The sequence below is a fragment of the uncultured Aquimonas sp. genome (genome assembly GCF_937888285.1).
GTDB lineage: Bacteria > Pseudomonadota > Gammaproteobacteria > Xanthomonadales > Xanthomonadaceae > Aquimonas.
Genome location: NZ_CALART010000008.1, coordinates 1 through 114923, shown reverse-complemented (window position 1 = coordinate 114923; position 114923 = coordinate 1). Strand labels below are relative to the sequence as shown.

The following is a 114923-nucleotide window of genomic DNA, read 5'->3' as shown; positions in this document are numbered from 1 at the left end:
AACTACCTGAGGCTGGCAGCTGAAACGGTCTCGCGGGTGATTCGCAGGCTGGAGATCGAGGGCCTGGTCGAGGTCGATCGGCGCGAGTTCGTCATTACCGATCTCGTCCGTCTCGAACAGCTGGCGCAACCGGTCCTGCGCCAGTAGACGCAGCGTTTTCGACAGGCTGCGTGAAGTCGTTTCGTCTCCAGTCTTGGCCTTTGCAGTGGTTTTGTCGCGCGACGCCTTCTGCCTGGATGCGTTCCGGCACCGTCGCTATCCCCGAGTTGAGACCGTCTGCCTGTCAGGGCCCGGCGCGCTTCACGCGCGTGAGTGAGAAAGGGCTTGGTCGGTCAGTCTGCCCCGCGCTTGACCCGGGTCAATTCAGGGCGACTGTCGTCTCCGTAAGGTGATTGGGTCGCCGCGGTTCGGGCGGCGCTCCAAAGCCGAACCTCCTGCCGCCGGCGTGCCGGCAATGGAGGCCGGCCGTGGTCTATGCGACCACCGGGGTCGGCTGGAAACGGTTGGCCTTTCCCGATCTGGAAAGGAGTGGCACATGGCGTCCCTGATCGACCGCTACGGTCGGCGTTTCCCCTATCTGCGGCTCTCGGTCATCGAGGCCTGCAACTTCCGCTGCAGCTACTGCCTGCCCAAGGGTTACCAGGCGCGCCCGGACCTGCCTCGCCATCTCGGCGTGGACGAGATCCATCGCCTGCTCACCGGCTTCGCCCGTCTGGGTATGCGCAAGGTGCGGTTGACCGGCGGTGAGCCCAGCCTGCGCCGCGACCTCACGGACATCATCGGTGTCGCAGCGGCCGTCCCCGGTGTCGAGAAGATCGCGCTGACCACCAATGGAGTGCTGCTGCCACAGCGGATCGATGACTGGCGCGCTGCGGGCCTCAGTCACCTCAACGTGAGCGTGGATGCGCTGGACCGCGCGCGGTTCGCCGAGATCACTGGACATGACCGCCTGCCGCACATCCTCGACGGGATCGATCGGGCATTGGCCCTGGGGCTCTCCGCAGTCAAGCTCAATGCGGTGCTGCTGCGCGGCCTGAACGACGATCAGCTGCCCGCCTTCCTCGACTACCTGCGCGACCGACCGATCAGCCTGCGCTTCATCGAGCTGATGCAGACCGGCGACAACCTCGAGTACTTCCGTCGCCATCACTACCGTGCCGAGGCGCTGGAGGACGCGCTGCAGACCGAAGGCTGGAGTCTGCTGCCGCGCGCCGCCGACGCCGGCCCGGCGCGCGAATACGCGCATCCCGACTACCGCGGCCGGATCGGCATCATCGCGCCCTACTCGCGGGACTTCTGCGCCGGCTGCAACCGGCTGCGGGTGACCTCGTCGGGCGATCTCCGGCTGTGCCTGTTCGGCAACGTCGGTATCCCACTGCGGCCGCTGCTGCAGGACGATGACCAGGCCGACGAGCTGCAGGCTGCGCTCATCAGCCAGCTGGGGCTCAAGGCCTTGGGCCATGGCCTGCACGAAGGTCAGACCGGCCTGACCCCGCATCTCGCATCCATCGGAGGCTGAATCATGTCGCATGCACCCGAGACTGGTCCCGGTGGGGCCGGCTTTCATATGGCCGATGTCCGCCGCAAGCGCCCGACCCGTCGGCGCGCGGTTGCGGTCGGTGAGCTCCATCCAGGCGATGCTTTCGAGGCCATCGTCGAGCGTCGTCTGCCCAAGGGCGATGCCCTGCTGATGGCCGAGGTCGCCGGCCTGCAGGGTGCCAAGATGGCCGCCCAGCTGATGCCGCTCTGCCATCCACTGCTGCTGGAGTACGTCGACGTGCGCTGCATCGCGGTGCCCGTGCGCCGCGCCATCCGCGTGTACTGCGAGGTCGCCTGCGAAGCCCGCACCGGCGTCGAGATGGAGGCGCTGGCCGGCGTCAATGCGGCGCTGTTGACCCTGTACGACCTGACCAAGCCGGTGCAGCCGGCGCTGTCGCTGCAGTCCATCCAGCTGCTCTTCAAGGAGGGCGGCAAGAAGGGGCTGTGGATCTGTCCTGAAGGTTTGAGCGAAGAGGAGCGCGCGCACTACCGGCCGCAGTCGCCGGCGCGGATGGACGGGGCACGCTGTGCAGTGGTGACGCTCAGCGATCGGGCTGCTGCTGGCGTGTACGAGGACAGATCCGGCCCCCTGCTGACGCAGGCCCTGCTGGCGCTGGGCGCCGCGCCCGAGGTGGTCGAGATCTTGCCTGATGGCATCGAAGCCCTGTCGACGCGCCTGCGCGCGCTGGCCGACGCCGGACTTGAGCTGGTGCTGTGCACCGGCGGTACTGGCTTCGGTCCGCGCGACCTGAGCCCTGAAGCCTTGCGTGCTGTCGCCGATCGCAGCGTGCCGGGCATCGGCGAGCTGTTCCGCAGCGAAAGCCGCCACCACACAGAACTGGCCTGGCTGTCGCGGGCCGAGGCGGGGCTGATTGGCGGCTGTCTGGTGATCCTGCTGCCGGGCAGCCCCAAGGCTGTGAGCCAGGGCATGGCCATTCTCGGGCCGCTGCTGGCGCATGCACGAGCGATGCTGCGCGGTGAGCCGCACCCGGTGAGTGGGGCAGGGCATAGTCATGCTTGAGGTCGAGGCTGCGCGCGCGCTGATCCTGCAGGGTTTGCAGCGCAATCCCGCCGAGTCCGTCGCTGTCGACGTCGCATCGGACCAGGTGCTGGCGGCCGACGTGATCTGCGCCGAGGACCTGCCACCCTTCGACAACACCGCGATGGACGGCTATGCGCTGCCGCTTGGGCTTCGGACCGCGCAGGCTGGTGAAGTGTTCGAGGTGCGCGGCGAACAGGCCGCCGGTGATGCAGCACGCGCCAGCGATGCTGCCTGCGAAATCATGACCGGCGCGCGCATCCCCGATGGCCTCGACGCCGTGGTTCCGGTGGAGCAGATCCGTGTGCTGGATCAGGACGCCGCGGGGCGCGCGCTGCGCATCGGGATCACCGCCGAGGTCCCGCCGGGGCAGCATATCCGCTGCGCCGGTGAGGACATCCGCTGCGGCGAGCGTGCGCTGCCTGCCGGCACCCGCATCGGCCCCCAGCAGCGCTTGCTGCTCGCTGGCATCGGCTGTGCGCGCGTCGACATCGTGCGTCGGCCGCGGCTGGCCCTGTTCTGCACCGGCCGCGAGCTGGTCGAGGCCGGCGCGCCCTTGGGCTCAGGCGAGATCCGCAACAGCAATGGGCCGTATCTCTCGGCAGCGATCGCTGCGGCCGGTGCCGAGCTGTTGCGCTACGCCGTGCTGCCTGATGAAGCGGCACCGCTGCGACAGTCGATCGGCGAAGCCGTCGATGCGGGAGCGCAGGTGATCCTGAGCACGGGCGCGGTGTCGATGGGGCGCTATGACTTCGTGCCCGAGGTGCTTCGCGAACTCGGTGCGCAACTCGTCTTCCACAAGCTGCGCATGCGCCCGGGCAAACCTCTGCTGTTCGCGCGCCTGCCGGGTGGCCAGCTCTACTTCGGCCTGCCTGGCAATCCAGCCTCCAGCGCCGTGGGCTTCCGTTTCTTCGTCTGCGCGGCCTTGCGAGCCCTGCTGGGTCTCAAGCCCGAGCGGCCCTGGCGGCTGCCGCTGCTTGCTGACGCACGCAAGAAGTCTGGCTTCACCCTGTACCAGAAGGCCTGCGTACGGATCGCGGAGGACGGGCGCATTGGCGTGGAGCTCCTGCGCGGACAGGAGTCCTTCAAGGTGCGCCCGCTAGCCGAGGCCAATGCCTGGGCTGCACTACCGGCCGAGGCTGAAGTCCTGCCCGCCGGCACACCCATCGATGTGCATGGCCTGGAGCATTGGGGCCTGCAGCTTGCCACGGAGACCCTTGCATGAAGATCGAGATCCGCCTGTTCGGCTGCTTCAGTGAGTTCGAGCCCGACAGCCTGCTGCGCTTGGACCTGCCCGAGGCCGGCTTGAAGGTGGCGGACGCGCGCGCCGCCGTGCAGACCTACGGCGAACAACACTGGCCGCGCTTCAAGCCGGACCTGCTGCGCGTCTCGGCCTTCGCCAGCGAAGACAGCCTGCTGCGCGACGGCGCTTCGATTCCTGCAGACGGCCGCCTGTGCCTGCTGCCGCCGGTCAGCGGAGGCTGAGCCATGACGACCGAATCACCCTTCCAGCTGGAGCTACACGCCGTCGATCAGCGCGCGCTGGACCCCGCCGCCGCGCTCGAGTTTGTCTCCGATCCCGGCTTTGGCGGCATCACGATGTTCGTCGGTCGGGTGCGCAACGCCAATCACGGCCGCGACGTTACCGGGGTCAGCTACAGCCTGTTCGCGCCGCTGGTGCTGAAGGTGTTCGAGCGGGCCTGCCGGGCGGCCGCCGAGGAGTTCGGCCCTCGCCTGCGACTGCATGTCTCGCACGCGCATGGGCGACTTGGCATCGGCGATCTGGCGGTGGTGGTGGCCGCTGGCACGCCGCACCGTGACGAGGCTTTCCGTGCCTGTCGCAAGGTCATCGAGATCGTCAAGCACGAGTCGCCGATCTGGAAGAAGGAGCACTACAGCGATGGCGACAGTGAATGGAGCGAGGGCTGTTCGCTCTGCGTTCGCGAGGCCGAGCCGATGGCCGCCGCGCTGAAGCCGCATGTGCACGGGCCGGACTGTGGCCACGAGCACTGATGCCACCGTGCCGAGGATCGGCCTGCTGCTGGCGGGCGGCGCATCCACCCGCATGGGCCGGGACAAAGCGGGGCTCGACTGGCAGGGACAGCCGCTGATCGCGCACATGCACGCCCTGCTGTCGGCGCTGCCGCTGTCGCAGGTCGTGGTCAGCGGCGCCCGACCCGAGTACGCGGGCGTGATCGATCAGGCACCCGGCCGCGGGCCGCTGGGCGGTATCGCCAGCGCCGCCCAAGTGCTGCCCGATTGCGTACTCCTCGTGGTGCCGGTGGACATGCCCCGCCTTGCTCTGCCGCTGCTGCAGCGATTGCTGGATGCACCACCCCGCGCCTGTACGCGCTTCGCCGAGTCCCCGCTGCCGATGCGTTTGCAGCTCGATGGGGATCTGCGCCTGTGGCTGGCGGCCTGGCTGCGCGATCCGGATGCCCCGCGCGCGCTGCACCGGCTGCAGGCCGCACTCAACGTGCAGTCGCTGGCGCTTGGCCCGGGGGAGCGCGCGCAGCTTGCCAATGCCAACACGCCCGCGGACTGGCAGAGGCTCGCAAGCGGCTGACCAACAGAGCCCCGACGACCCGCTGAGTACTCCACTCCACCACGCTTCGACAGCGATCTCCAATGAAACTTCAGCTCGAATCCCAGCATCTGCGTTTCCGCATCTCCGAAGCCGAACTTGCGTACCTGCTCGACGGTCTGGCGCTCTGCGATGAGACGCGTCTGGACGAGATCCATCGCCAGCAGCGGCGCCTGCGTCTGTACGAGGGCCAGACGGCCGAGCTCGACTGGCGTGGTGCCGAGCTGGAGCTGCGGCTGCCGCGCGCGCCGGTGCTGGACTACGTGCAGCGCCTGCCGTGCCGCGAGGGCCTGACCTTCCAGATCGGCCAGGGCGAGGCGGCGCTGACCGTCGAGTTCGAGGTCGACGTCCGCGACAGCGTGCGTGCGCGGCTGCCGCGCAAGGCGCGTCCAGCATGAGAGCCTGGCTGGCGCTGGTCCTTGGCCTGCTGCTCATCGGGTCGGCCCGGGCGGGCGAAGTGCGTGTGGCGGCGGCTTCGGACCTGCGTCCGGCGATGGAGGCGATGGCGGCGGAATACCGCGAGCGCCACCCGGACGTACTGCTGCGAATCAGCTATGGGTCTTCCGGCAAGTTCGCGACCCAGATCCGGCACGGTGCGCCCTTCGATGTCTATTTGTCCGCGGATGAGCGCTACCCGCAGCAGCTTGCCGCTGACGGTCTGGGCGGCGAGCCGCAGCGCTACGGACGCGGTCGTCTCGTGATCTGGATCCGCGGCGAGGGCGCCGCGCCGCGCCCACAGGACCTGCTCGCTCCGGGCATCCGGCGCATCGCTATCGCCAACCCCGAGCATGCGCCGTATGGGCAGCGCGCCATCGAAGCCCTTAGCGCGAGCGGCGTGATTGAAGCGCTGCGACCAAAGCTGGTGCTGGCGGAGAACGCCGGACAGAGCGCCCACTTCATTGCCAGCGGCGCGGTGGAGGCCGGCGTCATTGCCAAGAGTCTGGTGCTCGACGGCCGGCTGCCGGGCGGGCGCCATGCGCTGATCGACGAGGCCCTGCACAGCCCGCTCTGGCAGGCGGTCATGCTGACCCGTCGCGGCGCATCCAACCCTGACGCCGAGCGTCTGCTCGACTTCGTGCTGGGCGAACGTGGCCGCGCGCATCTGGCCGCCTCCGGCTTCGCCCTGCCGTGAGTCTCTGGCAGGCCCTCGCGCTGGACTGGCCGGTGATCCGGCTCACGCTCTCGCTGTGCCTGTGGACGACCGTGATCCTGTTGTTGCTGGGTCTGCCGCTGGCGGCTTGGCTGGCCTGGTCGGAGTCGAAAGTGAAGCCGCTGGTGGAAGCGCTGATCGCGCTGCCGCTGGTGCTGCCGCCGACCGTCCTCGGCTTCTATCTGCTCATCCTGCTGGGCCCGCAGGGCGCGGTCGGCGCCAGCCTGGAGCGCTTCGGCCTGCCGCATCTCGCTTTCAGCTTTCCAGGTCTGGTGATCGGTTCTGTGCTGTATTCGCTGCCTTTCGCGGTGCAGCCCCTGCATGAGGGCCTGCGCGCGATCGGAAGGGCGCCTCTGGACATGGCAGCCACGCTGGGCGCCGGACCCGTTGATCGCTTCTTCAGCGTGCTGCTGCCCCTGCTGCGCGGCAGCCTGCTGACTGCGGCGACCCTCGTGTTCGCCCACACCCTGGGCGAATTCGGGGTGATCCTGATGCTCGGCGGCAACATTCCCGGCCAGACCCAGGTGCTGTCGATCGCCATTTATGACGCCGCCGAGGCTCTCGATTACGCGCGCGCACATCGCCTTTCGCTGCTGATGCTCGGCAGCGCCTTCGTTCTGCTGGCCCTGCTGTTCGCTCTGCGCAGGCGCGGTGCCGCAGGGGCGGGCTGATGCTCTCGGGAGAGATCGATGCGCACTTTGGTCAGTTCCGTCTGCACAGCCGGATTGAACTCGTTGGCGGTGGCGTGCACGCGGTATTCGGGCCTTCCGGCTGCGGCAAGAGCCTGCTGTTGCGCTGGTTGGCCGGACTGATCCAGCCGCGCGCCGCGCGTCTCCGCCTGGGCGACGAAGTCTGGCAGGACGGTCGCCGCGGCCTGCCGCCGCACCGTCGCAGCCTGGGCTACGTGGCCCAGCAGCCCGCACTGTTTCCACACCTTTCGGTGCGCGAGAACCTGGAGTACGGCTACCGCCGCAGCCGCGCGCCACGCATCGATCCTGATGCGGCGATTGCTGCACTCGGACTTGCTGCTCTGTTCGGACAAACCGTACACAGCCTCTCTGGCGGCCAGCGCCAGCGCCTCGCGATCGGCCGCGCCCTGCTGTGCAGCCCGCGTCTGCTGCTGCTCGACGAGCCGCTGTCGGCGCTGGATCGCCCCGCCAAGCTCGGCATCCTGCGCGACCTGCGGCGCCTGCAGATCGATCTGGACGTACCCATGCTCTACGTCAGCCACGCTGCCGAGGAGGTGGAGCGGCTCGCCGACCAGGTGCTGTTGATGCGGGCCGGCGTGCTGCGGCCTGCCCAGCCCCTGCAGGCGATGGCAATGGACGCGGGGCTTGATCCGGAGGCGGGTCCAATCAACCTCATCGAGGTCGAGCCGATCAGCTACGACACCGCGGATGCCTTGGTAGAGCTGGCCTGCGCCGATCTGCGGCTGTGGTTGCCCGCCGCTGCTGCGCTGCCGCGGCGGGCACGTTTGCGGATCGCCGCGCGTGACGTCGGACTCAGCCGCGACGCGCCCCACGAGCTCAGCTTCCAGAACAGATTGCCTGTTCGCGTCGAGCGCATTGTCGACAGCGGACCTGGCCGCAGCCTTGTCCACTGCCGCAGTGCGGCGGGTCTGCCGCTGTGCGCGGAGCTGACCCGGCGCGCCTGCCGTCAGCTCGATCTCGGGGAAGGCCAAGGCGTGCATCTGCTGCTCAAGTCGGCCGCGCTGCTGGACTGATGTCCGGCGAAGCCACCCCCTTCGATCTTCACGCAGGTGTGCAACCCGTCTTGACCCACATCAATGGCGACGGGAATCGGGCGCACCACACTGCGCGCCATCACCCACTTTCGACGTTCCGGCTCTCCGATGCCCTCCGCCAAGGCGCCCGTCGCCAAACCCACAGCCGCCGCATCCCCGAAGCCCAAGGGCGCTATCGATGTCTGGACCGTCGAAGACCCGACCTTCTGGGCCGACACCGGCAGCCGCATCGCCAACCGCAATCTGTGGATCTCGATCCCCGCCCTGCTGCTCGCTTTTGCTGTATGGATGGTGTTCTCGGCGGTCGCGGTCAATCTGAACCGTGTCGGCTTCAGCTTCAGCACGGATCAGCTGTTCTGGCTGGCGGCGTTGCCGGCCCTGTCCGGCGCCACCCTGCGCATCTTCTACAGCTTTATGGTGCCGATCTTCGGTGGCCGGCGCTGGACGGCGATCTCCACCGCCAGCCTGCTGGTGCCGGCATTGTGGCTGGGCTTCGCCGTGCAGGATCCGGGCACGCCGTACTGGCACTTCGTGGCCATCGCCGTCCTGTGCGGTTTCGGTGGCGGCAACTTCGCGTCCTCGATGTCGAACATCTCGTTCTTCTTTCCGAAGGCGCGCCAGGGTTATGCCTTGGGCATGAACGCCGGGCTCGGCAATCTGGGCGTCTCGGCCGTGCAGTTCGTGGTGCCGGTGGTGCTTGGGTTTGCGGTTTTTGGAGGCCTAGCTGGCGGCCCGCAGATGACCGCCGAGGGCAAGGCGCTGTATCTGCAGAACGCGGGCTTCGTCTGGGTGCCCTTCATCCTCGCCGCCGCGCTGGCAGCCTGGTTCGGGATGAACGACCTGCAGGCTTCTCGCTCCAGCTTCGCCGAGCAGTCGGCGATCTTCACCCGGAAGCACAACTGGCTGATGTGCTGGCTGTACATCGGCACCTTCGGCAGCTTCATCGGTTTCTCGGCTGGCTTCCCGATGCTGAGCAAGACCCTGTTCCCCGAAGTCGACGCGCTCAAGTACGCCTTCCTCGGTCCGCTGGTGGGCGCGCTGATGCGCTCCGCGGGCGGCGTGCTGGCTGACAAGCTCGGAGGAGCGCTGCTCACCTTTCTCGTTTTCGTGGGCATGGTCGCGGGCGTGGTGGGCGTCATCGCCTTCCTCCCCGGAGCCAACGGCGGCGGCAGCTTCACCGGCTTCCTCGCCATGTTCATGCTGCTGTTTGTGCTCTCTGGCATCGGCAATGCCAGCACCTTCCGGATGATCCCGGTGATCTTCCGCACCCAGCACGAGCGCGCTCTCGGCGCCAATGCAGACGCCCGAGCGCGCGCCGCCGCCACCCGCCGCGCCGGCATCGAGTCTGCGGCGGTGATTGGCTTTTCCAGCGCCATCGGCGCCTACGGCGGTTTCTTCATCCCCAAGAGCTTCGGTTCCTCGCTGGCCCTGACCGGCAGCGCCGAGGCCGCGCTTTACGGCTTCGTCGCCTTCTACCTGAGCTGCATCGCCATCACCTGGTGGTGGTACTTCAGGCGCGGCGCCGAATGCCCCTGCTGATTCCCCTCACCACGCCAGACACGAACGCATCGATGCATACGCGAGGCTTCCACCGGAGTTCCCAGCCATGAGCTACTTCCTCGACCGTCTCAACTTCTTCAAGCCTGCGCCGGAACCGTTCGCGGACGGCCACGGTGCGACCCGTCGCGAGGACCGCAGCTGGGAAGACAGCTATCGGCGTCGCTGGCAGTACGACAAGATCGTGCGCTCCACCCACGGCGTGAACTGCACCGGCTCCTGCAGCTGGAAGGTCTACGTCAAGAACGGTCTGGTCACTTGGGAGACCCAGCAGACCGACTACCCGCGCACTCGACCGGATCTGCCCAACCACGAGCCGCGTGGCTGCCCGCGTGGCGCCAGCTATTCCTGGTACCTGTACAGCGCTAACCGGGTGAAGTACCCGCTGATCCGCGCGGCACTGCTCAAGCTGTGGCGGGAAGCGCGCAAGTCGAAATCGCCGGTCGAGGCCTGGGCCAGCATCGTCAGTGATCCGGTCAAGGCCAAGACTTACAAGCAGAAGCGCGGCATGGGCGGCTTCGTGCGCTCGACCTGGGACGAGGTCAACGAGATCATTGCCGCCTCCAATCTGTACACGGTCAAGGAGTTCGGCCCGGACCGCGTCGTCGGCTTCTCGCCGATTCCGGCCATGTCGATGGTCAGCTATGCGGCCGGTGCGCGCTACCTGTCGCTGCTGGGCGGCGGCTGCCTGAGCTTCTACGACTGGTATTGCGACCTGCCGCCGTCAAGCCCGCAGATCTGGGGCGAGCAGACCGACGTGCCTGAGTCGGCCGACTGGTACAACAGCCGCTACATCATCGCCTGGGGCTCCAACGTTCCGCAGACCCGCACGCCGGATGCGCACTTCTTCACCGAGGCGCGCTACAACGGCACCAAGACGGTGGCGATCACGCCGGACTATTCCGAAGTCGCCAAGCTCACCGACCACTGGCTGCATCCCAAGCAGGGCACCGACGCGGCGCTGGCCTTCGCCTTCGGTCATGTGATCCTGCGCGAATTCCACGTCGACCAGCCCTCGCAGTACTTCACCGACTACTGCCGGCAGTACAGCGACATGCCGATGCTGGTCCGGCTGGAGCGCCGCGCCGATGGACGTCTGGTGCCGGAGCGCTACCTGCGTGCGGCCGATCTCGGTGGTTTGGGCGAGACCAACAATCCCGAGTGGAAGACGCTGGCGATCGACGACAACAGCGGTGACATCACCGTGCCCAACGGCTCGGTGGGCTTCCGCTGGGGCGAGAAGGGCAAGTGGAACATCGAAGAGAAGGACAGCGCCGGTCGCGAAACCCGCCTGCGCCTTTCCCTGAAGGACCACGCCGACGGTGTCGAGTCGGTCAGCTTCCCCTACTTCGGCGGCATCGAGAACGAGTACTGGACCGAGTCCAAGTTCAGCGATGTTCTGGAGCGCAACGTCCCGGTCAAGCGCCTGAACCTGGCCGATGGCAAGGAGTGGCTGGTGGCGTCGGTCTATGACTTGCTGCTGGCGCAGTACGGCGTGGACCGCGGGCTGGGTGGCGGCAACGTCGCCAGGAGCTACGACGACAACGTGCCGGGTACGCCGGCCTGGCAGGAAAAGATCACAGGCGTGCCGCGTGCCGAGGTGATCCAGATCGCGCGTGAGTTCGCGCGCACCGCCGACAAGACGCATGGCCGCAGCATGGTCATCGTCGGCGCGGCGATGAACCACTGGTTCCACAACGACATGAACTATCGCGGGCTGATCAACATGCTCGTGATGTGTGGCTGCGTGGGCCAAACCGGTGGTGGCTGGGCGCACTACGTGGGGCAGGAGAAGCTGCGTCCGCAGTCGGGCTGGGCGCCGATCGCTTTCGGAACCGACTGGAGCAAGCCGCCGCGGCAGATGAACGGCACCAGCTTCTTCTACTTCAACTCCAGCCAGTACCGCTACGAGAAGCTCGGCGTTGAGGAAATCCTCTCGCCGCTGGCTGACAAGTCGAAGTACAGCGGCTCGCTGGCCGACTACAACCTGCGCGCCGTGCGCATGGGCTGGCTGCCGTCGCTGCCCCAGCTGAACACCAATCCGATGAAGCTGGTGCGCGAGGCGGAAGCCGCGGGCGTGGCTCCCGTTGACTACGCGGTCGGGAAGCTCAAGGACGGAAGCCTCGACTTCGCCTTCGCCGATCCGGATGCGCCGGAGAACTACCCGCGCAACCTGTTCATCTGGCGCAGCAATCTGTTGGGCAGCTCGGGCAAGGGCCACGAGTACATGCTGAAGCACCTGCTGGGCACACGCCATGGCCTGCAGGGCAAGGACCTCGGCGAGCGCGGCGCGGCCAAGCCGGAAGAGATCAAATGGCGGGACGAAGCACCGGAAGGCAAGCTCGATCTGCTGGTGACGCTGGACTTCCGCATGTGCACCACGGCGCTGTACAGCGACATCGTGTTGCCGACCGCGACCTGGTACGAGAAGGACGACCTCAACACATCAGACATGCATCCCTTCATCCACCCGCTGTCAAAGGCGGTGGACCCGGCTTGGGAGGCGCGCTCGGACTGGGAGATCTTCAAGGGCATCGCCCACACGGTCAGCCAGCTGGCGCCGGGCGTGCTCGGCGTCGAGAGGGACCTGGTGCTGGTGCCGACCCTGCACGACACCCCCAATGAAATCGCCATGCCCTACGGCGTGACCGACTGGAAGAAGGGGCAGTGCGATCTGATCCCGGGCAAGACCGCCCCCAGCATGGTGGTTGTCGAGCGCGACTACCCGAACCTGTACAAGAAATTCAGCTCGCTGGGTCCGCTGCTCGACAAGCAGGGCAATGGCGGCAAGGGCATGAGCTGGGATACCAAGCACGAGGTCGAATTCCTCGCCAAGCTCAACAGCGCGGTCAAGGCTGAAGGCGTCAGCCAGGGGCGGCCGCAGCTGGAAACCGCGATCGACGCTGCCGAAGCCATCATGCACCTGGCGCCCGAGACCAATGGCCATGTCGCGGTGAAGGCTTGGGAATCGCTCGGCACCTTCACTGGCCGTGAGCACACCCATCTCGCCGTCGGCAAGGAGCACGAGGCGATCCGCTTCCGCGACATCCAGGCGCAGCCGCGCAAGATCATCAGCTCGCCGATCTGGTCGGGTCTGGAGGACGAGAACGTCAGCTACAACGCCGGCTACACCAACGTCCATGAACTGATTCCATGGCGCACCCTGACCGGTCGCCAGCAGTTCTACCAGGACCACGAGTGGATGCGCGATTTCGGCGAGGGTTTCATGCAGTACCGCCCGCCGGTCGACACCAAGACGATCAAGCCGATCATCGGCAAGAAGCCGAACGGCAACCGCGAGATCGTGCTGAACTGGATCACCCCGCACCAGAAGTGGGGCATCCACAGCACCTACAGCGACAACCTGATCATGCAGACCCTGTCGCGCGGCGGCCCGATCGTATGGCTGTCCGAGGATGACGCGAAGTCCGCGGGCATCGAGGACAACGACTGGATCGAACTGTTCAACGTCAACGGCGCCATCGCCGCGCGCGCGGTGGTGAGCCAGCGCATGATGAACGGCATCGCGATGATGTATCACGCGCAGGAACGCATCCTCAACACGCCAGGCTCCGAGATCACTGGTACCCGCGGCGGTATCCATAACTCGGTGACTCGCGTGGTGGTCAAGCCGACCCACATGATCGGCGGCTACGCGCAGCTCGCTTACGGGTTCAACTACTACGGCACGGTTGGGACCAACCGCGACGAGCTGGTGGTTGTCAGAAAAATGAACAAGGTGGACTGGCTCGATGGTGAGCCGGTCCCGGCCACCGAGGAGGCAGCCCGATGAAAGTCCGTGCCCAGATCGCGATGGTCCTGAACCTCGACAAGTGCATCGGTTGCCACACCTGCTCGATCACCTGCAAGAACGTCTGGACTTCCCGCGAAGGCGTCGAGTACGCCTGGTTCAACAACGTCGAAACCAAGCCCGGCGTGGGCTATCCCAAGGAATGGGAAAACCAGCAGAAGTGGAATGGCGGCTGGGTCAAGAACGGCGGCGGCAAGCTGCAGTTGAAGGCGGGCGGGCGCTTCCGTCTGCTGGCCAAGATCTTCGCCAACCCCGACCTGCCGCAGATCGACGACTACTACGAGCCCTTCGACTTCGACTACCAGCACCTGCATCAGGCGCCCGAAGGCCAGCACCAGCCGACCGCGCGTCCGCGATCGCTGATCTCCGGCGAGCGCATGCAGAAGATCCACTGGGGTCCGAACTGGGAGGAAATCCTCGGTACCGAGTTCGCCAAGCGCAGCAAGGACAAGAACTTCGACGGCGTGCAGCGCGAGATCTACGGCGCCTTCGAAAAGACCTTCATGATGTACCTGCCGCGTCTGTGCGAGCACTGCCTCAATCCGGCCTGCGTGGCCGCGTGTCCGAGCGGTGCGATCTATAAGCGCGAGGAGGATGGCATCGTCCTCATCGACCAGGACAAGTGCCGCGGCTGGCGCATGTGCGTCTCGGCCTGTCCCTACAAGAAGATCTATTACAACTGGAAGTCGGGCAAGTCGGAGAAATGCATTTTCTGCTACCCGCGCATCGAGATGGGCGAGCCCACCGTGTGCTCGGAGACGTGCGTGGGCCGCATCCGCTACCTGGGTGTGATGCTGTACGACGCCGATCGCATTCAGGCGGCGGCCTCGGTTGCCAACGAGAAGGACCTCTACCCGGCGCATCTGGAGATCTTCCTCGACCCCTTCGATCCCAAGGTCATCGCTGCGGCTCGTGCCGAAGGAATTCCTGACAGTTGGCTGGAGGCCGCCAAGGCCTCGCCGGTCTACAAGATGGCGATCGACTGGAAGCTGGCCCTGCCCCTGCATCCGGAATACCGCACCCTGCCGATGGTGTGGTACGTGCCGCCGCTGTCGCCGATCCAGTCGGCGGCCGACGCCGGCCGGGTCGGCAAGAATGGCGAGATTCCGGATGTGGGTTCGCTGCGCATCCCAGTGCGTTACCTCGCCAATATGCTGACTGCAGGCGACGAGCGACCGGTCGTGGTGGCGCTTGAGCGCATGCTGGCCATGCGCGCCTGGCGGCGTGCCATGAACGTCGACGGCGTCGAGGATCTCGACGTGCTGAAACAGGTCGGACTGACCAAGCAGCAGGCGGAGGAGATGTACCGCTACCTCGCGATCGCCAACTACGAGGATCGCTTCGTCATCCCGACCGCGCATCGCGAGTATGCGAACGACGCCTTCGGCGAACGCGGCGGCTGCGGCTTCACCTTCGGCGACGGCTGCTCGCCGGGCTCCGACGGTGCCGCCCTGTTCGGCGGCAAGGCCACAACCACTTATCACGTGCCGCCGGCGCGTCAAACGCCGGAACGGGAGCGCGCATGAAAGCCCTGAAGTTGATCGGGGTGCTGCTCGACTACCCCCGGGACGAGCTTTGGGCGCATCGCGAGGAACTGCTGTCGGCCTGCGCCGACAGCGGCCTGCCGGCGGCGCGCGCCCAGCAGCTGAAGCAATTTGCCGACGAGCTGTTCGGACTGGAGCCGATGGCGGCACAGGAACGTTGGCTGGGTCTGTTCGATCGCGGGCGGGCGATGAGCCTGCTGCTGTTCGAGCACATCTACGGCGAATCGCGCGACCGCGGCCAGGCCATGGTCGACATGATCGAGACCTATCGCCGCAATGGATTCGAGCTGGATTCGCGCGAGCTTCCTGACTACCTGCCGCTGGTGCTTGAGTACCTCGCGCATCGGCCCGAGGCCGAAGTGGTCGACTGGCTGGGCCATGTGGCCCACATCATCGGCCTGCTGGCCGGTCGCGCAGCCGAGCGCAACAGTCCCTATGCGGCACTTCTTGAAACCCTGGTCGAAGTGGGCCAGGGCAAGGTCGACCTGGCCCTCATGCGCCGCAAGGCCAGCGAGGAGCCGCGTGACGACACGCCCGAGGCCATGGACAAGGTCTGGGAAGAAGAGGCCGTGCGCTTTGGCGTTGAAGCCCCTCAGGACGACTGTTCGCCGCCGCGCCGACTGCCCGCCGGCGCCCGCCCGACCGCATCGCAGGTGAGCCCATGAACGCACTCAACTACTTCCTCTTCCAGATCTTCCCCTACATCGCGATGGCGGTCTTCGCCATCGGCTGCTGGGCCCGCTTCGACCACGGTGCCTATACCTGGCGCACCGGTTCCAGCCAGCTGCTTTCGAGCAAGTGGATGCGGCTGGGCAGCAACTGGTTCCACATCGGCATCCTCGCCATCCTGGGCGGTCACTTTGTCGGCCTGCTGACGCCGCATGCGGTGTACGAGCCCTTCATCAGCAGCGCCCAGAAGCAGCTGGTGGCGATGGTCGTGGGTGGCATCTTCGGCCTGATGTGCTTCATCGGGATGAGCATTCTGCTGGTCCGCCGCATCAGCAATGCCCGAGTGCGTGCGGCCGGCAGCGGTCGCGACCTGCTGGTGCTGGTGTTGCTCTACGCCCAGCTGATTCTCGGCATGTGTTCGATCATAGTTTCGGCCGACCATATGGACGGTTCGCAGATGGTCAAGCTGGGCGAGTGGGCGCAGCACATTGTCACCTTCCGCGGCGGTGCTGCGGACTACGTGGCCGACGCGCACTGGATCTACAAGGCGCACATCAGCCTCGGTCTGTTCCTGATCCTGATCACGCCGTTCACCCGCCTGGTGCATGTGTGGAGTATTCCGCTCGGCTACCTCACCCGGCCCTACCAGATCGTGCGTCGTCGCCAGGCGCCGCTGGACTACAACGGGCGCTGATGCCATGCGACTGAACATTCCTGTCCTGCTGGACGACAGCCCGCGCAAGACGGCCGGGGAGGCGGGCACCGCCACCCCGGGTCTGGCGGCTGCGCAGAACCATGAGCACGATCATGCGGACGACCCCAGCCAGCCCCTGCCAGGGCCGGCGCCGGTGTTCATCCATGTTGGCGCCACGCCCATCAGCGAGGCCGAGATCGCGCGCGAGATGCAGCACCATCGCGCCCCGCGCCCCGAGCAGTCCCGCGCGGATGCGGCGCGTGCGCTGGTTGTACGCGAGCTGCTGCGGCTCGAGATCGAGCGTTTGGGCCTGGCGCAGGACGCCCAGCCCGAAGGTGCCGAGACCCACGAGGAAGCCGCGATCCGCGTGCTGATCGAGCGTGAGATCGATACTCCCGAACCCAGCGAGGACGATTGCCGCCGCTACTACGAAGCCAATCGCGAGCGCATGCACGCACCGGACCGGGCGCGGGTGCGGCACATCCTGTTGGCCGCTGCTCCAGCGGACGGCTATGCGCGCAACAAAGCCCGCGAGCTCGGTGAACAGTTGATCGAGATGCTGAAGCTGGAGGCCGACCGCTTCTCCGAGCTGGCCGAAAAGCACTCTGCATGCCCTTCGCGAGAGCAAGGCGGCGATCTGGGCTGGATCGCTTCCGGCGAGACCGTGCCCGAATTCGAGCGCCAGGTGTTCCGGTTGAAGCCGGGCCTCGCCGGCCTGACCGTGGAGAGCCGCTATGGCCACCATGTCGTGCTGCTCGATGAACTGAAGCCCGGCGAGGCTCTCAGCTTCGAGGACTGTCGCGCTCGCATCGCCGCCTATCTGGAGACCCAGGTGCGGCAGAACGCCCTGCACCAGTATCTGAACATCTTGGCCGAGCGCTACGAAGTGCGCGGGCTCGAAACCCTCGAAGCGGCCTGAGCGAAGCGCCGAGGCGATCGCGCCAACGCGCAGGTTTTCGAATTCCACCTGCCCCGAAATCCGACATGAATACGCAGACGGTTCCCCGTGGCGCACAGCAGACCGCTCTTTGGGCGGGTACTTCAGCCTTCACCATCAGCTTCGCGGTGTGGACGATCTTTTCCATCATCGGCGTCCAGATCAAGGCGGAACTCGGACTCAATGACACCGAGTTCGGCCTGCTGGTGGCCACGCCGATCCTGACGGGTTCGCTCTCGCGCATCTTCCTCGGCGTGTGGACCGAGCAGTTTGGCGGTCGCATCGTGTTCACCGGGGTCATGCTGGCCGGCGCCATTTCCACCTGGCTGCTGACCTACGCGCATACCTACACCATGTATCTGGTGGCGGCACTCGGAATCGGTATCGCCGGCGGCAGCTTCACGGTGGTCATTACCTACGTGTCGAAGTGGTTTCCCAAGGAACGCCAGGGCACCGCACTGGGCATCGTGGGTGCCGGCAACATCGGTTCGGCTGTCACCAAGCTGCTGGCGCCGCTGGTGATGGTGGCGATGGGCTGGCAGGGCGTGGCTCAGATCTGGGCGGTGGCGCTCGCAGTCGCCGCGGTGCTGTTCTACCTGACCACCAAGGACGAGCCCGACCTGGTCGAACGACGCGCGCGCGGCGTCCAGCCGGTGCCCTTCATGGTGCAGATGCGACCGCTGAAGAATCTGCAGGTCTGGCGCTTCTCGCTGTACTACTTCTTCGTGTTCGGCGCCTTCGTCGCGCTTGCCCTGTGGCTGCCGCGCTATCTGGTCGGTGCCTACGGTCTCGACCTTGCGACGGCGGGCATGATTGCTGCAGCGTATTCGATTCCCGCGAGCCTGTTCCGCATCGTTGGCGGCTGGGCGTCGGACAAGTACGGCGCGCGCAAAGTGATGTACTGGACCTTTATTGGCTCGGTGATCTGTACCTTCCTGCTGTCGTATCCGACCACCTCCTATGTGGTTCAGGGCATCAAGGGCCCAATTGAGTTCACGCTCGCCATGGGCGTACTGCCCTTCACCGTGCTGGTGTTCGTGCTGGGTTTTTTCATGTCGCTGGGTAAGGCGGCGGTGTACAAACACATCCCTGTCTATTACCCCGACAACGTTGGCTCGGTGGCCGGCGTGGTTGGCATGATCGGGGGCCTTGGCGGCTTCATCCTGCCGATCACCTTCGGCGCGTTGAACGATCTGCTGGGCGTGTGGACCAGCTGCTTCATGCTGCTCTTCGTGCTGGTCGCAGCGGCCCTGGTTTGGATGCACTTTGCAATCCGCCGCATGGAACTGGCCCGCAACCCGCAACTCAGCCGCGAGACCGATCTGCCGGAGATCATGCAGACAAGGCAAGGCTGAGCGGAACGGTGTCGCTACTCGCTTGCTCATGTTCGGGGTGGCCGCGAACCAAGCGCTGAGGCGCTTGGTTCGCTGGTCAATGCTCCGCGGCGGAGGTGACGCCTTCGGGCGAGGCCTAGGGTATGTTCGGGTGTCTTCCACTAGAGCGTTGTGTAGGCGTATCGCGACGCTCGCCGCGTCGCCGCACACAGTGCCTGCGCTCAGAGCGCCGATATGTTCGAGGCGCGTCTTCGTTGGGCTCAGCCGCTGCAGCCGCCGCAGCAGACCGAGGGTAGATGGATCAGCGCCTCGGGCCCGATAGAGATGCCGCCCGCACGCAAGGCGTGCAGGAGCTCCTGCGTGGGCATCACCGTGGAAATGCGCAGCGCGCCGCTCGCAGGTTCGAGGTCCAGCATCGACGACGGGTCGATATCCTTCAGGTGTGCCTCAAGATCTCGGCTATCGACGCGCACACCCGGTCTTTCGATTCTCACTTCTATAACTGCCGCTCCTCCCATGCCGGAGCGCGAATGGCCTCAGGCCTGGACTATGAAGTCGATCACAATGGCGCCGGTTTCGCGCTGCACGTAACTGACGTTGAGCCGCTCGCCGTAGCGCTCCTGAAGCTGACGCAGCAGGGGCAGGGGATCATGGTCATTGACGAAGCGCATGGTTTCGCCTGGATGCAGGGCATCCAGGGCACCGAAGATCGCAGCGTGGCGAAAGCGCTTGGCGATGCCGCGCGCGTCGAAGGGATAAGGACTGTCCTGCACGGCCACGCACTGGATCTGCATCGGAGCTCTCCTCTTTCGGAAAGAACCGAGTCTGAGGGCGCGCATAGTTCAACGCGCTGATGCAGATCAGCCATTGCGTATTCCAGGCGGGGCAACCACCTGACGTCAGCCGCCGAGCAGCGGCAGTGCGTGTCCGCCAAGATGCGACAGCAGAAGGAAGGCGGACACTAGGATCGCATTCAGCGCCCAGGCGACGGTCAGGAAGCGCGCGATGACACCGCGCTGCTCGTCGCGAACGTTGTGGGCGTTGGTCCAGACCAGCCGGGTGATCAGCAGTGAGTACCCGACGAAGCCAACCAGCAGCAGAGCATACAGTGGGCTGTCGACGCGGTTGAAGAGCCACAGAAGCGCTACGAACAGCAGGTGGCTGCAGGCGACGCCGTAGATCCAGAAGATCCGCCACAGCGGTTGATTGCCGCGGGTCTCGGGGGACAGCCAGGAAGGCAGGCTGGAGTGCGGGGTATTCGCAGTGTCGCTGTGCATGGCAGGTCTCCGACGGGCATCGAAAAGACATGCCAGCCACCATGCGCTTCGGGCCAGTCATGCGCAAGCTGCAGCGCGGCGTAGGCAGCGTGGCGCAAGCAGCCGTGGCGTCCGGTGTACGGGGGCCAGTGACCTCGGCAAGAGGCCGCCCACCACCGCGGGCTTGAACTAGCCGGCCCGCTGCAACTGCACCAGTTGACCCTGCCTGTCGACGCAGAGGAATCGGCCGATGCGGCCACCCTTGATCTGTTCGACCATCATGCGCAGCGGCTGCACGGCTTCATCGCTGTTGGGCGCGTGCCCACCGCGTCCGCCCATGGCGGCTACAAAGATCACGTCCCAGTGGACACCAATCGATCGGGCCTCGTCGATGAGCGCGGCGAAGGTGCCGATTTCCTCGGGCAGTTTGTCCACGCACACGGAAGGGGCCAGAGCCCCGCCTTCGCCGCGCTTGAAGGCCTCGCGCTCGTCGACCGTAGCGTCCGGTGGGAGCTCGGCCTGCGCGAACACCAGCAGGAGGCGCTGCGGCTCGGCTTGGCGCCGCGACTCGGCGAGCAGGTCGTCGAAGTTTTCCAGGGACATCCGGTTTCCTTGATTTCTTGATGGAGCGGGTTGTGGTGCCTATGGTGCTGATCGTACGTCGCCAGCCATTGACCCCGGTCAAGCCTTGGCTGCGCCGGCGGTCGAATGCGCCCCTGCGGGCTTTCAGATGGCTGAGCCGCGCGCTATGGAAGAGAAGACTGATCTGGATCAGCGCAGCTGGATCCGCCGTGTCCCACGCTCGTAGCGCCGCGCGACGAATCCAGTCGATACGCCCCGACACCGCGCGATTGTCCACATCAGAACGAGAACAAGCATGAGCCAGACCACACCCAACGCCGCGCTGATTGAACAGGCGCGCCGCGCCCTTAGCGCTCACGATGAGACCGCTCAGGTGGAATTTGATGCCGCCGGCGGAGCGCTGCGCGTCCACTCTCAGCTCGATCAAGCCACGGTTCTGAAGGTGCTGCACGCTGCGGCATTGCCGGTGGCGGCCGCTGCCGAGCCGGCAGAGCGTAGCGACTGCTGCGGTGGGTGCTGCGGCGGCTGAGTCCTGTCGAAGCAGCGGATGCGAGCTGGGAGTCGAGTGCGGCAGAAGGCAACCACGCTGAGAAAACGCCTGCACAGCTCGCTGTATTCCGCCGATTCCCAGTCTGCCGGACCACTGCAGGCTGGCGAATCGACGAGTCCCTGCTCGCGCGCAGTGCTTTCGCCTTGATCCCGTCTATCGCGCCGGTTCGGGGTCGACCTGCTTAAGCCAGCGCTCGGCGAACGCATCCGCGCTGAGCGCGGCAGAGTAGTAATAGCCCTGTGCGGCATCGCAGCCCAGGTCGGCGAGGGCGCGCGTGGTCGCTTCCGACTCCGTGCCTTCCGCAACGGTGCCAAGGCCCAGCGCGCGCGCCATCGCCAGCACGGTCTCGACGATGGCGCGGTCATTGGGGTTTTCGAGCATGTCGCGCACGAAGCTGCGGTCAATCTTGAGTCGCGACACCGGCAAGCGCTTGAGGTAGGTCAGCGAGGAGTAGCCGGTGCCGAAGTCGTCGATGGCGAGGCTGTAGCCTGCACCCACCAATCGACCGAACAGAGCGATGGCGGCCTCTGGATCCGCAATCAGGCTGGACTCCGTCAGCTCAAGCTCGATGTGGTCCGCCTCCACGGCATGGCGACCGCGCAGCGCTTCGAGGCGCGTTTCGAAGTCCGGATCGAGAAGCTGCAGGGCCGAGAGATTGAGGGACAGTCGCTCCGGCAGGCCGAGACGCTGGCTCCGCCACTGGGCCCACTGGCTGAACGCTGCATCCAGCACCCAGACACCGAGCTCCGACATCAGGCCGGCACGTTCGGCCACGTCAACGAACTCGGTGGGTGAGACCCAACCCAAATCCGGCTCCTGCCAGCGCAGTAGAGCCTCCGCGCCCAGCAGAGCGGCATCCGCCAGTCTGATCTGCGGCTGGTAATGCAGGCGCAGGCGACGCTCAGCCAAGGCAAGCTTGAGCCGATCCGCCAGCAGCAGCCGTCGGTTCAGGCTGGTGCCGACTTCACGACTGTAGAGACGCACCGCGCCGCGCACGGCCTTTGCTTCATACATGGCGATATCGGCATGCTTCATCAGCTCGGCGCCGTCGAGGGCATCGCTCGGGTACAGGCTGATCCCACAGCTGGCGCCGAGGCTGAAGCTGCGGCCGCTGACTCCCAGTGGCTCGCTGATCGCCTCCACCAATGCCCTGCCGCGCGCCATCGCCGTCTCTGATCCTGCACGTGGCACGAGCAGCATGAACTCGTCGCCCCCCATCCTTGCCAGCAATTCACCCGGCTGCAGCGCCCGGCCCAGGCGCGCACCCAGGGCCTGGAGGACCTGATCGCCAACGCCGTGACCACAGCCGTCATTGATCTCCTTGAAGCGGTCAAGGTCCAGATACAGCAGAGCCAGCGCTCCGGCCTCCGCGTCCGCACGATGCACGGCTTCATGCAGACGCTCCTGCAGCAGGCTGCGGTTGGGCAGCCCGGTCAGCGCATCGTAGTAGGCGAGATGCTCGATGCGTTCGCGCTGCTGACGTTCGGCGGTCACATCGCTGAGCATCCAGAGTTGCAGCTCGGCCCCGTCGGCGGTGCGCGGAAGAGGGGTTCGCAGTGTTCGCCAGATTGCCTCGCGACCGTCCGCGCGCTTGCCACGGCAGTCGACCGCCCCGCTTACTGTGGAGGCGCCCCCCGTGGCATCCACGAGATCCGCGAGCTGCATCTGCGTCAGTGCTTGCGTCGAGGCGCCAACCAATCGGGCCAGGGCGGGGTTGGCCAGCAGCAGGCGACCTTCGGCATCGCAGACCAGGACGCCTTCCGCGCCATGCCGGAAGACCGCCATCGAGAGGCCCTGCTCCTCGCGCAGCGCGGACTGCTCTAGCACCAGTTTCAGGAGATCCACCCAGCGCGCACGGAAAGCGCAAGCGTCGAGCGCGGTATCGATCGCGCCTTCAACGATTTCGCTCAACAAGAGCCCGGGTGCTTGGCCCGTGCCAGTATCGATAGGCTCGATGCGCAGGCGCCCTGCCGCGCGCAACCGTTCAAAATACTGGCGACAGCGACGCTGGGGGCAGTCGGGCGCGCACTCGCCGTGCTCGATCATCGAGCAGCCTGCAGCGGGCTGGGCCAGCATGACCTGCAGGTGGCCGGCCGTGTCCTGACTCAGGCCAATGGCGTGGATGAGACGTAGGCCAGACCCCCACCGTGAGCGCTGCAGTAGTGCCGCGCCCAGCCCGGGCTGTTGGGCCGTAGCGAATTCGAACAGCGGCGCCACGCACTCCTGCAATGGCTCTCCGCGAGCCAGGCGGTCGAGGCTTCGGGTGCTGGCTTCGACAAACCGCTCTTCGTCGCGCTTGGCCGTGATGTCGCGCCAGGTCACGAACAGCAGCTGGCGCTTGCCCAGTGTGATCGCGGTCAGCAGGACTTCCACGGGGAAGATCGGGCGATGCTCGCTGCAGTGCAGCCACTCGAAGCGGTGGGTGCCGCGTTCAAGGGCCTGCTGGATCATGCGGGCGGCCTTGTCGAACGAGGGCTCACCGTCCTCCTGCGTGGGCGGTGAAAGCTGGGCTGGCGAGAGGCGCTGCACGTCTTTTGCGGAGGCATAGCCGAGCATGCGGGCCGCAGCGTCGTTCATCTCCACGAATTGATGGTGCTCCGCATCCAGCAGCAGGAGGGCATCGGCTGACTGTTCGAACAGACGCCGAAAGCGTGATTCGCTCTCGGCCAGAGAGGCCTCAGCCTGTTTCTGCGCGGTGATTTCGGTGCGGATCGAGACGAAGCGTTCGAGCCGCCCATCCGCATCCGGCACGGGCACGATGCTGGTTTGCACCCAGTACAGCCGGCCGTCGCGGGCGCGGTTGCAGAACTCGCCGTGCCAGACCTTGCCCCGCAGGATCGTCCGCCACATGTCCCGCATGTAGCGGCGCGAGTGGCGGCCGGAGTTGAGTATGCGGTGGTCCTGGCCCAGCAGTTGTTCCCGGGTGTAGCCGGAGATCGCGCAAAACCGATCGTTGACTTCGAGGATGCGCCCTTTGCGATCCGTGACTGCGACGATCGCATGCTCGTCGAGTGCACGCACCACCGTGCTGGGGGCAAGCCTTGTGACCGGGCTTTCGGCCTCGATCTCGGACGGCTTCGCGCTCTCGTAGTTCATGGCGGGGTCCGCGGATCCTGTTCTACGCCGATCTGAACTGCGCTGCACATCGCGTGCCAACCGGACGCGCCAACCGGGGTGTGCGGCCCATCCTGAGGCTGAGGCCTCATGCGCGATCTGATGCGGGTCAAGCGCATGCATGGGCTTCGACCAAGGTGGACAGTCTGGAGATTCGCAAGTCTCAGGCTCAGACGTCCCACAGCGCCGGGAAGCGTCTTTCCTGGTTGGACGCCAGCGCTTGCTCCGCAGCGGCAATTGAGGGAGCCGGCACGGCTGCCAAGGACTTGCATTCCATCTTGACGTGCCAGCGATACAGAGTGAGTATTCACTTACTTCTGGAGATGCACATGAGCCGCGCCCTCCCCCTCTCTGCCGACGAACGCCGCGCTGCCAGTGTTCAAGCGCTGATCCAACTTGCGCGGAACGCCGATCCGCGTCAGATCACCACTGCGGCCGTTGCCATACAGATGGGCGTGAGCCATGCCGCGCTGTTCCGTCACTATCCGGACAAGGCTGCGCTCTGGGCCGATGCAGTCGACTGGATCGAACAGGAACTGACGCGGCGAGTCGAAGCGGCAGCCGCCAGCGCCTCGACGCCACGCGCGGCACTCGCTGCAATGTTCGAGGCCCATGCCCGATTCCTTGCAGACTTTCCGGGTGCGCCCCGGCTGATGCTGTCGGAGCTGCAGGCCGCCGGCGAATCGCCTGCCAAGCTGCGGACGCGTGGCCTCGTGGCGCGCTACTCGGAACGCCTGGCCGGCTACGTCGTCAAGGCACAGGCACTAGGGGAACTGCGCGCGACGCTGGTGCCCGCGATGGTCGTCAACCTCCTGCTCGGCGCGTTGCAGGGCCTCGTGGTGCAGGCCTTGATATCCAACGCACCCGAGCAGATTTCCGCGCAGGCTGCGGGCGTGTTCGACACCCTGTGGTGTGGGCTGGGAACGCAGACATGAAAGTACTGACTCCCGCGCGCCTGAGGATTGCGCTGCCGTTGCTCGCCTTGGCCACTGGACTTGTCTGGGTCGCCCTGCGGGCGGGGCCGATGGCGCCGGTCAGCGTGCAGACTGCCACTGCACAGGCGCGGCTACTGGCACCTGCCTTGAGTGGCTCCGGTGAGCTTGATGTGCGGCAGCGGGAGCGCATCGGCAGTCGCGTACCAGGCCGGGTGCTGGGCGTTCATGTCGACGTCGGCGATGTGGTGGTCGAAGGTCAGTTGCTGCTTGAGCTGGACCCCGTCGACCTCGACGCCAAGGTGCAGGCACAGCAGGGTGCGGTGCAGCGGGCGCAGGAGCAGATCGCACTTGCGCAGGCTCAGCAGCGGCAGGCCGAAGCGCGACAGGCATTCGCGCAGGCGAAGCGGACGCGCCATCGCCTTCTGTCAGAGCGGGCGCTTGTGAGCACCGAAGCGCTGGAAGAGGTCGAGCAGGCCGCGCAGGTGGCTGCCGCAGACCTCGATGTGGCCAGGGCCCAGCTGGGCCAGGCCGAAGCCGAACTGCAGCGCGTGCGGGCCGAGCTCGCGGCGCTGGAAGCACAGCGCGAAGATTTGCGGATCCGGGCCGCCCGCGCCGGACAGGTACTGGCGCGACGGGTGGACCCCGGGAGCACCGTCCAATCAGGACAGACCCTGCTGGAGCTCGCCGACCCCGCGGATCGCATTGTGCTGGCGCGCTTCGATCAGCGTGCGGCGGCCGCGTTGGCCGTAGGCGATACTGTGGAGGTACGGGCGCGTTCGCTGGGTTCGATCCTGCAGGGGCGCGTCGAGCGCATCGAGCTGGTCGCCGATGCGATCACCGAAGAACGGCAGGCGCGCATCAGCCTACCGCCAGACGTTGATCTTCCTCTCGGAGAGCGCGTCGAACTGCAGGTGGCGACCCAAGCCACGCCCGTTGAGGTTGCGGTTCCCGCGAGCGGGCTGGTCGTCGACGCGGGGCGAACCGGAGTCTGGGTTGTGGAGGACGGCCGCGCACGGTTTGCGGTTGTGGAGAGCGGTCTCCGCAGCGCCGATGGCTGGATCGAAATCCGCTCGGGCCTCGAGCCCGGCGCGTCGGTGGTGAGCTATCGCCCGCGCCCTCTGAGCGAGGGGCAGACGCTGAACGTGCGCGAAGAGCCGCTGCCGTGATCAGCCTCGCCGGCCGCGATATCGCCCACGCCTGGGGGCGCTTCCTGTTCACCGGACTGGGTCTCGGCCTGCTACTGGGGGTCACGCTGACGATGGCGGGCGTGTATCGCGGGATGGTGGATGATGCTCAGGCCCTGCTGGATGGCAGCGGTGCCGATCTCTGGGTGGTCCAGAAGGACACGTTGGGTCCCTGGGCCGAGCCTTCTGCCCTTCCGGACGATCTGCGTGCCAGCCTGTCGTCGCTGCCGGGCGTGGAGGCTGCGGCCAACGCCATCTACCTCACGCTGCAGGTGCGCCATGGGCAGCGCGATCTGCGGGTGATGCTGGTGGGCATCGAGCTGCAGCAGGCGCTGCTGCCCGGCCAACCGCCACAGCTCATCGCCGGGCGCCTGCCCACCGCCCGGCGCTTCGAGGCGGTCGTCGACATCGCCAGCGGTCTCAACCTTGGCGACACCGTCTGGCTGCGCCGGCAGCCGCTGACGATCGTCGGGCTGACTCGACGCATGGTGTCCTCGGGGGGCGATCCGATGCTGTTCGTGAACCTTCCGGATGCACAGGAAGCGCAGTATCGGCGAGACCCCGAAGCCGTGCGCGCCCAACGCGCAAGAACTGACCTTCTGCCCGCGCTGGCCGGCGTCAATGAGGACGTCCGCTCGGCCATCGACGCCTTGCAGCAGAGCACGGGCTCGGTCAACACGGTGCTGGTCCGACTTTCTCCGGGCGCGGACGCCCAAGCCGTGACACGCGCCATTCGCGAGGGGCTGGCACTTGGCGTGCACGACCGCGCGGCGATGCAGGACATCCTGATCGCGAAACTGATCGCGACCTCGGCGCGGCAGATCGCGATGTTCCTCGTGATCCTCGCGATCGTCAGTGCGGCCATCGTGGCCTTCATCATCTACACCCTGACTCTCGGCAAGCTGCGCGAGATCGCGGTGCTCAAGCTGATCGGCACGCGTAACCGCACGATCGCCCTGATGATCCTGCAGCAAGCGCTGGCGCTCGGACTGATCGGCTTCGCTTCTGGCCGCATCAGCGCACACTTGTGGGCCCCGTACTTCCCGAAATTCGTTCTGCTGATTCCGGAAGACTCGCTGCGCGCACTGGCGCTGACGCTGGTGGTGTGTGCCCTGGCATCGGCACTCGCCATCCGCGCGGCACTGACGGTCGACCCGGCCGAAGCGATCGGAGGATGAGCATGAACGCAGAGCAGGCACCCGGCATCGAGCTGCGTGGATTGCGCAAACGTTACGGCAGTGGCGACACGGCAGTGGATGCCCTGCGCGGTTGCGACATGGTCGTCGCTCCCGGCGAACTGGTCGGACTGGTGGGGCCCTCCGGCTCGGGCAAGTCCACCCTGCTCAAGTGCCTGGGGGCCGTCATCGAGCCCAGCGGCGGCGAGATGTTGTTGGGCGGGCAGGTGCTCTACCGGGATGGCTGGAAGGTAGCCGACCTGACAGCGCTGCGACGGGATCGGATTGGCTTCATCTTCCAGCAGCCCTACCTGCTGCCCTTTCTCGACGTGACCGACAATGTGGCGCTCTTGCCGATGCTGGCGGGCGTGCGCAATGCCGAAGCCCGGCGTCGCGCGCAGGCGCTGCTCGCCGCCTTGGAGATCGAGCATCGCGCGCGCGCGATGCCGAGCCAGCTGTCGGGCGGCGAGCAGCAGCGGGTGGCCATCGCTCGTGCGCTGGTGAACCATCCCCCCGTGATTCTTGCCGATGAACCGACGGCGCCGCTTGATGGCGCCCGGGCGCTCGCGGTGGTGTCCCTGCTCTCGGCCATGGCGCGTCGATACGGCACGGCGGTTATCGTGGTTACGCACGACGAAAAGATCATCCCCAGCTTTCCGCGCCTGTACCAGATCCGCGATGGGCGAACCCATCTGGTCGAACAGGCCCCTTCAACCTTGACCAACAAATTGGAGGTCGCCTGAATGAAAGCTCTGTCGCTTCGCATCTCGTCCGTCCATCTGGTTGCCATGCTGCTGGCGCTCCAAACTTCGCTTGCGCTTCATGCGGGGCCTGGTCCGGGCGATCCCGGCAGGCCGCAGCCCGCAAGTCTCCAAGAAGAATCAAGCTCTTCCGAATCCGAATCCGAATCCGAATCCGAATCCCAATCCGGACCTGATTTGCAGGGGCATGCGCATGAAGATCCCCACAACCATGCCTCACTGGCCGCGCCCATCACTGCACCCGAGGGTGGCTGGGCCTCCGATGCTCCCTTGCGCCAGGGCATGCGGGCGATCTTCGATGCCGTCGTAGCGGCCGTTCGTGATGGTGGGGAGGCCAAGGTCTTGGCGACCGAGCTGCGAGCCCAGGTCCGCTACCTGTTTGCGAACTGCAAGCTTGAGCCGCAAGCGGATGCTGCCTTGCACGGGATTCTGGCCGAGCTGCTGCAGTCGGCACAGCGGCTGGAGGCCGGCGCCAGCCCGGCCGAGGAGCACGACGCCCTGCACGCCAGCCTGCAGCGCTACGGCCAGCTGTTCCAGCACCCGGACTGGCCGCTGCGGTGACCGTTGCGACGCCTGCCTTACGCCCGCAGAGGCAGGCGCGACGACTCAGGACTCGGCGCGCGCCGTGCGCGACAGGCTCTTCCAAAGCTCGGCCATGCGCGCAGCCACGTCCGCATCGGGAACGATCGGGGCGCTCCAGGCACGGTCCGTCTCACCGCGGAGCTTGCGGGTGGCATCCAGACCCATCTTCGAGCCGAGATTCGGTACCGGGCTGCTGAAGTCGAGGTAGTCGATTGGCGTGTTCTCGACGATCAGACTGTCGCGGGCCGGATCGACGCGGGTGCTGATCGCCCAGATCACCTCGGACCAGCTGCGCACATCGATGTCGTCATCAGTGACGATGACGAACTTGGTGTAGGTGAACTGCCGGAGATACGACCAGATCCCCATCATCACCCGGCGGGCATGCCCCGGATACTGCTTGCGGATACTGACCACCGCGATCCGATAGGAGCAGGCTTCCGGCGGCAGGTGGAAGTCGACGATCTCGGGAAACACCTTCTGCAGGATTGGCACGAAGACCTCGTTCAGCGCCATCGCCAGCACCGAGGGCTCGTCGTAGGGCGCGCGGCCCATGTAGCTCGCGTGGTAGATCGCGTCGCGGCGCAGGCGAACGCGCTCGACGGTCAGCACCGGAAACAGCCCCTGCGCGTTGTAGTAGCCGGTGTGGTCGCCGAAGGGACCCTCGATCGCCTCGTCATCCGGTTGAATATGACCTTCCAGAACGATCTCCGCGCCGGCCGGCACGTCGAGCCCGGTGTGCCGGCTGCGCCAGACCCGCGAGCGCTCACCGCGCAGCAGGCCGGCGAACTCGAACTCCGACAGCGTGTCCGGCACCGGCGCCACCGCCGCCAGCAGGGTGGCCGGGTCCGCGCCGATTGCCACCACCACCGGAAACGGCCGCCGCGGATGCAGTCGGCGATGCTCGGCGAAATCGAGGGCGCCACCGCGATGCGGCAGCCAGCGCATGATCACGCGGTTCGGCGCGATCAGCTGCTGGCGGTAGATCGCGATGTTCTGGCGCGGCTGGCTTGGGCCGCGGGTGATCACCAGGCCGAAGGTGATCAGGCGCCCGGCATCGCCCGGCCAGCAGCGCTGGATCGGCAGGCGCCCGAGATCGATCTCCTCGCCCTCCTGCGTGATCTCCTCGAAAGCGGCACTGCTGACCGAGCGCGGCGCGACGTGCGCCAACTGCGCCAGCTCGGGCCAGGTCTGCAGCGCCTGTTTCAGCGAGCCCGGCCAGCGCGGCTCCTTGAGGCTCGCCAGCAGCGCGCCCAGCTCGCGCAGGCTGGCCAGCGGCCGACCCGCCATCGCCAGCTCGATGCGGCTGCGGTGACCGAACAGGTTGCCGAGCACCGGGTGAGGCCCGCCGTCCACGCACTGCATCAGCAGCGCAGGTCCCTGTCGACGCAGCGCCTCCAGCGATAGCGCCGTGGTGTCCAGCTCCGACGACAAGGGCGCGGCCACGCGCTGCAGCTGCCCACGGCGCTCCAGAAGGCTGAGGAAGCTGCGGAGATCCTGGTCGCGCATGGCCACTCCTGAGTTGGGAAGGCCGCAGGGTGGAGTCCCCAAGCTGGCAGTGCCATGACCGACGTCAGACGAATCTGTCGATGCCTTCGTTTCAGCCGCTTCACGGCACATGGGCCCCGGTGCGCGAGATGGGCTCGGTGAAGCGGGCTTGCTCGACGCTGCCCTTCCTCCATCTTCCGGTCCACGCTTCTGGGCCAGCGCTTCTATCGCTCCGGTTACCGGGCGTGTCGGCAAGCACGACCAAAAATCTGGGCCACCCAGAACCAGTCGAACTCGCTGAGACTCAAGCCCATGTCGGGTACCGAACACCCTGTGGCCAGGCATGCATGAGCACTTACACGTGCTTCAGTTCTTCATGGGCGCGATTTCACTTGGGCTTGTAGTCATGCCGCGCTGTCCCTTCCATTGGCTCAGCAACTCGAAGTGGTTCCTGGTGAATCAGTCCGCAATTGTTCTCAGATGCCTTCCACATCGATTCCATGTTCGGCCAGCCACGCCTTGCGCTTTTCGTAGTCCGGCATGGCGCGCTCAATCCGCAGCCAAAACGCTGGCGTGTGGTGCGGCTCATGCAGATGGGCGATTTCGTGCACCACCACGTACTCCGCGATGCGCGCGGGCAGCAGGATCGCCTTCCAATGGAAGTACAGCCAGTCGCCCTTGCCACAGGATCCCCAGCGGTACCCGAGGTCCTGCACCCTGACGCCCGCTGGTGCCACCTCCATGCGCGATTGATAGTCGGCCACACGGCTCGACAGCCAAGCCCTGGCGCGCTCGCTGTACCAGCGCACGAAGTGTTCGCGCGCGGCAGGAAGGGCATCCCGGCGCAGGCAGAAGCGTCCCGCTGCCAGCTTCAGCGGCACATCCTGGGTATCGACCAGCTTCAACCGAAAGCTGCGCCCTAGGTAAAGAAAGCCTTCGCCGCCGACGTACTGCTTTCGCGGCACCAGCCGCTGCAGCCGATCTTTCTCGGCAAGCTTGGTGTAGATCCAGAAGCGCTTATCCATCACGAAAGCGCGCAGCACTGCCTCGCCGACATCGGGCGGTGCCGACAGCAGCAGGGCGCCGTCTCGATCGACCGTGATCTGCAGCGTTCTGCGACGCACACTGTGGCGTACGACGAACTGCAGATCGTCCACCTGAAGCACGGGCGGAATCATCGACACGCTCATCGACTCACACCCGCACCAGCGTGGCGTGGCTCGCTCGCGCCTGTTCCAACAGCCTATCGGCCAGCACGCCAGCCGTGTCGGTGTCGACCAGTGGTGGCCGCAGCCGCATCAGGTGATCGAACAGCAGACCGTTGAGATTCTCCTGATCAGCCCGTCGATGTGGCTTCCAGAGGTCGGCGTTGCCCTTCAGCTCATCGACCAGGATGTCCACGAGCTCGACGGTCACATCCTTGAGCCGCACAAGCTCCGCAGGGTTCGGCGAGTGGCCCGTGCTTACGACATCCAGCAGCGTGCGCAGGAAGGGCGCGCAGTGGGGCGGCAAGTCGGAGGGAGTGTCGGCGTTGCTCGCCGTGCCCGTACGCAAATCATCGATGATCTTCTGCAGCTGCGCGGTGACTTCGTTCCACTGCTCGCCCAGCGTCCTCAGGATCTCGTTCAAGCGTTCGGAGAGCTTGCGATAGAGCACCGGGTCTTCATCCACGTGCTTGCGGATGTGAGAGCGGATCGCATGCTCCATCTCGGAGGCCTTGGCCCGGTCATTGGCAGCACGCCCCAGCTGCCTGTCGAATTCGGCGTCGGTCAGCTGGATCGGCGGAATCTTTGGGTCGATGCCCAGCGAGATCACGTGGTCGTCGATCAGCTTGCGGACCTTGGCGCCGACATCCTTGCCAAGCACTGGCGTGTCCTTGTAGCGGTTGCGTGCCCGCGCGTAGATGTAGGCAAGCCGTTTGGCGTCACCCGAGTAGGGCAGCCCTTCCGGGCGCGGCAGCACCGTATCCAAGGAGGCGAGAAACCCCTTCAACTTGACCGCGAACTCAGCCCGCAGCTTTTCGCTGGCCAAGGCCTCGACGCAGGCTTCGGTGTCGTCCAGCGAATCGATGCCGCGCTGGCGGAACAGATCCACCACGCGCAGGTGGCGATCGCGCAGCACGGGCACTTCATCCTTCAGGCTGGCGAGTGCGCCTTCCACATCCTCGTCGGCGTAGGCCGCCAGCGCCTGTTTCAGGTGCTGGGCCACGCCGTAGTAGTCCACCACGATGCCGCAGCGCTTGCCGAAGCCCGTGCGGTTGACGCGGGCGATGGCCTGCAGCAGCTCGGCTTCGCGGATCGGCCGGTCCAGGTACATGACGCCCTCGATGGGCGCATCGAAGCCCGTCAGCAGCATCGACTTGACCACCAGGAAGGCCAGTGGGTCGGTCTTGGCGACGTCGGCATGGAACAAGGGCTTCTTGAAGCGCTTGATCAGTGCTTCCTGTAGCGCGCCATCGGTCCACGTCTTCCACGCGGGGTCATCGTTGTTGCTGCCCGAGATGATCGGCGCGAACTCGATCTGTGCGAGCGTTTCGCGGTAGCGCCAAGCCTGCACCACGGCCTGCACCTTCGGCGGTCGTTGACACAGGGCCTCGTCGTCCAGGGTCTTGTCCTGGGGGCTCAATGCTTGGGCGTCAGCCAGCAGCTCATCGCGTGCCTTCTTCAGCGCCTCGAAATAGCGGATAGCCGCAAGCCGGCTGTAGGCCACCACCTGCGCCTTGTAGCCATTGGGCAGCAGGTGAGTGACGTAGTGGCGCAGCATGTCCCGTGCCTTTTCGGCGATCAGCGCGGGGGCATCGAAGATGTGGCCCTTGGTGGCGTACTTCTGCTTGATCGCCTCCAGCTCTTCGGGCGTGTGCTGGCGGAACAGATCCTCGAACAGCTCGTCCAGGCTGGCGCCGTCCTTGATCGCGCCGTTGGCGGTGCGCCCTTCATAGAGCACCGGCACCGTCGCGCCATCGGCCTCGGCTTCCTTGATCGTGTAGCGATCGATGAACTCGCCGAAGATCTCGTGGGTGCGCTTCTTCTCACCCATGATGATCGGCGTGCCGGTGAAGCCGATGCGCGCGCAGTTGGGCAGCCCAGCGAGCAGACTGGCGTGCAGGTCACCGGCCTGGGTGCGATGGGCCTCATCGACCAGCACGAGAATGCCGTCGTCCTCGTTCAAGACCTCGAAAGCGCTGCTCGTGGCGAGGCGGCTGGCGCTGGCACCGTCGCCGGCCCTGTAGCCGGATTTCGGTTCTTGCACCTTGGGCAGATCCTTGGCCGAGAGCGGCGCATCATTTGCGGTGTCGCCATCGCGGTACTTCTGGATGGTGGCGAAGATCAGGCCCGGCCCCTTGCGACGCGCCAGCGCTTTCACCCCGGCCGTGCTGTCCGCCACCTCGACCACCTCTCCGGTGAGCGTGGCGGTCACCGACAGCTGGCTCTGCAGGTCCTTGCGGTCGGTGACGACAATGACCTTGAAACGCCGCAGCTGCGCGTCCGCCCGCATCTTGCGCACCAGGAACACCATCGTCAGGCTCTTGCCCGAGCCCTGGGTGTGCCAGACGATGCCGCCACGCTGGTCGTGTTCACCGTGTTGCAGCCGCGTCTTGCCGGTCTTGAGCCGGGCAATGGCACGATTGACCGCCCGGTACTGCTGGTAGCGGCACACCGACTTCAGGGTCTGGCCACCCACCTGCATGAACAGCAGGAAATGCCGCACCACGTCCAGCAGGTGCGCGGGAGCCAGCACGCCCGCGATCAGCCGCTCCTGCTCCGTCAGGCTAGGCTTGCCCAGCGCCTCGGCGGTTTCGAGCTCGCTGCCGGAGCCGTCCGGGCCCACCACCGTTTTCCACTCCGCGTAGTGCTCGAAGTCCGCGCCGATGCAGCCCAGACGGGCGAAGTCGCCGCAGCTGGCCACCAGCAGCTGGTTTGTGGCGAACAGCGCTTCGTTGCCCTCGTTGTCGTCGATCTCGAAGGCCGCCTTGCGCTGATTGCTGTAGCGCCGCAGCTGGTCGACGGCCTCGGCCAGCGGCTCGGGGATGGAGGGGCTCTTGCACTCCACCACCACCAGCGGGATGCCGTTCACCAGCAGCACGAGGTCGGGCACGATGAAGGCCTTGCCACTGTTGAAACCGGGCGGGCAGTCGACGCGGTACTGGTTTACGACGGTGAAGCGGTTGTTGGTCGGTGTGTCCCAATCGATATAGCGCAGCGTCTGGCCGCGCCCGCCGTCCCAGCCGGGCAGGCCCTCGACAGTCAGGCCTTTGATCAGCAGCTCGGTGGCCTTCTGGTTGGCCTCCATCAGCTTGGGCGTACCGAGCCGGGTGATGGCAGCGACTGCTTCCGACAGACGCGCGTCGTCCAGCCAGGGCCGGCCGTCCGGGCCGAGGTTCAGTGTGCGCAGCTGCTCGCGCAGCTCGCCTTCCTGGATCACGTCCGCAAAACTGCAGCGGCCGGTGGCGGCGGGCTCGTCCAGGCTGCCTGACACTTCGGACCAACCCAGCGCCTGCAGCTGAGCCATGAAGGGCTTTTCGACGTCCTGAAGCTCCCAGCCCATGGTCAGCGTGCTCCCTTCGGCTGCGATGCTTCGCCCGAGGGGGCCTCGTCCAGGCTGCCTGACACTGAGGTCCAACCCAGCGCCTGCAGCTGCGCCATGAAAGGCTTTTCGACGTCCTGAAGCTCCCAGCCCATGGTCAGCGTGCTCCCTTCGGCTGCGATGCTTCGCCCGAGGGGGCGACGCATATCGAGCTCATATCCGGCTCATAAAAGCTCATATCGGCTCATATCCGTCTGCTCCGGTGTGGTTTTGGCCGGCGAACCGCGCACGCTGCGCACGGGCAAGCTCTTGGCCGTGGGCGCGGCCCCGGGGGCGAAGAGCTGAACCTGCACCTCAGGAAGCGCCGCAAATGCGTGCTCGATCAAGGGGCGCACCCCCTCCCAGTCGAGGCCACCCAGCCCGCAGCCCAGCGCTGGCACGGCGATCGAGCGGATGTCCAGGCGACGCACATCGTCTACCAGCGCTTCCAAGCCGTCGCGGATATCCGCCAGCTGCGAACGCATCCGCCAGTGCCGCTTGGTCGGGAAGTTGATGATGTAGTGCGGCAGCGCCAGGCGGCCGTTGTCGTGGATCAACATGCGGCCGGGCTGCACCTCGCCGGCCTTGCAGGCGGATTCGTACTGACGAAAGTTGGCCGGGAATGCCTGCTTGAACTGCAGCGCGATGCCCTTGCCCATGTAGCCCACGCAGTTGACCGCGTTGACCAGGGCTTCGGCCTGGGCCTGCAGCAGATTGGCTTCCGTGATCTGGATCATCGCGACCCTCATCCCGCTCAGAAGTCCCAGTCACGCCGTGCCTTCAGCGTCGGCTGAAGACGAGGCTCAAGTCCGCTCAATCTCATCATGGCTCCGTGCCTGCTCGAACAGACGTTGGAGCAAGTCCAGCTTGGCGCGGACCTCCGACTCCGCAGCGGCGGAAAGCTGTGCATGCGGGATCAGGCGGTGCAGTTCGCCCTTTCTCAGCAGCATGGCACCGCCCAGCCGCTGCGCCAGGCGGCGAAAGAATGATTCAGCCAAGGTGCTGAGCTTGCGCCGCTCGGTTCGCGCCTCCCAGATCAGGCGGGCCGCATCGGTGGGGGAGGTGGCCCAGGTGTCGTAGTCCGCCTGGCTGCCACCAAACACCTCGTCACGCAGCGTTTCAGCCAGTGCCTGATCCACCTCGTCGCGGGCGTGTTGAGTGAACAGGTCGTCGGCCGGGTACTGCCGGTAGGCGTAATCGCGCAACAGCTCGGGCGTAATGAAGTAGTTCTCCGCCTCGTAGCGGCGCCAGTAGCGAATCCGTAGCGCGCCTTCGTCGCTGTCCTGACGGCTGAGGCCATCGTTATCCAGGATGGCCAAGCCCTTCAGCTCGGGCAGCAGAGTGCGCAGCCCCTTGAAGTGCTCACGGGGGGTCAGGCCAAAGCCGCCCTCCACGCGCTCGAGTTCGGCGTCCAGATCCTGCAGCGGGTAGTTGTTCTGCACATAGAAGCTGTTGATGCGCTCGTCCCAGAGCGTGGCCACCGGGTGCTGCAGACGCTCAGCCAGTCCGCGCAGCATGTCTACGTCGGTGCCGCCCTCCACATAGAACACGTAGCCGCGCTCGCGCGCCTTGACGTAATGGTCTGCACCGAAGTGCTTCAGGCTGTTGCGGATGTCCTGCTTCTTGGCGAGATCGTCGGCGCGGCCTTCCAGCAGCAGAGTCAGGTTGGTATCCAGCGCTTCGTCGAGGATCACTTCGGAGTGCGTGACCATCACCACCTGCGAGCCGTTTTCGCTGGCGATGTCGCGCAGCAGTACGTACACCTGCTTCTGCCGAAGGATCTCCAGGTGCGCATCCGGCTCGTCCACCAGCAGCACGCTGCCCTTGTGCGAGTACAGATAGGCGAAGACCAGCAGCATCTGCAGCATGCCGCGCCCTGCAGACGAGATATCAAGCGCCTCCTTGACCCCTGGCTGGCGGTAGCTCAGTGCGATGGTGCCGCGGGCAGTCTCCTCGGGCTCGCCTAAGGTCACATTGAACAGACGCCGGATCAGCTGGCTCACGCGCGCCCAGTCATCCACGGATGACTTTGCCACCGCGAGGCACAGATTGCGCAGCACGTCGGCCGTGCGGCCCTGCCCCAGCAGAACGTCCACCCGGCCCGGCTGGAGAATGGGCTCCTCCATGTCCAATCCGGACATGGGGTAGAGCAGTTCCACCCGCAGGCTGGCGGCGTGGCGAATCAGCTCAAGATCACCGATGACCGACTCGTCCGGCGTGCAGTACACCAGCTCATCGCCCTGGCTGCGAAAGCGCATCGGCAAGGTGTGCACCTGCCCCCGATATGTCACCCCTACGCTCAGCACCATGGGTATGTCGGTGTTGGCTTTGCGCACCTGGGTGTTGTGCCAGAAAAAGCGCGTGCGCGTGACCGGCACCGCCACGATGTTCAGTCGGTTCAGAGAAGTGGCCGTGCGCTCCTTGGCAGAGGAGGCCTTGCGCACGTCGTACCAGGTGCGCACCGCCTGCGACCACAGCGCGAGCGCCTGGATGGCGCTCGTCTTGCCGCAGTTGTTGGGGCCGATCAGCACCGCAGGATGGTCCAGCTCGATCCGTTGCCTGTCGCCGAAGCGCTTGAAGTTCTCGATCTCGATGTAATGCAGCAGGCGCATGCTCAGGCGCTCCCTTCGGATTCGATGGCCAGCAGGGGCGTGACGCGGACGCGGCCTGTGAGGAGGTCGTCCATCAGGCCGGTCTTCTCCAGCTCAAGCTTTGAGAGATAAGCAGCTTCCAACTCGATTCGTGACCCAACCTCACGGAGGCGCTCTTCCATCAGGTCTTGTTCGTTACGCGGCGGGACTGGTAGTCGAACAGCTCTCAAGGTCTCGGATCGAATAGCCGCCATCGTGCCCCCTTGCTGATCGCTATCGAAGTGTCTTAAGACCCACGGTGAGTAGTTGATCTGCAGCATCGCGAGGAAGGGGGAGTAGGCTTCCCGGTTCAGAGACAACGTCCACGTGTGCTTAGACGATAGAGCTAGTCCGACATCATTCGGTACTAGGCAGCACCTCCCGACAGTACCCATGATGGTAATCATCAGATCACCTGGGCGAACCGCATAGCGTGCGAGTTGAGAAAACTTGCGGTGGGTCACGAAGCGTGTGTAGTTCGCCACGAAGTGCTCTGCGTGCACATTGTCGATTCCCAGCAGTGGGACTCCAGCGTCAACCAACTCCTGCTTCAACAGCGCACTTCCGAAGGGGCCTGAACGCATCGCTGGGTCGAAGTTACCAAGCAAATCTGCAAGCTGCTTGCTGTCCCATTCGTTGGGAATCCACCCCAGCGGCGACGGCTTGTAGAGATGCGGCGCCTCGGGTTGGAGTGGGCGCAATTCGCCGTTGGCGTCGATGCCGCGGGTCAGCAGGTCGTGCAGCAGACCTTGCTTGACGCCTTCGAGCTTGGCGATGAGTGCCTCGGTTTCGTGGATGGCGGTGTCGAGGGTATCGAGGACGTGGGCGATACTGGCTTGTTCAGCTGGAGGCGGTAGCCGCAACGACATCGCTGCCATCTTGGCCTTGTTGAGGGTCACTCCCTTTACTGCGGTGTCTGTCACGACGCTGCCCGCTGCCCGCGGTAGTGCGTGGTAGAGCCAACTAGCATCTAGCCGCCCATCCTTCGGTTGAAAGATAGCGATTGCTTCGTTGCAATACATCTCCGTCGCCGTGATCGCAGTACGGCCAACGGTCAGCTTGAAGCTCATCACCGTAGTCCGATCGGGAATGAGCTTGACGTTGCTGGATCTCACTCCAAGGGAGGTGATGTGCTCCTTGGTATTGGAAACGTACTTCCCCTTCAGGTCGGCAATTGAGATCCAAGGGTAGCCACTGGGCTTCTCAGCCCAGAACGCGGGAATTGCCCGCGATGGCGTGCCGCCAATCTCGATTGTGGCGAGCTCCGAGATGCTTAGTTCGGGCCATTCAGACATACCGCAATCCCCTCAAGAACCCCTGCAGCGCCTGCGCCGCCGCTTCGCGCTTGCCCTCGATCTCGGTCAGCGTCACTCGGTACTTGTCCCACCAGTTTTCGAACGCGGCAACGATCGCCTTGCGCTGCGCGGCGACATAGCGCTCGACGATCGCGCGCATGTCGTGGTGCAGGATGGTCAGCAGCAGTTCGGCGGCCTGTTCGGCTGAGAGCTCATCCACCGCAGCGTTCAGGTGCGCGGTGAAGCTCTCCTGCTTTGCCTTGAGCTGCTTCTTCAGGGCGCTGAGCTCCTTCTTCCAGGCCTTGAGCTGGGCTTCGTCAACCGCGTTCTCGTCCTCGGCGTCCTCTTCCAAGGCTTCGGCGGCTTCGCCTTCCTCGCCGTCCGAATCCTTGGGGCTGGCGGCCTTGATCCGGCCGTCCAGCTCGGCCTTCTTGGCTTCCAGCGCGTTGATGGCCTCGACAAAGTCGCTCATCAGGAATCGGACCAGCCGATGTTCCAGCGGGCTGTCCTTGCTGGCCTTGTCGTCGAGCGCGGTGACGATGCTGGTGCGCCAGGCGTCCATGACGCCCTGGGCGCCGCGCGCCATCAGGGTGAGCACGTCGTACTTGGTCTGGTACCAGAAGCCGGCGACGATGCCGCGCACCTGGAAAGGGTCCAGCAGGCCGACGCCTTCCAGGGCTCCGCTGAAGCTGGTCAACAGGTCGGCGCGCAGGGCGACAAGGCGGGCAGGGCTGTCCGCCTCACCGGCCAGCGCGACGATGCGCGAGCTGTGCGCCACCCACCACTGCTCAAAGGCGGCGCGGAGGGCTGCCTCTTTGGCAAGGAGGCCGGGGTTGCTTTCGATGGCCGGCTTGAGGTGCTGGCGCTGCGTCAGCTCGGGCCTGAAGTCGAAGTAGTTGGCGTCGCGCGGGTCTGGATTCCCGCCTTCGCCGGAACCACGGGCTTGGAACAGATCAAGCGGGTCCAGGCCGTGGGCCCGGAACAGCGCGGCCTTGGCTGCCACTTCGGCTTGGGGCACGCCGCCGACCAGATGGGCGCGTACGTCGTGCGGCTCCGGCGGCGGGGCGTTGTCGGCGTAGCGGCGGATGTTGAGGTTGTAGTCGTTGGCCTTCAGCGTGGCCGTATCAACGATGGCCGAGAAGCCTTCGATGGCGCGGAACTCGTCGAAGGCGGTGATGATCTTTTCGATGTGTTCGGGCAGCAGGTGGTTCTGGGCGCGGCCCTCGAAGAACTCGCGGTCGGCATTGATGAAGAGCACCTTGCCCTGGCGCTCCGGCGGTTTGCCGCTGACCCGCTGCGCGCCGTTCTGCACCTGCTGGCGGAGCACCAGGATGCAGGCCGGAATGCCGGTGCCGTAGAACAGGTTGGGGGCGACCCCGATCACCGCTTCAAGCAGGTCGCTCTCGATCATGCCGGCGCGGATGACGCGCTCTTCGCCGCCGCGGAACAGCACGCCGTGGGGCATGACGGTGGCGATCAGGCCGCCGTCGTGCGTCACCGCGATCATGTGCTGCAGGAACATCAGGTCGGCCTTCTTGGCGCCCAGTGGCACCTGGCCGAAGCGGAAGCGCTCGGGGAATCTGGGCGCCCAGGCCGGCGTGCCGTCTGCGTTCTTCTCCGCGTTGCCCCAGTTGATCGAGAACGGCGGATTGGTGATCACGCGGTCGAAGCGCCGCAGCTCGCCGCCCTCGACATGCTGCGGCTCGGCCAGGGTGTCCTCGTTCTGCAGGTTGGCGGTGCTGATGCCATGCAGCAGCATGTTCATCTTGGCGATGGACCACACCGTTCCGTTGAACTCCTGCCCGAACAGGTTGGCCTTGCGGCCGTCTTCGCCGTGCTCGTCGATGTACTCCTTGGCCGCGATCAGCATGCCGCCGGAGCCGCAGCAGGGGTCGTAGATGGCGTGTCGCTGCTCGGGTTTGATCAGTCGCACCATCATCCGCACCACTGAGCGCGGCGTGTAGAATTCGCCGCCCTTCTTGCCGGCGGAGTCCGCAAATTCGCCGATCAGGTACTCGTAGGCGGCGCCCAGCAGGTCGGGGAACTCGAAGTCCTCGTTGCGCAGGCGGTAGAGGCCGAAGTGGGTGATCAGCTGACGCAGCTTGATGTCGGGGATCTTGCTCTGGCCGACCTTGCGGGTGAAGTCGATGTGCTCCAGCACGCCATCCAGACTGACGTTGTCGCTCTCGATGCCGGACAGCGCCTTGTTGAGGTGATCGCCGACGTTCTGGTGAGCTTCGTTGACCAGGGTCAGGTAGCGCGACTGGCTGGGCACCCAGAAGCTGCCTTCCTTCTTGTACCAACGCGGGTTCTCGGCAGTGATCTCGGCCTGCAGCTTGCTGTGGCCGGCCTCGATCTGCAGCTTGATGACTTCCTCCTGGCGCTGGTCGAAGACGTCGGAGCAGCGCTTCAGGAACAGCATTCCAAAGATGTATTCCTTGAACTCGGAGGCGTCCATCTTGCCGCGCAGGATGTCGGCGGCCTTGAACAGATGACGCTCAAGCTGGGGAAGGGTCAGGGGCATCAAGCACATCCTTGGGCAGCCCATGCGGGCGGGAACGGTAATGGGCAACGCTGGTTGCGCCAGGTCTCACCGTGCGAGATCGACTGCGTTCCACAACAGCTACACACGGTGGCGCAGCCAGCAAGCGCCGCCTGCGATTGTCCTGCACAACGAGTGCCTTGGGTCATGCTTAGGCCAAGGGCTACCGCGCCAATTTTCCGGCCGCGTGGAGCGCGCGCCGGGAGGAGGGATCGATGGGGCTGGCCGCAGACCAAGGGCTCGCCGCGCTGTAGGAGAGATCACGCGCTTGAGGGTGAGCTCAGCGTCCGCGAAATGCGACACGTCGGATGCCAGCGAAAGGCAGGCAGATCTGCCTTTACTCAAAGCGGGGGAGGGTGGTTGCAGGTGTTCGGCACACCCAGGGCACAGATCTGTCACAGGGAAAATGGCGCGCCTGGAGGGATTCGAACCCCCGACCAATGGCTTCGGAAGCCACTACTCTATCCGGCTGAGCTACAGGCGCGTTTTGTAAAGCTTTTTCCTTCCCGGCCTCACCCTTTAGAGTAAAGCCGCTGTGCCTCTCCACCTCGCGCTTCGGCTGCCTGAGTAGTGTCTTCGGAAGCCACTACTCTATCCGGCTGAGCTACAGGCGCGTTGTGTGTTGCTGGTGTCCGCGGCGTGGCGAGCCTGCCGTCGCGGGGGGCGCAGGATACCACGCGGTTTGCGCGCGCTGCGCTGGTGGTTCGAGGTCTTCGCGGCCGGCTTCCGGTAGCGGGCGGCCTCAGACGCGAATGTCGAGACCCCGGCCGAGCGGCTCACCGGCCAGACTCAGACGCAGGCTGCGGCCGGCCTTGAGGTAGCTGAGCACGCTGCCGTCCTCGGCCTCGGGCGCATGGCCGCCGCCGGGTCGAGCGGTGTCGGTGGTGCGCACGGGTTCGGCCGCGGCCTCGGCGCGGTTGCCGGCATAGCTGCGCAGGATGGCCTGCTGCTGGCTGGCGCGGCTGCCGTAGTCGGGGCGGGTGGAGAGCGCGATGCTCGACACGTGGGGCGTCACTTCCGGAAAAGTCGCGCGAGCATGCCGGATCGCGCTCGCGAAGTCAGTCGGGGCTCACCGCACAGCCGCTGCCGTGGCGCGGAGCACGGGCTGGCCGGGGGCGTTCGTGGCTTTCGGGCCGCGGCATTCGGGGCCACTCAACCCGCCCGCGTTGCCCTATCTCGCCATCGCGGCGCTTGCGTGCTGCAGCTCGCGCCGGCCCGGCGCCGGCGCTTCGCCCTACTGCCCGCTTTCACGCACCGTGATCGCTTCGATGCCGTTGCCGGCCAGCGCCTGCTTGGCGGCCTCGACCTCGCGCGGGCTGCTGTAGGGCCCGAGGCGCACGCGGTGCCAGACGCCGCCGTTGATGGTGTCGGTCTGCACGCGGGCGAACTGGCCGATCAGGGCCAGGCGTGCCTTCAGGGCCTCGGCGTCGCCGGCATCACGGAAAGCACCGGCCTGCAGCTGGTAGCGCTCGCTGGGTGCGCTGCTGCTCGCAGCGGCCTGCTGTTGGGTCTGCTGCTGCGCGGCCCGTGCCGCGGCTTCGGCCTCGGCGCGCGCGCGCTCGGCCAGCTCGCGGTCGGAGACTGCGGTCTCCTGCTCGCGCAGGATGGTGTAGAAGTCGTAGCGCGGCCGCTTCGGCGTCTCGGCCGGCGCTGCCGGGACCACCGGTTCACCGCTCGCGGCCGGCGGCTGCGCCTGCGGGTTCGGCACCGGGCCGGCGGGCTTGCCGCTGAAGCCCTCGCGGTACAGCACGAACACCGAGATCGCCAGCCCGAGCACCACACCGGCCAGCAGCCAGGCCCAGCCCGGCACGCGGCTGTCGCCGCCGCGCCGCGCCTGCGATTTCGGCTTGCCGCGCCGGGCCGCCATTACATGCGCTCCGGGGCGGACACGCCGAGCAGGCGCAGGCCGTTGGCCAGCACCTGGCGCACGGCGATGCACAGGCCGAGTCGCGCCTGCCGCAGTTCTTCCTCGGGCACGAGGATGGCGACGGCGTTGTAGTAGCTGTGGAAGCTGGCGGCCAGCTCGCGCAGGTAGTTGGCGATCACCTGCGGCGCGCGGCCGAGTGCGGCGGCTTCGACCACCTCGGGGTAGCGCATCAGCTCGCCCAGCAGCTCGTCCTCGCGCGGGTCGGTCAGCTTGGCGCGGGCGGCATCGCAGGCGGTGCGGTTGAAGCTCCAGTGCTTCTCGGCGGCCTGGCGCAGCAGGGCATGCACGCGGGCGTGGGCGTACTGGATGTAGTAGACCGGATTCTCGTTGGACTGGCTCTTGGCGAGATCCAGATCGAAGTCGAGGTGCTGGTCGTTGCCGCGCATCACGTAGAAGAAGCGGGCGGCATCCGAGCCGACATCCTCGCGCAGTTCGGACAGGGTCACGAACTGGCCGGAGCGCGTGCTCATCTGCACCTTCTCGCCGCCGCGGAACAGCACGGCGAACTGCACCAGCTGGATCTCGATCTTCGCGGGATCGAGGCCCAGGCCCTGGGCCGCGGCCTTGAGGCGCGCGATGTAGCCGTGGTGGTCGGCGCCGAAGATGTACAGGGCGCGCTCGAAGCCGCGCTCGAACTTGCTGAGCAGGTAGCCCAAGTCGGAGGCGAAGTAGGTGGTGACGCCGTTCTCGCGGCGCACCACGCGGTCCTTGTCGTCACCGAAGTCGGTGGCGCGGAACCACAGGGCACCGTCCTGCTCGTACAGATGGCCGGCCTTCTGCAGGGTGTCGATGGCGCGCTGCACGTAGCCGTCGGTCATCAGCGAGCGCTCGCTGAACCAGTTGTCGTGGACCACGCCGAACTCGACGAGGTCCTCGCGGATCAGCTTCAGGCACCAGTTCAGGCCCTTGTCGAACAGCTTGCGGTAGCAGGCGGCGCTGCCGAGCAGCTGCTTGCAGCGCTCGATCAGGGCGTCGATATGGGTCTCCTTGTCGCCGCCCTGGCTTTCGTCCGCCGGCAGCGAGGCTTCGACCTCGGAGGCGCGGTGGCGGAAGTCGTCGCCGATCTCGCTGCGCAGTTCGCGCGCGATGTCGACCACGTAGTCGCCCTTGTAGCCGTTGTCCGGGAAGCGCGGCTGCTCGCCGCACAGCTCCAGGTAGCGCAGCCAGACGCTGACCGCGAGGATGTCCATCTGCCGGCCGGCGTCGTTGACGTAGTACTCGCGCTGCACGGTATGGCCATAGGCCTCCAGCAGGCTGGCCACCGAGGCGCCGTAGGCCGCACCGCGGCCGTGGCCGACGTGCAGCGGGCCGTTCGGGTTGGCCGAGACGAACTCGACGGTGATCGACTCGCGAGAGTCCTCGGGCTGGCAGCCGTAGCGCTCGCCCTGCTCCAGCACGCGCCGCAGGGTGCCGATGCGGCAGGCCTGGTTCAGGCGGAAGTTGATGAAGCCGGGGCCGGCCACCTCGACCGCCTGGATGTGCTGCGACTTCGGCACCGTCTTCGCGATCGCCTCGGCCAGCTCGCGCGGCTTGCGGCCGGCCGCCTTGGCCAGCAGCATCGCGACGTTGCTGGCGTAGTCGCCGTGCTCACGGTTCTTGCTGCGCTCGATGACGAAGTCGGGCTCGTTCTCGAAGGACAGCGTGCCGGCCCGCTTCATATCGAGCAGGGCCTGCAGGACGAGTTCGCGCAGATGGTCTTTCACGTGGGGCACGCAGGGCGGGGAGCGGACCGCGCACTATAGCAGGCCGGGCTTTGCGCACGCGCCCCTCGCCGATCATCGCCTTCACGCCAAGTGCCTGTCGCGGCGCAGGTTTTCGTCTGCGCCCGGCGGGCCTAGGCGCTGTGCACGGCCTCGCTGCCGGCTTCCATGAAGGCCTGCAGCGCTTCGGCGCCGGTGGCCGCGCGCTGGAACGCGCAGCCCGGGGCGGCGAGGCGCTCGATCAACATGCGCATGCGCCGGATGTTGTCGAGCTTGCGCGCACCGAGCCAGGCCTCGCCCTCGGCGGAAGCAAAGCGGTGCAGGTCCTCGAGGTAGCGGGTCTGCGCGTTCAGCAGGAAGTCGCGGCATGGCGCCGCCGAGTTGGCCGCGCCCAAGCGACGGCCCGCGCGCATCTCGCGCTCCTCGGCCAGCTCGCGCGCGCTGCGCAGCAGCGAGGGGAAGGCTTCGCCGACGTTGGCCGTGTCCAGGTCGGCGGCGATGCAGGCCAGCCGCAGCGCCCGCTGCGTGCCGGTGCGAGCGGCGAGACCGGGCGCACGCGACGCCAGCCAGGTGCCGAGTCGCGGCGCCAGCGCGCCGCCGCCCGACGCCAGCTCGGCGCTGTTCTCGGCATCCTCGATGTCCTGCGCGGTGGCTGCGCTGGGCGCCGGTCGTGCATCGAAGGTGCTGCCCGCGATCATCAGCTCCAGCGCCAGATGCAGCTGGGGCTCGCGCTCGGCGCGGAATCCGCAGGCTTCGAGGATGCGGACGGCCTCGGCGATGCTCGCGGCCTCGTTCGCGCCGATCGGCGCTTCCGCGTGACCATGCTCGCGCTGACGCAGGTCGTGGAGGGCGGCGAACAGCTCAAGGCACAGCCAATCCTCGTGGGAGAGACCGACGCCGGCGGCATGCATCGACAGCGCGTCGATGCGCGCCAGCAGCAGGTCCAGCGCATGGCCCTCGTTGTGGTAAGCGTGGAAGTCGTCGCCGTAGCGGCCGTGGCGCAGGCCGAGGCGGGCCACGCCCATCGCGATGGCGGCTTCGATCCCGGCGATGCGGCCGTCGCCCGCCGGGCCGAAGCGTCGCGCCCAATCGGCGTGCCGTTGGCGCAGCCGCGGCAGCAGTTCGGGCAGTTCGCGTTCGATCAGGGCGAGCGCCGCGGCCGCGTCCGGCAGCTGCCGCTCGGTCTCGTCGACGGGGTAGGCCTCGCCCAGGTCCAGGATCATTGGCGCCGCGGCTGCAAAGTTCGGCCGGAGTATAGGCGCGAAAACGGCCGGAGCGCGTTGGCGCTCCAGCCGTCGGGTTTGCTGCGCGTGGTTTGCGTCAGCCGCGTCGCGGTTCGTAGACCGCGGCGTGGATGCAGGCCAGCAGGTTGGCGATCCAGCCGCCGAGGGTGAAGGTCACCACCCACAGGATGCCGGCCAGCACGAACCAGAACAGGGCCCACAGCACCCGGCCCTGCACCAGCTGGCCCAGGCCGGGGATGAACAGGCTGCACAGCGCGGCGATGACATTGCCGCCGGATCCGCGTCCACTCATCGATCGCTCTCCTTGGTTTCGATGGGTCCGGCCTGAAGCCGGGCCCGCCCTGACGCGGCCGGTCCTGACTGCGTGACCGGCCGCATTCAGCGCGGGGCAGGGTTTCAGTTGCCGACCGGCTTGTTCTTCAGGTGCTGGTCGAGGAAGGCCAGCATCGCGCCGTAGCCGCGGATCTGGTTGGCCTTCTTCGAGAAGCCGTGGCCCTCGTCCTCGAACAGCACGTACTCGACCGGCACGCCGTTCTTGCGCACGGCCTCGACGATGTCGTCGCTCTCGGCCTGGATCACCCGCGGGTCGTTCGCACCCTGCAGCACGATCAGCGGCTTCTGGATCTTGTCGGCGTGGAACAGCGGCGAGGTCTCGGTCAGGAAGTCGCGCTGCGTGGTCGGGTTGCCGATTTCCTGGTACAGCGCCTCGCGTGCGCTCTCCCAGTAGGGCGGGATGCTCTCCAGCGTGCGCAGCCAGTTCGACACGCCGAAGATGTTGACGCCGACATCGAACTCTTCGGGGTGGAAGGCGAGTGCCGCCAGCGTCATGTAGCCGCCATAGCTGCCGCCGGCGATGCCGATGCGGTCCGGGTCGACGTAGGGCAGGCTCTGCAGGTACTTCTTGGCCTCGATGCAGTCCCACAGCGGCTCGCGGCCGTGCTTGCCGTCGTCGGCGGTGTAGAAGGTCTTGCCGTAGCCCGAGCTGCCGCGGTTGTTGATGCCCAGCACCACATAGCCGTGGTTGGCGAGGTACTGCAGCACCGCGCTGTAGGCGCGGGTGGTCTGGCCGCCGGGGCCGCCGTGCACCCAGACGATCGCCGGCGCGCGGTTCTCGGCCGTGGCCTGGTGCGGCTTCCACAGGATGTTCGGGATCTCCATCCCGTCGAAGCTCTTGAAGCGCACCACCTCGGTCTGCACCAGGTCCTCGGGCTGGATCTTCGGGTTCAGCGAGGTGGTCAGCCGCACCGGCTCGCTGGCCGCGAAGTCGAGCACGTAGAGGTCGCTGGGCTGGCGGTCGCCGTTGACGTAGAAGGCCATGCGGTCTTCGCTGCGGGCGATCGAGATGCCGCGGATCTCGCCCGAAGGCAGCTCGGGCAGGGCCTTGGCGGCACCGGTGGCGGCGTCGTACAGCTCGACCTGGGTGCTGCCGTCGACGTTGACCGCCGTCACGCGGTACTTGCCGTCATGGCTGAAGTAGCTGGCGACGATGTCCCAGTCGGCGGCCTGCACTTCCTCGTGCGTGCCGTCGGCCAGGCTCATGCGGCGCAGGCGCATGAACTCGCTGCCCTCGTTGGTCGTGTAGTACAGCCAGGCCGAGTCGCGGCTGAAATCCTGGTCCGACACCTGCGCGCGCTGCTGCGGGTTGGACACCTCGCGCATCTCGCCGGTGGCGAGGTTGCGCACCCACAGCTGGTTCTCGCTGGTGGTGATCGCCTTCGACAGGCCCAGCCAGTTCTGGTCCGGCGAGATGACGCCGGGCTCATAGCCTTCGTCGTTCTGGAACAGCAGCTCGGCGGTGTAGTCCTTGGCCGAGTAGCGATACCAGTCGAGGAAACGCGGATCGCGACCGTTGTGGACCACGAAGAAACTCTCGCCGTCGTGGCTGAACCCGGCGAACATCGCACGCAGGTTCTCGCCCGGGGTGAGGTCGCGCTCGCTGCCGTCGGCCTCGATCACGTAGAGATGGTTGAGTTCGTTGCCGCCCTGGTCGCGGGTGATCAGGCGGCGGTCATCCTTGGGGAAGAAGGCGACGCCATAGCTGTTGTCGGTGGTGCTGGTGGTGACGGCCTTCCACTCGCCGCCGCCCACCGGCATCTCGTAGACGTTCCAGACGCCGCTGCGGTTGGACGAGAACAGGATGCGCGACTCGTCGGACGAGAACGAGGCGCCGGCCACCGACACGGTGTCGACGAAGTCCTCGATGCTGTACTGCTGGCTGGGCCGGGCAACCGCGGGCGCTGCGGCAGCAGGCGCCGGGCTTTCGGCCGGCGCGCTGGCGCTGGGCGGCGCCTCATTGCCGCCGCAGGCAGCGAGCGCGAGCGCGGCCGCCAGTGCCAGCGCACGGCGACCCAGCGTGGAATACGACGGCGGTTTCAGCATGGACCCTTGCATGGCGCGACTCCCTTCGGCGTTGGGGCCCGCACTGTAGCAAGGCAGGACAGCGCTTCCAGTGCCGGAAGCGGTGCGGCTGCTAACGTAGTGCACCCGCCTGCTGCGACCGGCCATGACTCCGCGCCCCCCCAAACCTGCCCCGCGCCCGCTGCCGCCGCGTCCGGGCGAGCGCCCGCGACCCAAGCCGCCGGGCCCGCCGCGCCGAACGCCTGCGCCTGCTGCGCCCATCGAGCGCTACAGCAGGGCCTGGTGGCGCGAGCGCCTGCCGCACTGGTGGAAGCTGGTGCGCGCCGATCGTCCGATCGGCTGGCTGCTGCTGCTGTGGCCGACGCTCTGGGGCCTGTGGCTGGCGGCCGAAGGCTTTCCGCCGGTGGGGACCCTGGCCATCTTTGTCGCCGGCGTCTGGCTGACGCGCTCGGCTGGCTGCGTGATCAACGACTACCACGACCGCTGGCTGGACGGCGCAGTGGCGCGCACCCGCCAGCGGCCGATCGTCGCCGGCGCGGTGCCGCCGCGCGAGGCGCTGGCGGTGTTCGCGGTGCTGATGGCCGTGGCCTTCGTGCTGGTGCTGTTCACCAATGCGCTGACCATTGGCCTCGCCTGCATCGCAGCCCTGCTGGCCGCGACCTATCCCTTGCTCAAGCGCTACACCTTTTTCCCGCAGGTCTATCTGGGCATCGCCTTCGGCTGGTCGATCCCGATGGGCTTCGCCGCGGTCACCGGCGAGGTGCCGGCGCTGGCGTGGCTGCTGTTCCTCGCCAACGTGCTCTGGAGCACGGCTTACGACACCTGGTATGCCATGGTCGATCGCGAGGACGACCGCCGGGTCGGGGCGAAGTCCACGGCCATCCTGCTCGGCGACGCCGACCTGATCGGCATCGGCGTGCTGCAGGCGAGCTTCCTGCTCACCCTGCTGCTGGTCGGCCAGCGCGCCGAGCTGGGCCTGTACTGGAACCTCGGTCTGGCTGTCGCCGCAGCGCTGATCGCCTGGCAGTTCTGGCAGGCCCGCAGCCGCGCCCGCGAAGCCTGCTTCAAGGCCTTCCTGCACAACAACTGGGTCGGCCTGGTGGTGTTCGCCGGCGCGGTCATCGACCTGGGTCTGAAGTCCACATAGGGTGGGCCCTGGCCCACCATGGCCTTGATGCTTGCCCCGGTCCCAGGCGCCGGGTCGCTGCCTCCCGAAACGAAAGGCCCAGGCCTGAGGCCAGGTTCGAGCTCATGGTGGGCCAGGGCCCACCCTATGCGCTCACGCGCGGCTGGCCGTTGGTGCGCGGCACGGCGGAGGGCTTGGCCACGCGCGTTTCGATACTCGCGAACGGCTTCGCCGTGCGTTTCGATCCTTTGCATGGGGCTTGGCCACACGCGATTCCATACCTCGCGCGGACTTTAGCCCCAAGCGCTGCGTCGAGTCGCGCCGAAGGCGGCGGACTGCGGCTCTGCATAGGGTGGGCTCTGGCCCACCGTGGGCTCGAACCCGCCTCGCGCACGGCACGCGCTGAAGTCGCAACCCTCGCGATTGCACGGGGGCGTCGAGCGCCGTCGCCAAGGCCTCAGCGCCTGCCGGCCAAGGGCGCCCTCGCCACCGCCAGCACGCGCACTTCGATCGCCCCCGCACGGCGACACGCGCGTGTGGCTTCGAGCATCGAGCTGCCGGTGGTGATCACGTCGTCGACCAGCAGCACGCGCTGTCCGCGCATCGCCGCATCCGCGACGAAGGCGCCGCGCAGGTTGCGCCGACGCGCGCGGGCGTCGAGGCCGGTCTGCGGCGCGGTGGCGCGCACGCGCCGCAGCCAGTCCTGGCGCAGCGGCAGATCGAAGGCGCGCGCCAAGGGCCGCGCCAGCTCCAGCGCCTGGTTGTAGCCGCGTTCGGCCAGCCGCGACCGATGCAGGGGCAGGGGCAGCACCGCGTCGATGCCGTCGATCAGGGCCGGCAGCCGCGAGTCTTCCAGCACCAGATCGGCCAGCACCCGGCCCGCCGCCAGGTCACGCGCGAACTTGAAGCGCGGCAGCCAGCGATCGACCGGATCGGCGTAGACGAAGGGCGCCAGCGCTGTGCTTGCCGGCGGCGGGCGCTTGATGCAGCGCCCGCAGGCCGGCGCCGGCTGCGGGATCGGCAGGGCGCAGCGCGGGCAGGCGCAGGCGTTGTGCGGCAGCGAATCGCGGCAATCGGCACAGAGGTCGCGGCCGGCTGCGCCGGGCGCGCCGCAGTGCAGGCAGCGCGGCGGCAGCAGCAGGCGGGTCACCGCCTCCAGCCGGCGACGCCAGCTCCATACGCGGGCGTTCACTGCAGAACCCCCGGAAGCGCCGAGTTGACAGGCACAGCAGGGGTTTCCAGACTTCCGCCTCTTTGTCCGCGCTGTCCGCGGGGAGATTCATCCATGGCTTCCGCCCTCCGTCACGACTGGACCCGCGAGGAAGTGGTCGCGCTGTTCGCGCTGCCCTTCCATGAGCTTCTGTTCCGCGCCGCAAGCGTCCATCGCGCGCATTTCAACCCGGACGAGGTGCAGATCTCCACCCTCTTGAGCGTCAAGACCGGCGGCTGTCCCGAGGACTGCAGCTACTGCCCGCAGGCCGCGCGCTACGCCACCGGCCTCAATGCGCACAAGCTGATGGATCTGGATGCCGTGCTGGAGAAGGCGAAAGCCGCGAAGGCCGCCGGCGCCACCCGCTTCTGCATGGGTGCGGCCTGGCGCTCGCCGAAGGACCGCGACGTCGAGAAGGTCGCGGCGATGATCGAGGGCGTCAATGCGCTGGGCCTTGAGACCTGCGCCACGCTGGGCATGCTGACGCCCGAGCAGGCCGAGCGCCTGAAGACCGCGGGGCTCGCCTACTACAACCACAACCTCGACACCGCGCCCGAGTTCTACGACAGCGTGATCCGCACCCGCGAATACCAGGATCGCCTGGACACGCTGGAGCAGGTGCGCAGGGTGGGCATGAAGACCTGCTGCGGCGGCATCGTCGGCATGGGCGAGACCCGCGAGCACCGCGCCGGTCTGCTGCAGACCCTGGCCAACATGGGCGAGCACCCGGACTCGGTGCCGATCAACCGGCTGGTGCAGGTGCCCGGCACGCCGCTGCACGGCACCGAGGAGATCGACCCGCTGGAGTTCGTGCGCACGATTGCGGTGGCCCGCATCCTGATGCCGGCTTCGATGGTGCGCCTTTCGGCGGGTCGCGAGGACATGAGCGACGAGCTGCAGGCGCTGTGCTTCATGGCCGGCGCCAACTCGATCTTCTACGGCGAGAAGCTGCTCACCACCGGCAACCCGGACACCCAGAAGGACCAGGCCCTGTTCGCGCGTCTGGGGCTGAAGCCGATGCCCGCGCCCGCCCAGGGCGAGCACGTGCACGTCGATCTGAACGCCGTCGATTCGGCGGCCTGATCGCCATGGCCCGGCCCTCGCTACTCACTGCGCTGGCCGAGGCCCGCGGCGTGCGCGCCGCGCAGAAGCGCTCGCGGACGCGACGCACGGTCGAGCGCGCGGACGGCACGCGGGTGTGGATCGACGGCCGCGAGCTGATCAACTTCTGCAGCAATGATTATCTCGGCCTGGCGCGCAGCCTCGACGCCACCGCCGCGCTGCAGGAATCGGCCGCGTGGCATGGCGTCGGCAGCACGGCCTCGCACCTGGTCTGCGGCCACCACGCCGAACATGCCGCGCTGGAGGCCGAGCTGGCTGGCTTCGTCGGCTATCCGAAGGCCCTGCTGTTCGGCTCGGGCTATCTCGCCAATCTCGCCGTGCTGCAGACCCTGCTGGGTCGCGATGACCTCTGCGTGCAGGACCGGCTCAACCACGCCTGCCTGCTGGACGGTGCCAAGCTGGCCGGCTGCGAGCTCAAGCGCTATCCGCACGCCGATGCCGAGGCCGCCCTGCGCCAGCTGCGCACGCGGCCTGAGGCCGCCGCCCTGCTGGCGACCGACGGCGTTTTCAGCATGGACGGCGACCTCGCCCCGCTGAAGGACCTGGCGCTCATCGCCCGCGCCGAGAACGCCCTGCTGTTCGTCGACGATGCCCACGGCCTCGGCGTGGTCGGCCCCGGCGGGCGTGGCTCGGTGGCCGCTGCCGGGCTCGGCGTCAAGCAGGTGCCGCTGCTGATGCTAACCCTCGGCAAAGCGCTCGGCGGCTACGGTGCCGCGGTCTGTGGACCGGCCGAAGTGATCGATGCGCTCGCGGAAAGCGCGCGGCCCTACCTCTACACCACGGCCCTGCCGCCGGCGGTTGCCGCGGCCACCCGCGCCAACCTGCGCGCCCTACAGAGCGAACCCTGGCGGCGCTTCCATCTGGCCGGCCTGATCGCCCGCTTCGCGCGCGGCGCGCGCCGCCTGCGCCTGCCGATGATCGAATCCAGCACGCCCATCCAGCCGCTCCTGCTCGGCGACGAAGCGCGGGCGCTGTTTGCCGCGCGTGAGCTGGAGTCGCGCGGCCTGCTGGTCAGCGCGATCCGCCCGCCGACCGTGCCCGAGGGCAGCGCGCGCCTGCGCATCACCTTGTCCGCCGCGCACAGCGAGGCGGATGTGGATCGGCTGCTGGCGGCGCTGGCCGAGCTGGGGCTTGAGAGGCGGGGATTGGGCAGTAGGGATTCGGGATCGGCTGGTGCGCGCGGCGAGCGTGTGCCCGAGGCAGCGCCGGAAGCCTGAGGTTCGCCCACGTGGCACAGCGGGCTATCTGAATGCTGCAGGTCCGCGCCCTGAACGGCCCCTCATCCGGCGCTGCGCGCCACCTTCTCCCGCGGGGAGAAGGGCAGCGGGCGTCGAGCCTTGCGCGAGGGCGCGGGCCATAGACGCTCTATCCCGAATCCCGAATCCCGAATCCCGAATCCCGAATCCCGAATCCCGAATCCCGAATCCCTTCCCTCAATGCACCTCGACCACATCGGCCACGGCCCACCGCTTGTCCTCATCCACGGCTGGGCCATGCACAGCGGCGTATTCGCGCCGCTGATCGAACGTCTGTCCGAGCACCATGAACTGCACCTCGTAGACCTGCCCGGTCATGGCTACAGCAACGAACGCGACGACATCGATCTCGCCAATGCCGCCGCGCGCATCGCCCAGCTCGTGCCACCTGCGCCCTGGCTGGGCTGGTCGCTGGGCGGACAGATCGCGCTGCAGGCGGCGATCGAGCAGCCGGGCCGCGTGCAGGGCCTGATTGCGATCGCCAGCTCGCCGCGCTTCGTGCGTGGTTCGGATTGGCCACAGGCGGTGTCACCCGAGATCTTCGAGCAGTTCGCCGACGAATTGGTGCGCGACTACACCGGCACGCTGGAACGCTTCCTGAGCCTCGAATCGATCGGCAGCGAGCACGGCCGCGAGGTGCTGAAGACCCTGCGCGCCTGCGTGTTCGCCCGCGGGGAGCCCGCGCAATCGGCCCTGCTGCAGGGTCTCGCCATGCTCGGCCACGTCGACCTGCGCGACGAGCTGCGCACGCTGGACGTGCCCAGCCTGTGGATCGCCGGCCGTCGCGATCGCCTGGTGCCGCCTGCGGCGATGCGTGCCGCCGCCGATCTGCAGCACGGCGCGCGCTACCTGTGCATCGAAGGGGCGGGGCATGCGCCTTTCATCAGCCACACCGAGGAGTGTCTGCGGGCGATCCTCGATTTCGTGGAAGGGGTGGGCTGAAGAGCAGGGATTCGGGATTCGGGATTCGGGATTCGCAGAAGCCGCGGACTGTTCCGCGCTGATGGGCCCCGGCTCCTTGCGGATTCTCTTGTGAGCCTGCTTGCAGGCGACGGCACGCTGCGCGCTGCTCGACCCCTGCGAGTCGCGAGCAAGCTCGCTCTTATAAACAGCCGGCGATCCGCGTATCGCGACGCGCGCTACTCCTCCGCCCCCGCCGGCCCGCGCTCGGCATAGGTGGGCGGCCTGCGCCACTGCGTCGCCTGTTCGAATGCATACGCATAGCCGATCAGCTTGGCCTCACTGAACTTCGCGCCGAACAGGGTCAGGCCGACCGGCAGGCCGTGCACCTGGCCCATCGGCACGCTGATGCTGGGATAGCCCGAGATCGCCGCCATGCCCGAGCTGCCGCCGCTGGGGCTGTCGCCGTTGACCCAGTCCACCCGCCAGGCCGGCCCGGTGCTGGGGCCGATCAGGGCGTCGAGCCGGTGCTCGGCCATGGCGGCATCGATGCCTTCAGGCCCTGCCAGTCGACGCGCGTCGTCGCGGGCGCGCAGGTAGGCCGGTGCCTGCATGCCGTCGCTTGCCGCCGCCTGCTCCATCCACTGCTGGCCGAACCAGCGCAGGACGCTGCCGCTGTGCAGGCGGTTGTAAGCGATGACCTCGTCGATGGTCTTCACCGGCACGCCGCTGCGGGTGGCGAGGTAGGCGTTGAGGTCATCACGGAACTCGTGCACCAGCACAGTCAGCTCGTTGCGCGAGGCCTCGGCGCGGGTCGGCAGGCCGACGTTGTCGACGATCTCGGCTCCGGCCTCGCGCAGCGCCTCGATGGCGGCCTCGAAGCGCGCGTCGACGCCGCGATGAAACCCGGCCAGCTCGCGCACCACGCCGATGCGCGCGCCTTTCAGCGCATTGGCGTCCAGCGCGGCGAGGAAATCCACTTCGGGCGCGCCGCTGTCGACGGTTGAGGGGTCGCGTGGATCGCTGCCGACCATGGCCTGCAGCAGCAGGGCGGCATCGCGCACGCTGCGCGCCATTGGCCCTGCGGTGTCCTGGCTGCTGCTGATCGGCACGATGCCGGCGCGGCTGACCAGACCGATGCTGGGCTTGATGCCGACCAGACCGTTGACCGAACTCGGGCAGAGGATGCTGCCGTCGGTCTCGGTGCCGATCGTCGCCGCAGCCAGACTGGCGGCCGCTGCAGCGCCGCTGCCCGAGGACGAGCCGCAGGGCGAGCGCTCCAGCGCATAGGGGTTCCTGGTCTGCCCGCCGCGGCTGCTCCAGCCGCTGCTGCTGCGGCGGCCGCGGAAATTGGCCCACTCGCTCAGATTGGTCTTGCCGAGGATCACCGCGCCGGCCTCGCGCAGACGCGCAGCGACGGTGGCGTCCTGCGCCGCGGGCTCACCCACCAGGGCGAGCGAGCCGGCCGAGGTCTGCATCGCATCCCCCGTGTCGATGTTGTCCTTCAGCAGGATGGGCACGCCGTGCAGCGGGCCGCGCACCTTGCCGGCAGCGCGTTCGGCGTCGAGGCCTTCCGCGATCTTCAGCGCCTCTGGGTTCAGCTCGATCACCGAGTTGATCCGCGGCCCCGCGCGGTCGATGCGCTCGATGCGCTCAAGATAGGCGCGCACCAGGTCCTGCGAACTGACCGTGCCGGCCTCCTGCGCGGCGGCAAGCTGTTCGATGCTGGCCTCCTCGATCTCGAAGGCGCGCAGGCCGGGCGAGGCGAGGCCCAGCAGCAGGGGAAGCAATGCAATCAGCGGGCGCATGCGGTGACTCCTGGGTCGAGAACTCGCGCATGCTGCGCGCGGCAGCGCAGCGCTGACAGTGACGAACGCTGGGTCGGCGATGAAGACATTGCGCAGGCGGGGAGGGCGGCATGCTGTGGGTGACGTATGGCGCAGATCGTGTGGTTCTCTGAAGCGTGAACATCGGCGGCGCTCGATCAGGCAATTGCAGCTCCCTGCGCAAGTCCCTCGCAGCGAGTCTGCTTGAATCGCCCTGCCCGGACCCTCACCCCAACCCCTCTCCCACGAGGAGAGGGGCGCAAGCTCCTTGCGCGTGTCGCCTCCAGCACGCTTCGACAGCCTACGCCGCTGGACGAATCTCCAATCCCGAATCCCCAATCCCGGCTTTCCAATGAAAACCCTTGCCCGCGTCCTCCTCCTCATCGCACTCGCCGCCCTGTTTCTCTGGGCCTGGCGCAGCGGGCTGATCGCCGAGCTCGACTTCGCGACGCTCAAGGCCCGGCAGGCGGGGCTGTTGGCCTGGGTCGAAGCCAACTGGCCGCTGGCCTTCGCAACGTTCTTCGGCGTCTACGTGCTGGTGACGGCGGCCTCAATCCCCGGCGCCGCGGTGCTGACGCTCGCCGCCGGCGCGCTGTTCGGGCTGGGCTGGGGCGTGCTGCTCGTGTCGTTTGCCAGTACGTTTGGCGCTTCGCTTGCCTTCCTGTCGGCGCGCTTCCTGTTCCGTGAGGCGATCGAAAAGCGCTTCGGCGAGCGCCTGCGCGGCATCGACGAGGGTGTGCGCCGCGAGGGCGCGTTCTACCTGTTCACCCTGCGCGTGGTGCCGCTGTTTCCCTTCTTCGTGGTAAATCTCGTCAGCGGGCTGACCTCGCTCAAGCTCTGGACCTACTACTGGGTCAGCCAGCTCGGCATGCTGCCCGCCACCGTGGTCTATGTGTACGCCGGGACCCAGCTGGCCAGCATCGAATCGCCGTCTGACATCGCCTCGCCCGGCCTGCTGCTGGCGTTCGTCGCGATCGGCCTGCTGCCGCTGCTGCTAAAGGGCGTGCTGGGCTGGCTGAAGGCGCGCCGCGTCTACGCCGGCTTCCAGCGGCCGAAGCGTTTCGATTACAACCTGATCGCGATCGGCGCGGGCTCGGCGGGGCTGGTGACGACGTACATCGGCGCGGCGGTGAAGGCCAAGGTCGCGCTGATCGAAAAGCACCGCATGGGCGGCGACTGTCTCAACACAGGCTGCGTGCCCAGCAAGGCCCTGATCCGTAGCGCGCGTCTGCTGGCCGAGGCGCGCGACAGCGAGCAGCTCGGCATCCGCCGCCTGCAGGCCGAGTTCGATTTCGCCGAGGTGATGGAGCGCGTGCAGCGGGTGATCACCCAGATCGAGCCGCACGATTCGGTGGAGCGCTACACCAGCCTCGGCGTCGAGGTGATCGAAGGCGAGGCCAAGCTCGTCAGCCCCTGGGAGGTCGAAGTCGGCGGCCGGCGATTGAGCGCGCGCTCGATCGTGATCGCCACCGGCGCGCGGCCGACCGTGCCGCCGATTCCGGGCCTGAACGATCTCGACTATCTGACCAGCGACACGCTCTGGGGCCTGCGCGAACTGCCGAAACGGCTGCTGGTGCTGGGTGGTGGGCCGATCGGCTGCGAGCTGGCGCAGAGCTTCGCCCGCTTCGGTGCGCAGGTGCGCATCGTCGAGATGGCCGAGCGCCTGCTGCCGCGCGAGGACGCCGAGGCCGGCGCCGAGCTGGCCGCGCGGCTTGAGCGCGAGGGCGTCGAACTCGCGCTGGCCACGCGCGCGCTGCGCTTCGAGCGCCTGCCCGATGGCCGCGACCGGCTGCATGCACAGGGCCCGCAGGGCGAGCTGAGCTTCGACTTCGACCGCCTGCTGCTGGCGCTGGGGCGCACGCCGAACACCCAGGGCTTCGGCCTGCAGGAGCTGGGCGTCGAACTAGGCCCGCGCGGTCATGTCGCGGTGGATGCGCTGATGCGCACCAACTTCCCGAACATCCTCGTGGCCGGTGATGTCGCCGGGCCCTACCAGTTCACCCACGTGGCCGCGCATCAGGCCTGGTATGCGGCGGTGAATGGTTTGCTGGCGCCGCTGTGGTCGTACAAAGTCGACTACCGGGTGATTCCCTGGGTCACCTTCACCGACCCGGAAGTCGCGCGCGTGGGCCTGAGCGAAGACGAAGCCCGCGAGCGCGGCATCGAAGTCGAAGTCACCCGCTACGGCATCGATGATCTTGACCGCGCGATCGCCGACGGCAACGCCCACGGCTTCGTCAAGGTGCTGACCGCACCCGGCAAGGACCGCATCCTCGGCGCGCTGATCGTCGGCGCGCACGCCGGCGAGCTGCTGCCCGAGTTCGTGCTGGCGATGAAACACGGTATCGGCCTGAACAAACTGCTCGGCACCATCCACGTCTACCCGACCATGAGCGAGGCCAACAAGTACGCCGCCGGCGTGTGGAAGCGTGCCAATGCCCCGCAGACCGCGCTGCGCTGGGCCGAGCGCTTTTTCGCCTGGCGGCGGTAGACCGGATCTCGCCGCCGGAGCCTGGGCGCCGGTACGTCGGCGCCGGCAGCCGCCCTTGCGATCGCGTGCCCGCACTGATCGAATCTGCGGCGGGCACATCGCCCGCGGCAGCAGGAGCCCGGCGTGGACGTCGACATCACTGAGCTGTTGCGCCAGCACCGGGCCGGTGATCGCACTGCCTTCGACCGCCTGCTGCCGCATGTCTACCCGCAGCTGCAGAAGATCGCCCGCCAGCAGCTGCGGCGCTTTGCCGATACCGCCCTGCTGCAGGCCACCGAACTGGTGCAGGAGACCTACCTGCAGCTGGTCGAGGAGTGCGGCGTGGACTGGCAGGACCGCGGACATTTCTTCGCCATCTGCGCGCGCGCCATGCGCCGCATCCTGGTGGATCTCGCGCGTCGGCGCAGCGCGCAGAAGCGCGGCGGCAACGGTGTCCACGTCGAGCTGGAGGAGAACAGTGCGTCCATCGAAGCCTTGAGCGAGCAGGTGCTGGCCCTCGACCAGGCCCTGCAGCGGCTGCACGTGGCCAATCCGCGCCTGGTCGCGCTGATCGAATGCCGCTGCTTTGCCGGCTTGGGAGAGGCCGAGGCCGCCGAGGCGCTGGGACTTTCGCTGCGCACCGTGCAGCGCGACTGGCTGCGCGCGCGGGTCTGGCTGCAGGCGGCCCTGACGTGATTCAGGCGCCGGGCCCGGCGACCTCTGATGGCAGCGTCTCCGGGACGGCGGCGCGGTCGGGCGCTGGGCTGGAAGCCTCGGGCGAGAGCTTCGGCGCTTCGGCTTCCGCCGGTGCGGACCTTGCCGCTCTCGATGCCGAGGCTCTGCGGCAGCTCGACGCCGCGCTGGAGCGGCTGCTTGAGCTCGACGCCGCCGCACGCGCCGACGCCTTGGCCGCACAGCCGGCGGCGCTGCAGCCTGCGCTGCGCCAGCTGCTGGCGGCCACCGAGCAGCTGCAGCCGGAGCGCACGGCGGCGCCGCTGCAGCTGCTGCAGGCGCTGGCGCAGGCACCCGAAGCGCCGGATCTGCAGACGCAGGCGACAGCTGACACGGCCGTCCACCAGGTGGGCGAATGGCGGCTGCTGGCCGAGCTGGGCCGCGGCGGCATGGGCAGCGTGCATCTGGGCGAGCGGCGCAGCCATGGGTTCGTGCAGCAGGCGGCGGTCAAGCGCCTGCATGCGGGCATCGACTCGCGCGAGTTCCTGCGGCGCTTCGAGCGCGAGCGACGCATTCTTGCCGAGCTGTCGCACCCGGGCATCGCCCGGCTGATCGACGGCGGCGAAGACGCCGATGGCCGACCCTATCTGGTGATGGAGCGGGTCGAAGGCGAACCCATCGACCGCTACTGCGACAGCGCCCGGCTCGACATCGGTGCCCGCGTCGCGCTCTGCCTGCAGGTGCTGGATGCGCTCGCGCATGCGCACCGCAGCGGCGTGCTGCATCGGGACATCAAGCCCTCGAACCTGCTGGTCGATGCGTCCGGGCGGCCGCATCTGCTGGACTTCGGCATCGCCAAACCGCTGCAGGGCGCGGCCGACGAGCAGGCCACCGCCACCGCGCTGCGTCTGCTGACGCCGCAGTACGCCAGCCCCGAACAGCTGCTGGGCCAGCCGATGGGCGTGGCCGCCGACCTGTACCAGATGGGCCTGCTGCTCTACCTGCTGCTGAGCGGCTGCCAGGCGCAGCAGCCCACCGACCCCAGCCCGGCGGCGCTGCAGCGCGCGGTGTGCGAGCAGCTGCCGCTGCCGCCGAGCCAGCACTTCGCCGAGGGCGACGACCTGCAGCGCCGCGCCGAGGCCCGCAGCGCCTCGCCTAAGGCGCTGCGGCGAAGGCTGCGCGGTGACCTCGACCGCATCGTGCTGATGTGCCTGCGCAAGGAGCCGCCGGCGCGCTATGCCGATGCCGACAGCCTGGCCGAGGATCTGCGGCGCTGGCAGCGCGGGCTGCCGGTGCGCGCGCGCAGCCCGAGCCTCGCCTACCGCCTGCGGCGGCTGGTGGCGCGGCATCCGCTGGAGTCCGCCGTGCTCGGGCTGCTGGCCGCGGTGCTGCTGCTGTTCGCCCTGCAGCAGCGCGAGCAGGCGCTGGCGCTGGCGGCCGAGCGCGACCACGCGGCGGCGCAGGCGCTGCGCGCCGAGCGGGTCAAGGCGATGCTGCTGCAGCTGCTCGCCCAGGCCGACCCCGAGCGCAGCGGAGTCGCCGACCTCAGCGTGCGCGAAGTGCTTGCACGCGGGCTGGAGCCGCTCGAAGCCGAGCTGGCGGCGGACCCGCCGCTGGGCTTCGACCTGCGCCTGACCGTCGCCGACGCGCAGCTCAGCCTGGGGTTGCCGGACGAGGCCTGGGCCGAGATCGAACGCGCGGGCGCGGATCTGGCAGAGGGCGCGCGCAGCCTTGAGCAGCGCCAACGCTGGTGGCTCCTTGCCGGGCGCGCGCGCTATGAGCTGGGCGACTATGCCCAGGCGCGCACTCTGCTGGAGCAGGCCGTCGCCGGGTCTGAAGCTCATGACTCGGACGCATCGCGCACGCTGCAGTGGGAGGCACGCAAAGCCCTCGGCTGGGTCGAGCTCGCAGATGGGCGGATCGAGCGGGCCGATGCCCTGTTCAGCGCACTGTTGGCAGAGATCGAAGCGCAGACCGTGCCCACGAGCCGGCCACAGCCGGGCCTTCCGCCCGCCACCCCGTCAAGCTCACAGCCGGACAGCGAGCTGGCCCTGGCCGGGATCCTCAACAGTCTGGGCTCGGCGCGTCGCGCTGCCGGCCAGCTCGACTCGGCCACCGGGCTGCTGCAGCGCTCCAACGCGCTGTATGCGCGCCTGCTGCCGGCCGGCCATCCGGAGCGTATCCACGTCATCAACAATCTTGCCGTGCTGTATCGCAGCCGCGGCGATGAGGCTGCGGCTGAAGCCCTGTACCGGCAGGTGCTGGACGACAGCCGTGAGACGCGCGGAACCCTGCACCCTGGAACAGCGACGATCATGAACAATCTGGCGCGGCTGCTGAAGTCGCAGGGCCGCCTGGAGGAAGCGCTGGCGCTGTTGCACGAAGCCCTGAAGATCCGCAGCGAGCGCCTGGGCGAGCGTCATCCCCTGGTGGCGATGACCCACAGCGACATCGGCTGGGTGCAGCACGACCGCAGCGAGCTCGCAGCCGCAGAACAGCACTACCGGCTTGCACTCGATCTGTATCCCGCCGGCCACGCCTGGCGCGCCGCCACCGTGTTCAACCTCGGACGTGTGTTCGAGGCGCGTGGGCAGTTGGAGCACGCCGAGCAGCACTACCGCGAAGCCCTGCAGGACCAGCAGCGCCAGTACGGCGCCGAGCACGAACGGGTCGGCATCGATCATCTGCATCTCGGCATCGTGCTGCGCAAGCAGGGCAGGCTGCAGGACGCGGCGCTGGAGCTTGATCACGCCGCCCGCGTGTTCGCCGCTGCCCTGCCTGCGACCCACGACCGCTTCGCGCAGCTGTGGATCGCCCAGGCGGATCTTGCCGAGGCTGCCGGTCGCAGCGCCGAGGCGCGTGCCCTGCTTGAGCGCGCACTGGCCCACCGCCAGCACCGCTTGGGGCCGGACGATGGCCGCACGCAGGCGGTGCGCGCGCGACTGCGACCCTGATCCACGTTCAGCGGCAGGCCGGATCGAGCCGGATCTGCACGCGTCGGCGGTTGTTGCCCTCGTTCGATTCCTTGACGGCGTCGTCGACGTCGAGCACGGCTTCGATCCAGCTGGCTCCGCCCGTCAGCGGCACCGTCAGCTCGAAGGTCCGGGCTTCGCCCGGCTCCAGCGACGGCTGCTGCAGCTCGCCAACCGCCCTGCCGGGGCTGTCATCGCGCTGCAGAAGCGGGCGCTGGCGCAGCAGATGCCGCGCTGGGTTGCTGGCGCGCTGGCCGCCGTTCATCACGCCGATCTGCAGCCTGAGCTGACAGCGGCCGGCGGTATCGGCGACCACGGGAACCTGCAGGCGGTCGCCCCATTGGCCTGACTGCGTACCGAGCCTCAACTGCGGCAGCAGCATGAGGTCGGGCCGCGGCAGCTGTATCGGCGCATGCAGATGCAGCTCGCCCTGTCCGGGCCCATCGGGGTCCGTGCAGTTGGAGTAGTGCACGGTGCCGCCCGGAGGTCGCGGGCAGTTGCCGGCCACGACGGCCTCGGTCACCGCCGCTCCGGGCGTGCTGGCGGTCGACGGATGGGAACCCACCGGCGCTGCGCCAGACGTGGGCTGAGCGGAGACGTCCCCGCCCGCCGCGATCAAGGCGCAGCCGAACGGCAGGAACAGGAGGCGGGCGGTCATGCGCATGGCGGTGTCCTTGCGGTGGGTGGGAGGGGCCGTGCCGGCTGGGCGAGGCCCGTGGAAGTAGTCGGATTCTTCCACCCAAATCCGCCAGCCGCGAGATTCGCGCCGAGGGTGGCGGGTTTTATCTGCGCTCTGCGACTAGGCCAAGGCGAGCCGGGAAACCGCCCGCGCCGCATTCCCCTGACCGAACCCGAGGAGCCCACCATGAACACCCATTCCAGCTTTGGCCAGAACACCGAAATCAACGCCGAACTGCAGGTCGAACTGCAGGCGCCCGTGGTCGAAGCGTTCGGCCCTGAACAGCTCGACGCCCGTGAGCGCGCGCAATCCGACCGGATCGCCCGCGAGGCCGCCGCGCTCTGCCTCAAGGCCCTGCTGCACCATGTCGATCCGCAGCGACATCCGGTCAGCGCCGATCCGACCAGTCTGGAAGCGCGCGCCGCGGCCTGTGCTGCGACCTTGCCTGCACTCGCAGTCGCGCGTCTGGCACCGGGCCTGAAGGCGCTGTCGCGCCGGCCCACCCAGCTGCGCCGCCTGCTGGGCGAGCAGGGCCCGAGCCTGGCCGATTTGCGCCCTGCCGGCCTCGATGCGAGGCTGGAGCTGCGCCCCAGCCTGCCGGCGCTGCGCCCGCTACCCGCACCGTCGCGACTGCCCCGCGCCACGCCGCGTTCGGCCACCCAGTTCACCCGCTGCCATCTGCTGCTGCGTGCGATTCACTGCGTGCGCGAAACCCAGCCGGCGGGCTGGGACGAGATCATCTTCGGTGGTCTGCGCATCGGCGCCAGCGGCAACGTGGCGGTAATGCGCGGCTTCGACGCCGGCGACTTCCGCACTGGCCACTACGCCAGCTATGGCGAACTGTTTCTGGGCCAGTACAGTCTGCGCACCACGCCGGGCTATCCGAAATCGCTGTACGCGATCTTCCAGCTCGTCGAATCCGACAGCAACGATGCCGCCGTGGCCAGAGCCCTGACGGATGCGCTCAGCAGCCTGGTGGGTCTGGTGGTGAGCTTCTTCGCAACGGCAGCCGCCGGAGCCGCCGCAGCGGCTGCGGTCACGCTGATCGGCAACCTCATCGGCGCGTTCATCGACGAAGATGCGCTGCGTCCCTATGGCATCCGCCTGACGCTGAACAGTCAGAACCAGTTCGGTGGTGCGGTCGGACCGAAGCAGCACACCGGCAACATCACCGGCCACGGCGGCATCTACCGCATCGGCTACCGCTGGGTGCTGGGGGCCTGAGCGAAAGGCGCTGCGGCCGCCACCGGCTCAACCGCTCAGCGGCCGCAGCGTTCGCGTGGCAGCGTCGACGACAAATGCCTGTCGGATTCGCCGCGCAGCGAGGCGGGCGGGATCGGCATAACCCTGCTCGCGGCAGGCCTCCGGCGGCAGACAGAGCTGCTGCACATCGAGCGCATCCATTCGCGCCTCGATGAGGGTGACGCCGTGCACCCGCGTCCGCGCGTGGCGCACGCGCGGGTCGCCGTGGACGATCAGCCGGTCGAGCGCATCGACCATGCGCCGTCCGACCTCGGCCGTGTTCGGGTCGCGCTCGACCTCGCTGGCGAGGATGTCGGCCAGCGTGGTCGAGGACACCGCCGGCGTGGTGATCTCGACACAGCAATCGCTGTGCTGGGTCGCGAACGCCGCGTGGATGTCACCGGACAGCAGGACGGCGCCGCCGGCGGCCTCGAAGGCGTCGAGCAGGTCGCGGCGGGCCCGCGGAAATCCATCCCAGTGGTCGACATTGAGCAGGAAGCGGCGCGCCAGCAGCGGCGGCGCGCCGAGTTCCGGCAGCGAAAGATCCAGTTCGATAGGCGTGAACGAGATCGAGCTGGCGACCGTCTTCCACACGGCATCGCTGGTCTGCAGGCGCTGCAGCAGCCAGTCGCGCTGAATCGGCGACAGCGGTGAATCCTCGGCGCCGCGCAGCGCGGCCAGCGCTTGCCAAGGCGCCTGCAGCACGAAGTAGCGCGAGCCCACGCTGCTGAACAATCCGGTCTTGCCGAGGCTGGCCCAGCACAGGCCGCGGCCTGCCGCTGCCTCGGTCGTCGGGATTTCAGCGCGCATCGCCTCCGGCGCACTCGCGTTCCAGCGCTGCAGCAGGGCGGCCAGCACCGGCAGAGCGATGCGGCCGCGCGCGCAGCGCTGCGCATAGGCCATCGCCGCCTCGTTCGACAGGCCTTCGCGAAGCGCGGCGGCGCTGAGCAGGCCGACCAGGGTGGGCTTCAGCGCGGCGTGTCCTGCACTGTCCAGGTCGATGAAGGGCAGCAGGTAGTCGTCCAGCGTCGCTGGGTCGATGCCGACCGCAGGCAGGGCCTTGTCCAGCTCGGCCTCGGTGTACAGCAGCTCACCGGGGAAAGCGTCTTCCGGCACCAGGTGATCCGGCCGCTCGCTGCGGGTGTCGATCAGGCTCAAGTCGAGCACGCGGCCGAAGCGCAGCCCGCGCCAGATCCGGGTGGCGGGAAACAGGGCCTCGCGCGCGGGCGTTGCGCCCTGAGCGTCGAGCATGCCCTCGGGGTCGGCCGGCAGGTATTCGAACCAGGCTTGCTCGGCGTTGCGGCGGCGCTCGCGGTCGCGCTCGTCGAAACGTCCGTCGTGGTGGGTGGCGACGTCCTGCCAGCTGTCGTCGGCGAACTCGTGGTCGTCCCAGATCGCGATCAGCGCGGCACGCTCCAGCAGCTGCTGCAGCATGGGATCGGTCCGCACCGTGCGATGCAGCTGGCGGTAGTTGTCGAGCGAGTTGGCGGCGTAGTACCGCCGCTCGGTGCTGCCGAGCTTGAGCGCGCCGTCGAGGTCATCGAACACGATGCGGCGTTCGCTGTTCTCGCTCTGGAACTGCGGGTCGCCGGCGGTCTCGTAGATGAAGTCGCCGACGTGCAGCACGAAGTCGAGCTCTTCCTCCAGCAGCGGCAGCAGGCTGTTGTACCAGCGGCCGCCGTAGTCCTGGCAGCTCAGCAGGGCGAAGCGCAGCGGCGCTTCGCTGTCGGCGGCCGGCGCGGTGCGGGTGCGGCCGCTCGGCGAGCTGCGCCAGCCCTCGGGCGTGTCGACCACGAAGCGGTAGTGGTAGCGCGTGCCGGGCTGGAGGTCGGTGAGCCGCAGGCGCACGCAGCCATCGTGTTCGGCGAGCGCGCGCAGCGGCAGCGTGCGCGCCTGCGTGAAGTCGTCCGTTTCCGAGAGCTGCAGCCACAGAGGCGCTTCGCTCTGGCCGGGCGCAAGCTGCAGGCGCGTCCACAGCAGCACGGCCTGCGGACGTGGATCGCCCGAGGCCACCGACTGCGGAAAGCGATCGCGATCCACGCTGAGCTCGCCCGGCGGCGGGGTGGGCCGGGTGCTGCAGCCGGGCAGGGCCAGAGCCAGGCTCGACAGGCTGGCGCTGATCAGGAAGTCGCGGCGATTCATGCGCTGCATGTGGCGTTATCGGTGTGGCGAAGGCCGCGCAGTAGACGCGAGTTCGATGACCCTACGGTGACGCACGGCGGTCATGCAGATGCAACTTCGGCTGCGCAGGCTTGCGGGCTTTCCCACCCCGGATGCTCTCCGCATGTCGCACGCCCGCTCTCCGCTCGCGCTGTCCATCGCCCTCGCCCTGCTAGTGCTGCCCACACAGGCCCTGCGTGCCGACGCCAGCGCTGCCGCCACCGAGCTCGATCGCATCGTAGTCACCGCGCAGAAGCGCGAGCAGCAGGTGCAGGAAGTGCCGATCGCGATCACCGCGCTGTCCGGCGACTTTCTCGACCAGCTCAACATCAGCAGCTTCGCCGACATCAACGGCTATGTGCCCGGTCTGCAGACCCAGGTGCAGAGCCCGAACAACCCCGGCTTCGTGATCCGCGGCATCACCTCCGACAGCGGCGATTCGCAGGTCGAGCCGCGGGTGTCGGTGTTCCAGGACGGCGTGTCGATCAGCCGCTCGCGCGGTGCCGTGGTCGAGTTCTTCGATCTGGAGCGCATCGAGGTGCTGCGCGGCCCGCAGGGCACGCTGTTCGGCCGCGGCGCGCAGATCGGCGCGGTGCATCTGATCCAGAACAAGGCCCGCAAGGAGAGCTCGGCGCATGTGCGCTTCGGCCTCGGCAATCTGGATGCGATGTCGCTCGAAGGCCACGCCAACACGCCGATCAGCGACACGCTGTCCGCGCGGCTCGCGGTCTTCCACGAGCAGCGCGACGGCTTCATCGAAAACCTCTCCGGCGGCGATCTGAACGGCCGCGACACCAGCGCGCTGCGCCTCAGCTTCGGCCTCGACCTCGGCGAGCGCTCGCGCATGGACCTGATCTTCAATCACCAGACCGACAGCCCGCCCGGCACCGCCTTCCGCAGCAATGTGATCCCGACCCGCGAGGGCAGCACCGAGCTGTTCCGCAGCGCCGCCGATCTCAACCGTGGCAAGGAGCTCGGTCTGGACCGTCACGTCAACGGCGTCACCCTGCTGGGTGACTTCGCGCTCAGCGACAGCCTCAGTCTGAGCAGCATCAGCGGCTGGCGCGACTTCGACTCGCGCGAGGAGTTCGATGCCGACGGCTCGCAGGTCAACGTGCTGGAGTTCGCTGAAGAGGCTGAAGGCCGCCAGTTCAGCCAGGAGCTGCGCCTGAACTACGACGACGGCGGCCGCTTCCGCGGCTTCGGTGGCCTGTCCTGGTTTGACGAGCGCGGCAGCCAGCGGGTGCCTTTCGCCACCGACGAGCGCAGTTTCTATGCCCTGCTGTCGCCGGTGCTGAGCGGCGCCACGGGCGGCCAGCTGCCGGTGGTGCCGCTGCTGAATCCGGACGGCACGCCGAACACCCGCAGCGTGCCGCCCGGCCTGCCGGGTCTGGCGCCGGGCCTGCCGGCCTTCATCCCGCTGCGCGCCCTGCATCGCGAGGAATACGCCAACTTCGGCGCGGTCGAGGCCCTGGAGTTCTTCGCCGACGGCACCTGGCAGTTCAGCGAGTCGCTCGAACTCACTCTGGGCCTGCGCGGCACCCGCGAGAAGGTCGAGAACGGCTACGAGGCGCCGTACTTCGGCCAGCCCAGCGCGCTCGGCCAGCTGCTGCCGAGCCCGGCCGCGCCGGCCTTTCCGAACGTGCTGTTCCGCCCCACCGATGGGGTGATCCGCGGCAGCGAGGACTACGACTCGATGGTCGGGCGCGCGGTGCTGGCCTGGCGGGTCAGCGATACCCTGAACACCTATGCGAGCGTGTCGCGCGGGCGGCGCCCGGACGTGCTGCAGGTCGACGGCGGCGGCGTCGAGGAGATCCCCGCCGAGATCGTGCTGAGCTACGAGCTCGGCGCCAAGGGCGAGCTGGCGGACGGTCGATTCCTGTATGACCTCGCGGTCTTCCACTACGACTACAGCGACTTCCAGGCGCAGGTGCAGAACCCGAACGCACCGCCCTTCTTCATCACCACCAATGCCGGCAATGCGTCCGCGCAGGGCGTGGAGCTGAGCTTCAGCCAGCGCATCAGCGACAGCTTCGGCGGCTTCCTCAACATCGGCTGGATCGACGCCAGCTTCGACAACACCGATGACGCCGGCCGTCCGCAGGCCCTGGCCGGCAACCGCTTCCGTCTGACGCCGGAGTACACCGCGGCGCTGGGTCTCGACTGGCGCGTGGACCTCGCCGACGGCGCTTCGGTCTATGTGCGGCCGAGCTACAGCTGGCGCTCGCAGGTGTTCTTCGAGGACGCCAACCAGCCGGGCATCGAGCAGGGCGCGTACGGGCTGTTCAACCTCAGCGCCGGCTGGCGCTTCAATCCGCACCTGGAGCTACAGGTCTACGGCCAGAACCTGGCCGACGAGGAGTACCTGATCGACGCCGGCAACACCGGCGCCCTGTTCGGCATTCCGAGCTTCGTCCCGGGCACGCCGCGCACCTACGGGCTGCGCGTTCGTCTCGACTGGTGAGGTGCTTTGTGCGAAGGCTGAACAGGGGCGGCTTCTGCGCACATCTCGTGCTGATCCTGTGGCTGGCGCTGGGCTTCGGCCCGGCGCTGGCGCAGCCGCTGCGCATCCATGGCTCCAACACGGTCGGCGAGCGGCTCATGCCTGCCCTGGTCGAAGCCTGGCTGGGCGAGCAGGGCCACAGCGGTCTGCGGCGTGAGCCGCAGGCGCTGGACGAGCTGGTGATCCACGCCGGCGACGGCATCCGCGTGCAGCTGCATTCGCACGGCAGCTCGACCGGCTTCATGGACCTCGAAGGTCGCCGCGCCGATCTGGCGATGTCCTCGCGGCCGATCACCGAGGCCGAGCGCGCGCGCCTGGGCGCGGTGCGCGAAGTGGTGATCGCGCTCGATGGCCTGGCCGTCATCGTGCATCCGTCCAATCCGCTGCGGCAGATCGAGCTGCGCGATCTGCGCCGGGTGTTCGCCGGCGAGCTCAGCGACTGGTCGCAGCTCGGCCGCAGCGGCGGACGCATCGCCCTGCATGCGCGCGATGACCGCTCCGGCACCTACGACACTTTCCGCAGCCTCGTGCTGGGCAGTGCAGCGCTGTCGCCGCGGGCACTGCGCTATGAAAGCACCGAGGCGCTGGCGGCGGCGGTGGCGGGCGATCCGAATGCGATCGGCTTCGTCGGCCTCGCCGGCGTGCAGGGCGTCCGGGCGCTGGCGGTGGCCGACGGCGCGCAGGCGCGCGAGCCCTCCGCGCGCGAAGTGGCGGTGGAGGACTACGCGCTGGCGCGGCGGCTGTTCCTGTATGCGCCGGCGACGGCCGATGCCCGCCTGCAGTCGCTGCTGGACTTCGTGCTGTCGGACGCGGGCCAGCGCATCGTCGAGCGCACCGGCTTCGTCTCGCAGCGGGTGCAGGCTTTCGCGCCGGAGCTGTCCTCCGACGCACCGCTCGCCTATCGGCAGCTGGTGGAGGGCGCGCGCCGGCTCTCGCTGAACCTGCGCTTCGACGAGGGCAGCATCGGCCCGGACAGCAAGGCCCTCGCCGATCTTGAACGGCTGGCCGAGTACATGCGGCAGCCCTCGCAGCAGGGCCGCCAACTGCTCCTGATCGGCTTCGCCGACGCCGGCGAAGTGACGCCGCTGCAGGCCGAGGCGCTCAGCAACGATCGCGCCGACCAGGTCGCCGATCGCATGGAGGCCCTGGGCCTGCGCCCGCGCACGGTGCGTGGGCTGGGCGGCCAGCTGCTGCTCTCGGCCGACGACAGCCCCCGCGGTCGCGCGCGCAACCGGCGGGTCGAGGTGTGGGTGCGCTAGCGATCCAGCCTCAAGCGCGTGGTCGCCGAAGAGGACAAACCGTCGCAGGTGCATGGGCGCGGCGGGTGTGGTCTGCGGCCGGGGCTAGACTGGCCTAGCGCCACGCGCGCTGTCGTGATCTTGATGCAGGAGCCCCGCATGTCGCCCAAAGCTGTCGTCGAGGAATGGGTTCGCCGCTTCAACGCCGCCGATCTCGACGGTCTCGCCAGCCTGTACGCGGAGGACGCGATCAACCATCAGGTCGTGATGGAGCCGCTGCGCGGTCGCGAAGCCATCCGACGCATGTTCGAGGTCGAGTTCGGACGAGCTCAGATGCTCTGTCTGGTCGAAAACCTGTTCGCCGACGGCGAGTGGGCCATCCTCGAATGGCGTGACCCGAAGGGCCTGCGCGGCTGCGGCTTCTTCCAGGTGCGCGAGGGCGTGATCGTGTTCCAGCGCGGCTACTTCGACCAGCTGTCCTTCTTCCGGCAGCAGGGCATCGCGGTGTCCGACAGCTATCTGGGCACCTGATCGAGGCAGCGGTGGTTCCGCCGCTTGCGCCGGCTGCGATCAGCGACGCACAGTCCTCGAGTCGATTCCCACAGCGCAGGTTGCCCCTGTGACCCAGCTCGCGCGCCCTCCCGAACGGTCCACCCTCCTGCCCTGGGTGCAGCGGCTCTGGCTGCACGCCAGCAGCCTCGCGCCGCTGTCGGCCCGCGAGCTCTGCCTGCCTGCCGCAGGCACGCGACTGGTGCTGCGGCTTGAGGGGCCGGCGATGCGCAGCTTCCGCGGCTTGGAGGATCGCCACGGTGAGCCGCATGCGCGCCTGCAGTACTGCGGGCTGCGGACGCGCAGCCTGCTGCGCAGCGCGGCCGACAGCGGCCTGAGCCTGGGCGTGGAGCTGAAGCCCGGCGCGAGTCTGGTCCTGTTCGGGCAGCCGGCGGATCGCCTCGCCGGTCGCCATATCGATCTCGCTGAGCTGCTTCCCGCTCGCCTGCGTCACGACTTTGCCGCCCTGCGGCACCTGCCCGCCGACGGCGGGCTGCTGGACCGGGTCGAGGAGCTGCTGCTTGCCTGCCTGCGAGGACGCGAGGCCGCTGTGCCGCCTGGGCGCTGGGACGAAGCGCTCGCAGCACTGACCGACGGCGCGTCCGTGCTGGACCTCGCGGCGGCCTCCGGCCTCAGCCATCGCGCCTGGCTGCAGCGTTTCCGCGCGGCGGTCGGCTGCACGCCGCGCGCGTGGCGCGAGCTCGCCCGCTTCTCACGTGCCTTGCCCGCCCTGCGCGAGCGGCCGCACAGGCCGCTGTCCGAGCTCGCGCTCGCTCTGGGCTTCCACGACCAGGCCCATCTGTCGCGGCAGTTCGCGGCACACGCGGGCATGGGCCCAGCGCGCTACCGCCGCTGGGCCGGCTCGTGGCTCCAGCATTTGCCGCTCGACTGAGAGCCTCTCAGCCCCGCGTCGCGGGGCGGGTGTTCTCGAAGAAACATGGGGGCGACGAGCCAGGGGTTGCTGGACGCTGTTTCGGCCGGAATTTCATGCCGTGCTGCCGCGAAGGCGGTCCATACAATCAACCACTTACGATTCTGTTTCTTGAGAGCTTCCCAGCGCGGCGCAGCGGCGCAGGTGTTCTCGAAGAAACCTTGATTCGCCATCCCCGCGCAGAGCCTGTCCTCGCGAAGGCGGGGACGGGGATCCAGTGATCGTGCGACTGGGTCAGGCTAGGACTGGGCCCCCGCCTTCGCGGGGGCGACGACTCATTGGGTCGCGAGCGTTCCGTTTCTTGAGAGCTTCTCAGCCCCGCGTCGCGGGGCGGGTGTTCTCGAAGAAACATGGGGGCGTCATCCCCGCGCATGCGGGGATCCAGTGATCTGGCCGCTGCTGCAGGTCCGGTCTGGGCCCCCGCCTCCGCGGGGGCGACGAGCCAGGGGTCGCTAGACGCTGTTTGGGCCGGATTTTCACGCCGTGCTGCCGCGAAGGCGATCCAATACGATCAACCACTTACGATTCTGTTTCTTGAGAGCGTGTGAAAACACCATCCGCCTACTGCGGCCGCCTCTGGACGCCGGTGGCGGCAGCGGGCTACGCGACCCCCGGGGTCAACAGTTCGCCAAACTCCCTGGAGTTCACGCACCGCGCTTTGCCACGAGCGCCCAGCGACGCCCTCGCTACCGCATCTGGATTGTTCACACGCTCCGAGTCTGGCGCAGACGCCACCCGGGTCAAGTCGATACAAGACAGGTCCTGGTCGGTCAACGCAGACTGGGGCTCCTCCGCGAGCGAGAGCCAGCAGATGCATCGTGAACTGTTTCCCTACCTGTGCGTTGCCGACACCGCGGCCGCCCTGGCCTTCTACGCCGAAGCCTTCGGTGCGGTCGAGAAGTTCCGCCTGGTCGAGCCCTCGGGTCGAATCGGCCACGCCGAGACCTGCATCGGCGCGTTCACGCTGATGCTCTGCGACCCGTTTCCCGAGGTCGACATCCGGCCGCCGGCGCAGCCCGGCCAGGCCGGCGTCACCCTGCACCTGCACGTCGACGATGCCGACGCCGTTGTGGCGCGTGCGGTGGCCGCAGGCGCCACGCTGCAGCGTGCGGTCAGCGATGCGTTCTACGGTGAACGCGGTGGCGCGGTGGTCGATCCCTTCGGCCATCGCTGGCTGATCGGCCACAGCATCGAGGACGTGAGCCCGGAGGAGATGCAGCGGCGCTACACGGCGCTGTTCGACCAGTAGATCCCACCGGCGGTGGTCGGGAGCGTCACCATGGCTGCAGCGATGGCGCTGCGCGCCGCTGCGGCGATGGGTGTTTTCGCTGCAGCGCTCTTGAGTGGTTCGCAGTAGGTTCGCGCCTACGCTGGCCTCAGCCTTGGCTTCTGCCCGTCCACGATCCGCAGCACGGCCTTGCAGCGTTGGCAGGCCTTGCTCAGGGCTTCGATCCGCTTCAGCTCCAGAATCAGGCTGCGCGCGGCCCTAGACTCAATCGCGATGGCCTTGTCGCGACCCGCGCCAATCAACACCCAGCCGCCCTCGCGCACGATGCAGGCCTTGGACGACCACCAGATCGGCCTGTCCTCGTCGAGCATCGCCTGGGAGAACTCCTCCCAGTTGTACTCGCTGGCCGCCTTGATCATCTCCAGCGCCCGCGCGTGCTGCTCGCCCTGCAGCTCAAGCCCATGCAGCGAGAAGCCGTGCTGGATTCGCACGGAGTGGAAGCGCAGGTCGGTGCTGCGCGGAATGTCTGCGGGCGGCGTCTCGCGCTCGAAGCGCAGCAGCGCGACCGCAGAGCCGCTGCGCCAGGCCGCGCGCGCCAGTCGGACGCCGCGGAACCTCACCCGATCCTGCAGCGCGATCACCTGCAGGAACGGCCGCAGCACTTCGCAGAACTCGGCGAAGTCGACATCAGCCTCGGGCACGGCGCGCTCGAAATAGCTCATGCCCGACCACAGCAGCAGCCGATCACCGTCGCGTACCGCCTGCCCCTCCTCGCGCAGGTTCATGCCGTCGCCGTCCATCAGCGCCAGCGCCCGCTGCGCGAAGGGCAGGCCGGGGTCGCAGAACCAGCTGCCGCGCAGGAAGTCCTGCACGGCGGCCAAGGCCTCAGCAGAGCCTTCGGCCCGCAGGCCGAGGCGCACATGCTGGTAGCTCGGGCAGTCGCAGGTATCGATCCAGTCGACCTTCAAGGTGTCGAGGCGAGAATCCTTGGTCTGAGCATCGGGCACAGCCAGCATCGGAAACGGCTCAGGCGGTCCAGGGTGGCATTGTCACGCAGCGCTTCCAGTTGACGCCCTGCCGCTCCATTTCACGGCAGCGCGTCGATGCTTTCCAGCACCTGCGCGTACTCGGCCGCCTTGTCCGGCGCGCGCAGCATGCAGGCGATGCAGGCGGTGCGCGCGGCGTTCTTCAGCATCGCGCTCTGCGATTCCAGGGTGATCCGGTTGAGCGCGCCCAGCGCGGCCGCTGCCGCGGAGGTGCTCACGCGCAGCGCATGGGCGAAGGCGTCGGCATTGTCCAACGTGGCCGCATTGCTGAAGGCGACCGCCTGGACGATCTGCTGGTTCAGCGCATTGGTATTCGACAGCAGCGCGGCCTGTGCCTGCCCGTGCCCGTGCGCAATGGCCTCGCTCACGCTGGCGTCCGAGACCGTGGGGTTCAGCGCGGATGCCACGGTATCCACGCTGTAGAGCTGCATCACGCCCTGGTTCGTAGCCGCCTGGCTCAGTGCGTTCCACTGCTGCTGGGCGCTGACCGCATTCTGGAACGCGAGACCGGTGGAGTGGGCGAGGTCGCTGTAGATCGAACTCATGGCCGCGGCGGGGGCGTTGCCGAGGGTCTTGACGTTGGCCTGGGTGACGGCATCGGTGATCTGTGCGTTGACGGTGTCCATGCGTGCTCCGGTGAGGTGGGGGCGGGTGATGCGTCATTGCGCTTCTGCGACTGCGACCTTCGCCTGTCCGGACCGATGGAGACCTTCGGATGCCGTGCTGCAGCTCTGTAGATCCGTATCGTCGCGAATCGCACGGTCGAGCTTTCGCCGTTCGAATCTCAGCATGCCCACGGATGGCCGGGAGTGCCGTGGCGCCACCGGAATGGGGTCGAAATGGGGACGTTGTTGGTGCGGGCTGCTGACGGGTCGAGGACCAGCCCCTGCTGATCAAGGCGCCGAGTGGCCTGAGTCGGTGTTTGATCTCGGCAACCTCAGCCCCCGCCACTTCGCCCAGGCCAGGAAACCGAAATACAGCGCGCCAAACGCGATGCCGGTCTGCGGCGATTCGATCCACTGGCCGCTGCCGGGCAGCCCCAGGGTGGCCACGACATCCGGCTGCAGGCCGAGGCGCGGCAGGGGCAGCAGGCTGGTGGCGACCACGCCGCCGAGGTAGGCCATCATGCTCAGCGCCCAGTCGTCCTTGCGCTGCTGGCGTGCGGCTTCGCCGCCATCGGCGCCGCGCAGGGTGCGCAGCTTGCCGAGCAGCAGCCAGCCCATCGCGGCCAGCGGCCACCACTGACCGAAGGCCAGGGCGAAGGCGCCGACCATGCCGAGGTAGAGCGCGCCGAACAGCAGCAGGGCGGGCATGGGGCTACGGCCGTCGCTGCGCCGGGCCTCCAGCGTGCCGCCGAGCATGGCGGTGGCGTGGATCAGCAGGAACTCGACAATCATCAGCAGCAGGGCGCCGCGCACCGCATCGGGGCCGAGTGCGGTGGGGGCGATCCACAGCAGCAGGAAGCTGGCGCAGGTCACCGCATCGGGTGCCGCGGCGATGGCGCGCGCGACGGTGGAGAGCGGCCCACCGCCCGGCGTGTCAGTCCTCGCGCTGTTCGACATAGATCGGCATCTCCGGGCTGCGGCGGAATTCGAAGATCAGCGAGGTCTCGATGTGGGCGACCTCGGGGCGGCGGGTGAAGGCATCCAGTGCGAAATCGCGCAGGTGGTCGGAGTCGCGCACCGCGACGTGCACCTGGAAGTCGTTGGCGCCGGCCACGTGATAGAAGGCCAGCACCTCGGGCAGCTGCAGCAGGTGTTCGCGGAAGCCATCGAGCAGCTCGCGGGAATGCCGAGCCAGCCGCACCGCCACCATCGCCTGCAGGCCGATACCGACGGCGCGCGGCTCGAGCTCGGCATGGTAGCCCTCGATCACGCCCGACTCCCGCAACCTGCGGATACGTTCCAGTGCGGTCGAGGGCGCCACGCCGACCTTCTCGGCGAGGGTCTTGTTGGGCAGCCGCGCGTTGTTGCGCAGCAGGCGCAGGAGTTCGACGTCGATTCGGTCCATGGGACGGCTTGGGGCGCTTTGGCGAAATTCTGTTCGGATGATGCGCTGCGGTTTGGCTGATGCGCCAGAGTTCGGGCTTCACCTCCGAATCGAGCCGCCGCCATGAAGCTTGCCACCGACCTCGTCCACGCCGGCCGCGATGACCTCGGCGCGCTGGGCGTGCATGCCCTGCCGATCGATCTCTCGACCACCTACCCGGTCACCGATCTCGCCACCGGCACGGCCAGCTTCGATGCCCTGGTCGGCGGTGCCGCCAGCGCGGCGAATCCGATCTATGCGCGCCTGTTCAACCCGACCGTGGCGCGTTTCGAGCAGGCGATGGCGAAGCTCGAGCACACGGAAGCGGCGGTGGGTTTCGCCTCCGGCATGGCCGCCGTCAGCGCCTGCCTGCTCGCGTTCGCGCAGGGCCGCGAGGTGCTGGCGGTGCGGCCGATCTACGGCACCAGCGATCATCTGCTGAGCTCGGGCCTGCTCGGCGCGCGGGTGCGCTTCGTCGAAGCTGATGCGATCGCTGCAGCGATCACGGCCGACACCGGCCTTGTCTTCATCGAGACGCCGGCCAATCCGAACCTGGATCTGGTCGACATCGCTGCGGTGGTGCGCGCGGCGGGCGAGGTGCCGGTGCTGGTCGATTCCACCTTCGCCACGCCGGTGCTGCAGACCCCGGCCGACTCTGGCGCCGCTCTCGTACTGCACAGCGCGACCAAGTTCCTCGGCGGCCATGGCGATGTGATCGCCGGCGTGGTGGCCTGCAGCGAGGCGCATGCACAGAAGCTGCGCCAGGTGCGCGCGGCCACCGGCGCCCTGCTGCATCCGCTGGCGGCCTACCTGCTGCATCGCGGCCTGCCGACGCTTAAGCTGCGCGTCGAAGCCGCGCAGGCCAGCGCGCGTGTGCTGGCCGAACGGCTGGCTGCACATCCCGAAGTGCTGCGGGTGAACTATCCGGGCCTGGGCACGGTGAAGAACGCGCACCTGCTCGGCGGGCAGCTGCGCGGACCCGGCAGCCTGATGAGCTTCGAACTGCGCAGCGGTCACGCCGCCGCCAGCGCCTGTCTGCAGGCGCTGGAGCTGCACACGGTCGCAGTCAGCCTGGGCTCGGTCGACAGCCTGATCCAGCATCCGGCCGGGCTGACCCACCGCGTGGTCGCGCCCGAGGTGCTGGCTGCGCACGGCATCGGCCCCGGCACGCTGCGGCTGTCGGTCGGGCTCGAAGACGTCGAGGACCTGTGGGCTGACCTGCAGCGCGGGCTGCAGGCAGCGGCGGACACGACGGACTTGGATCGCGCTGCCTGAGTTCTTTGCTCAGCCGTTCTGGCCGTGCGGTGCAGGCATGGCGGGCCCGCTTGGTCGAGTCACGCTTCCGCCATTCTCAGGAAGCTTTCGTCCGCGCAGGCTTTCCCCGCCGGCGCGGACGCATGGGGGCTGCCTTGAGTGCCGCGCTCAGCGCGCCTCGAAGCCGTCCTCGAACAGTTCCGTTCCCGGTGGCGCCGGCGCGCTCGACAGCCCCGCCCAGAAGCCGCCGGTCACGCTGAAGGCGCCGCCGCGGGAGGGCTGCAGCGGCTCGGCATCGAACTGGCCGATGCTGCCCTGCACGCGGAATTCGCCGCCTTCGCTGCCGCCGCCGCCCGCGGCGATCAGGCCGCGGTCGAGGCGCAGGTTTTCATTGGCGTGGATGGTTGTTGCGCCAAGTACGAGAAGGAGGCCGCAGAGGCCGCGCAGGTACTGGCGCTTCGAGATCGACATGGGAGTTCTCCTCACTGCAGGCCGAGGGTTGCGGCGCCTTCGGGGGCGTCGATCACCATCGGACGGTCGAGTACGCCGGTCCAGTTCTGGCTGCCGGGCTTCAGGCGGATGCGGCTGCCTGCGGTGGTCTGGTTCAGCATTCGCTGGAAGCCGCGGAAGGGCGCGTTGTAGCCACCGACGCCGGCGATGAGCTCGGCGCCCGGCTGGGTCCAGAAGCCGTCGGAGGTCGTCGCGGGCCAGGGAAAATTGGTGTTGGGCGCCTGCAGTCGCAGGGTGGGCAGGAGTGCGTTGACCATGTCGCTGGGCCAGTGCCCGTGGTGGAAGTTCCACGACTGCGCGGGACGGAAGTTGAACGCCACGTAGACCACCAGCCGCCCCGCCCCGGGCACTTCTTCCTGCATGAGAATGGTTTCATGGCCGGGCAAGGAGCCCCCGAAGCCGGCCTGGTTGACCGCGGCGCCGATCGGCGTGCCGAGGCCCAGCTGGTATTCGTTGCCGAAGGCCAGCAGCACGGCAGGGCTGGCGACGAAGCCGCCGAAGGCGATCGAGTCCTCGTAGTTGTGGCCGCCATAGGCGCGCTCGACCTCGGCCGGCCCCTGGTTGTCGAAGACGTTGTCCACCATCTGCGGGCCAGTTGCATTGGCGGGGCTGGCGTTGAGCGTCTTGTAGTAGGGCTCGCGCGGGCTCTGCTGCGAACGGAAGCTGCGGGCTCCGTACAGTTCGGTGACCGGCACGCCTTTCTGCGGGGTCAGGATGTGGGTGCGCACGTACTGCTCCACGCTCAGGCCGGAGACGGTCTCGACGATCTCGCCCAGCACCAGGTAGCCGATGTTGGAGTAGCGCTCGCAGGTGCCCGGTGCGCAGTGCAGCGCCTTGCCCTGCACCCAGCGCACCATGTTCACGCGCCCCGGTGGACTGGGCACCCCCATTTCCTCCGCAATCAGGCGGTCCTGGAAGGCGTGGTCGCCCGGCTCGTTCGCGGTTCGGAGTCCGCTGGTGTGCTGCAGCAGGTGTCGAACCCGGATCTCTTCAAAGCGTGCGGTGGGCGTGCCGAAGGCCGCGTAGCGGGGCGAGGGCAGGATGCCGCCGACGGTGATCAGGTTCTGACCGACCTGGACCTGCTGTCCACGGTCGAAGGCGAAGTCCTCGAGCGAGAGCAGCCCGCGGCCGATCAGGTGCTGGATGGCGGCGGCCGTGATCGGCTTCGAGATGCTGGCCTGCCGGAACGGCGCATTCTCGGGCAGCGCCTGGCGGCTGAAGTTGTGCCCGTAGCCCTTCATGAAGACCACTCGACCGTTCAGGGCGACGGCGACCTGGCCCGCAGGGATCGAACGGGTCGCCATGAACTCCTGAACTTCCTCATCGATCCAGCTGAGCTCCGGGACCGGTCGCCCGCTGACGGGGATGTCGGCTGCGCGTTCCCAATAGGGGTGGTCGTGCCACTGCTGGGCGCTCGCCGGCACTGCCGAGCACAGCAGGAGCAGACAGGCGAGCCAGCGGGCGCGGGCGCACCTGCAAGCCACGGATGTACTGACGCGATTCATGGCGGGCCTCCTCACTGCAGGCTGACCAGCACCAGCACCAGGCCATCCTCGCCCCGTGCCAGCCCGGTCATCGCCTTGCCGAGGATCGCGCCCTGCGCGCGCCCGCTGTCGCCTACGCGGCGCGCATGGCCGGGGCGATCGGCGGTGGTCAGCAGGTCGCCGGGCTCGATCGCCGCTTCGCGGGTGTCGGCCATCACGTAGACGCGGCCGGTCAGCGCGACCGGCAGCTTGCCGTCGGCGATCGAGCCGTCCTGGCCCATCACCATGCCGCTGTTGACGCCGCCGGCGCCGCTGATGATGCCGGCCACCGTGCGGTCGTAGGCGCGCTCGCTGAGGCGCAGGCGGCCGGGATTCTCCGGGTCGATGCTCACCACCATGCCGGGCTGCGGGGCGATCGAGCCGAGCGCAGCCACGTCGAAGCGCTCGGCGAGGTCGGAGCCACCGGTGATGCGCAGCACGCCGGTGCGTACGGTGCCGTTGACGTCGAGCGCGTCCTGCGGGTTGCTGGTGCCAATGCCGACCCGTCCGGCGCTGGTGACGCGCATGCGCTCGCTGCCGGCGACGCGGAAGCGCAGAGCGCTGCCGCCGATGAAGGCATCGGCCATGGCGATGCTGGCGCGGTCCTCGCCGGCGCTGTTGAGGAAGGCCAGCTCGCCGTAGGTCGAGGAGCCGAAGCCGTCGGGCGTCACGCCCTGCAGCTCCAGCCGCGAGCCGGTCGTGGCGCCGCTGCGCAGGCGCAGCATGGCCTGGTCGTCGCTGCGCAGGTCGAGCAGGCGATCAGGCGCGATCGTGCCGATGCCGATATTGCCCAGCGGATTGATGGCGAGGCGCGGGCTGCCGCCGGCCGAGAGGCGCAGGCCGCTGGTGGAGACGATGCCGCCGGCGCTGTAGCTGAGCCCGCCCTGCACGCTGCCGGCGCTGTCCAGGAAGCGCAGCTCGCCCAGGGTGTTCGCGGTGAGGCTGGTGCCGGCGGGGGCCATCAGGTCGAGCAGGCCGCTGCCGCCGGTGCTCATGCTGCGCAGGCGTAGGCTGGCGTTGCCGGTCTTGCGCACTTCGAGGTGGGTCGACGGTGCGCTGGTGCCGAGGCCGAGGTTGCCGCCGTTGTAGTAGACGCTGGTGCCGTTCAAGGTCCAGAAGCCGTCGCCGGCGGGGCCCTGCGGGCCCATTGGGCCGGCGGGGCCGACCGGGCCTGCAGGTCCGGTGGCGCCGATCGCTCCGGCAGGGCCTGCCGGGCCCGTGGCGCCGGTGGCTCCCGCAGGACCCGCCGGGCCGGTCGCTCCGATCGCTCCCGCGGGACCCACAGGATCCGCGGGGCCCGCAGGGCCGGTCGGGCCCTGGTTGCCGCTGAGCGCGAACAGCGCATACGGCGCCGCTGTCAGCGCCTGGCGCGGGCTCAGTGGCGTGAGCGCGCTGCCGCTGCCCGCGCTGCGCACCGACAGCTGCAGCCAGCGCTGCTGGCGGCTGAAGTGCTGGCTGCCGAAGTCCAGCGGCAGGGTGAACAGGCCCGCTTCGACCGGCCAGGCGTTGAAATCGCTGGCGCAGGTCAGGGGCTGGCCGCCGCTGGGTTCGCCGAACAGGCAGGCGCGCAGGTCGTACAGGCCGGAGGCCGGCTGCCCCGACTGGGTCAGCTGGCCCTGGTAGGTCAGGCCGGAACCCAGTGGCGTCTGGGCCTGCAGCGGGCCGGTGTAGGCGATGGTGAAAGCGAGGCAGAGCAGCGGGAACGCGAGTTTCATGGCGGTGTCTCCGGGGGTGACACCCGCAGCCACGCGGAAACCCGCGAGCAGGGGCCAACTCGACACTCGCCGCCGAGGCAAGCGCGCCGTGGGCGCGCAGACTCCCTGGTCTACCCGCCGCGCTTGAAGGCTGTGCATGGCTCGATCAGGCTGCGGCGATGGATGCCGCCGAACGCCGCCGCCTTGAGGCGGCCTACCTCGCCGCCGAGTACCGCGTGGACGACCCGCGGCTGCGCTGCGAACTCAACATCGGCCTGCCCTGCCCTGCGCGGCGCTGTCGGACTGGCTGCGGCAGCAGGACTACGGCAGCGCCGCCTTCGTCACTGCCTGGAACCCGCGTAGCGCACCGTGCAGCGCGAACCAGAACTCGCGCGCCCAGCAACGCCTGCGCGCGGCGATCAGCGCGCTGGGTCTGCCGGCGCTTGAGGCGGTCGGTCGCTCGCGTGTCGATGACTACCGCGAGCCCAGCCTGCTGGTGCCAGGGCTCCCGCTCGAAGCAGCGCGGGCGCTGATGCGCCGCTTCAAGCAGAACGCCTTCCTGTGGTGCGACGCGGAGGGCTGTCCGCGTCTGCACTGGACGCCGTGAGCGCAGCGATCAGTAGCCCGCTGCCTGCCCGTCCTTGCGGCTTTCGGACGCACCGATGTAGACGCCCTGTTCGTGGTCGCGGGCGATCGCCTGGTAGCCGCCGTAGGGGCCGTTGGCGAACTTGACGGTGTGGCCGGCATTCATCAGCGCGCGCACAGTCTCGTAGGGGAAGCCGCTTTCCAACTCCAGCACGCCGCCGTCGGTCATCTGCAGGGCCTGGCCGGTGGGCTCGGTGCTGCCGTCGTGGTGGATGCGCGGCGCATCGCCGGCCTCCTGCAGGTTCATGCCGAAGTCGACCATGTTGATGACGATCTGCGCATGGCCCTGCGGCTGCATGGCGCCGCCCATGAGACCGAAGCTCATCCAGGGCTTGCCGTCTCTGGTGATGAAGGCGGGGATGATGGTGTGGAAGGGGCGCTTGCGCGGCGCGAAGCTGTTGGGGTGGCCTTCCTTCAGCACGAACATCTCGCCGCGGTTCTGCAGGATGAAGCCCAGCCCCGGCGGGGTCATGCCCGAGCCCATGCCGCGGTAGTTCGACTGGATCAGCGAGACCATCATGCCGCTCGAATCGGCGGTGGTCAGATAGATGGTGTCGCCCTCGTTGAGCCGCGGATTGCCGGCCTCGACGGTGCGCGCGGCGCGCTGCGGATTGATGAGCGCGCGGCGCTCGGCGGCGTAGCCCTTGCTGATGAGTTCGGCCACCGGTGCCGGCGCGAACTCGGGATCGGCATACCAGCGCGCGCGATCCTCAAAGGCGAGTTTCTTGGCCTCGGTGAACAGATGCACGTGCTCGAAGCTGCCGAAGCCATACGACTTCAGATCGTAGCCTTCCAGAATGTTCAGGATCTGCAGCGCCGCAATGCCCTGGCCGCTGGGCGGCAATTCCCAGACGTCATAGCCGCGGTAATTGGTCGACACCGGCTCGACCCATTCACCGCGGTGTTCGGCGAGGTCCTCGACGCTGAGGAAGCCGCCCTGGGCCTGCACGTAGTCGGCGATGGTCTTCGCGATCTCGCCCTTGTAGAAGCCGTCGCGGCCGCGGCGGGCGATGGTCTCCAGCGTGTTCGCAAGGTAAGGGCTCTTCCACATCTCGCCCTTGCGCGGGGCGCGGCCGTCGAGGGTGAACTGCTCGACGAAGCCCGGGTACTGCGAGAGCGAGGGCACGCTGCGCTCCCAGTAGTAGGCGATGGTCTCGTGCACCGGGTGGCCGCGACGCGCGTAGTCGATGGTCGGCTGCAGCACCTGGCGCATGGAGAGCTTGCCGAAGCGCTCGTGCAGGTCGAACCAGCCGGCGACGGTGCCCGGCACGCTGACCGGCAGCGGACCGCGCTGCGGCACGTCCTGGTAGCCGTTGTCGATGAACCACTGCAGCGAAAGGTTTGCGGGTGAACGACCGTGGCCGTTGTAGCCGTGCAGCTTCTGCGTCTTCGGGTCCCAGACGATGGCGAACAGGTCGCCGCCGATGCCGTTGCCGGTGGGCTCCATCAGGCCAAGAGCGGCATTCGCCGCGATTGCCGCATCCACCGCGCTGCCGCCGGCCTTCATCACGTCGAGCGCGATCTGCGTCGCCAGCGGATGCGAGGTCGCCGCCATCGCGGACGGTGCGATGACCTCGGAGCGCGTGGCGAAATCGCGGCCGGTGATGCGATCGGCGCCATGCGCGGATGGGGTCTGCAGCAGCAGGGTCAGGGACAGGGCAAGCGGGGCGAGCAAGAGGCGCATGGCGGGCTCCAGCGGAGGGGCAGGGCCGCGAGTGTGCGCCGCTCCCGTGTGTGCGGCGTGTGGCTTTGGTTGGAGGAATTGGGATTGGGGATTGGGGATTGGGATTGGGATTGGGATTGGGATTGGGATTGGGATTGGGAGCGGCGAGGCTCCGAGCTTTGCCCTTCTCTCCACGGAAGAAGGTGGCGCGCAGCGCCGGATGAGGCGCCGTTCGAAGCGCGAGGATGCTGGGCCAGTGCTGAGCGCGGGAGGAGGCGGAGCGAAGCCGCGCTTGAGCTCCTCTCCCTTTGGGAGAGGGGTCGGGGAGAGGGCTGGGTGTCTTCAGCAGTGGGTGTGCTGCAGATTCTTTCTGTGCCTCTAGGCAAGGTTCGCGTCGGCGCTTCGGCCGAACCCTCACCCCAAGCCCACCTCGCTTCGCTCGGGCTCTTGGGGCCATCGGCTGCCACCGGCAGCCGATCAGCGTCCCCGAACCGCTCCACGGGGAGAGGGGCTCGAAGCGCGCAGCAATGGAGTGGAGGGCCTACTGTCGTTGCCGGTTGCCTCAGCCAACAGCGCCCGTGCCCACCGATCGCGCCGAGCCCCGCTCCCCCAATCCCGAATCCCGAATCCCGAATCCCCGCTTCAAAAACACCAGCAGCAGCGAAATCGCCGCCGGCGTCATGCCGGGGATGCGGCTGGCCTGGCCCACGGTTTCAGGCCGGGTCGCGCGCAGCTTCTGCAGCACTTCGGCGGAGAGGCCGGTCACGCAGCCGTAGTCGAAGTCGGCGGGGATCGGCGTGTCCTCGCTGCGGCGGGCGCGTTCGATCTCTTCCCGCTGGCGCTCCAGGTAGCCGCTGTAGCGGGTCTGCACTTCGATCTGCTCGATGGCCTCGGCGTCGTCGATGCCGGGCTGCAGCGCTTCGACCTGCATCAGCTTCGCGTAGTCGATCTCCGGTCGCTTCAGCAGATCCAGCGCCGGGGTTTCGCGACTGATCGGCACGTCGAGCTGCGCTGCGATCGCTGCACCCAGCGCGTTGTTCGGCGCGGCCCAGATCGCAGCGAGCCGCGCGCTCTCGCGCTCGATCACCTCGCGCTTGGCGCTGGCCCGCGCCCAGCGCGCATCGTCCACGAGCTTCAGCTCGCGACCGATCGCCGTGAGCCGCAGGTCGGCATTGTCCTCGCGCAGCTGCAGGCGGTACTCGGCGCGCGAGGTGAACATGCGGTAGGGCTCGGGCGCACCCATGGTGATGAGGTCGTCGATCAGAACGCCGATGTAAGCCTCGTCGCGGCGCGGCGTCCACGGCGCTTCACCGCGCGCATGGCGGGAGGCGTTCAGACCGGCGATCAGGCCCTGTGCCGCAGCCTCTTCATAGCCGGTGGTGCCATTGATCTGGCCGGCGAAGAACAGGCCTTCGATGGCCTTGGTCTCAAGCGAGGCCTTCAAGCCGCGCGGGTCGAAGAAGTCGTACTCGATTGCATAGCCGGGGCGGGTGATCTGGGCGTTCTCGAAACCGCGGATCGAGCGCACCAGCTCGACCTGCACATCGAAGGGCAGCGAAGTCGAGATGCCGTTGGGATAGATCTCGTGGGTGTTCAGCCCCTCCGGCTCGACGAAGATCTGATGCGAGTCGCGCTCGGCGAAGCGCACCACCTTGTCCTCGATCGAGGGGCAGTAGCGCGGGCCGGTGCCTTCGATCTGGCCGGAGTACAGCGGCGAGCGGTCGAGCGCGCCGCGGATGGTCTCGTGGGTCTGGGACGTGGTGTGGGTGATCCAGCAGGCCACCTGACGCGGATGCGAGGCGCGCGAGCCCATGAACGAGAACACCGGCGCCGGGTCGTCGCCGGGCTGGATCTCCATCACCGAGTAGTCGAGCGTGCGGCCGTCGATGCGCGGCGGCGTGCCGGTCTTCAGTCGCCCCACGCCCAGATTCAGCTCGCGCAGCTTCTCGGCCAGCGCAATGGCCGGGGGATCGCCGGCGCGACCGCCGCTGTATTGCGCGGGGCCGATGTGGATGCGACCGGCCAGGAAGGTACCGGCGGTCAGCACCACGGCGGGTGCAAAGAAGTCGAGGCCCATCTGCGTGCGCACGCCGACCACGCGACTGCCTTCGATCAACAGGTCGTCGACCGCCTGCTGGAACAGGCGCAGGTTCGGCGCGTTTTCCACTGCCTCGCGGATCGCCGCGCGGTAGAGCATGCGGTCGGCCTGGCAGCGCGTGGCACGCACCGCCGGGCCCTTGGACGCATTGAGGGTGCGCCACTGGATGCCGGCGCGGTCGGCGGCCCAGGCCATGACACCGCCCAGCGCATCGACCTCGCGCACCAGATGGCCCTTGCCGATGCCGCCGATGGCCGGGTTGCAGCTCATCGCGCCGATGGTTTCGATGCTGTGGCTCAGCAGCAGGGTGCGCGCGCCGGTGCGTGCGGCCGCCAGCGCGGCTTCCGTGCCGGCGTGGCCGCCGCCAACAACGATGACATCAAAATGATCCATGGCTGCGGTCCGGGTGATCCAGCGGAAGGCGAGGGCAGGGCGCGGATTCTGAGGCCGCGAGCCTGAACCTGTCGCGGCAAGACGTGAAGGCCATCAAGCTTGGCACGCAAACTGCTTCACCCAGCCTGCACCCGCGGCGGCTGACCGCAAGGTGGCCGGGTATGGAACAGGGACCGGCCATGCGCGCGGCGGGGTAGCACGGCGCGCGGCCGCGGTCGGAATGACGCGGTCGCAGCGCCAGCGTCATCACCGGCCGCAAGCGCGGACCACAACCTCGGAACACGCGCCCGCGAGGGCGATGCGTTCAACTGTGGGCGGTGCAAGGCAGTCGCGCCGACACAGTGCGAAACCGCTGTGTCGAAACGCAAAGGTGACAACAGGCAAGAACGCGATGGCGCCCGCGTTCCAGCAGCTTGCTTCAGAGGAAAGTCGGCGCCCGGCAGTCTTAGGAACAGGGGGAATCCAGGGGACCGTTGGCCCGGGCGCCGATGAGCGTGCCGGAGGGGGAGGGGAAGCATCCGCTTCGCGTCAGATCCCGACCTCAGGCGTCAACGGCGCTGATTCTGCCGCCGCTTTGTCTCGCCGTGCAAGCTTTTTTACAAACACCTGTGATTCCCGTCACGAGACGTTTCCCAGCAGTTCAGAAACGCCGCCGCAAGGATCGAAGACCATGAGCACCATCCACCACTTCGACAACACCGAAGACCTGCGCTATCGCCACGATCTGATGGTCGAGCTGTATCGCGTCGAACAGGCCCAGGAGCAGGCCCAGCAGCGCGCCAGCGCCGCCGAGCTGGAGCGCCTGCAGCGCCAGCAGCGGATGATCCGCGACGCCCTGGCCCGTCTCGCCGCCTGAGTCTGGAATCCCTGCGTGACTGCAGGGGCTGTGCGAGCCGCGTGGCGCGTGTCCTCCGCCACGGCCTCCGCGCTGACCCCTGCATCGCCGCCGCTGCACGTTCGCCGCCAATGCGGCGGCGGGTCACGTCTCCCTCATTCGAACTGCAGTGCCTCGCGCGCCCTCGACTCGCGTCGAGCGCCACCGTCGCCCGCATCGGATGGCGCCGAGCGCATCGGCGGCGCCTCGCGGCGCGATTCCATGGGCGCACTCCTGAAACCCTCGTCACGCGACCGTTCCATGCGCGGCGCCGGCTCGGGCGTGCTGAAGCTGCGCGAACCGAAGTCGGCGCCGCGGCCGCTGCGCTCGTTGCGGTACTCCACTTGCGGGGCGGCCGGTTCGAAGCGCTGCTGCGGCGCGAACTCGCGCGCCGGCGGTACGCGCTGCATGCGCGGTTCGCTGCTGTACTCGCGCACCCGCATCGGCTCGCGTGCCGAGGCTTCGCGATACTCGCGAATCGGCTGTGCGGGCTGGGTTCCCAGCGGCGCGCTGCGCGGCTGCTGGTAGCTGCGCAGCTCGCGCGGGCTTGCTTCCAGCGCGCCGCGGCGCGCCGGGCTGTCCTCGACCGCGGGGCCGCGAGGCAGCGGCACGCCGTCGATCTGGGCCGCACGCCCGCGCAGCGGCTGGCGGCTGCCGGCCCCGGGTTCAGCTGCCCCATAGCGCCCACGCGAGTCGTAGGGTTCGGCGCCGACGCGTCCGACTCCACTCTGGCGCCTTTCGGGAAGTGCGGGCTGGTAGCTCTGCACGGAGCGCGGCTGGCCGCGGCTGCCGTAGTCGGCACCACGCGAAGGCACCCGCGCATTGCCGTAGACGCTTGGCGCCCGTACGCCGGCGCTGGTGGAGATGCCGCCACGCGCAGGTATGCCGAGCTCGCGCTCGCGCCAGGCCAGGCGCTCCGCCTGGTTGCGGGCATTGCCGAAGCGTGGCGCGCTGTAGGCCGAGCTGGCGTAGCCGCGGCCGCTCAGACGATCGCGGTGCTGGTAGCGATAGCGATCCCAGTCGTAGTAGCTGTCAGCCCAGCTGTAGCGGTAGGGCGAGTACCAGTGGCTGTAGCCGTAGGCCACGCTGAAGGCGCCGCCGTAGCCCCAGCGCGGCACGCTGTGTCCGCGCCAGCCGCTGTGGAAGCTGACGCTGAAGTAGTTGCGCGGGAAATAGGTCACGCCGTAGTAGAAGCCGGGGTACCAGTAGGGGTCGTGGTACCAGCGGTTCACCGGCCAGAACAGCGAGTAGTAGGCCGAGTAGGTGATGTAGTCCGGCGCGTAGTAGCGGTAGCCGGTCGAGCCGTAGCGATAGCCGCCGGCGTAGTAATCGCCATAGCCCTCGTAGGCGGGGCTGTAATAGCTGTCGTCGCCGACGTAGCGCACCTCGCGCGTCGGCACGTCATCCCGGTAGGTGTAGGTGGGGTAGGTCACGCAGCCGCCGAGCAACAGCGCCAGCGGCAGCACGAGGGCGGACTTCCAGCGATTCATGGCGAACTCCCCTGGAACAGGACGCACACGCTGGCGTCCGACAGCCGGATGCTCGCATGCCGCGGGCACCATCGCCGGAGTCTTAGACCGCGCGGGTGAATTGCCACTGAAGTGCGCCGGTGGCGGTCGGGTGCGATTGAACATCGTGGCGATGCCGTCCGATGCCCCGCGATCGCCGTGGGGTGGGCCCTGGCCCGCGCTATGACGGGGCCAGGACGCCGCAGGGCGCAGTGCTGACCGAAAGCTCCTGCTCTTCGCATCGAGCAACGAAGCGACCCATCAACGTCGAGGCGAGCGCGAAGCGCTCGGTGGGCCAGGGCCCACCCTATGGACCCGCATGAGCGAGCCCGGCGCCGAAGGCAGGCGTGCCAGGGCCCAGCCCATGACAGGCGTGAACCCCGCACGGACGCGATCAGCGCCCGACGATCACCTCATCCGCCGGCCGCGCCGCGAACAGGCCGCAGCAGACCACGCCGACGATCTGGTTGATCTCGCGCTCGAGGCCCACCGGGTCGGTGATCCGCAGGTTGTGCACGTCGAGGATCCAGTTGCCGTTGTCGGTGGTGACGCCGTCACGCCAGACCGGTTGGCCGCCGAGTGCGACCAGCTTGCGGCCGACATGGCTGCGCGCCATCGGGATCACCTCGACCGGCAGCGGGAAGCGGCCGAGCACATCGACCTGCTTGCTGGAGTCGATCACGCAGACGAACTTCGCGCTGGCCGCGGCGATGATCTTCTCGCGGGTCAGTGCCGCACCGCCGCCCTTGATCAGGCGCTTGTGCGGGTCGCACTCGTCGGCGCCGTCGACGTAGAGCGACAGCGGGCCGACCGCGTTGAGATCCATCACCTCAATGCCCTGCGCGCGCAGCAGGGCGCTGCTCTGCTCGGAGCTCGACACCGCGCCGCGGATGCGCGACTTCATGCGGCCCAGGCCTTCGATGAAATAGCGCACGGTGGAGCCGGTGCCCACGCCGACGATGCTGTCGTCTTCGACGTGTTCGAGAGCTTGTTCAGCGGCCTTGCGTTTCTGGTCTTCGAGGGACATGGCTTGAGATCCGGGAATCGAGAATCGGGAATGGGGAATCGGAGGAGCGTGGTGCGGCAGGACCAAGGCCACCGGGTGATACAGGTGGACGATTGCGGCTAGCGTTCGCCGGCGAGCTGCAGGATATGCGCCCACTGGGCGTCGGTGACGGGCAGGATCGAGAGGCGGTTGCCGCGGCGGAGCAGGGCGAAGTCGCCGAGGGCCTCGGCTTCGGCGCGCAGCTGGTCGAGCGGGACCACGCGCTTGAACTTGCGCTCGAAGGCGACGTGGCGCAGCCACCAGCGCGGGTTGTCCGACGCGCTCTTCGGGTCGTGATAGTCGCTGTCGGGCTGGAACTGGGTGGGGTCGGGCTCAGGCTCGCCAACGACCCTGGCGAGGCCGGCGACGCCGGGCACCGGGCAGTTCGAGTGGTAGAACAGCACGCCGTCGCCAGGCTGCATCTCCTTCCACATGTAGTTGCGCGCCTGGTAGTTGCGCACGCCGGTCCAGGGTTCGCGCCTGACCTTCTTCAGGTCATCGATCGAGAACTCCTCGGGCTCGGACTTCATCAGCCAGTAGGCCATGCGCTGCATTCTCCGTTGAAGGGTTCAGGCCGCGGCGCGGCAGTCGATCAGCTCGCGCTCGGTGGCGACATAGTCGAGCGCCACGTCCCAGGGCTCGGGCGCGAAATCCTCCAGCTGCTGGAAGCCGTAGGCGATGCCGACCAGCTGCGGCGACGCCGGCCGCGGCACGGTGTTGAGAAACGCGAAGCTGCGGTCGTAGTAGCCACCGCCGGCGCCGAGCCGACCGCCGCGGCGATCGAAGCCGACCAGGGGCACGAGCACGCAGTGCATCTGCTCGGGTTCGAGCTGGGAGGTGCGCTCAAGATCGGGCTCGGGAATGCCGTAGCGGTTGCTGCGCAGCGGATCGCCGGTGCGCCAGGGCGCGAAGCCCAGCGAGCCGTCCTCGCGCAGGCAGGGCAGGCAGTAGACGAAAGGCGGCTGGCCCATCAGCAGGGCGTGCAGCGACAGCTCGCCATCCATCGCCCAGTAGCCGGCCACATAGCCCGGCTGCGACAGCGATGGCAGCGGGCGCAGGCGCTGCGGCAGGGCGAGGGCGGCGGCCATGCGTTCGGCGGCGCCGAGCGCGCGGCGGCGCGCTCTCAGGTCGCGGCGCTGCTGGTCGCGGGTGTCGGGGCTGGTCATGCGCGTGGATGCAGGGCTGGCGCGCCGAAGGTGACGCTTGGGAAGCGGAGCGCGCCGGTCCCGGGGAACGCGCGCATCGGGATGGGAGATCCTCCACCGTGCCGTTGCGAAAACGAACGACCTTGATCCCAGGGATCAGGTGGGATTGCTCACAGGCCCTTGGGCTTTCCGCTGCGTGGCGGACTTGCACGCTGGGCCCGGTATCGCGCTCCCGGGGTCGTTATTTAGGGTCAAGGCAATATGTAAGTTTCCGCTGGCGGCACGGCAGAGGACGCCGCGAGTGTAGCGCGCGAACGCGCAGCCGGCGACGCCGCAGATGCGGCGGAAACGTGAAGCCCGGCGGAAACCTGAACGCGTCGGTCGCTGAACGAGCCGGCGACCGGCGTCGGCGCGCTACAGCGGCAGCTTGGGCGGCATGCCCAGCACGGTGCCCTGCATCAGGGTGTCGAGGCGGCGGTTGAGGTCGGTGAGACTGCGCTCCAGACGCGCGTCGCGCTCGCTCTGGGCCTGCTTCAGCGCGTTCAGCTCATGCGTCAGGTTCAGCGCCATCAGCACGGCAAGCCGGTCGATGCTGGCGCTGGGATGGCTGCGGCGCAGCTCGCGCAGCTGGCGATCGACCTGCTCGGCCGAGGCCACGAGGCCGGCGCGCTCTTCGGCCTTGCAGGCAACCAGGAACTCGCGGTCGAGCACGCGCAGGTTGACGGGATCACTCATCGGGCGATGGCCTTACGCGCTCTGTTCCAGGGACTTCAGGCGCTGGATCATCGCCTCCACCCGGGTCCGCGCCTGCTCGTTCTTCGACAGCAGGCTGGCGCGCTCGTCGAGCAGCTGCTGCTGGGCCTGGCGCAGGCTGGCGTTCTCGCCCGCCAGCTGCTGCAGCTGCCCGGCCAGGCGCTCGACGCGCTGGGCGAGGGCCGCAATCAACTCGGCAGGGTCGGGGGTGCTCATGGCCGCCGACGATAGGCGCGCGCAGGCTCAGCGGTCAATAGACAGGCGCAGGCCGGCGGTCGCCATCAGCAGGGCCGGCTCGTGGTGGTCGAGGAAGTTGATGCAGTCGCTTTCCTCGATCGGACGCGACAGCCAGTAGCCCTGGATCTCGTCGCAGCCCTGCTCGTGCAGGTACTGCAGCTGCTCGACGGTCTCGACGCCCTCGGCAACCACGTTCAGGCCCAGCGAGTGGGCCATGGTGATGATGGTGGCGGTGATCGCCTCGTCGTCGGGGTCGGTGGTGAGGTCGCCGACGAACTCCTTGTCGATCTTCAGCGTGTCGATCGGCAGCCGCTTCAGGTAGACCAGCGAGGAATAGCCGGTACCGAAGTCGTCGATCGCCAGCAGCACGCCCAGGCCCTTCAGCTGGTGCAGCACCGCGGTGGCCTGCTCGGCATTGGCCATGACCATGCTCTCGGTGACCTCCAGCTCGACCGAGGTCGGCGGCAGCGGATACTCGGCCAGCAGCTCCTGGATCAGCCCGACCACGTTGCCGCGCAGCAGCTGCAGCACCGAGACGTTGATCGACATCGACAGGCCCGTGCGGCCGGCGACCTGCCAGCCCGACAGCACGCTGAAGGCCTCGCGCAGCACCCACTCGCCGATCGGCAGGATCAGCCCGGTTTCCTCGGCGACCGGAATGAACTCGCCGGGGCTCATCTCGCCGAGCTCCTCGCTGCGCCAGCGCAGCAGGGCCTCGAAGCCGGCGATGCGGCCGGAAGCGAGGTCCAGCCGCGGCTGGAACACCAGGTAGAACTCGCGGCGGTCCAGCGCGCGCCGCAGCGCCGCGACCAGCGAGGCGCGACGCCGGGCCTCGGCATCCATCGCCTCGTTGTAGAAGCTGTAGGTGTTGCGCCCGCGGTCCTTGGCCGCATACATCGCGGTGTCGGCGAACTTCAGCAGGTCGGTCGGCACCAGGGCGTGGTCGGGGTAGAGGCTGATGCCGATCGAGGGCGTGATGATGATCTCGCTGCGACCCTCGACATCCAGCGGCGCGATGAAGGCACCCACCACGCGCTGGGCAACCTCTTCCGCGGCGTGGCGGTCGTCGAGGTCCTCCAGGATCACCGTGAACTCGTCGCCGCCCAGCCGCGCCACCGTGTCCTGCGGCCGCACGGTGGCCAGCAGGCGCGCCGCCGCCGACTTCAGGATGCGGTCGCCGGCGGCGTGGCCCATCGAGTCGTTGACGTCCTTGAAGCGGTCGAGATCGAGGAACAGCACGGCGACGCGGGTGCCCTGGCGCCGCGCCCGCACCACCGCGCGGGCGAGCCGCTCGGACAGCAGGCTGCGGTTGGGCAGGCCGGTCAGGGTGTCGTAGTTGGCGAGGTAGCGAAGCTCCTGCTCCGCGCGCTTGCGGTCGGTGATGTCGCTCACCACCCACACGTAATGGCTGCGCTCGCCGTGCGCGTCATTGACCGCATTGACCTCGACGGAGGCGAGATATTCCTCGCCGTCGCGCCGTCGCTGCCACATCTCGCCCTGCCACTGGCCGACCGCCACCACCGCGTCATTGACCTGGCGGTAGAAGGTCTCGTCGTGCTGGCTGCTGTGGAGCAGGTCGACGGGCTGGCCGTGGACGTCCTCGGGTGCGTAGCCGGTGATCCGGCAGAAGGCCGGATTGACGCTGACGAAGCGCATGTCGAGGCCGCACACTGCCACCGCCTCGCCCATGCTGCGCAGCACTTCCGAGGCGATCCGGCGCTCGTAGTCGGCGGCACGGCTCTCGGTGATGTCGCGGGCAGTGCCGGCCATGCGCACTGGCGTGCCGCTGGCGTCGCGCTCGACCACCTTGCCGCGCGAGCGCACCCACACCCAGTCGCCATCACCGCGGCGCACGCGGTGCTCGGACTCGAAGAACTCGGTGCGGCCGGCGATGTGCGCCTGCATGATCTGCTGCAGGCGGCGGATGTCCTCGGGATGCACCGCGCGCGAGCGGAAGTCCTCGGTGTCGAGCTCGCTGTCGGCGCCCGGCCCCAGCAGCTGTTCGGCGCCGACCCGGTACAGCCGGTTGCTGCGGATGTCCCAGTCCCAGAATTCGTCACCCGAGCCCCAGAGTGAAAGCTTCAGGCGCTCCTCGCGCTCGCGCAGCTCGGCCAGCAGGCGACGCTGGCGGACCCGCTCGGCGCGCGCGCGGCGCAGCCACAGGGCGCCCAGCAGCAGGGCCACCAGCGCATAGGTGATGAAGGCAGGCAGGCTGGCCCAGAGCGGCGGCACCACCCGGATCGCCAGCTTCGCCTCGTCCGTGCTCAGATGGCCGTCGCGGTTGCTGCCCTGCACGCGCAGCAGGTAGGCGCCCGCACCGAGGTTGGTATAGGTCGCCTCGCTGCGGGTGCCGGCATCGTTCCAGTCCTCGTCGAAGCCCTCCAGCTTGAAGCGGAAACGGTTGCGCTCGGGAAAGCTGAAATCGAGGGCGGCGAACTCCACTCGCAGCACCTGCTCGGCCTGCCGGAACTCCAGCTCGGCCGGCATGTCGAGCCCCTCGACTGCGCTCAGCCGCCGCCCCACGCCAATCGCGGTCAGCCGCACCGGGGCCTCGAAGGGGCTGGGCGTGAAGCGTTGCGGGTCGAACAGGTTGAGCCCGCGCACGCCACCGAAGGCAAGGCGGCCGTCGCGCAGCGCCAGCGCCGCGCCGCCGTTGAACTCCAAGTCCTGCAGGCCATCCTGCAGTTCGTAGCGGACCACTTCGCCACTGTCGGGCGCGAGACGCGCCAGGCCGCTGTTGCCGCTCAGCCAGATCCGCCCGTCGCTGCCGCGCAGGGCGGCGTACACGGTCGGCGAGGCCAGCCCGCGGGCGGTGCCGAAGCGCTGCACCCGCAGCCCGCCTTCGGGCAGCAGCTGCAGGCGGTTCAGGCCGCTGTGGGTGGACACCCAGAGGTCGCCCTGCGGGTCCTGCACCACATGCCTCACCAGGTTGCCGCTGAGCGTGTCCGGATCCGCGGGATCGTGCAGCAGACGCTGCAGGCGGCCGCTGGCGGGATCGATCCGGTTCAGGCCCTCCAGCGTGCCCGCCCAGATCTGGCCGTCGCGGTCCTCGAACACATAGGTCACCAGCGGGTGGCTCAGGGTCGAGAGATCATCGGGGTCGTGCCGGTACCAGCGGTGCTGGCCGCTGCGCTGATCCCACTCGAGCAGGCCGTCGCTGAAGGTGGTGATCCACAGCCGGCCATCGCGGGCGCGGATCAGATGCCGAAGGTCGCTGACCGGCTCGGCCTTGCCTGGCGCGGGCGGCAGCTCGACGCGGCGGGCGCGCAGCTGGCGCGGGCTGTATTCGAACAGACCCAGATCGCTGGACACCCACAGCCGGCCCTCGCCGGCGTCGGCGATGCCGAACACGCGGATGGCGGGGGCAGCGCCGTTGCCGTTGCCATTGCCCGGCAGGGCCGCACGCAGCGCCGCGTAGTGGCTTTCGAATTCCAGCTGGGGGCCGACGAGACGCACCAAGCCGCGGCCTTCCGAGCCCATCCACAGTTCGCCGTCGACATCCTCGAACAGGGTGCGCACGTTGTTGACCAGCACCGGGTCCAGGGCGCTGCGGGTTTCGAACGCGCGCGAGAACTGCGCGCCCTCGGGCCGGGTAGTGGCCACACCGCGGGCTTCTCCGCCGATCCACAGCAGGCCCGAACGATCGATCATCAGCCGCGCCAGGCGGTCTTCATGCAGGCTGTTGCCGACGTCGGGCTCATGCCGCAGGGCCAGGGTCTCGCCGCTGAGCGGATCCAGCCGCAGCAGGCCGCCGTTGTGCAGGGCCAGCCAGAGCCGCTGGCGCGCGTCCAGCGCCAGCGAACGCACTGGCGCCGAGCGCCCTTCGAGGGGCCAGATGCGCTGCGGCTCGCGATCGCCGCGACGCCAGCGGAACAGGCCGTCCTCGGCGCCGATCCAGACGCCATCGCCGCCGTCGTTCAGCAGCGCGTGCAGGCGTTTGCGGGCGCCGACGCGGCGCGGCAGGGTCGCGCCTGGCGCGAACACGAACAGCCCCTCGTGGGTCGCCGCTAGCACGCTGCCGTCGTCGAGCAGGCTCAAGCCCGCCAGCCGCAGGCTGCCCTCGATATCGCCTTCGAAGCTCAGCCGACGTTCGCGCAGGCCGGTCTCAGGATCGAACAGCTCGATGCCCTGGCCGGTGCTGACCCACAGACCCACGCCGGGCTGGTTGAGCAGGCCGGTGACGCGGTCGCGGTGGCCCTTGCCACCCTCCGAGCGCGCCAGCAGGTGGCGTTCGACGCGACCGCTGGCGAGATCGATCGAGGCGAGGAAACGAGTATTGGTACCGACCCACAGGCGGCCGTGCTCGTCCTCGGCGAGGGCGGTGATGAAGGTTTCCGGCAGGCTGCTGGCGTCGTCCGGGTCGTGCAGGAACAGGCGCAGGTGGCGGCCGTCATGGCGGTGCAGGCCACCTTCGGTGGCGATCCAGACGAAGCCGCGGCTGTCCTGCAGCAGCGCGTTGACGGTGTTCTGGGCCAGCCCGCTGCGGCTGTCGATGACCCGGAAGTGGTAGTCCTGGCGGGCCGCAAGGGCAGCCAGCGGCTGCAGCAGGGCAAGGATCCCGAGCAGGATGCCTGCACCAATGCTCCGCATGCCTCCGCGCTTGCCCAGGCTCATCGCCGCCCCGTTCGATTCGGTTGCCGCGTCCCGCGCCCTGCCACATCGGCGCCCGGATCCGTGACAACCGCCGGACCAGAGCACCGGAGTGTAGGCAGCGGCCTCGAATCCAACAAGCAAGTGTGATGCCGCGCGCATTCGCAGCGGATGCAGCGAGCACCATGCACAGGACTGCGCGCGGCATCCCAGGGCCAGGCGGGTCGGCCGGACAGGACGCCCGCGCTACACTGCCGACCTTTCCGAGCGTGGTTGCGTGAGCCGTGGCTGATTCCGATCTTCCCTCCCTGGCCGAAGTCGAACGTGCGCTGGCCGATGCCGCGATCGGCATCGATGCCGCCGAGCTGCACGGCTCCATCTGCGGCCTGCTGTCGGCCGGTGGACGTCTGGCTGGCGCCGACTGGCTGGACGCGCTGGCCGTCGAGGCGCCGCGCCAGGCCCCCGGCGGCGTGCTCGACCGCCTGCGCAGCCGCACCCTCGCCCAGCTCGGCGACAGCGAGTACGGCTTCGACCTGCTGCTGCCCGGCGAGGACGCCGACCTCGGCGACCGCATCGAGGCGCTGGGCGCCTGGTGCCGCGGTTTCCTCGGCGGCTTCGGTCTCGGCACCGCCTCGGCCTCGCAGCTGTCCGACGAGGGTCGCGAAGCGATCGAGGATCTCGCCCGCATCGCCCAGGCCGAGCTCAGCTTCGAGGACGACGAGGACGACGCCAACGCGCTGGAGGAAATCGTCGAATTCGTGCGCGTTGCCGTATTGCTGCTGCACAGTGAGCACGGCGGCGACTCCAGCCAGTCGACCCTGCACTGAGACCATGGCTCTCTTGCGCGCCCCCGCTCCGATCCGCAGCAGCGAGTTCGTTCGCCGCCGGCGGCAGCTGATGCGGCTGGCCGGCGATGACGCCATCCTGATCCTGCCCGCCGCGGCCGAACGCATCCGCAACCGCGACAGCACCTATCCCTACCGGCAGGACAGCGACTTCTGGTACCTGACCGGCTTCAACGAGCCCGAAGCGGTGCTGGTGCTGGTGCCCGGCCGCAGTCACGGCGAGGCCCTGTTGTTCTGCCGCGAGCGCGACGCCGAGCGCGAAGCCTGGGACGGCCCGCGTCATGGGCCCGAGGGTGCGGTCGAGACGCTGGGCTTCGACGATGCCTACCCGATCGGTGACATCGACGACATCCTGCCCGGCCTGATCGAAGGCCGCTCGCGGGTGTTCTACCACTTCGGCCGCGAGGTCGAGTTCGATCTGAAGCTGATCGGCTGGGTCAACCGCGTGCGCGCGCAGATCCGCCACGGTGCGGAGTCACCGCACGAGTTCATGGAGCTCGGCCACCTGCTGCACGAGCAGCGCCTGTTCAAGAGCGCGGCCGAACTCAAGCTGATGCGGCACAGCGCGGCGATCGCCGCCGAAGCGCACGTGCGCGCCATCCAGGCGACGCGGCCGGGGCTGTACGAGTATTCGATCGAGGCCGAACTGCTGCACGGCTTCCGCCGCCACGGCGCGGTGCCCAGCTACGAACCCATCGTCGGCGGCGGCGCCAACGCCTGCGTGCTGCACTACCGCGCCAACAACGCCGTGCTCAAGCCCGGCGAGCTGCTGCTGATCGACGCCGGCGCCGAGCACGAGGGCTATGCCTCGGACATCACCCGCACCTTTCCGATCTCCAGTACCTACAGCCGCGAGCAGCGCGCGCTCTACGAGCTGGTGCTGGCCGCCCAGCAGGCGGCGATCGACGCGGTGCGTCCGGGCAAGCGCTGGATCGACCCGCACGAGGCGGCGGTCGAGGTGCTGACCGAAGGCCTGCTCTCGCTGGGCCTGCTGCGCGGCACGCTGAAGCAGTGCATCGCCGACGAGAGCTACCGCCGCTTCTACATGCACAAGACCGGCCACTGGCTGGGCCTGGATGTGCACGATGTCGGCGACTACCGCATCGGCGGCGAATACCGCCTGCTCGAACCCGGCATGGTGCTGACGATCGAGCCTGGTCTCTACATCGCGCCCGGCATGAAGGGTGTCGCCGCGAAATGGCAGGGCATCGGCATCCGCATCGAGGATGACGTGGTGGTCACGCCCGAGGGCCATGAAGTGCTGACCGGCGGCGTGCCCAAGGACGTCGAGGCGATCGAAGCCCTGCGCGCCTGATTCGGGATTCGGGATTCGACGCTCGCTTCGCGCGACCGGCGACGCAAGACATAGGGTGGGCCCCGGCCCACCATGAGCTGCGCTCTCGCCCCAGTGCTAGGTGGTTGTGTTCTCGCTTCCACCGAAGACGAGTCCAAACCGAGGCAAGTATGGAGCCCATGGTGGGCCGGGGCCCACCCTATGGGCGCTACGGGGCGTGGCTGGCCGGAGGGCTCGCCGAACGCCCTACCAGGGCAAGGCGTTGAGATCGACATTCCCGCCCGACAGGATCACTCCGACCTCGCGATCCGCGCCGGGTACTTCAGGATCATCGCCAGCGGCACCGCGCAGCTCGGCTCGATGACGATCTTGAGCCTCTCCCAGAGCTGCACGCGTGCCGGCCAACGGCTTGGCTGAGGACCTCTCGCGCACCCGCCACGGCAAGCCTGCGCGCGTCGCTGCGTGCAGGCCCGCCGCGCCCGGATGTTTCAGGCGCATGACCGCCCTGTCATAAAAGCGCAACCGCCCGGTCATAGCGTATGCGGCTGTCGCGCGCAGCCTGCGCCGTGCTGATACCGCTGTCCGGAGCCTCCATGACCCGCCCCACCGCGTTTCGACCGCGCGCATTGGCTGCCTTCGCGGCCCTGTGCCTTGCGGCTGTGATTCCCGCCCAGGCCCAGGACGCGGCCGACGAACTTGCGCAGGGGCTGATCCGCCTGCGCGGCGAAGTCGAGCAGCTGAACTCGGAGCTCGAGCTGCTGCGCGAGGAGCAGCGGGTCATGCTGGCGGGCCTGAACCAGCAGAAAGCCGAGCTCAGCAACAGCGCCGAGCGCCAGGGCCTGTCGGCGCGCGAGGCCCGCGAGAAGCTGGCCGCGAAGCAGGCCGAGATCGAAGCGGCCGGCGCCAGCGGCGACAACCTGCGGCCGGCCCTGCTCAGCGCGATCGAGGCCCTGAAGACGCACATCCAGTCGGGCCTGCCCTTCAAGATCGAAGAGCGGCTCGGCGAACTCGACCGTTTCCGCGGCGAGCTGGAGAACGGCAGCGTGCCCGCGCAGCGCGGCGTGAACCGCCTCTGGGCCTATTTCGAGGACGAGTTCCGGCTCTCGCGCGACAACAGTCTGCACACCCAGACCATCCAACTCGGCGAGGAGCGCGTGCTGGCCGATGTCGCCAAGCTCGGCTCGATGGCCCTGTACTTCCGCACCCGCGATGGACGCCTGGGTCAGGCCCAGCGCCAGGGCAGCGGCTGGGCCTTCGTCGAACTCACCGAAGCACGCCAGCAGGCGCAGGTGCGCAACCTGTTCGACGCGCTGGGCAAGCAGATCCGCCAGGGCTGGTTCGAACTGCCGCTGGCCGCCGCCGGAGCCGCCCGATGAACCGCCTCGCCATTCTTCTTCTGAGCGGCCTGCTGCCGTTCGCTTCGCTGGCCCAGGACAGCGCGCCCGCGCAGCCAGCGACCGCTGCGCCTGCTGCCGCAGCCGCCGCAACCGCGCCGGCCCCGACCGTCAACGTCGAGCAGGCCTATCGCCGCGAGTACGCCCTGCTGGAAGCGCAGAAGCGCGAGTTGACGGCGCGCGTGAACGAGATCCGCCAGCAGACCGCCGCCCAGAAGTCGCGGCTGGAGGCCGAGGTCGCCGCGCTCGAGGACCGCGTGTTCGCCCAGCGCGCCGAGGCCGAAACCGCCACCGAGGAACTCACCCGCATCGAGCAGGCTGCGTTCGCGCTGGCCGAGAATTCGGGCTTCATCGACGCCACCCTGGAGCAGGCGCGCAGCACGCTGGCCGGCTTCGGCAACGAGACGCTGTCGGCCGACGACTTTGCCGCTCGCGACGAACTCGCCAAGCTGCAGGGCATGTTCGAGCAGGGCATTGCCCAGCTCGGCCAGCTTGGCCAGATCCGCCGTGAGGCCGGCGCCTTCTTCCTCGCCGACGGCACCGAGGTCCAGGGCCAGATCGTTCGCTTCGGCAACATCGCCGCCTATGGCGTGAGCGAGCAGGGCAGCGGTGCGCTGGTGCCGGCCGGCGGTGGCCGCTTCCGCCTGTGGAAAGACCCGGCTGCCGAGAGCGCGCAGGTGCTGGCCCAGGGTCAGTTGCCGGCCACGCTGCAGGCCTATCTGTTCGAGAACGCCAACACCGCCGTGCTCGATCCCGAGGACAAGAGCTTCATCAACGAGATGAAGAAGGGTGGGCTGATCGGCTACATCATCCTGGCGCTGGGCCTGTCGGCCGCCCTGCTGGTGGTGCTGCGCGCGCTGTTCCTGCAGCGCGCGGGTGCGAGCATCCAGAACATCATGGACGGCGTCGCCCCGGCGGTGCGTGCGCGCAGGATCGACGATGCCATCGCCGCCGCCAAGCGCTTCAAGGGTTCGGCGGCGCGCGTGGTCACCGCGGCGCTGCGCAACCTCGACCGCGAGCGCGAGCACCTGGAGGACATCGTGTCGGAGTCGATCCTGCACGAGTCCACCCATCTCAACCGCTTCGGCGCCTACATCCTGATGATCGCCGCGGTCGCCCCGCTGCTGGGCCTGCTGGGGACGGTCACCGGCATGATCCAGACCTTCGATGTGATCACCGAGTTCGGCACCTCCGATCCCAAGCTGCTGTCGGGCGGCATCGCCACGGCGCTGGTGACGACGATGCAGGGCCTGATCGTGGCGATTCCCGCCCTGTTGTTCGGCAGCCTGTTGAACGGCTGGGCCGAGAGCATCAAGGACGACATGGAGAAGGCCGCGCTGAAGGTCGTGAACCTGTACCAGGACGTGCGCAGCGGCACGCCCGCGCGCAACGCCGCCTGATCCCACGGCTCCGGACGACAGACCGCCATGGCCCTGGGACTCGACCCCGACAGCGGCATCCTCGAATCGATCGGCGCCTACCTCGGCTCCGGCGGCTTCGTCATGCCGGTGCTGGTGGTCTGCGCGGTGGTGCTCTGGTACGCGATCGGTGCGCGCTGGGCCCTGCTGCAGCGCGGCAGCCGCAAGAATGTGCGCGTGCTGATCAAGCGCTATGCCGACGGCCGCGCCAAGGCGCAGGACGGCATCGTCGACCAGGCCATCGTGCGCGGCATGGAGGTCTGCGCGCGGCCACGTGCCAACCTGCGCCGCTACCTCGATGAAGCCTTCGGCGACTTCGACGGCCAGCTGAAGCAGCACGCCACGGTGATCACCGCGGTGGTGTCGATCGCGCCGCTGCTGGGTCTGCTCGGCACCGTCGCCGGCATGATCGAGACCTTCCGCTCGCTGGGCGACATGAGCCTGTTCTCGCAGGGCGGCGGCATCGCCGCCGGCATCGCGACCGCGCTGTTCACCACCCAGATGGGCCTCGTGGTCGCCGTGCCCGGCGTCATCGTCAAGTTCTTCCTCGACCGTCGCCAGCAGCAGCTGGAGCTGGATCTCGCCCAGATCAAGGATCTCCTGATCAGCCGCTTCGACCCCGAAGCCGACCACCGCCACGTGCCGGCTGCGCCGGCCACCGTCCAAGGCTGAGCCCATGCTGCGTCGTCGCCAGAGCAAGTCCCCCGAGGCCGCCGTCGATCTCACCCCGATGATCGACATGACCTTCATCCTGCTGATCTTCTTCATGGTCTCGACGACCTTCGTCAAGGACATGAAGCTGGACATCAACCGTCCGGCCGCGCAGACGCAAGTCGTCGCCTCGACCAAGGCCGTGCGCCTGTACATCGACCGCCAGGGCGAGACCTACCTCGACGGTGAGCCGGTGCGTGAGTGGGTGATCCAGTCGCGCGTGCGCGACCAGCTGAAGGGCATGACCCAGAAGTCGGTGCTGGTCATTACCGATGACCAGGTACCGGCCGAGAAGCTGATCCGCGTGGTCGATGCCGCGCGTCTGGCCGGCGCCGAGGACGTTGGCGTCGCCACTGTTGCCGAAGCCGGGGAAGGCTGATGAAGCTCCGCGATCCGCGCCTGACGGGTCTCGGCGCCTCCGCGCTCGGCACCGCCCTGGTGCTGGGCCTGGTGCTGTTCATGAACCGCCCCTTCGAGCAGCCCGAGGGCGAGGACGGCAACGCCTTCAGTTCAATCGAAGTGGTCAAGAAGGAAAAGCCGCCCGCCGCCGAGCCGGTGCGCAGGCCGGAGCCGCCCAAGCGCCCGCCGCAGCGCAGTGCGCCCGCACCCATCGTCGGTCTCGACAGCGGTCTGTCCGGCCTCGATTTCGGATTGCCCGGCTTCGACGCCAACGAGCTGGGTCTCGGCAACGACATCCTCGGCGACAGCGGCGACGTGGTGATGACCGACGACACCGTCGACGTCGCGCCGCGCCCGATCGTGCAGACGCCGATGACCTACCCGCCGCGCGCCCGCGCCCAGGGCGTTACCGGCTACGTGCTGCTCAGCGTGCTGATCGGCCCGACCGGCCAGGTCGAGCGGGTCAAGGTGCTGGAAGCGCAGCCTGCCGGCGTCTTCGATGACGTCGCCGTGGCCGGCGTGCAGACCTGGAAGTTCGAGCCGGCCACCTATCGCGGCGAGAACGTGCGCGTATGGGCCACCCAGCGCGTGAGGTTCAACCTGTCATGAGCCGCCTGCTTTTACTCGCGCTGCTGCTGGCGCTGTCGCTCACGGCGTTCGCGCAGGACACGAGCAGCGACGAGGTCGACTACGTCGAGCTGGCCGCGCTGCTGATGCGCGATGGCGAGGCTGCACGCGCCGCTGAGGCGCTGGCCCGCGTCGACCTCAGCGTCGAGGGCATCGACCTCGCCAAGTACCACACCGTGCGCGGCCTGATCGCGCTGGAGCAGCAGCAGCTCGAAACCGCCGCCGAAGCGTTCGACGCTGCGGTCGGCGCGGGCCAGGCCGAGCCGATGATCCACCTCTACCGCGCCCAGGCTTACTTCGGTCTGGAGCGTTATGAGCAAGCGGTGCAGGCCTTGGACGAGGCCGGCGAGGCGGTCAACGGCATCAGCGGCGCCTGGCTGCTGCGCGCGCACGCACAGTGGATGCAGGGCCAGCGCCAGGCCGCGCTGGACACGCTCAGCGAGGCGGGCGGTCGATTCCCCGGCAACCTGGGCTTCCAGCGTCGGCAGGTGTTCTATCTGGTCGAGGCCGGGCTGTATGCCGAAGCTGCCGAGCTGGGCCGCGATTACCTGAATCGCGGCGAGCCCAAGGCCGAGGACTACGCCGCGATCGGCACTGCGCTCCGTCGCAGCAAGTCTTTCGAAGAAGCGCTGCGCTTTCTCGAAGCCGCACGCCTGAAGTTCCCCGACAACGGCGCGATCGCCCGCGCCCTGGCGCAGACCTGGCTTGAGAGCGGCAAGCCGCTGGCCGCCGCCGAGGTGATGGCGGCGCAGGCCGAGCGCGAGCCCGAGCTGCTGGTCGAAGCCGCCGAGCTGTATCGCCGCGCTGGCCAGACCACCCGCGCGCTGAACCTGAATGCGCGGGTCGAGGACGGCGAGCGCAAGCTGAAGCAGCGCGTCGGCCTGCTGATCGCCGCGCGCAAGTACGCCGAAGTCACCGCGCTCGAAGGCGCGCTGCGTCGCGCTGGCCTGTGGGCCGACGAAGACCTGCGCTATGCGCTGGCCTATGCCTGGTACCGCCTCGGCCAGTTCGAGCGCGTCGAGACCCATCTGCAGGTGCTGACCCGGCCCGAGCTGTTCCGCCGCGCGACCGAGCTGCGCCGGCTGATGCAGGAATGCGCCGATACGCCCTGGGCCTGCGCCTGATGCACCCTGCCTGCGCGCGGCGCGGGCACCACGATCCCTGGAACGCCACGCCATGAAGCGCCGCCTGCTTGCTCTCGCCATCTCCGCCCTCGTCGCCACCTCGGCGGGCGCGGCCGAGCCCGCCGAGCTGTCGCTCTACCTGTTCGATGAAGGCCGGCCGGTGGCCGATGCCGAAGTGCAGATCGACGCCGCGTCGCGCGGGCGCACCAGCAGCGACGGCGCCCTGAACCTCAGGATCGAGCCCGGTGCGCGCCGCCTGCGCGTGCTGCGTGGCGGCACCGAAGTGCTGAGTCTTGACCTGAACCTGGTCGAGGACGAAGACGCGCAGATCATCGCCACGCTCTACCCCGATGCCGCGCCCAGCGTATTCATCGAGAGCACCCATGCCGGTGCCGCCGCGGCCGCCGAGGCCAAGCCCGAGCTGGGCCCGCCGGGCACGCTGAGCGGCCGCGTCTTCAACAGCGAGGACGGCAAGCCGGTGGCCGGCGCGCGGGTGTATGTGTCCGGCACGCCGATCGACCTCGTCAGCGACGCCGAAGGCCGCTTCAGCGCCGAGGTGCCGCCGGGCACCTATGCCATCTCGGTGCTGGCCCCGAGCTTCGCCTCGCGCAGCTTCGAGGGCGTGAGCATCGCCAGCGAGCAGACCACCGAGCAGGCCATCGAGCTCACGCCCGCCGGCGTCGAACTGCCCGAGTTCGTGGTGCTGGAGCCCTTCATCGAAGGCTCGCTGGCCAGCTTCGTCGAAGAACGCCGCACCAGCTCGGCGGTGACCGACATCCTGGGCGCCGAGCAGATCTCGCGCGCCGGCGACTCCGACGCCGCCGGTGCGCTGAAGCGCGTCACCGGTCTGACCCTGGTCGACGGCAAGTTCGTCTACGTGCGCGGGCTGGGTGAGCGCTATTCGAGCACGCTCTTGAACGGCGCCCAGGTGCCCAGCCCCGATCCCACCCGTCGTGTGGTGCCGCTGGACCTGTTCCCCACCGAGGTGCTGCAGGGCATCGTGGTGCAGAAGACCTACTCGGCCGACATGCCAGGCGAGTTCGGCGGCGGCACGATCCAGCTGCGCACTCGCGGGGTACCGGAGGAGTTCTTCTTCCGCAGCTCGCTGACTGTCGGCTATGCGGATGGCACCACCGGCGAGGATGGCCTGCGCTACGACGGTGGGCGCCGCGACTGGACGGGTGAGGACCGCGGCGCGCGCTTCTCGCCACTGGTTTTTGGCAGTCCGCGACTGACCACAAACCCGACCGAGCTGCAGGCCGCCAGTCGCGAGTTGGCCGCGTTGGGCTACGACACACGCAGGGCGAGCCTCGCCCCGAACGGCAGCGTGGGCATAGGCGTCGGCGACGACTTCCGGTTCGGCGACAGCGACGTCAGCCTTGGCTATATCGCGGCGGTCCGCTATGCCCACTCGTGGGACGCCAACACCGAAGAGCGCAAGGGCTACAGTCTCTTCCAGGGCGGGCTGCTGCCGGCCGAAGAGTTCACACGCGAGAAGACCGAGCGCAGCATCGATGGAAGTGTGTTCGCCGCGCTGGGCTTACGTGTGGGCGAACTGCACTCGGTGGACTTCACTGCGACGCGGCTTCGCCAAACCACCGATGAGACGCGCGTCGACGATGGTCTGCTGAACTCGGGCGCGATCGGTCGTGTGACCCTCCTTGAGTGGATCGAGAACTCGCTGGACACGCTTCAGCTGCAGGGCGAGCACAGCCTTCCGCAGATCGGTGGCCTGCACGTTCGCTGGCAGGCCACCCAGGCGGATGCAGGGCGATACTCGCCCAACGCGCGCTCCTATACCTTCGAGTTCGATGATCTGGATCAGGTCTATCGACACGGCGGGATCAACCAGCAGCGATTCGAGGTGCTGGATGATGAAGCCTCGGACTACTCGGTAGACCTGCGGCTGCCCCTGAAGCTGGGTGAGTTCGAGCTGGCGCCACAGATCGGCGCCGCGCGATTGGAGCGCGACCGCGTGTCGTCGATTCGCCGATTCCGCTTCAGCGGGCGCACCAGCGATCCACACATCACGATGGAGGACCTGCTTCGGCAGGACAACATCGGACCGAACGGCTGGCGGCTCTCCGAAGTGACCGAAACTTCGGATGCCTACAGTGCAACCCAGCAGCTCGACGCAGCTTACGTGGCTGCGGATATCGGCTGGGGACCTTTGCGTCTCAATGCGGGCGTGCGTCGCGAGGACATGCGGCAGGAGGTCGTTACCGTTCCCCCGTTCAATCCGAACGCGCAGCCATTGGTGGGACTGCTCGAGAACCGCGACTATCTGCCGGCGGGAAGCTTGACCTGGTCCTACTCCGACAAAGCACAGATCCGGCTCGCCTTCAGCGAGACGCTATCTCGCCCGGACATCCGTGAGCAGACTTCAGCGAACTTTTTCGATCCGCTCACTGACACGCGCGTCGTGGGCAATGCGGATCTGAAGCAGGCGGAGCTTGAGAACATCGACCTGCGCTGGGAGTACTACTTCAGCACGCTGGAAAGCTTCTCGGTCGCGCTGTTCTCGAAGGAGTTCACCAATCCCATCGAACTCGTCAGCTCTCCGGCATCCGGCGAACTGCTTCAGATCGAGAACGCGGACAGTGCGACCAATATCGGCGTCGAGTTCGACGTGTACGTGTCGTTGGACAAAGTGGGGCGCCTCGGTTTCCTGCCGGGCTTCCTGCAGCGCTTCCCCTGGGAGGACATCTACTTCGGCGCCAACTACGCGCGCATCGATTCCGAGATCGACTTGGGCGACAACCAGGGTATCCAGACCAATGCCGTGCGCCCACTGCAGGGGCAGTCGAAATATGTCGCCAACGCATCGCTCTCCTACCAGCCCGCGGATGGAAGCACGGAAGCAACACTGCTCTACAACGTCTCAGGCGAGCGCATCTTTCGAGTTGGAGTCAGCGGCTTGCCTGACGTCTACGAGCAGCCGTTCCCGCAGCTCGACTTCACGCTTTCCCAGAAGCTGCCGTGGGAAGGTTTCGGCCTGAAGTTGCGCCTGCGCAACCTGCTCGACAGCAAGGCGGAGTTCACCCAGGGCGGGCTGCCCACCCGCGCCTATCGCAAGGGCCGCGAGGCCGCGCTGTCGGTGGAGTGGAAGTTCTGAACTGGCGCGGGTGTCGCTGTCACCAAACGGTCATGCCTGCGAAGGCTCGTTGAAACAAAAGCTTCTTAGTGTGCGAGCTCCCGTCGACACCCTCGACGTGATCCCCCACTTACGGAGCTTCCCCATGCGTTCCATCCGCAAGACCCTGCTCGCGACTTCGTGCGCCCTGGCCCTGGCCGGCCCGGCCTCCGCTTCGATCGTCACCGAAGCCTTCGATGGCGCCTGGACCAACGTCGCCGGTTCCGACAACAAGGGCCTGCTGCTCGACTACATCCCCAGCGCCAACGTCACTTTCGGCGCCTTCTTCACCTATGACAACAGCGGCAACCAGGTGTGGTTCACCTTCGCCGTGCCGATGGTGGCGGGCCAGAACGACTACGCCGGCGTCAACCTCTTCCGCTACAGCGGCGGCCGCTTCAGCGAGCGCGGCACCCCGGCCGAGAACATCTTCGCCACCGCCCAGGTCTCGTTCGCCTGCAACGGCGTGGTGGTGAACATCACCCCGAACGCCACCGCGGGCTTGTCGAACGCCAACTTCGTGTTCCAGCCGACCAGCCCGATCACGGCCCTGGAGTGCAACGAGCCGGTCGCGTCCTGCCCGGCCGGCACCACGGCGGATGGCAGCGACTGCCTCCTGCCCAACAGCATCACCAACAACCTGTTCCTGCCGGCCGGCAAGAAGTACATCGTGCGCGGCCAGGTTTCGGTCGAGAACAATGCGACCCTGACCATCGCCCCGGGCGTGACCGTGCAGGGCTCGACCAACATCAGCTCGCCCAACTTCATCGCGGTCAAGCAGGGTGGCCGCCTGTACGCCGAGGGCACCCCCACCCAGCCGATCACCTTCACTGGTCCGGAAGCGCGTCCGGGTTCCTGGGCCGGCCTCGTGCTGAACGGTCGCTCGATCTGCAATGACGCCACCGCGACCACCCCCTGCCGCTTCGAGGCGGTGCCGGAGCTGGTCTACGGCGCCGTGCCGCCGGTGCTGGACGACAGCTCGGGTGCGCTGCGCTACGTGCGCATCCTCTGGGCCGGCCAGCAGATCGCGCCGAACGAGGAGCTGAATTCGCTGACCCTGAACGCGGTCGGCTCGGGCACCGTGCTGGAGCACGTCCAGGTCGATGGTGGCCTCGACGACGGCTTCGAGTTCTTCGGCGGCAGCGTCAACGGCAAGTACCTGGTCTGCTCGAACATGGGCGACGACTGTTTCGACTTCGACCAGGGCTACAACGGCAAGATCCAGTTCGCGCTGGCCTGGCAGGGCATCAACCCCGACCAGGGCGGTGACAGCAACGGCATCGAGTCGGACAACGACAACCCCGCTTCCGACAAGACCCCGCGCACCCAGCCGGTGGTGTCGAACATGACCCTGGTGGGTCGCGGCGAAGTGGGCAATGAGGGCATGCGCATCCGTCGCGGCTCGGGCGGAAACTACTCGAACCTGGTCGTCACCGGCTTCCGTGACCGCTGCATCAACCTCGTCGATGCGCAGACCTATGCGCTGAGCTCGGCCACCCAGACGGGCAACACCCTGACCATGACCCATTCCTGGGTCGGCACCTGCCTCAACGGCGCCTTCGAGGATGTTGCTACCAACGCCTACGCCGTCAGCGCCTGGTACAACGCCGGCACCGGCAATGGCTCGGGCGACCCGCAGCTGATCAGCGGCGGCTTCCTGCCGACCGCGACCTCGCCGCTGCTGAGTGGCGGGCAGGCGCCGAGCAATGCCTTCTTCCGTCCGGTGCAGTTCCGCGGCGCCTTCGCCGGCCCCCGCGACAACTGGACGGCCGGCTGGACGGTCAACCTCCCGCGCTGAACCTTCGCGACCTGGCTGGGAGCGAAGCGAAGGGGCCGGCTCATGCCGGCCCCTTCGGCGTTTATGGACCTGAGGCTCAGTGCTCGGCCACAGGATGGGAGCCGCAGACCGGAGGGTCGTCGATAGCGCGTGGGGTTTGCGTATGCGTCGACCGCAGTGGGGCGCGGATGCACCGGACCAGGGGCGAGTGAGCTCCAGGTGGGGCGCCTCAGACGCTGCGCCCTGTTGACTGGATCCCCGCGTTCGCGGGGATGACGAGTCATGGGTCTAGCCTGCACACCCGCATCGTCTGTGGTGGTCGGTGTTCAAGCGGGCACGCGCTGCTCGATGCAGCCCGCCGCCAGCAGGGCTTCGGCATTGCCGGTGTCGACTGGACAGGGCGCGAGCCCGGTCGCGAACAGGCCGACCACGCGGTTGCGGCCGGCGCGCTTGGCGAGGTACAGCGCGTGGTCGGCGAGTTCGATCACCTGCTGCCAGTCCAGCCAGTCCGGACGTTCCGGATCGAGCGGCAGGCAGGCCAGGCCGATCGAGGTGGTGCAGCGGGTCTGGCGGCCCTCGCCCATGTCGAACAGGGTGTCGGCGATCGCTGCGCGCAGGGCGTCGGCGCGCTGCAGGGCATGCGCCTCGTCGCGCACGCCGAAGCGCATCAGGAACTCCTCGCCGCCCCAGCGGATCGCCAGATCATCGCTGCGGCAGTGCTGGCGCAGCAGGGCCGAGAACGCGACCAGCAGGGCGTCGCCGCCGGCATGGCCGAAGCGGTCGTTGACCTGCTTGAAGTGGTCGATGTCCAGCACCAGCACGACCTGGCGGTCGGAGGCGGTGTGCCGGCGCTCGTCGCTGGCGGCCGCTTCGAGCTGGCGGCGCGCGTCGCGACGGTTGCCAAGACCGGTCAATGGATCGGTCAGGCTGGCCCGCTCGATCTCGGCATTGGCGAGACGCAGGGCGGCGTTGGCCTGCTCCAGCTCGGCGGTGCGCTGCCGCACCGTGGCTTCGAGCTCCTGCACGTGCAGGTCGATGCGCCGGCGCATCTCCCAGGTTTCGATGGCGCGCTCGACGGTCAGCAGCAGCTGGTCGCGGTCATAGGGCTTGACCACGAACTTGTGGATGCCCGCGCTGTTGATCGCGTCGACCACCGCGCCGACGTCGACGAAGCCGGTGACGATGATGCGGATGGCATGGGGCAGGCGCTGGCCGAGCTGGCTGCACAGCTCGACGCCGGTCATTCCCGGCATGCGCTGGTCGCTGAGCACCACGCTGGGCAGCTGTTCCGCCGGCAGCGCGTCGAGCAGGGCCAGCGCAGCAGCACCGCCATCGGCTTCGAGCACGCGGAAGCGCGGCGCCAGCAGGGCGCGCAGCACGCTCAGGTTGCCGGGTTCGTCATCCACCACCAGCACGCTATGCGTCGGATCGACGCGCGCGTCTTCCGGCGGCAGGCGCTCCTTCTTGAACACGCTCACGCGGTGCTCCCCCTGTGGCCCGCGGCGGGCGCGGGCTCAGGTGGATGATGCTGCAGCGGGCGCGATTCGCCAATCCGTTCGCGCGATCCGCGCCACCGCGTCGACGTGAAGCCGGCCGAGCCTTGACCGCACCGTGGCACCTGCACTGCGCGCCGCAATGTCGGATAGCATCGCCGCAGCTTCCCGCAGGTGTGCCGCCTTGCCGCCGATGCCGATCCGCAGTCGATCCGTCCTCACGCAGTGCGCGGCCCTGCTGCTGCTGGTGCCGCAGCTGCTGCTGGCGGCGCTTGACGACAGCGACCTGCGTTTCCGCCGGCTGGAGCAGGAGCAGGGCCTGTCGCAGGGCAGCGTGCTGGCGCTGGCGCAGGATCGACACGGCTTCGTCTGGATGGGCACCCAGGACGGCCTGAACCGCTTCGACGGCTTCGACTTCCGCGTGTTCCGGCCGGACAGCCAGCGGCCCGGCAGCCTGTCGAACAACTGGGTCAGCGCGCTGGCCGTGGATGCCCAAGGCGAGCTGTGGATCGGCACCGAGGCCGGCCTGAATCGGCTGCTGCCCGAGCAGGAGCGCTTCGAGGTGTTCCGGCACGCGCCCGGTGACCCGCGCAGCTTGGCCGGCGACAGCGTCCTTGCCCTGCACGTCGACGCTGGCGGACGGCTGTGGATCGGTTCGGACGGCGGCGTGTCGCTGCGCGAATCCGACGGCGGCTTCCGCAATTTCGTGCTGCCTGCAGGCGAGGGCGACCAGCGCGTGCGTGCCCTGCTGTCGCGCGGCGATGTGCTGTGGGTCGGCACGGTGCACGGCCTGTGGCGGCTGGACATACAGCGTGGCGAATTCCAGCCTGCGCCGATGGGCCCCGCCAGCGGGCGGCCGGTGCACGCGCTGGCCTTCGATGCGCGCGGGCGCCTGTGGGTCGGGGGCGAGGGTTTGCCGCTGTCGATCCTTGATGTCGACAGCGGGCTCTGGCGCGAGGCCCCGCAGGCGCGCAGCGAAGTGCGCACCCTGCTGGCGGATCGCCGCGGTCTGCTGTGGGCGGGCGACGAGTCCGGCCTGCAGGTCTACCGCGAGGATGCGCAGGGCGAGCTGCAGAGCCTGCGCTACGAGCACCATCGCCACCAGCGCTACAGCCTCGGCCGCGGGCGGGTCATGTCGCTGCTGCGCGATCGCGCCGATACGCTGTGGATCGGCACTTGGGAGGGCGGCGCCAGCCGGCTCAGCGCCTACAACAACCGCTTCCGCAGCTACGACCCCGATTCGCCTTCGACGCGCGCCCTGCGCTCGCCGGGCATCGCCGCCCTGGTCGCCGACGGCGAGGGCCTGTGGCTGGGCGGCGCCGATGCGATCTACCACTTCACGCCAGGCCGCGGTCAGCTGCGCGAGCTGGCGCCGTCGCCGGGCGGCTTTGTCTACTCGATGGACCTGCAGCCGGAGGGGCTGTGGCTGGCCACGCGCCAGGGCCTGTACATCGCCGACCGCGAGGGCGACCTGCAGCCGGCGCCGCTGGCGCCCGAGCTGGCCGGCGTGCGTTCGCGTCGCTTCCTGGTCGACGGCGAGCGGGTCTGGGTGGCGGCCGATACCCGCGGCCTGTTCCTCTACGACCGCGGCGCCAAGAGGATGCTGGCCGAGCATCCGATCGCCAGCATCGTCACCTTCATCGAGGCGCTGGATGCCGATCGCGTGCTGCTGGGCGCGCACGACGGCCTGTACTGGTTCGACCGCCGCAGCGGCCGCCTGCTGCACCGGCATCCGGTGATGACGCCACCGGGACCGGGCCAGCTGCCGGCGGGGCCGTCGGCCCTGCTGCAGGCCAGCAACGGCCGGCTGTGGGTGGCCACCTATGGCGGCGGCCTGCTGGAGCTGCTGCCGGCCGCGGATGGCGACCCCTCGCGCGCCACGCTGCGGCCCGCGCTTGCCGGCACCGCCCTGGCCGAGGGCAGCCTGAACGCCCTGCTGGAGGACACTGGCGGCCGTCTGTGGATGAGCATCAACGGCGCCATCGCCCACTTTGATCCGGCGCGCGGCGAGCTGCGGCGCTATGACGCCGCCGACGGCGTGCTTGGCCGCTACTGGATCGGCGCGCGCGCGCGCCTTGCCGACGGCGTGATGGCCTTCGCCGGCCCCGATGGCCTGACCGTGTTCGAGCCGGACGCTGTCGAGGCCGCAGCGGCGCCGCCGCTGCCGCTGCTCACGGCGCTGGAGATCGACAACCGCGCGCCGGCGCTGGCGGCCGATGAGCCGTCCTCGCCGCTGCGCGCACCGCCGCACCTGCTCGATGCGCTGGTGCTGCCGGCCGCGAAGTCGCGCAACCTGAGCCTGCGCTTCGCCGCACCGGACTTCGTCGCCCCCGAACAGCTGCAGTTCGCCTACCGGCTGGACGGCTTCGACCCCGAGTGGATCGAAGCCCCACGCGGGCGCCGCATCGCGACCTACACCAACCTGCCGCACGGGGATTACCTGTTCCGCGTGCGCGTGCGCAACGCCGAGGGCGCGGAAGCGGCCGGCGAGGCGCAGCTGCCGGTGCGGATCACGCCGTTCTGGTGGGAAACGCGCTGGGCGCAGCTGCTGTTCGTGCTGCTGGCGCTGGGCCTGGTGGCGGGCCTCGCTGGCCTGCGCATGCGCCAGCTCGAGGGCCAGCGTCGGCGCCTGCAGCACGAGGTCGAGGCACGCACCGCCGATCTCACCTCCGCGCTTGGCCGGCTTGCGCTGAGCGAGCGTCTGGCCGCGGCCGGCCAGCTGACCGCGGGCCTCGCGCATGAGCTCAACAACCCTGCCAACTACGTGCAGCTGGCCAGCCGGAATGCCGGGCACGGGCTGCACGAGTTCCATGCCTTCCTGCTCCAGCTCGGCGGCGAGGACCTGGAGCCCGAGGTCGCCGGCGCCATCGCGCGTCGTGTCGAGGCGCTGCGCTCGCAGCTCGATACGGTGGCCGAGGGCAGCCATCGGATCAACCACATCGTCCAGGCCCTGCGGGTGTTCTCGCGACTCGACGAGTCCGAACGCAAGGTGGTGCCCGCCGACGAGCCACTGCGGGCCGCTCTGCAGCTGATGGACGCCCGTCTGTACGGCGGCGCGATCGATGTGCACCAGGAGATCGCGCCGCTGCCGCCGCTGGACTGCCAGCCCGCGCGCCTCTCGCAGGCCTTCCTCTGCCTGCTGGAGAACGCCGCGCGTGCGATCGACGACCAGCGCTCGCGTTCGACGCCCGACTGGCGCGGGCGCATCGATGTGCGCGCGCGGGCGCTGCCGGAGCGCTTCGAGTTCGAGGTGCGCGACAACGGCTGCGGCATCCGCGCGGAGGTCCTGCCGCATGTCTTCGAGCCCTTCTTCACCACCCGCGCGGTGGGCCAGGGCAGTGGCCTCGGACTGTCGGTGGCCTGGGGAATCGCCGAAGAACATGGCGGCCGCATCCGCGTCGAGTCCGAGCCCGGGGCCGGCGCACTGTTCGTGGTGGAGCTGCCGCGGTGAGCTCCGACCGTGCGCCCTGGCAGCTGCCGCCGGCGCTGGCGGCGCTGCTGGCGCACGAGCTGGGCAATCCGCTGGGCATCGCCCGGCTGAGCACGCAGGACCTGGAGCTCGAACTGAAAGCCTTCCACACCCTGCTGCTGCAGCTTGGCGGCGCGGAGCTGGAGCCGGAGGTGGCGGCCGTGCTGGACCAGCGCTTCACCCAGCTGGGCGAACGTCTGGAGACGCTGGCCGCGGCGCAGCAGCGCATCGCCGGCCTGGTCGAGGAGCTGCGCGCGCGCGGCCAGGGCGAGGATGCCGCGCACCAGGACTTCGACCTGGCCGCACGCCTGCGCGCCGCGCTGATGCTGGCGGCAGCGCAGGCGCGCTGCCCGCTCGATGTCTCGCACGAGGCGGCAGAGCTTGATGCATGGCGCGGGCCGCTGGCGGTGATCGATCGCGTGCTGCTCAATCTGGCGCTGAACGCGGTGCAGGCGATTGCCCGCCGCGCGCGGCAGGAGGGCAGCGGCTTCCGCGGACGCCTGCGCAGCCGCTGCCAGCGCCAGGGCGATCTGCTGATCATCGAGCTCGACGACAACGGCAGCGGTATCGCGCCGCAGGACATCGAGCGCGTCTTCGAACCGGGCTTCAGCCGTCGCAGCGAAGGTGGCGGCAGCGGCATCGGCCTCAGCTATGCCCGCGAGGCGATCCGCGCGCTGGGCGGCGATGTCTGCGTGGCCTCGCTGCCGGGCCAGGGCACGCGCTTCCGGCTATGGCTGCCGCAGGGCAAGGTCTCGCAAGAGCCGGCGAATCTCTAGGAGGAGCGACACCAGACGGCGAAAGGGCTCGTCGGCAAGACAGATAGGTCGTGCCTTCGTCTACTACGGAGTGCGCGCAGAGAACATCTCGCTGCTGCGGCTACACCCGCACGCCCCTGACGGCAGCTAGCGACACGAGCGTTTGACCGGGGCGCGCAAAGCGTCCATGACGATTTCTGGCGCGCTTTGCCGTGAACACCCAGCGAGGCCTTCGCGTGGCGTCGGCATCATTCAGACCTTCGAGAGAAAGAAACCAGGGCGCCCGTCAATCGGCGAACTTCCTCGGCGCGTGGTAGGAGTTTTGCTCTTGCCAGGCGACGCTCCTGCTGCTGTAGTTCGCGCCTTGTCCGCGTACCCGCCTGAGCAGTTCAATGAACCGCCTATTCAATCTCAGCTCGCCCTTCGGCGACGCCCTGCGCTTCGAGCGCCTGACCGGCCGCGAGGCCGTCTCCGAGCTGTTCGAGTTCGAGCTGACCGCATCTTCCGAGGAACGCGGCCTCGCCCCCACTTCCGCCCTCGGCCAGCCCTTCACCGTCGAGTTCGAAGTCGAGGGCGGCGACAAGCGATTCTTGAATGGCCAGTGTGTGAGCTTCCGCTCGGCCGGGCGCTCGGGCCGCAAGCATCTCTACCGCGCGACCCTGCGCCCGGGCCTGTGGTACGCCACCCGCCGCACCGACTACCGCATCTTCCAGAAGATGACCGTCGTCGACATCGTCAAGGACGTGCTCGGCGCCTACCCGTTTGCCGTGAAGTGGCTCACCGCCGGCAGCTACTCGCCCTGGAACTACTGCGTCCAGTACCGCGAGACCGACGCCAACTTCGTGATGCGTCTGTGTCTTGCCCCCAGGTTCTTGGACCCGATGGAATGTTAGACAGCCATCGAGG

At 68.3% G+C, this 114923-nt stretch carries 90 protein-coding genes, 1 tRNA gene, 1 other RNA gene, 1 pseudogene and 1 riboswitch (1 of these 94 running past the window's edge); of the genes and pseudogenes, 52 read left to right on the top strand and 41 right to left on the bottom strand.

Features of this window, described 5'->3' with window-relative positions:
• The 18 genes from Q0654_RS01890 to Q0654_RS01805 all read left to right on the top strand — a co-directional run.
• On the top strand, positions 1-147 hold the end of the coding sequence (locus tag Q0654_RS01890) for a helix-turn-helix domain-containing protein (protein ID WP_298849913.1). The gene continues 612 nt to the left of window position 1, outside the view; the window shows 147 of its 759 coding nt (coding positions 613-759); its start codon lies beyond the left edge, outside the window; the stop codon is at positions 145-147.
• A 258-nt stretch (positions 148-405) separates the two neighbouring features.
• Positions 406-545: riboswitch (molybdenum cofactor riboswitch) on the top strand.
• Positions 536-1519: a GTP 3',8-cyclase MoaA gene (moaA, locus tag Q0654_RS01885; RefSeq protein ID WP_298849911.1), complete on the top strand. Its 984-nt coding sequence runs from the start codon at positions 536-538 to the stop codon at positions 1517-1519. It overlaps the preceding riboswitch by 10 nt.
• A 3-nt stretch (positions 1520-1522) precedes the next feature.
• Positions 1523-2560: a bifunctional molybdenum cofactor biosynthesis protein MoaC/MoaB gene (gene moaCB / locus Q0654_RS01880; protein ID WP_298849910.1), complete on the top strand. Its 1038-nt coding sequence runs from the start codon at positions 1523-1525 to the stop codon at positions 2558-2560.
• A complete protein-coding gene (glp, locus tag Q0654_RS01875) occupies positions 2553-3803 on the top strand; it encodes a gephyrin-like molybdotransferase Glp (RefSeq protein ID WP_298849909.1) in 1251 nt (416 codons plus the stop codon). Before moaCB ends, glp begins: the two co-directional genes overlap by 8 nt.
• Positions 3800-4063, top strand: coding sequence for a thiamine biosynthesis protein ThiS (locus Q0654_RS01870; protein ID WP_298849908.1), 264 nt, complete (start codon positions 3800-3802; stop codon positions 4061-4063). Before glp ends, Q0654_RS01870 begins: the two co-directional genes overlap by 4 nt.
• Positions 4064-4066: 3 nt before the next feature.
• Positions 4067-4591, top strand: a complete 525-nt coding sequence (locus Q0654_RS01865; RefSeq protein WP_298849907.1) for a molybdenum cofactor biosynthesis protein MoaE — start codon at positions 4067-4069, stop codon at positions 4589-4591.
• Positions 4575-5144 carry a molybdenum cofactor guanylyltransferase gene (locus Q0654_RS01860; RefSeq protein WP_298849906.1) on the top strand — a complete coding sequence of 190 codons (570 nt, stop codon included), beginning with the start codon at positions 4575-4577 and terminating at the stop codon, positions 5142-5144. The genes Q0654_RS01865 and Q0654_RS01860 overlap by 17 nt, the downstream gene beginning before the upstream one ends.
• 62 nt (positions 5145-5206) lie before the next feature.
• Entirely contained in the window at positions 5207-5560 is a 354-nt protein-coding gene (locus tag Q0654_RS01855) for a hypothetical protein (RefSeq protein ID WP_298849904.1), read from the top strand.
• Positions 5557-6294 (top strand): molybdate ABC transporter substrate-binding protein, encoded by a 738-nt coding sequence (modA, locus tag Q0654_RS01850; protein ID WP_298849902.1) that lies wholly within the window; start codon positions 5557-5559, stop codon positions 6292-6294. The genes Q0654_RS01855 and modA overlap by 4 nt, the downstream gene beginning before the upstream one ends.
• On the top strand, positions 6291-6983 hold the full coding sequence (gene modB, locus Q0654_RS01845; protein ID WP_298849899.1) for a molybdate ABC transporter permease subunit: 693 nt from the start codon (positions 6291-6293) through the stop codon (positions 6981-6983). The genes modA and modB overlap by 4 nt, the downstream gene beginning before the upstream one ends.
• Complete coding sequence (modC, locus tag Q0654_RS01840) at positions 6983-8035, top strand: molybdenum ABC transporter ATP-binding protein (protein WP_298849897.1); 1053 nt, start codon at positions 6983-6985, stop codon at positions 8033-8035. Before modB ends, modC begins: the two co-directional genes overlap by 1 nt.
• Before the next feature lie 129 nt (positions 8036-8164).
• Positions 8165-9595: a NarK family nitrate/nitrite MFS transporter gene (locus Q0654_RS01835; protein ID WP_298849895.1), complete on the top strand. Its 1431-nt coding sequence runs from the start codon at positions 8165-8167 to the stop codon at positions 9593-9595.
• 67 nt (positions 9596-9662) lie between these two features.
• A complete protein-coding gene (locus tag Q0654_RS01830; protein WP_298849891.1) occupies positions 9663-13406 on the top strand; it encodes a nitrate reductase subunit alpha in 3744 nt (1247 codons plus the stop codon).
• Entirely contained in the window at positions 13403-14950 is a 1548-nt protein-coding gene (narH, locus tag Q0654_RS01825) for a nitrate reductase subunit beta (RefSeq protein ID WP_298849889.1), read from the top strand. The genes Q0654_RS01830 and narH overlap by 4 nt, the downstream gene beginning before the upstream one ends.
• Positions 14947-15633, top strand: a complete 687-nt coding sequence (narJ, locus tag Q0654_RS01820; RefSeq protein ID WP_298849887.1) for a nitrate reductase molybdenum cofactor assembly chaperone — start codon at positions 14947-14949, stop codon at positions 15631-15633. Before narH ends, narJ begins: the two co-directional genes overlap by 4 nt.
• Complete coding sequence (narI, locus tag Q0654_RS01815; RefSeq protein WP_298849885.1) at positions 15630-16331, top strand: respiratory nitrate reductase subunit gamma; 702 nt, start codon at positions 15630-15632, stop codon at positions 16329-16331. Before narJ ends, narI begins: the two co-directional genes overlap by 4 nt.
• Positions 16332-16335: 4 nt before the next feature.
• On the top strand, positions 16336-17250 hold the full coding sequence (locus Q0654_RS01810) for a peptidylprolyl isomerase (RefSeq protein ID WP_298849883.1): 915 nt from the start codon (positions 16336-16338) through the stop codon (positions 17248-17250).
• Between the two features lie 65 nt (positions 17251-17315).
• Entirely contained in the window at positions 17316-18623 is a 1308-nt protein-coding gene (locus tag Q0654_RS01805) for a nitrate/nitrite transporter (protein WP_298849881.1), read from the top strand.
• A 239-nt stretch (positions 18624-18862) separates the two neighbouring features.
• Here the strand turns inward: Q0654_RS01805 and Q0654_RS01800 are convergent, their stop codons facing one another.
• The 4 genes from Q0654_RS01800 to Q0654_RS01785 form a co-directional block, all read right to left on the bottom strand.
• On the bottom strand, positions 18863-19075 hold the full coding sequence (locus tag Q0654_RS01800) for a hypothetical protein (protein ID WP_298849879.1): 213 nt from the start codon (positions 19073-19075) through the stop codon (positions 18863-18865).
• Between the two features lie 63 nt (positions 19076-19138).
• Positions 19139-19396 carry a DUF2249 domain-containing protein gene (locus tag Q0654_RS01795; protein WP_298849877.1) on the bottom strand — a complete coding sequence of 86 codons (258 nt, stop codon included), beginning with the start codon at positions 19394-19396 and terminating at the stop codon, positions 19139-19141.
• A gap of 105 nt (positions 19397-19501) precedes the next feature.
• The gene (locus tag Q0654_RS01790; protein ID WP_298849876.1) at positions 19502-19879 is read right to left on the bottom strand and encodes a hypothetical protein; all 378 of its coding nucleotides are present in this window, start codon (positions 19877-19879) and stop codon (positions 19502-19504) included.
• A gap of 168 nt (positions 19880-20047) precedes the next feature.
• Positions 20048-20461: a ribonucleotide reductase subunit alpha gene (locus tag Q0654_RS01785; protein WP_298849874.1), complete on the bottom strand. Its 414-nt coding sequence runs from the start codon at positions 20459-20461 to the stop codon at positions 20048-20050.
• A 274-nt stretch (positions 20462-20735) separates the two neighbouring features.
• Here Q0654_RS01785 and Q0654_RS01780 point away from each other — a divergent pair, with 274 nt between their 5' ends.
• Positions 20736-20969: a hypothetical protein gene (locus tag Q0654_RS01780; protein ID WP_298849872.1), complete on the top strand. Its 234-nt coding sequence runs from the start codon at positions 20736-20738 to the stop codon at positions 20967-20969.
• Positions 20970-21143: 174 nt separating this feature from the next.
• On the opposite strand, the gene Q0654_RS01775 is transcribed toward Q0654_RS01780, so the two are convergent.
• Positions 21144-24086 (bottom strand): EAL domain-containing protein, encoded by a 2943-nt coding sequence (locus tag Q0654_RS01775; protein ID WP_298849870.1) that lies wholly within the window; start codon positions 24084-24086, stop codon positions 21144-21146.
• Positions 24087-24433: 347 nt separating this feature from the next.
• On the opposite strand from Q0654_RS01775, the gene Q0654_RS01770 reads away from it, so the two are divergent.
• From Q0654_RS01770 to Q0654_RS01750, 5 genes are all read left to right on the top strand, one after another.
• Positions 24434-25039: a TetR/AcrR family transcriptional regulator gene (locus tag Q0654_RS01770; RefSeq protein ID WP_298849868.1), complete on the top strand. Its 606-nt coding sequence runs from the start codon at positions 24434-24436 to the stop codon at positions 25037-25039.
• 89 nt (positions 25040-25128) lie between these two features.
• Positions 25129-26205 (top strand): efflux RND transporter periplasmic adaptor subunit, encoded by a 1077-nt coding sequence (locus Q0654_RS01765; protein WP_298849866.1) that lies wholly within the window; start codon positions 25129-25131, stop codon positions 26203-26205.
• Positions 26202-27401 carry an ABC transporter permease gene (locus tag Q0654_RS01760; RefSeq protein WP_298849864.1) on the top strand — a complete coding sequence of 400 codons (1200 nt, stop codon included), beginning with the start codon at positions 26202-26204 and terminating at the stop codon, positions 27399-27401. Before Q0654_RS01765 ends, Q0654_RS01760 begins: the two co-directional genes overlap by 4 nt.
• A gap of 2 nt (positions 27402-27403) precedes the next feature.
• Positions 27404-28141: an ABC transporter ATP-binding protein gene (locus Q0654_RS01755; protein ID WP_298849862.1), complete on the top strand. Its 738-nt coding sequence runs from the start codon at positions 27404-27406 to the stop codon at positions 28139-28141.
• Between the two features lie 288 nt (positions 28142-28429).
• Positions 28430-28720: a hypothetical protein gene (locus tag Q0654_RS01750; RefSeq protein ID WP_298849860.1), complete on the top strand. Its 291-nt coding sequence runs from the start codon at positions 28430-28432 to the stop codon at positions 28718-28720.
• Positions 28721-28765: 45 nt separating this feature from the next.
• On the opposite strand, the gene Q0654_RS01745 is transcribed toward Q0654_RS01750, so the two are convergent.
• The 14 genes from Q0654_RS01745 to Q0654_RS01680 all read right to left on the bottom strand — a co-directional run bounded on the left by Q0654_RS01745 (position 28766) and on the right by Q0654_RS01680 (position 48521).
• The gene (locus Q0654_RS01745) at positions 28766-30250 is read right to left on the bottom strand and encodes a UbiD family decarboxylase (RefSeq protein WP_298849858.1); all 1485 of its coding nucleotides are present in this window, start codon (positions 30248-30250) and stop codon (positions 28766-28768) included.
• Between the two features lie 455 nt (positions 30251-30705).
• Complete coding sequence (locus tag Q0654_RS01740) at positions 30706-31419, bottom strand: SprT family zinc-dependent metalloprotease (protein WP_298849856.1); 714 nt, start codon at positions 31417-31419, stop codon at positions 30706-30708.
• A gap of 4 nt (positions 31420-31423) precedes the next feature.
• Complete coding sequence (locus Q0654_RS01735) at positions 31424-34774, bottom strand: type I restriction endonuclease subunit R (RefSeq protein WP_298849854.1); 3351 nt, start codon at positions 34772-34774, stop codon at positions 31424-31426.
• A gap of 203 nt (positions 34775-34977) precedes the next feature.
• Complete coding sequence (locus Q0654_RS01730) at positions 34978-35529, bottom strand: macro domain-containing protein (protein WP_298849852.1); 552 nt, start codon at positions 35527-35529, stop codon at positions 34978-34980.
• Positions 35530-35595: 66 nt separating this feature from the next.
• Positions 35596-37404, bottom strand: coding sequence for an ATP-binding protein (locus tag Q0654_RS01725; RefSeq protein WP_298849850.1), 1809 nt, complete (start codon positions 37402-37404; stop codon positions 35596-35598).
• Positions 37405-37406: 2 nt separating this feature from the next.
• Positions 37407-38717, bottom strand: coding sequence for a restriction endonuclease subunit S (locus tag Q0654_RS01720; protein WP_298849848.1), 1311 nt, complete (start codon positions 38715-38717; stop codon positions 37407-37409).
• Positions 38710-41241 carry a class I SAM-dependent DNA methyltransferase gene (locus Q0654_RS01715; RefSeq protein ID WP_298849846.1) on the bottom strand — a complete coding sequence of 844 codons (2532 nt, stop codon included), beginning with the start codon at positions 41239-41241 and terminating at the stop codon, positions 38710-38712. Before Q0654_RS01715 ends, Q0654_RS01720 begins: the two co-directional genes overlap by 8 nt.
• 425 nt (positions 41242-41666) lie before the next feature.
• Positions 41667-41743: transfer RNA gene (locus Q0654_RS01710), tRNA-Arg, on the bottom strand.
• Between the two features lie 258 nt (positions 41744-42001).
• On the bottom strand, positions 42002-42262 hold the full coding sequence (locus Q0654_RS01705) for a hypothetical protein (RefSeq protein WP_298849844.1): 261 nt from the start codon (positions 42260-42262) through the stop codon (positions 42002-42004).
• Positions 42263-42493: 231 nt separating this feature from the next.
• Positions 42494-43126, bottom strand: coding sequence for an SPOR domain-containing protein (locus Q0654_RS01700; RefSeq protein ID WP_298849842.1), 633 nt, complete (start codon positions 43124-43126; stop codon positions 42494-42496).
• Positions 43126-44889 (bottom strand): arginine--tRNA ligase, encoded by a 1764-nt coding sequence (gene argS / locus Q0654_RS01695; RefSeq protein ID WP_298849840.1) that lies wholly within the window; start codon positions 44887-44889, stop codon positions 43126-43128. The genes Q0654_RS01700 and argS overlap by 1 nt, the downstream gene beginning before the upstream one ends.
• 131 nt (positions 44890-45020) lie before the next feature.
• Positions 45021-46109 (bottom strand): hypothetical protein, encoded by a 1089-nt coding sequence (locus Q0654_RS01690; RefSeq protein ID WP_298849837.1) that lies wholly within the window; start codon positions 46107-46109, stop codon positions 45021-45023.
• Positions 46110-46206: 97 nt separating this feature from the next.
• On the bottom strand, positions 46207-46422 hold the full coding sequence (locus Q0654_RS01685; protein ID WP_298849835.1) for a hypothetical protein: 216 nt from the start codon (positions 46420-46422) through the stop codon (positions 46207-46209).
• 104 nt (positions 46423-46526) lie between these two features.
• On the bottom strand, positions 46527-48521 hold the full coding sequence (locus Q0654_RS01680) for a S9 family peptidase (protein WP_298849833.1): 1995 nt from the start codon (positions 48519-48521) through the stop codon (positions 46527-46529).
• Between the two features lie 112 nt (positions 48522-48633).
• Here Q0654_RS01680 and ubiA point away from each other — a divergent pair, with 112 nt between their 5' ends.
• On the top strand, positions 48634-49635 hold the full coding sequence (ubiA, locus tag Q0654_RS01675; RefSeq protein WP_298849831.1) for a 4-hydroxybenzoate octaprenyltransferase: 1002 nt from the start codon (positions 48634-48636) through the stop codon (positions 49633-49635).
• Positions 49636-50071: 436 nt separating this feature from the next.
• Here the strand turns inward: ubiA and Q0654_RS01670 are convergent, their stop codons facing one another.
• Positions 50072-50806 (bottom strand): ComF family protein, encoded by a 735-nt coding sequence (locus Q0654_RS01670; protein WP_298849829.1) that lies wholly within the window; start codon positions 50804-50806, stop codon positions 50072-50074.
• Between the two features lie 93 nt (positions 50807-50899).
• Here Q0654_RS01670 and bioB point away from each other — a divergent pair, with 93 nt between their 5' ends.
• From bioB to bioH, 3 genes are all read left to right on the top strand, one after another.
• Positions 50900-51907, top strand: a complete 1008-nt coding sequence (bioB, locus tag Q0654_RS01665) for a biotin synthase BioB (RefSeq protein ID WP_298849827.1) — start codon at positions 50900-50902, stop codon at positions 51905-51907.
• A gap of 5 nt (positions 51908-51912) precedes the next feature.
• Positions 51913-53163, top strand: coding sequence for an 8-amino-7-oxononanoate synthase (gene bioF / locus Q0654_RS01660; RefSeq protein WP_298849825.1), 1251 nt, complete (start codon positions 51913-51915; stop codon positions 53161-53163).
• Positions 53164-53382: 219 nt separating this feature from the next.
• The gene (gene bioH / locus Q0654_RS01655; protein WP_298849823.1) at positions 53383-54144 is read left to right on the top strand and encodes a pimeloyl-ACP methyl ester esterase BioH; all 762 of its coding nucleotides are present in this window, start codon (positions 53383-53385) and stop codon (positions 54142-54144) included.
• Positions 54145-54341: 197 nt separating this feature from the next.
• On the opposite strand, the gene Q0654_RS01650 is transcribed toward bioH, so the two are convergent.
• A complete protein-coding gene (locus Q0654_RS01650) occupies positions 54342-55910 on the bottom strand; it encodes an amidase (protein ID WP_298849821.1) in 1569 nt (522 codons plus the stop codon).
• A gap of 370 nt (positions 55911-56280) precedes the next feature.
• Between Q0654_RS01650 and Q0654_RS01645 the strand changes: the two genes are divergently transcribed.
• The 3 genes from Q0654_RS01645 to Q0654_RS01635 all read left to right on the top strand — a co-directional run bounded on the left by Q0654_RS01645 (position 56281) and on the right by Q0654_RS01635 (position 62024).
• Positions 56281-58419 (top strand): FAD-dependent oxidoreductase, encoded by a 2139-nt coding sequence (locus Q0654_RS01645; RefSeq protein ID WP_298849820.1) that lies wholly within the window; start codon positions 56281-56283, stop codon positions 58417-58419.
• Between the two features lie 123 nt (positions 58420-58542).
• Positions 58543-59094, top strand: coding sequence for an ECF-type sigma factor (locus tag Q0654_RS01640; protein WP_298849818.1), 552 nt, complete (start codon positions 58543-58545; stop codon positions 59092-59094).
• Positions 59091-62024, top strand: a complete 2934-nt coding sequence (locus Q0654_RS01635) for a tetratricopeptide repeat protein (protein WP_298849816.1) — start codon at positions 59091-59093, stop codon at positions 62022-62024. Before Q0654_RS01640 ends, Q0654_RS01635 begins: the two co-directional genes overlap by 4 nt.
• Positions 62025-62031: 7 nt before the next feature.
• On the opposite strand, the gene Q0654_RS01630 is transcribed toward Q0654_RS01635, so the two are convergent.
• Complete coding sequence (locus tag Q0654_RS01630) at positions 62032-62706, bottom strand: CARDB domain-containing protein (RefSeq protein WP_298849814.1); 675 nt, start codon at positions 62704-62706, stop codon at positions 62032-62034.
• A gap of 201 nt (positions 62707-62907) precedes the next feature.
• Between Q0654_RS01630 and Q0654_RS01625 the strand changes: the two genes are divergently transcribed.
• Positions 62908-63945: a hypothetical protein gene (locus tag Q0654_RS01625; RefSeq protein ID WP_298849812.1), complete on the top strand. Its 1038-nt coding sequence runs from the start codon at positions 62908-62910 to the stop codon at positions 63943-63945.
• Between the two features lie 27 nt (positions 63946-63972).
• On the opposite strand, the gene Q0654_RS01620 is transcribed toward Q0654_RS01625, so the two are convergent.
• Positions 63973-66114 carry an alkaline phosphatase D family protein gene (locus Q0654_RS01620; RefSeq protein ID WP_298849810.1) on the bottom strand — a complete coding sequence of 714 codons (2142 nt, stop codon included), beginning with the start codon at positions 66112-66114 and terminating at the stop codon, positions 63973-63975.
• A 133-nt stretch (positions 66115-66247) separates the two neighbouring features.
• Here Q0654_RS01620 and Q0654_RS01615 point away from each other — a divergent pair, with 133 nt between their 5' ends.
• From Q0654_RS01615 to Q0654_RS01595, 5 genes are all read left to right on the top strand, one after another.
• The gene (locus Q0654_RS01615; protein WP_298849808.1) at positions 66248-68587 is read left to right on the top strand and encodes a TonB-dependent receptor; all 2340 of its coding nucleotides are present in this window, start codon (positions 66248-66250) and stop codon (positions 68585-68587) included.
• A 47-nt stretch (positions 68588-68634) separates the two neighbouring features.
• Complete coding sequence (locus Q0654_RS01610; protein WP_298849806.1) at positions 68635-69885, top strand: phosphate ABC transporter substrate-binding/OmpA family protein; 1251 nt, start codon at positions 68635-68637, stop codon at positions 69883-69885.
• Positions 69886-70023: 138 nt separating this feature from the next.
• Complete coding sequence (locus Q0654_RS01605) at positions 70024-70395, top strand: nuclear transport factor 2 family protein (RefSeq protein WP_298849803.1); 372 nt, start codon at positions 70024-70026, stop codon at positions 70393-70395.
• A gap of 88 nt (positions 70396-70483) precedes the next feature.
• The gene (locus Q0654_RS01600; protein ID WP_298849801.1) at positions 70484-71305 is read left to right on the top strand and encodes a helix-turn-helix domain-containing protein; all 822 of its coding nucleotides are present in this window, start codon (positions 70484-70486) and stop codon (positions 71303-71305) included.
• 850 nt (positions 71306-72155) lie between these two features.
• A complete protein-coding gene (locus Q0654_RS01595; protein ID WP_298849799.1) occupies positions 72156-72593 on the top strand; it encodes a VOC family protein in 438 nt (145 codons plus the stop codon).
• A 116-nt stretch (positions 72594-72709) separates the two neighbouring features.
• On the opposite strand, the gene Q0654_RS01590 is transcribed toward Q0654_RS01595, so the two are convergent.
• The 4 genes and pseudogenes from Q0654_RS01590 to Q0654_RS01575 form a co-directional block, all read right to left on the bottom strand.
• Complete coding sequence (locus tag Q0654_RS01590) at positions 72710-73588, bottom strand: hypothetical protein (protein WP_298849797.1); 879 nt, start codon at positions 73586-73588, stop codon at positions 72710-72712.
• 431 nt (positions 73589-74019) lie between these two features.
• A pseudogene (locus tag Q0654_RS01585) lies at positions 74020-74244 on the bottom strand (RebB family R body protein); the annotation flags it as partial.
• A gap of 267 nt (positions 74245-74511) precedes the next feature.
• Positions 74512-75180: a hypothetical protein gene (locus tag Q0654_RS01580; protein WP_298849795.1), complete on the bottom strand. Its 669-nt coding sequence runs from the start codon at positions 75178-75180 to the stop codon at positions 74512-74514.
• Positions 75158-75628, bottom strand: coding sequence for an Lrp/AsnC family transcriptional regulator (locus Q0654_RS01575; RefSeq protein ID WP_298849794.1), 471 nt, complete (start codon positions 75626-75628; stop codon positions 75158-75160). Before Q0654_RS01575 ends, Q0654_RS01580 begins: the two co-directional genes overlap by 23 nt.
• A gap of 102 nt (positions 75629-75730) precedes the next feature.
• Here Q0654_RS01575 and Q0654_RS01570 point away from each other — a divergent pair, with 102 nt between their 5' ends.
• Positions 75731-76921 (top strand): PLP-dependent transferase, encoded by a 1191-nt coding sequence (locus Q0654_RS01570; protein ID WP_298849792.1) that lies wholly within the window; start codon positions 75731-75733, stop codon positions 76919-76921.
• A 147-nt stretch (positions 76922-77068) separates the two neighbouring features.
• Here Q0654_RS01570 and Q0654_RS01565 read toward each other — a convergent pair whose 3' ends face one another.
• The 5 genes from Q0654_RS01565 to mnmG form a co-directional block, all read right to left on the bottom strand.
• The gene (locus tag Q0654_RS01565) at positions 77069-77371 is read right to left on the bottom strand and encodes a hypothetical protein (protein ID WP_298849790.1); all 303 of its coding nucleotides are present in this window, start codon (positions 77369-77371) and stop codon (positions 77069-77071) included.
• An 11-nt stretch (positions 77372-77382) separates the two neighbouring features.
• Positions 77383-78915 (bottom strand): serine hydrolase domain-containing protein, encoded by a 1533-nt coding sequence (locus Q0654_RS01560; RefSeq protein ID WP_298849788.1) that lies wholly within the window; start codon positions 78913-78915, stop codon positions 77383-77385.
• A gap of 11 nt (positions 78916-78926) precedes the next feature.
• On the bottom strand, positions 78927-80648 hold the full coding sequence (locus Q0654_RS01555; protein ID WP_298849786.1) for a hypothetical protein: 1722 nt from the start codon (positions 80646-80648) through the stop codon (positions 78927-78929).
• Between the two features lie 595 nt (positions 80649-81243).
• Complete coding sequence (ggt, locus tag Q0654_RS01550; protein ID WP_298849784.1) at positions 81244-82956, bottom strand: gamma-glutamyltransferase; 1713 nt, start codon at positions 82954-82956, stop codon at positions 81244-81246.
• A 541-nt stretch (positions 82957-83497) separates the two neighbouring features.
• Complete coding sequence (mnmG, locus tag Q0654_RS01545) at positions 83498-85426, bottom strand: tRNA uridine-5-carboxymethylaminomethyl(34) synthesis enzyme MnmG (RefSeq protein WP_298849781.1); 1929 nt, start codon at positions 85424-85426, stop codon at positions 83498-83500.
• 670 nt (positions 85427-86096) lie between these two features.
• On the opposite strand from mnmG, the gene Q0654_RS01540 reads away from it, so the two are divergent.
• Positions 86097-86282 carry a hypothetical protein gene (locus tag Q0654_RS01540; protein WP_298849780.1) on the top strand — a complete coding sequence of 62 codons (186 nt, stop codon included), beginning with the start codon at positions 86097-86099 and terminating at the stop codon, positions 86280-86282.
• Between the two features lie 134 nt (positions 86283-86416).
• Here the strand turns inward: Q0654_RS01540 and Q0654_RS01535 are convergent, their stop codons facing one another.
• The 8 genes from Q0654_RS01535 to Q0654_RS01500 all read right to left on the bottom strand — a co-directional run bounded on the left by Q0654_RS01535 (position 86417) and on the right by Q0654_RS01500 (position 95602).
• On the bottom strand, positions 86417-87790 hold the full coding sequence (locus Q0654_RS01535; protein WP_298849779.1) for a hypothetical protein: 1374 nt from the start codon (positions 87788-87790) through the stop codon (positions 86417-86419).
• A gap of 412 nt (positions 87791-88202) precedes the next feature.
• Positions 88203-88835, bottom strand: coding sequence for a ribose-5-phosphate isomerase RpiA (gene rpiA / locus Q0654_RS01530; RefSeq protein ID WP_298849778.1), 633 nt, complete (start codon positions 88833-88835; stop codon positions 88203-88205).
• 98 nt (positions 88836-88933) lie between these two features.
• Positions 88934-89398: an EVE domain-containing protein gene (locus Q0654_RS01525; RefSeq protein WP_298849776.1), complete on the bottom strand. Its 465-nt coding sequence runs from the start codon at positions 89396-89398 to the stop codon at positions 88934-88936.
• Positions 89399-89422: 24 nt separating this feature from the next.
• On the bottom strand, positions 89423-90019 hold the full coding sequence (locus Q0654_RS01520) for a 5-formyltetrahydrofolate cyclo-ligase (RefSeq protein WP_298849774.1): 597 nt from the start codon (positions 90017-90019) through the stop codon (positions 89423-89425).
• An 86-nt stretch (positions 90020-90105) separates the two neighbouring features.
• Positions 90106-90293, bottom strand: a non-coding RNA gene (gene ssrS / locus Q0654_RS01515) — 6S RNA.
• A gap of 119 nt (positions 90294-90412) precedes the next feature.
• The gene (locus tag Q0654_RS01510; RefSeq protein ID WP_298849772.1) at positions 90413-90733 is read right to left on the bottom strand and encodes a cell division protein ZapA; all 321 of its coding nucleotides are present in this window, start codon (positions 90731-90733) and stop codon (positions 90413-90415) included.
• A gap of 12 nt (positions 90734-90745) precedes the next feature.
• Positions 90746-90967, bottom strand: coding sequence for a TIGR02449 family protein (locus tag Q0654_RS01505; RefSeq protein WP_298849770.1), 222 nt, complete (start codon positions 90965-90967; stop codon positions 90746-90748).
• 27 nt (positions 90968-90994) lie between these two features.
• Entirely contained in the window at positions 90995-95602 is a 4608-nt protein-coding gene (locus Q0654_RS01500) for an EAL domain-containing protein (protein ID WP_298849768.1), read from the bottom strand.
• Positions 95603-95862: 260 nt separating this feature from the next.
• On the opposite strand from Q0654_RS01500, the gene Q0654_RS01495 reads away from it, so the two are divergent.
• The 10 genes from Q0654_RS01495 (at position 95863) to Q0654_RS01450 (ending at position 108321) form a co-directional block, all read left to right on the top strand.
• Complete coding sequence (locus Q0654_RS01495) at positions 95863-96405, top strand: UPF0149 family protein (RefSeq protein ID WP_298849766.1); 543 nt, start codon at positions 95863-95865, stop codon at positions 96403-96405.
• 4 nt (positions 96406-96409) lie between these two features.
• On the top strand, positions 96410-97738 hold the full coding sequence (locus Q0654_RS01490; protein ID WP_298849764.1) for an aminopeptidase P N-terminal domain-containing protein: 1329 nt from the start codon (positions 96410-96412) through the stop codon (positions 97736-97738).
• Positions 97739-98310: 572 nt separating this feature from the next.
• Positions 98311-99093: a DUF3450 family protein gene (locus Q0654_RS01485; RefSeq protein ID WP_298849763.1), complete on the top strand. Its 783-nt coding sequence runs from the start codon at positions 98311-98313 to the stop codon at positions 99091-99093.
• Complete coding sequence (locus tag Q0654_RS01480) at positions 99090-100511, top strand: MotA/TolQ/ExbB proton channel family protein (RefSeq protein ID WP_298849761.1); 1422 nt, start codon at positions 99090-99092, stop codon at positions 100509-100511. Before Q0654_RS01485 ends, Q0654_RS01480 begins: the two co-directional genes overlap by 4 nt.
• 27 nt (positions 100512-100538) lie before the next feature.
• Positions 100539-101201 (top strand): MotA/TolQ/ExbB proton channel family protein, encoded by a 663-nt coding sequence (locus Q0654_RS01475; RefSeq protein WP_298849760.1) that lies wholly within the window; start codon positions 100539-100541, stop codon positions 101199-101201.
• A gap of 4 nt (positions 101202-101205) precedes the next feature.
• On the top strand, positions 101206-101619 hold the full coding sequence (locus tag Q0654_RS01470; protein ID WP_298849758.1) for a biopolymer transporter ExbD: 414 nt from the start codon (positions 101206-101208) through the stop codon (positions 101617-101619).
• Positions 101619-102248 (top strand): energy transducer TonB, encoded by a 630-nt coding sequence (locus Q0654_RS01465; protein WP_298849757.1) that lies wholly within the window; start codon positions 101619-101621, stop codon positions 102246-102248. The genes Q0654_RS01470 and Q0654_RS01465 overlap by 1 nt, the downstream gene beginning before the upstream one ends.
• On the top strand, positions 102245-103390 hold the full coding sequence (locus Q0654_RS01460; RefSeq protein ID WP_298849755.1) for a tetratricopeptide repeat protein: 1146 nt from the start codon (positions 102245-102247) through the stop codon (positions 103388-103390). Before Q0654_RS01465 ends, Q0654_RS01460 begins: the two co-directional genes overlap by 4 nt.
• Positions 103391-103442: 52 nt before the next feature.
• Complete coding sequence (locus Q0654_RS01455) at positions 103443-106505, top strand: TonB-dependent receptor (RefSeq protein ID WP_298849753.1); 3063 nt, start codon at positions 103443-103445, stop codon at positions 106503-106505.
• Between the two features lie 124 nt (positions 106506-106629).
• Positions 106630-108321, top strand: coding sequence for a hypothetical protein (locus tag Q0654_RS01450; protein WP_298849751.1), 1692 nt, complete (start codon positions 106630-106632; stop codon positions 108319-108321).
• A gap of 305 nt (positions 108322-108626) precedes the next feature.
• Here Q0654_RS01450 and Q0654_RS01445 read toward each other — a convergent pair whose 3' ends face one another.
• A complete protein-coding gene (locus Q0654_RS01445; RefSeq protein ID WP_298849749.1) occupies positions 108627-109778 on the bottom strand; it encodes a diguanylate cyclase in 1152 nt (383 codons plus the stop codon).
• Positions 109779-109986: 208 nt separating this feature from the next.
• On the opposite strand from Q0654_RS01445, the gene Q0654_RS01440 reads away from it, so the two are divergent.
• The 3 genes from Q0654_RS01440 (at position 109987) to Q0654_RS01430 (ending at position 114910) form a co-directional block, all read left to right on the top strand.
• Positions 109987-113244 carry a two-component regulator propeller domain-containing protein gene (locus Q0654_RS01440; protein WP_298849991.1) on the top strand — a complete coding sequence of 1086 codons (3258 nt, stop codon included), beginning with the start codon at positions 109987-109989 and terminating at the stop codon, positions 113242-113244.
• A complete protein-coding gene (locus tag Q0654_RS01435; protein ID WP_298849747.1) occupies positions 113241-114038 on the top strand; it encodes a sensor histidine kinase in 798 nt (265 codons plus the stop codon). The genes Q0654_RS01440 and Q0654_RS01435 overlap by 4 nt, the downstream gene beginning before the upstream one ends.
• Before the next feature lie 371 nt (positions 114039-114409).
• A complete protein-coding gene (locus Q0654_RS01430; protein ID WP_298849746.1) occupies positions 114410-114910 on the top strand; it encodes a contractile injection system protein, VgrG/Pvc8 family in 501 nt (166 codons plus the stop codon).
• The last annotated feature ends 13 nt before the right edge of the window (positions 114911-114923 follow it).

What these genes read in the sequence shown, in the direction of transcription:
- moaA (WP_298849911.1), top strand. Translation starts at nt 536, where the DNA reads ATGGCGTCCCTGATCGACCGCTACGGTCGGCGTTTCCCCTATCTGCGG.
- moaCB (WP_298849910.1), top strand. Translation starts at nt 1,523, where the DNA reads ATGTCGCATGCACCCGAGACTGGTCCCGGTGGGGCCGGCTTTCATATG.
- glp (WP_298849909.1), top strand. Translation starts at nt 2,553, where the DNA reads ATGCTTGAGGTCGAGGCTGCGCGCGCGCTGATCCTGCAGGGTTTGCAG.
- Q0654_RS01870 (WP_298849908.1), top strand. Translation starts at nt 3,800, where the DNA reads ATGAAGATCGAGATCCGCCTGTTCGGCTGCTTCAGTGAGTTCGAGCCC.
- Q0654_RS01865 (WP_298849907.1), top strand. Translation starts at nt 4,067, where the DNA reads ATGACGACCGAATCACCCTTCCAGCTGGAGCTACACGCCGTCGATCAG.
- Q0654_RS01855 (WP_298849904.1), top strand. Translation starts at nt 5,207, where the DNA reads ATGAAACTTCAGCTCGAATCCCAGCATCTGCGTTTCCGCATCTCCGAA.
- modA (WP_298849902.1), top strand. Translation starts at nt 5,557, where the DNA reads ATGAGAGCCTGGCTGGCGCTGGTCCTTGGCCTGCTGCTCATCGGGTCG.
- modC (WP_298849897.1), top strand. Translation starts at nt 6,983, where the DNA reads ATGCTCTCGGGAGAGATCGATGCGCACTTTGGTCAGTTCCGTCTGCAC.
- Q0654_RS01835 (WP_298849895.1), top strand. Translation starts at nt 8,165, where the DNA reads ATGCCCTCCGCCAAGGCGCCCGTCGCCAAACCCACAGCCGCCGCATCC.
- Q0654_RS01830 (WP_298849891.1), top strand. Translation starts at nt 9,663, where the DNA reads ATGAGCTACTTCCTCGACCGTCTCAACTTCTTCAAGCCTGCGCCGGAA.
- narH (WP_298849889.1), top strand. Translation starts at nt 13,403, where the DNA reads ATGAAAGTCCGTGCCCAGATCGCGATGGTCCTGAACCTCGACAAGTGC.
- narJ (WP_298849887.1), top strand. Translation starts at nt 14,947, where the DNA reads ATGAAAGCCCTGAAGTTGATCGGGGTGCTGCTCGACTACCCCCGGGAC.
- narI (WP_298849885.1), top strand. Translation starts at nt 15,630, where the DNA reads ATGAACGCACTCAACTACTTCCTCTTCCAGATCTTCCCCTACATCGCG.
- Q0654_RS01810 (WP_298849883.1), top strand. Translation starts at nt 16,336, where the DNA reads ATGCGACTGAACATTCCTGTCCTGCTGGACGACAGCCCGCGCAAGACG.
- Q0654_RS01805 (WP_298849881.1), top strand. Translation starts at nt 17,316, where the DNA reads ATGAATACGCAGACGGTTCCCCGTGGCGCACAGCAGACCGCTCTTTGG.
- Q0654_RS01795 (WP_298849877.1), bottom strand. Translation starts at nt 19,396, where the DNA reads ATGCAGATCCAGTGCGTGGCCGTGCAGGACAGTCCTTATCCCTTCGAC.
- Q0654_RS01790 (WP_298849876.1), bottom strand. Translation starts at nt 19,879, where the DNA reads ATGCACAGCGACACTGCGAATACCCCGCACTCCAGCCTGCCTTCCTGG.
- Q0654_RS01785 (WP_298849874.1), bottom strand. Translation starts at nt 20,461, where the DNA reads ATGTCCCTGGAAAACTTCGACGACCTGCTCGCCGAGTCGCGGCGCCAA.
- Q0654_RS01780 (WP_298849872.1), top strand. Translation starts at nt 20,736, where the DNA reads ATGAGCCAGACCACACCCAACGCCGCGCTGATTGAACAGGCGCGCCGC.
- Q0654_RS01775 (WP_298849870.1), bottom strand. Translation starts at nt 24,086, where the DNA reads ATGAACTACGAGAGCGCGAAGCCGTCCGAGATCGAGGCCGAAAGCCCG.
- Q0654_RS01770 (WP_298849868.1), top strand. Translation starts at nt 24,434, where the DNA reads ATGAGCCGCGCCCTCCCCCTCTCTGCCGACGAACGCCGCGCTGCCAGT.
- Q0654_RS01765 (WP_298849866.1), top strand. Translation starts at nt 25,129, where the DNA reads ATGGCGCCGGTCAGCGTGCAGACTGCCACTGCACAGGCGCGGCTACTG.
- Q0654_RS01755 (WP_298849862.1), top strand. Translation starts at nt 27,404, where the DNA reads ATGAACGCAGAGCAGGCACCCGGCATCGAGCTGCGTGGATTGCGCAAA.
- Q0654_RS01745 (WP_298849858.1), bottom strand. Translation starts at nt 30,250, where the DNA reads ATGCGCGACCAGGATCTCCGCAGCTTCCTCAGCCTTCTGGAGCGCCGT.
- Q0654_RS01740 (WP_298849856.1), bottom strand. Translation starts at nt 31,419, where the DNA reads ATGAGCGTGTCGATGATTCCGCCCGTGCTTCAGGTGGACGATCTGCAG.
- Q0654_RS01735 (WP_298849854.1), bottom strand. Translation starts at nt 34,774, where the DNA reads ATGGGCTGGGAGCTTCAGGACGTCGAAAAGCCCTTCATGGCTCAGCTG.
- Q0654_RS01730 (WP_298849852.1), bottom strand. Translation starts at nt 35,529, where the DNA reads ATGATCCAGATCACGGAAGCCAATCTGCTGCAGGCCCAGGCCGAAGCC.
- Q0654_RS01725 (WP_298849850.1), bottom strand. Translation starts at nt 37,404, where the DNA reads ATGCGCCTGCTGCATTACATCGAGATCGAGAACTTCAAGCGCTTCGGC.
- Q0654_RS01720 (WP_298849848.1), bottom strand. Translation starts at nt 38,717, where the DNA reads ATGTCTGAATGGCCCGAACTAAGCATCTCGGAGCTCGCCACAATCGAG.
- Q0654_RS01715 (WP_298849846.1), bottom strand. Translation starts at nt 41,241, where the DNA reads ATGCCCCTGACCCTTCCCCAGCTTGAGCGTCATCTGTTCAAGGCCGCC.
- Q0654_RS01700 (WP_298849842.1), bottom strand. Translation starts at nt 43,126, where the DNA reads ATGGCGGCCCGGCGCGGCAAGCCGAAATCGCAGGCGCGGCGCGGCGGC.
- Q0654_RS01690 (WP_298849837.1), bottom strand. Translation starts at nt 46,109, where the DNA reads ATGATCCTGGACCTGGGCGAGGCCTACCCCGTCGACGAGACCGAGCGG.
- Q0654_RS01685 (WP_298849835.1), bottom strand. Translation starts at nt 46,422, where the DNA reads ATGAGTGGACGCGGATCCGGCGGCAATGTCATCGCCGCGCTGTGCAGC.
- Q0654_RS01680 (WP_298849833.1), bottom strand. Translation starts at nt 48,521, where the DNA reads ATGCAAGGGTCCATGCTGAAACCGCCGTCGTATTCCACGCTGGGTCGC.
- ubiA (WP_298849831.1), top strand. Translation starts at nt 48,634, where the DNA reads ATGACTCCGCGCCCCCCCAAACCTGCCCCGCGCCCGCTGCCGCCGCGT.
- bioB (WP_298849827.1), top strand. Translation starts at nt 50,900, where the DNA reads ATGGCTTCCGCCCTCCGTCACGACTGGACCCGCGAGGAAGTGGTCGCG.
- bioF (WP_298849825.1), top strand. Translation starts at nt 51,913, where the DNA reads ATGGCCCGGCCCTCGCTACTCACTGCGCTGGCCGAGGCCCGCGGCGTG.
- bioH (WP_298849823.1), top strand. Translation starts at nt 53,383, where the DNA reads ATGCACCTCGACCACATCGGCCACGGCCCACCGCTTGTCCTCATCCAC.
- Q0654_RS01650 (WP_298849821.1), bottom strand. Translation starts at nt 55,910, where the DNA reads ATGCGCCCGCTGATTGCATTGCTTCCCCTGCTGCTGGGCCTCGCCTCG.
- Q0654_RS01645 (WP_298849820.1), top strand. Translation starts at nt 56,281, where the DNA reads ATGAAAACCCTTGCCCGCGTCCTCCTCCTCATCGCACTCGCCGCCCTG.
- Q0654_RS01630 (WP_298849814.1), bottom strand. Translation starts at nt 62,706, where the DNA reads ATGCGCATGACCGCCCGCCTCCTGTTCCTGCCGTTCGGCTGCGCCTTG.
- Q0654_RS01625 (WP_298849812.1), top strand. Translation starts at nt 62,908, where the DNA reads ATGAACACCCATTCCAGCTTTGGCCAGAACACCGAAATCAACGCCGAA.
- Q0654_RS01620 (WP_298849810.1), bottom strand. Translation starts at nt 66,114, where the DNA reads ATGCAGCGCATGAATCGCCGCGACTTCCTGATCAGCGCCAGCCTGTCG.
- Q0654_RS01615 (WP_298849808.1), top strand. Translation starts at nt 66,248, where the DNA reads ATGTCGCACGCCCGCTCTCCGCTCGCGCTGTCCATCGCCCTCGCCCTG.
- Q0654_RS01605 (WP_298849803.1), top strand. Translation starts at nt 70,024, where the DNA reads ATGTCGCCCAAAGCTGTCGTCGAGGAATGGGTTCGCCGCTTCAACGCC.
- Q0654_RS01595 (WP_298849799.1), top strand. Translation starts at nt 72,156, where the DNA reads ATGCATCGTGAACTGTTTCCCTACCTGTGCGTTGCCGACACCGCGGCC.
- Q0654_RS01590 (WP_298849797.1), bottom strand. Translation starts at nt 73,588, where the DNA reads ATGCTGGCTGTGCCCGATGCTCAGACCAAGGATTCTCGCCTCGACACC.
- Q0654_RS01580 (WP_298849795.1), bottom strand. Translation starts at nt 75,180, where the DNA reads ATGTCGAACAGCGCGAGGACTGACACGCCGGGCGGTGGGCCGCTCTCC.
- Q0654_RS01575 (WP_298849794.1), bottom strand. Translation starts at nt 75,628, where the DNA reads ATGGACCGAATCGACGTCGAACTCCTGCGCCTGCTGCGCAACAACGCG.
- Q0654_RS01570 (WP_298849792.1), top strand. Translation starts at nt 75,731, where the DNA reads ATGAAGCTTGCCACCGACCTCGTCCACGCCGGCCGCGATGACCTCGGC.
- Q0654_RS01565 (WP_298849790.1), bottom strand. Translation starts at nt 77,371, where the DNA reads ATGTCGATCTCGAAGCGCCAGTACCTGCGCGGCCTCTGCGGCCTCCTT.
- Q0654_RS01560 (WP_298849788.1), bottom strand. Translation starts at nt 78,915, where the DNA reads ATGAATCGCGTCAGTACATCCGTGGCTTGCAGGTGCGCCCGCGCCCGC.
- Q0654_RS01555 (WP_298849786.1), bottom strand. Translation starts at nt 80,648, where the DNA reads ATGAAACTCGCGTTCCCGCTGCTCTGCCTCGCTTTCACCATCGCCTAC.
- ggt (WP_298849784.1), bottom strand. Translation starts at nt 82,956, where the DNA reads ATGCGCCTCTTGCTCGCCCCGCTTGCCCTGTCCCTGACCCTGCTGCTG.
- mnmG (WP_298849781.1), bottom strand. Translation starts at nt 85,426, where the DNA reads ATGGATCATTTTGATGTCATCGTTGTTGGCGGCGGCCACGCCGGCACG.
- Q0654_RS01540 (WP_298849780.1), top strand. Translation starts at nt 86,097, where the DNA reads ATGAGCACCATCCACCACTTCGACAACACCGAAGACCTGCGCTATCGC.
- Q0654_RS01535 (WP_298849779.1), bottom strand. Translation starts at nt 87,790, where the DNA reads ATGAATCGCTGGAAGTCCGCCCTCGTGCTGCCGCTGGCGCTGTTGCTC.
- rpiA (WP_298849778.1), bottom strand. Translation starts at nt 88,835, where the DNA reads ATGTCCCTCGAAGACCAGAAACGCAAGGCCGCTGAACAAGCTCTCGAA.
- Q0654_RS01525 (WP_298849776.1), bottom strand. Translation starts at nt 89,398, where the DNA reads ATGGCCTACTGGCTGATGAAGTCCGAGCCCGAGGAGTTCTCGATCGAT.
- Q0654_RS01520 (WP_298849774.1), bottom strand. Translation starts at nt 90,019, where the DNA reads ATGACCAGCCCCGACACCCGCGACCAGCAGCGCCGCGACCTGAGAGCG.
- Q0654_RS01510 (WP_298849772.1), bottom strand. Translation starts at nt 90,733, where the DNA reads ATGAGTGATCCCGTCAACCTGCGCGTGCTCGACCGCGAGTTCCTGGTT.
- Q0654_RS01505 (WP_298849770.1), bottom strand. Translation starts at nt 90,967, where the DNA reads ATGAGCACCCCCGACCCTGCCGAGTTGATTGCGGCCCTCGCCCAGCGC.
- Q0654_RS01500 (WP_298849768.1), bottom strand. Translation starts at nt 95,602, where the DNA reads ATGAGCCTGGGCAAGCGCGGAGGCATGCGGAGCATTGGTGCAGGCATC.
- Q0654_RS01490 (WP_298849764.1), top strand. Translation starts at nt 96,410, where the DNA reads ATGGCTCTCTTGCGCGCCCCCGCTCCGATCCGCAGCAGCGAGTTCGTT.
- Q0654_RS01485 (WP_298849763.1), top strand. Translation starts at nt 98,311, where the DNA reads ATGACCCGCCCCACCGCGTTTCGACCGCGCGCATTGGCTGCCTTCGCG.
- Q0654_RS01480 (WP_298849761.1), top strand. Translation starts at nt 99,090, where the DNA reads ATGAACCGCCTCGCCATTCTTCTTCTGAGCGGCCTGCTGCCGTTCGCT.
- Q0654_RS01475 (WP_298849760.1), top strand. Translation starts at nt 100,539, where the DNA reads ATGGCCCTGGGACTCGACCCCGACAGCGGCATCCTCGAATCGATCGGC.
- Q0654_RS01470 (WP_298849758.1), top strand. Translation starts at nt 101,206, where the DNA reads ATGCTGCGTCGTCGCCAGAGCAAGTCCCCCGAGGCCGCCGTCGATCTC.
- Q0654_RS01465 (WP_298849757.1), top strand. Translation starts at nt 101,619, where the DNA reads ATGAAGCTCCGCGATCCGCGCCTGACGGGTCTCGGCGCCTCCGCGCTC.
- Q0654_RS01460 (WP_298849755.1), top strand. Translation starts at nt 102,245, where the DNA reads ATGAGCCGCCTGCTTTTACTCGCGCTGCTGCTGGCGCTGTCGCTCACG.
- Q0654_RS01455 (WP_298849753.1), top strand. Translation starts at nt 103,443, where the DNA reads ATGAAGCGCCGCCTGCTTGCTCTCGCCATCTCCGCCCTCGTCGCCACC.
- Q0654_RS01450 (WP_298849751.1), top strand. Translation starts at nt 106,630, where the DNA reads ATGCGTTCCATCCGCAAGACCCTGCTCGCGACTTCGTGCGCCCTGGCC.
- Q0654_RS01440 (WP_298849991.1), top strand. Translation starts at nt 109,987, where the DNA reads ATGCCGATCCGCAGTCGATCCGTCCTCACGCAGTGCGCGGCCCTGCTG.
- Q0654_RS01430 (WP_298849746.1), top strand. Translation starts at nt 114,410, where the DNA reads ATGAACCGCCTATTCAATCTCAGCTCGCCCTTCGGCGACGCCCTGCGC.